The sequence below is a fragment of the Parapedobacter sp. GCM10030251 genome (assembly GCF_042666505.1).
GTDB lineage: Bacteria > Bacteroidota > Bacteroidia > Sphingobacteriales > Sphingobacteriaceae > Parapedobacter.
The window spans coordinates 1-115,343 of record NZ_JBHTDN010000004.1 but is presented as its reverse complement, the minus strand read 5'-3'; the positions used below and the strand labels follow the sequence as shown (position 1 = coordinate 115,343).

Annotated in this window: 97 protein-coding genes and 1 riboswitch (1 of these 98 running past the window's edge); of the genes, 23 read left to right on the top strand and 74 right to left on the bottom strand. The window is 49.6% G+C overall.

Features of this window, described 5'->3' with window-relative positions; translation table 11 throughout:
• The 22 genes from rplB to ACFQRK_RS12570 form a co-directional block, all read right to left on the bottom strand.
• A protein-coding gene (gene rplB / locus ACFQRK_RS12675; protein WP_379007188.1) for a 50S ribosomal protein L2 crosses the window boundary here: on the bottom strand, window positions 1-350 show its 5' end (the start). Its footprint begins 475 nt before the window's first position; the window shows 350 of its 825 coding nt (coding positions 1-350); it begins with the start codon at window positions 348-350; its stop codon lies beyond the left edge, outside the window.
• 6 nt (window positions 351-356) lie between these two features.
• A complete protein-coding gene (rplW, locus tag ACFQRK_RS12670) occupies window positions 357-647 on the bottom strand; it encodes a 50S ribosomal protein L23 (RefSeq protein ID WP_188751150.1) in 291 nt (96 codons plus the stop codon).
• Window position 648: 1 nt separating this feature from the next.
• Window positions 649-1,278, bottom strand: a complete 630-nt coding sequence (rplD, locus tag ACFQRK_RS12665; protein WP_379007186.1) for a 50S ribosomal protein L4 — start codon at window positions 1,276-1,278, stop codon at window positions 649-651.
• A 4-nt stretch (window positions 1,279-1,282) separates the two neighbouring features.
• Window positions 1,283-1,900: a 50S ribosomal protein L3 gene (gene rplC / locus ACFQRK_RS12660; RefSeq protein ID WP_379007184.1), complete on the bottom strand. Its 618-nt coding sequence runs from the start codon at window positions 1,898-1,900 to the stop codon at window positions 1,283-1,285.
• A 383-nt stretch (window positions 1,901-2,283) separates the two neighbouring features.
• Window positions 2,284-3,423, bottom strand: a complete 1,140-nt coding sequence (locus ACFQRK_RS12655) for a glycoside hydrolase family 88 protein (protein ID WP_379007182.1) — start codon at window positions 3,421-3,423, stop codon at window positions 2,284-2,286.
• Between the two features lie 163 nt (window positions 3,424-3,586).
• A complete protein-coding gene (gene iolG, locus ACFQRK_RS12650) occupies window positions 3,587-4,579 on the bottom strand; it encodes an inositol 2-dehydrogenase (protein WP_379007180.1) in 993 nt (330 codons plus the stop codon).
• Window positions 4,580-4,582: 3 nt separating this feature from the next.
• Entirely contained in the window at window positions 4,583-5,488 is a 906-nt protein-coding gene (locus ACFQRK_RS12645) for a TIM barrel protein (RefSeq protein WP_379007178.1), read from the bottom strand.
• A gap of 5 nt (window positions 5,489-5,493) precedes the next feature.
• A complete protein-coding gene (locus ACFQRK_RS12640) occupies window positions 5,494-6,969 on the bottom strand; it encodes a CoA-acylating methylmalonate-semialdehyde dehydrogenase (protein ID WP_379007175.1) in 1,476 nt (491 codons plus the stop codon).
• A gap of 4 nt (window positions 6,970-6,973) precedes the next feature.
• Entirely contained in the window at window positions 6,974-8,560 is a 1,587-nt protein-coding gene (locus ACFQRK_RS12635) for a solute:sodium symporter family transporter (protein WP_379007173.1), read from the bottom strand.
• A 20-nt stretch (window positions 8,561-8,580) separates the two neighbouring features.
• Complete coding sequence (gene iolD / locus ACFQRK_RS12630) at window positions 8,581-10,446, bottom strand: 3D-(3,5/4)-trihydroxycyclohexane-1,2-dione acylhydrolase (decyclizing) (RefSeq protein WP_379007171.1); 1,866 nt, start codon at window positions 10,444-10,446, stop codon at window positions 8,581-8,583.
• A gap of 26 nt (window positions 10,447-10,472) precedes the next feature.
• Entirely contained in the window at window positions 10,473-11,480 is a 1,008-nt protein-coding gene (gene iolC, locus ACFQRK_RS12625) for a 5-dehydro-2-deoxygluconokinase (RefSeq protein WP_379007169.1), read from the bottom strand.
• A gap of 8 nt (window positions 11,481-11,488) precedes the next feature.
• Entirely contained in the window at window positions 11,489-12,370 is an 882-nt protein-coding gene (gene iolB / locus ACFQRK_RS12620) for a 5-deoxy-glucuronate isomerase (RefSeq protein WP_379007166.1), read from the bottom strand.
• Between the two features lie 36 nt (window positions 12,371-12,406).
• Window positions 12,407-13,360, bottom strand: a complete 954-nt coding sequence (locus ACFQRK_RS12615) for a ketose-bisphosphate aldolase (protein ID WP_379007164.1) — start codon at window positions 13,358-13,360, stop codon at window positions 12,407-12,409.
• 109 nt (window positions 13,361-13,469) lie between these two features.
• On the bottom strand, window positions 13,470-15,233 hold the full coding sequence (locus tag ACFQRK_RS12610; RefSeq protein ID WP_379007163.1) for a RagB/SusD family nutrient uptake outer membrane protein: 1,764 nt from the start codon (window positions 15,231-15,233) through the stop codon (window positions 13,470-13,472).
• 11 nt (window positions 15,234-15,244) lie between these two features.
• Entirely contained in the window at window positions 15,245-18,229 is a 2,985-nt protein-coding gene (locus tag ACFQRK_RS12605; protein WP_379007160.1) for a SusC/RagA family TonB-linked outer membrane protein, read from the bottom strand.
• 31 nt (window positions 18,230-18,260) lie between these two features.
• Window positions 18,261-18,686: an endonuclease/exonuclease/phosphatase family protein gene (locus tag ACFQRK_RS12600; protein ID WP_379007158.1), complete on the bottom strand. Its 426-nt coding sequence runs from the start codon at window positions 18,684-18,686 to the stop codon at window positions 18,261-18,263.
• 89 nt (window positions 18,687-18,775) lie between these two features.
• Window positions 18,776-20,068: a C10 family peptidase gene (locus ACFQRK_RS12595; RefSeq protein WP_379007156.1), complete on the bottom strand. Its 1,293-nt coding sequence runs from the start codon at window positions 20,066-20,068 to the stop codon at window positions 18,776-18,778.
• A 30-nt stretch (window positions 20,069-20,098) separates the two neighbouring features.
• Complete coding sequence (locus ACFQRK_RS12590; RefSeq protein WP_379007154.1) at window positions 20,099-20,578, bottom strand: hypothetical protein; 480 nt, start codon at window positions 20,576-20,578, stop codon at window positions 20,099-20,101.
• A complete protein-coding gene (locus ACFQRK_RS12585) occupies window positions 20,526-20,927 on the bottom strand; it encodes a carboxypeptidase regulatory-like domain-containing protein (protein WP_379007151.1) in 402 nt (133 codons plus the stop codon). The genes ACFQRK_RS12590 and ACFQRK_RS12585 overlap by 53 nt, the downstream gene beginning before the upstream one ends.
• A gap of 465 nt (window positions 20,928-21,392) precedes the next feature.
• On the bottom strand, window positions 21,393-22,940 hold the full coding sequence (locus tag ACFQRK_RS12580) for a glycerophosphodiester phosphodiesterase family protein (RefSeq protein ID WP_379007148.1): 1,548 nt from the start codon (window positions 22,938-22,940) through the stop codon (window positions 21,393-21,395).
• Between the two features lie 3 nt (window positions 22,941-22,943).
• Window positions 22,944-24,521 (bottom strand): RagB/SusD family nutrient uptake outer membrane protein, encoded by a 1,578-nt coding sequence (locus ACFQRK_RS12575; protein ID WP_379007147.1) that lies wholly within the window; start codon window positions 24,519-24,521, stop codon window positions 22,944-22,946.
• Window positions 24,522-24,543: 22 nt separating this feature from the next.
• Entirely contained in the window at window positions 24,544-27,645 is a 3,102-nt protein-coding gene (locus tag ACFQRK_RS12570) for a SusC/RagA family TonB-linked outer membrane protein (protein ID WP_379007146.1), read from the bottom strand.
• Window positions 27,646-27,928: 283 nt separating this feature from the next.
• Here ACFQRK_RS12570 and ACFQRK_RS12565 point away from each other — a divergent pair, with 283 nt between their 5' ends.
• Window positions 27,929-28,960 (top strand): LacI family DNA-binding transcriptional regulator, encoded by a 1,032-nt coding sequence (locus ACFQRK_RS12565; RefSeq protein WP_379007144.1) that lies wholly within the window; start codon window positions 27,929-27,931, stop codon window positions 28,958-28,960.
• A gap of 2 nt (window positions 28,961-28,962) precedes the next feature.
• Here ACFQRK_RS12565 and ACFQRK_RS12560 read toward each other — a convergent pair whose 3' ends face one another.
• From ACFQRK_RS12560 to ACFQRK_RS12535, 6 genes are all read right to left on the bottom strand, one after another.
• On the bottom strand, window positions 28,963-30,000 hold the full coding sequence (locus ACFQRK_RS12560) for a LacI family DNA-binding transcriptional regulator (RefSeq protein ID WP_379007142.1): 1,038 nt from the start codon (window positions 29,998-30,000) through the stop codon (window positions 28,963-28,965).
• 58 nt (window positions 30,001-30,058) lie between these two features.
• Entirely contained in the window at window positions 30,059-30,424 is a 366-nt protein-coding gene (locus ACFQRK_RS12555) for a CoA-binding protein (RefSeq protein ID WP_379007140.1), read from the bottom strand.
• A gap of 29 nt (window positions 30,425-30,453) precedes the next feature.
• Window positions 30,454-31,668 (bottom strand): serine hydrolase domain-containing protein, encoded by a 1,215-nt coding sequence (locus tag ACFQRK_RS12550; protein ID WP_379007138.1) that lies wholly within the window; start codon window positions 31,666-31,668, stop codon window positions 30,454-30,456.
• Between the two features lie 91 nt (window positions 31,669-31,759).
• The gene (locus tag ACFQRK_RS12545; protein ID WP_379007136.1) at window positions 31,760-32,341 is read right to left on the bottom strand and encodes a tRNA-(ms[2]io[6]A)-hydroxylase; all 582 of its coding nucleotides are present in this window, start codon (window positions 32,339-32,341) and stop codon (window positions 31,760-31,762) included.
• A 100-nt stretch (window positions 32,342-32,441) separates the two neighbouring features.
• The gene (locus ACFQRK_RS12540; RefSeq protein WP_379007134.1) at window positions 32,442-33,029 is read right to left on the bottom strand and encodes a hypothetical protein; all 588 of its coding nucleotides are present in this window, start codon (window positions 33,027-33,029) and stop codon (window positions 32,442-32,444) included.
• A gap of 175 nt (window positions 33,030-33,204) precedes the next feature.
• The gene (locus tag ACFQRK_RS12535) at window positions 33,205-33,894 is read right to left on the bottom strand and encodes a GNAT family N-acetyltransferase (RefSeq protein WP_379007133.1); all 690 of its coding nucleotides are present in this window, start codon (window positions 33,892-33,894) and stop codon (window positions 33,205-33,207) included.
• A 90-nt stretch (window positions 33,895-33,984) separates the two neighbouring features.
• On the opposite strand from ACFQRK_RS12535, the gene ACFQRK_RS12530 reads away from it, so the two are divergent.
• Window positions 33,985-34,398 (top strand): hypothetical protein, encoded by a 414-nt coding sequence (locus ACFQRK_RS12530; protein WP_379007131.1) that lies wholly within the window; start codon window positions 33,985-33,987, stop codon window positions 34,396-34,398.
• An 8-nt stretch (window positions 34,399-34,406) separates the two neighbouring features.
• Here the strand turns inward: ACFQRK_RS12530 and recG are convergent, their stop codons facing one another.
• From recG to ACFQRK_RS12475, 11 genes are all read right to left on the bottom strand, one after another.
• Complete coding sequence (gene recG / locus ACFQRK_RS12525; RefSeq protein WP_379007130.1) at window positions 34,407-36,554, bottom strand: ATP-dependent DNA helicase RecG; 2,148 nt, start codon at window positions 36,552-36,554, stop codon at window positions 34,407-34,409.
• Complete coding sequence (locus tag ACFQRK_RS12520) at window positions 36,520-36,909, bottom strand: RidA family protein (RefSeq protein ID WP_379007128.1); 390 nt, start codon at window positions 36,907-36,909, stop codon at window positions 36,520-36,522. The genes recG and ACFQRK_RS12520 overlap by 35 nt, the downstream gene beginning before the upstream one ends.
• Window positions 36,910-36,939: 30 nt before the next feature.
• On the bottom strand, window positions 36,940-37,080 hold the full coding sequence (locus ACFQRK_RS12515) for a DUF6728 family protein (protein WP_379007126.1): 141 nt from the start codon (window positions 37,078-37,080) through the stop codon (window positions 36,940-36,942).
• A 73-nt stretch (window positions 37,081-37,153) separates the two neighbouring features.
• The gene (locus ACFQRK_RS12510; RefSeq protein ID WP_379007124.1) at window positions 37,154-38,020 is read right to left on the bottom strand and encodes a cupin-like domain-containing protein; all 867 of its coding nucleotides are present in this window, start codon (window positions 38,018-38,020) and stop codon (window positions 37,154-37,156) included.
• 143 nt (window positions 38,021-38,163) lie between these two features.
• Complete coding sequence (locus tag ACFQRK_RS12505; protein WP_379007122.1) at window positions 38,164-39,132, bottom strand: gliding motility protein GldN; 969 nt, start codon at window positions 39,130-39,132, stop codon at window positions 38,164-38,166.
• An 18-nt stretch (window positions 39,133-39,150) separates the two neighbouring features.
• A complete protein-coding gene (gene gldM / locus ACFQRK_RS12500) occupies window positions 39,151-40,677 on the bottom strand; it encodes a gliding motility protein GldM (RefSeq protein ID WP_379007120.1) in 1,527 nt (508 codons plus the stop codon).
• Between the two features lie 48 nt (window positions 40,678-40,725).
• The gene (gldL, locus tag ACFQRK_RS12495; RefSeq protein ID WP_379007118.1) at window positions 40,726-41,526 is read right to left on the bottom strand and encodes a gliding motility protein GldL; all 801 of its coding nucleotides are present in this window, start codon (window positions 41,524-41,526) and stop codon (window positions 40,726-40,728) included.
• Window positions 41,527-41,565: 39 nt separating this feature from the next.
• Window positions 41,566-42,873, bottom strand: a complete 1,308-nt coding sequence (locus ACFQRK_RS12490) for an SUMF1/EgtB/PvdO family nonheme iron enzyme (RefSeq protein ID WP_379007117.1) — start codon at window positions 42,871-42,873, stop codon at window positions 41,566-41,568.
• A gap of 267 nt (window positions 42,874-43,140) precedes the next feature.
• Complete coding sequence (locus ACFQRK_RS12485) at window positions 43,141-43,914, bottom strand: uroporphyrinogen-III synthase (protein WP_379007116.1); 774 nt, start codon at window positions 43,912-43,914, stop codon at window positions 43,141-43,143.
• Window positions 43,915-43,924: 10 nt separating this feature from the next.
• On the bottom strand, window positions 43,925-44,899 hold the full coding sequence (locus ACFQRK_RS12480; protein WP_379007114.1) for a DUF4271 domain-containing protein: 975 nt from the start codon (window positions 44,897-44,899) through the stop codon (window positions 43,925-43,927).
• A gap of 49 nt (window positions 44,900-44,948) precedes the next feature.
• Window positions 44,949-46,367: a DUF1080 domain-containing protein gene (locus tag ACFQRK_RS12475; RefSeq protein WP_379007112.1), complete on the bottom strand. Its 1,419-nt coding sequence runs from the start codon at window positions 46,365-46,367 to the stop codon at window positions 44,949-44,951.
• Window positions 46,368-46,470: 103 nt separating this feature from the next.
• Here ACFQRK_RS12475 and ACFQRK_RS12470 point away from each other — a divergent pair, with 103 nt between their 5' ends.
• Complete coding sequence (locus tag ACFQRK_RS12470; protein WP_379007109.1) at window positions 46,471-46,842, top strand: MGMT family protein; 372 nt, start codon at window positions 46,471-46,473, stop codon at window positions 46,840-46,842.
• A 6-nt stretch (window positions 46,843-46,848) separates the two neighbouring features.
• Here the strand turns inward: ACFQRK_RS12470 and ACFQRK_RS12465 are convergent, their stop codons facing one another.
• The 3 genes from ACFQRK_RS12465 to ACFQRK_RS12455 form a co-directional block, all read right to left on the bottom strand.
• A complete protein-coding gene (locus tag ACFQRK_RS12465) occupies window positions 46,849-47,238 on the bottom strand; it encodes an HPP family protein (protein WP_379007106.1) in 390 nt (129 codons plus the stop codon).
• A 68-nt stretch (window positions 47,239-47,306) separates the two neighbouring features.
• Complete coding sequence (hpt, locus tag ACFQRK_RS12460) at window positions 47,307-47,864, bottom strand: hypoxanthine phosphoribosyltransferase (RefSeq protein WP_379007105.1); 558 nt, start codon at window positions 47,862-47,864, stop codon at window positions 47,307-47,309.
• Window positions 47,861-49,939 carry a transglycosylase domain-containing protein gene (locus ACFQRK_RS12455; RefSeq protein WP_379007103.1) on the bottom strand — a complete coding sequence of 693 codons (2,079 nt, stop codon included), beginning with the start codon at window positions 49,937-49,939 and terminating at the stop codon, window positions 47,861-47,863. Before ACFQRK_RS12455 ends, hpt begins: the two co-directional genes overlap by 4 nt.
• Window positions 49,940-50,140: 201 nt before the next feature.
• On the opposite strand from ACFQRK_RS12455, the gene ACFQRK_RS12450 reads away from it, so the two are divergent.
• From ACFQRK_RS12450 to ACFQRK_RS12415, 8 genes are all read left to right on the top strand, one after another.
• Window positions 50,141-51,202, top strand: coding sequence for an Mrp/NBP35 family ATP-binding protein (locus ACFQRK_RS12450; RefSeq protein ID WP_379007102.1), 1,062 nt, complete (start codon window positions 50,141-50,143; stop codon window positions 51,200-51,202).
• A gap of 29 nt (window positions 51,203-51,231) precedes the next feature.
• Window positions 51,232-51,336, top strand: a riboswitch (TPP riboswitch).
• 44 nt (window positions 51,337-51,380) lie between these two features.
• Complete coding sequence (thiS, locus tag ACFQRK_RS12445; RefSeq protein ID WP_379007101.1) at window positions 51,381-51,584, top strand: sulfur carrier protein ThiS; 204 nt, start codon at window positions 51,381-51,383, stop codon at window positions 51,582-51,584.
• Window positions 51,585-51,610: 26 nt separating this feature from the next.
• Window positions 51,611-53,479 (top strand): phosphomethylpyrimidine synthase ThiC, encoded by a 1,869-nt coding sequence (gene thiC / locus ACFQRK_RS12440; protein WP_379007099.1) that lies wholly within the window; start codon window positions 51,611-51,613, stop codon window positions 53,477-53,479.
• A 9-nt stretch (window positions 53,480-53,488) separates the two neighbouring features.
• Window positions 53,489-54,097 carry a thiamine phosphate synthase gene (locus ACFQRK_RS12435; RefSeq protein ID WP_379007097.1) on the top strand — a complete coding sequence of 203 codons (609 nt, stop codon included), beginning with the start codon at window positions 53,489-53,491 and terminating at the stop codon, window positions 54,095-54,097.
• Entirely contained in the window at window positions 54,084-54,734 is a 651-nt protein-coding gene (gene thiE / locus ACFQRK_RS12430; RefSeq protein WP_379007094.1) for a thiamine phosphate synthase, read from the top strand. Before ACFQRK_RS12435 ends, thiE begins: the two co-directional genes overlap by 14 nt.
• Window positions 54,735-54,773: 39 nt before the next feature.
• Window positions 54,774-55,553, top strand: a complete 780-nt coding sequence (locus tag ACFQRK_RS12425) for a thiazole synthase (protein ID WP_379007092.1) — start codon at window positions 54,774-54,776, stop codon at window positions 55,551-55,553.
• 13 nt (window positions 55,554-55,566) lie between these two features.
• The gene (gene thiH, locus ACFQRK_RS12420; protein WP_379007091.1) at window positions 55,567-56,676 is read left to right on the top strand and encodes a 2-iminoacetate synthase ThiH; all 1,110 of its coding nucleotides are present in this window, start codon (window positions 55,567-55,569) and stop codon (window positions 56,674-56,676) included.
• 23 nt (window positions 56,677-56,699) lie between these two features.
• Window positions 56,700-57,740: a ThiF family adenylyltransferase gene (locus tag ACFQRK_RS12415; RefSeq protein WP_379007088.1), complete on the top strand. Its 1,041-nt coding sequence runs from the start codon at window positions 56,700-56,702 to the stop codon at window positions 57,738-57,740.
• 5 nt (window positions 57,741-57,745) lie between these two features.
• Here ACFQRK_RS12415 and ACFQRK_RS12410 read toward each other — a convergent pair whose 3' ends face one another.
• From ACFQRK_RS12410 to ACFQRK_RS12400, 3 genes are all read right to left on the bottom strand, one after another.
• Window positions 57,746-60,652: a PD-(D/E)XK nuclease family protein gene (locus ACFQRK_RS12410; RefSeq protein ID WP_379007086.1), complete on the bottom strand. Its 2,907-nt coding sequence runs from the start codon at window positions 60,650-60,652 to the stop codon at window positions 57,746-57,748.
• Between the two features lie 15 nt (window positions 60,653-60,667).
• Window positions 60,668-61,768, bottom strand: coding sequence for a Fic family protein (locus ACFQRK_RS12405; RefSeq protein WP_379007085.1), 1,101 nt, complete (start codon window positions 61,766-61,768; stop codon window positions 60,668-60,670).
• A gap of 326 nt (window positions 61,769-62,094) precedes the next feature.
• Window positions 62,095-62,481: a Fic family protein gene (locus ACFQRK_RS12400; RefSeq protein WP_379007082.1), complete on the bottom strand. Its 387-nt coding sequence runs from the start codon at window positions 62,479-62,481 to the stop codon at window positions 62,095-62,097.
• 819 nt (window positions 62,482-63,300) lie between these two features.
• On the opposite strand from ACFQRK_RS12400, the gene ACFQRK_RS12395 reads away from it, so the two are divergent.
• On the top strand, window positions 63,301-64,170 hold the full coding sequence (locus tag ACFQRK_RS12395) for a hypothetical protein (protein ID WP_379007079.1): 870 nt from the start codon (window positions 63,301-63,303) through the stop codon (window positions 64,168-64,170).
• A 19-nt stretch (window positions 64,171-64,189) separates the two neighbouring features.
• Here ACFQRK_RS12395 and ACFQRK_RS12390 read toward each other — a convergent pair whose 3' ends face one another.
• Window positions 64,190-67,498, bottom strand: coding sequence for a UvrD-helicase domain-containing protein (locus tag ACFQRK_RS12390; RefSeq protein WP_379007077.1), 3,309 nt, complete (start codon window positions 67,496-67,498; stop codon window positions 64,190-64,192).
• A gap of 252 nt (window positions 67,499-67,750) precedes the next feature.
• Complete coding sequence (locus tag ACFQRK_RS12385; protein ID WP_379007075.1) at window positions 67,751-68,236, bottom strand: methylated-DNA--[protein]-cysteine S-methyltransferase; 486 nt, start codon at window positions 68,234-68,236, stop codon at window positions 67,751-67,753.
• Between the two features lie 72 nt (window positions 68,237-68,308).
• Here ACFQRK_RS12385 and ACFQRK_RS12380 point away from each other — a divergent pair, with 72 nt between their 5' ends.
• Window positions 68,309-69,190, top strand: coding sequence for a bestrophin family protein (locus ACFQRK_RS12380; RefSeq protein WP_379007073.1), 882 nt, complete (start codon window positions 68,309-68,311; stop codon window positions 69,188-69,190).
• Window positions 69,191-69,207: 17 nt separating this feature from the next.
• Here the strand turns inward: ACFQRK_RS12380 and lipA are convergent, their stop codons facing one another.
• A complete protein-coding gene (gene lipA, locus ACFQRK_RS12375; RefSeq protein WP_379007070.1) occupies window positions 69,208-70,086 on the bottom strand; it encodes a lipoyl synthase in 879 nt (292 codons plus the stop codon).
• Window positions 70,087-70,477: 391 nt separating this feature from the next.
• On the opposite strand from lipA, the gene hflX reads away from it, so the two are divergent.
• Entirely contained in the window at window positions 70,478-71,686 is a 1,209-nt protein-coding gene (gene hflX, locus ACFQRK_RS12370) for a GTPase HflX (protein ID WP_379007067.1), read from the top strand.
• A gap of 20 nt (window positions 71,687-71,706) precedes the next feature.
• Window positions 71,707-72,405, top strand: a complete 699-nt coding sequence (lipB, locus tag ACFQRK_RS12365) for a lipoyl(octanoyl) transferase LipB (protein ID WP_379007065.1) — start codon at window positions 71,707-71,709, stop codon at window positions 72,403-72,405.
• Here the strand turns inward: lipB and ACFQRK_RS12360 are convergent.
• From ACFQRK_RS12360 to ACFQRK_RS12350, 3 genes are all read right to left on the bottom strand, one after another.
• A complete protein-coding gene (locus tag ACFQRK_RS12360) occupies window positions 72,395-73,876 on the bottom strand; it encodes a S41 family peptidase (protein WP_379007063.1) in 1,482 nt (493 codons plus the stop codon). The genes lipB and ACFQRK_RS12360 overlap by 11 nt on opposite strands.
• Before the next feature lie 87 nt (window positions 73,877-73,963).
• A complete protein-coding gene (locus ACFQRK_RS12355) occupies window positions 73,964-74,785 on the bottom strand; it encodes an MBL fold metallo-hydrolase (RefSeq protein WP_379007060.1) in 822 nt (273 codons plus the stop codon).
• Between the two features lie 20 nt (window positions 74,786-74,805).
• Window positions 74,806-76,230 (bottom strand): L-serine ammonia-lyase, encoded by a 1,425-nt coding sequence (locus ACFQRK_RS12350; RefSeq protein ID WP_379007058.1) that lies wholly within the window; start codon window positions 76,228-76,230, stop codon window positions 74,806-74,808.
• Between the two features lie 156 nt (window positions 76,231-76,386).
• Here ACFQRK_RS12350 and ACFQRK_RS12345 point away from each other — a divergent pair, with 156 nt between their 5' ends.
• The 3 genes from ACFQRK_RS12345 to ACFQRK_RS12335 are packed head-to-tail and all read left to right on the top strand — an operon-like array spanning window position 76,387 to window position 78,860.
• The gene (locus ACFQRK_RS12345; RefSeq protein ID WP_379007056.1) at window positions 76,387-76,884 is read left to right on the top strand and encodes a DUF5684 domain-containing protein; all 498 of its coding nucleotides are present in this window, start codon (window positions 76,387-76,389) and stop codon (window positions 76,882-76,884) included.
• Entirely contained in the window at window positions 76,847-77,227 is a 381-nt protein-coding gene (locus tag ACFQRK_RS12340; RefSeq protein ID WP_379007053.1) for a DUF2752 domain-containing protein, read from the top strand. The genes ACFQRK_RS12345 and ACFQRK_RS12340 overlap by 38 nt, the downstream gene beginning before the upstream one ends.
• A 58-nt stretch (window positions 77,228-77,285) precedes the next feature.
• The gene (locus ACFQRK_RS12335) at window positions 77,286-78,860 is read left to right on the top strand and encodes a glycoside hydrolase family 10 protein (protein WP_379007051.1); all 1,575 of its coding nucleotides are present in this window, start codon (window positions 77,286-77,288) and stop codon (window positions 78,858-78,860) included.
• Window positions 78,861-78,882: 22 nt separating this feature from the next.
• Here the strand turns inward: ACFQRK_RS12335 and ACFQRK_RS12330 are convergent, their stop codons facing one another.
• Together ACFQRK_RS12330 and ACFQRK_RS12325 are read right to left on the bottom strand one after the other, a co-directional pair.
• Window positions 78,883-80,595 carry a glycoside hydrolase family 3 protein gene (locus ACFQRK_RS12330; RefSeq protein ID WP_379007049.1) on the bottom strand — a complete coding sequence of 571 codons (1,713 nt, stop codon included), beginning with the start codon at window positions 80,593-80,595 and terminating at the stop codon, window positions 78,883-78,885.
• A gap of 10 nt (window positions 80,596-80,605) precedes the next feature.
• Window positions 80,606-81,115 (bottom strand): TetR/AcrR family transcriptional regulator, encoded by a 510-nt coding sequence (locus tag ACFQRK_RS12325; protein WP_379007048.1) that lies wholly within the window; start codon window positions 81,113-81,115, stop codon window positions 80,606-80,608.
• A 237-nt stretch (window positions 81,116-81,352) separates the two neighbouring features.
• Between ACFQRK_RS12325 and ACFQRK_RS12320 the strand changes: the two genes are divergently transcribed.
• The gene (locus ACFQRK_RS12320; protein WP_379007046.1) at window positions 81,353-84,175 is read left to right on the top strand and encodes an outer membrane beta-barrel protein; all 2,823 of its coding nucleotides are present in this window, start codon (window positions 81,353-81,355) and stop codon (window positions 84,173-84,175) included.
• On the opposite strand, the gene pncA is transcribed toward ACFQRK_RS12320, so the two are convergent.
• From pncA to ACFQRK_RS12305, 3 genes are all read right to left on the bottom strand, one after another.
• Window positions 84,151-84,741, bottom strand: coding sequence for a bifunctional nicotinamidase/pyrazinamidase (pncA, locus tag ACFQRK_RS12315; protein WP_379007043.1), 591 nt, complete (start codon window positions 84,739-84,741; stop codon window positions 84,151-84,153). The two genes, ACFQRK_RS12320 and pncA, sit on opposite strands and share 25 nt — an antisense overlap.
• Before the next feature lie 47 nt (window positions 84,742-84,788).
• Entirely contained in the window at window positions 84,789-85,796 is a 1,008-nt protein-coding gene (locus ACFQRK_RS12310; protein WP_379007042.1) for a hypothetical protein, read from the bottom strand.
• A 116-nt stretch (window positions 85,797-85,912) separates the two neighbouring features.
• Complete coding sequence (locus ACFQRK_RS12305; RefSeq protein WP_379007039.1) at window positions 85,913-86,902, bottom strand: aspartate-semialdehyde dehydrogenase; 990 nt, start codon at window positions 86,900-86,902, stop codon at window positions 85,913-85,915.
• Between the two features lie 145 nt (window positions 86,903-87,047).
• Between ACFQRK_RS12305 and ACFQRK_RS12300 the strand changes: the two genes are divergently transcribed.
• Genes ACFQRK_RS12300 through ACFQRK_RS12285 form a run of 4 tightly spaced genes read left to right on the top strand, consistent with a single transcriptional unit; the run spans window position 87,048 to window position 90,855 of the window.
• Window positions 87,048-88,037 (top strand): lamin tail domain-containing protein, encoded by a 990-nt coding sequence (locus tag ACFQRK_RS12300; protein WP_379007037.1) that lies wholly within the window; start codon window positions 87,048-87,050, stop codon window positions 88,035-88,037.
• A gap of 32 nt (window positions 88,038-88,069) precedes the next feature.
• Entirely contained in the window at window positions 88,070-89,023 is a 954-nt protein-coding gene (locus ACFQRK_RS12295; RefSeq protein ID WP_379007034.1) for an NAD-dependent epimerase/dehydratase family protein, read from the top strand.
• A gap of 3 nt (window positions 89,024-89,026) precedes the next feature.
• The gene (locus ACFQRK_RS12290) at window positions 89,027-89,752 is read left to right on the top strand and encodes a YebC/PmpR family DNA-binding transcriptional regulator (protein ID WP_379007032.1); all 726 of its coding nucleotides are present in this window, start codon (window positions 89,027-89,029) and stop codon (window positions 89,750-89,752) included.
• A complete protein-coding gene (locus tag ACFQRK_RS12285) occupies window positions 89,752-90,855 on the top strand; it encodes a hypothetical protein (RefSeq protein WP_379007030.1) in 1,104 nt (367 codons plus the stop codon). The genes ACFQRK_RS12290 and ACFQRK_RS12285 overlap by 1 nt, the downstream gene beginning before the upstream one ends.
• Before the next feature lie 2 nt (window positions 90,856-90,857).
• Here ACFQRK_RS12285 and ACFQRK_RS12280 read toward each other — a convergent pair whose 3' ends face one another.
• From ACFQRK_RS12280 to ACFQRK_RS12195, 18 genes are all read right to left on the bottom strand, one after another.
• Window positions 90,858-92,195, bottom strand: a complete 1,338-nt coding sequence (locus ACFQRK_RS12280; RefSeq protein WP_379007028.1) for an ATP-binding protein — start codon at window positions 92,193-92,195, stop codon at window positions 90,858-90,860.
• A gap of 10 nt (window positions 92,196-92,205) precedes the next feature.
• Window positions 92,206-93,321 (bottom strand): hypothetical protein, encoded by a 1,116-nt coding sequence (locus ACFQRK_RS12275; RefSeq protein ID WP_379007025.1) that lies wholly within the window; start codon window positions 93,319-93,321, stop codon window positions 92,206-92,208.
• 11 nt (window positions 93,322-93,332) lie between these two features.
• Complete coding sequence (locus ACFQRK_RS12270) at window positions 93,333-93,515, bottom strand: hypothetical protein (protein ID WP_379007023.1); 183 nt, start codon at window positions 93,513-93,515, stop codon at window positions 93,333-93,335.
• Window positions 93,516-93,673: 158 nt separating this feature from the next.
• On the bottom strand, window positions 93,674-95,449 hold the full coding sequence (locus ACFQRK_RS12265; RefSeq protein WP_379007020.1) for a DUF4157 domain-containing protein: 1,776 nt from the start codon (window positions 95,447-95,449) through the stop codon (window positions 93,674-93,676).
• 29 nt (window positions 95,450-95,478) lie between these two features.
• On the bottom strand, window positions 95,479-97,095 hold the full coding sequence (locus tag ACFQRK_RS12260) for an N-acetylmuramidase domain-containing protein (RefSeq protein ID WP_379007018.1): 1,617 nt from the start codon (window positions 97,093-97,095) through the stop codon (window positions 95,479-95,481).
• A 19-nt stretch (window positions 97,096-97,114) separates the two neighbouring features.
• A complete protein-coding gene (locus tag ACFQRK_RS12255) occupies window positions 97,115-98,593 on the bottom strand; it encodes a contractile injection system tape measure protein (RefSeq protein ID WP_379007015.1) in 1,479 nt (492 codons plus the stop codon).
• 6 nt (window positions 98,594-98,599) lie between these two features.
• Window positions 98,600-102,217 carry a hypothetical protein gene (locus ACFQRK_RS12250; protein WP_379007013.1) on the bottom strand — a complete coding sequence of 1,206 codons (3,618 nt, stop codon included), beginning with the start codon at window positions 102,215-102,217 and terminating at the stop codon, window positions 98,600-98,602.
• Between the two features lie 2 nt (window positions 102,218-102,219).
• Window positions 102,220-105,168, bottom strand: a complete 2,949-nt coding sequence (locus ACFQRK_RS12245; protein ID WP_379007011.1) for a hypothetical protein — start codon at window positions 105,166-105,168, stop codon at window positions 102,220-102,222.
• Complete coding sequence (locus tag ACFQRK_RS12240; RefSeq protein ID WP_379007009.1) at window positions 105,165-108,734, bottom strand: hypothetical protein; 3,570 nt, start codon at window positions 108,732-108,734, stop codon at window positions 105,165-105,167. The genes ACFQRK_RS12245 and ACFQRK_RS12240 overlap by 4 nt, the downstream gene beginning before the upstream one ends.
• Before the next feature lie 3 nt (window positions 108,735-108,737).
• Complete coding sequence (locus ACFQRK_RS12235; protein ID WP_379007008.1) at window positions 108,738-109,157, bottom strand: GPW/gp25 family protein; 420 nt, start codon at window positions 109,155-109,157, stop codon at window positions 108,738-108,740.
• A gap of 3 nt (window positions 109,158-109,160) precedes the next feature.
• Window positions 109,161-109,448: a PAAR domain-containing protein gene (locus ACFQRK_RS12230; protein WP_379007006.1), complete on the bottom strand. Its 288-nt coding sequence runs from the start codon at window positions 109,446-109,448 to the stop codon at window positions 109,161-109,163.
• A 6-nt stretch (window positions 109,449-109,454) separates the two neighbouring features.
• On the bottom strand, window positions 109,455-111,206 hold the full coding sequence (gene vgrG / locus ACFQRK_RS12225) for a type VI secretion system tip protein VgrG (RefSeq protein WP_379007005.1): 1,752 nt from the start codon (window positions 111,204-111,206) through the stop codon (window positions 109,455-109,457).
• Window positions 111,207-111,210: 4 nt separating this feature from the next.
• Complete coding sequence (locus ACFQRK_RS12220) at window positions 111,211-111,930, bottom strand: LysM peptidoglycan-binding domain-containing protein (RefSeq protein ID WP_379007004.1); 720 nt, start codon at window positions 111,928-111,930, stop codon at window positions 111,211-111,213.
• On the bottom strand, window positions 111,930-112,094 hold the full coding sequence (locus ACFQRK_RS12215) for a DUF5908 family protein (protein WP_379007002.1): 165 nt from the start codon (window positions 112,092-112,094) through the stop codon (window positions 111,930-111,932). The genes ACFQRK_RS12220 and ACFQRK_RS12215 overlap by 1 nt, the downstream gene beginning before the upstream one ends.
• Window positions 112,095-112,106: 12 nt before the next feature.
• On the bottom strand, window positions 112,107-112,598 hold the full coding sequence (locus ACFQRK_RS12210) for a phage tail protein (RefSeq protein ID WP_379007001.1): 492 nt from the start codon (window positions 112,596-112,598) through the stop codon (window positions 112,107-112,109).
• Window positions 112,598-113,032, bottom strand: coding sequence for a phage tail protein (locus ACFQRK_RS12205; protein WP_379006999.1), 435 nt, complete (start codon window positions 113,030-113,032; stop codon window positions 112,598-112,600). The genes ACFQRK_RS12210 and ACFQRK_RS12205 overlap by 1 nt, the downstream gene beginning before the upstream one ends.
• Window positions 113,033-113,076: 44 nt before the next feature.
• The gene (locus tag ACFQRK_RS12200; RefSeq protein WP_379006997.1) at window positions 113,077-114,495 is read right to left on the bottom strand and encodes a phage tail sheath family protein; all 1,419 of its coding nucleotides are present in this window, start codon (window positions 114,493-114,495) and stop codon (window positions 113,077-113,079) included.
• 21 nt (window positions 114,496-114,516) lie between these two features.
• Window positions 114,517-115,068 (bottom strand): DUF4255 domain-containing protein, encoded by a 552-nt coding sequence (locus tag ACFQRK_RS12195; protein ID WP_379006995.1) that lies wholly within the window; start codon window positions 115,066-115,068, stop codon window positions 114,517-114,519.
• Between the last annotated feature and the right edge of the window lie 275 nt (window positions 115,069-115,343).

The window sequence follows — 115,343 nt, the reverse complement described above, 5'->3', positions numbered from 1 at the left end:
ACGATGGTTTGTCCTACTTTCAATCCTTCCGGTGCCAGGATGTAGCGTTTTTCGCCGTCTACATAATGCAACAGCGCTATGCGCGCCGTCCGGTTAGGATCGTACTCTATCGTGGCAACTTTTGCGGGGATATCTTTTTTATCGCGTTTAAAATCAATCAATCGGTATGCCTTTTTGTGGCCCCCACCGAGGTAACGCATAGTCATTTTACCGGAGTTATTCCTACCGCCTGACTTCTTGATCTTCACGACCAACGACTTTTCCGGAACGTTGGTGGTGATATCCGAATAGTCACCTCCTACGCGGAAGCGAGTACCAGGGGTAACCGGTTTAAATCTTTTAACTGCCATCTCTTATTATATAGTACTGTAAAAGTCAATCGTTTCGCCGTCCTTAATCGTAATGACAGCTTTCTTGTATTTCGGCGTCCTGCCGGATACAAATCCTGCTTTGGTATAGCGGCTTTTTGCTTTACCGGACACAACCATGGTGTTAACAGCCAGTACGGTCACACCGAACATCTGCTCCACGGCTTGTTTGATCTGTATCTTATTCGCCCTATGGTCAACTTTGAAAGCATAGCGGTTCAGCTTTTCCGTAAGCAACGACGCTTTCTCCGTCAAGACCGGTTTCTTAATAATTTCCATATTATTTGGCAAATGCCTCCTCCAAAGTTTTAACGGAAGCCGTTGTCAACAAAAGCTTGCCTGCGTTCAACACATCGTAGGTATTCAACTCACTGGCAGCGATTACTTTCGCCTTCTTCAGATTCCTGCTTGATAAATAAACGTTGTTATCTTGAGCGGGTAAAACCAATAAGGTTTTTTCATTGGCTATGTTCAGGCTGTTTACCAAATTTATGTAATTCTTGGTTTTGATGGACTCAAAGTTCACCTCGTCCAATACCACGATATTATTTTCTTTGGCTTTATAGCTCAATGCCGATTTGCGGGCCAATGCTTTTAGCTTCTTATTCAATTTAAAGCTGTAGTCACGTGGCTGCGGACCGAAGATACGGCCACCACCGTTGAACAGCGGAGATTTGATGCTGCCTGCACGGGCACCGCCGGTTCCTTTTTGTTTGTGCAGTTTGCGGGTTGATCCTGCAATCTCGTTACGTTGCTTGGATTTGTGCGTTCCTTGACGCTGATTGGCAAGGTATTGCTTCACGTCCAAGTAAATCGCGTGATCGTTGGGCTCCACCCCAAATATCGCTTCAGGAAGTTGCACCTTGGCACCTGTTTCTTTACCTGATATATTTAAAACGTTAACTTCCATCTCCTTATTTATCTACGATTACGTAAGAACCCTTGGCCCCGGGGATGGAACCACTAACCACGAGCAGGTTTTGCTCCTCGTAAACTTTCAGCACCTGCAGGTTTTGAACTTTCACGCGGTCGCCCCCTGTACGGCCAGCCATCCGTGTCCCTTTAAATACACGCGAAGGCCATGATGAAGCTCCCAATGAACCAGGCGCCCGCAGGCGATTGTGCTGACCGTGGGTTGCTCCACCTACACCACCGAAACCGTGACGCTTCATAACACCCTGGAAACCTTTTCCTTTCGAAGTGCCGACGACATCAATATAGTCGCCTTCTTCAAAAATAGAAACCGTTACCACGTCGCCGAGCTGCTTTTCATCGGGGAAGGTTTTAAATTCTACCAATTTACGCTTAGGCGTTGTCTTCGCTTTGGCGAAGTGCCCTTTCAAAGAGGCCGAAGTGTTCTTTTCTCTCGCTTCATCAAAAGCCAGCTGAACAGCGGAATAGCCATCTTTTTCATCCGTGCGTATCTGCGTTACCACGCACGGGCCAGCTTCGATTACCGTACAGGGAATATTTTTCCCTTCGGCATCAAAAATGCTGGTCATTCCTACTTTTTTACCAATAATTCCTGACATGTTTTTATTATTCTATTAACGTCCATCGAAGCAGTAGGGCTTCGCTCAAGACACACCATCCCCTCAAAAGGGACGGCAAAGATAGAAAACTTACTTTAAGTATCAAACACTTAGTGAATTATTTTTTTTATTTTCCGTCCAGACGACTGCTATGCGCTCCCGACTCTTTCGCATTCCTCCGATAGGGTCACATTTTTCCCGATGGTTTCCCGATAGTTTCCCGTTGAATCGCCGCTTTTTGGTGTTTTTGCCGAGACAAGAGGGGATTTCATAGGGATATACCACGGGAAACCCACGGATATGACCTAAGATTGGGTGGAACAAACCAAAGGGTTCGCCTTTGGGTGTAGACCGCATGCCGCAGCGAAACCGGTATGTGGCGACTATCCTTCCAGCAGCTTTTTATACCGCATCAGCGCTTCTATATAATAGTAGTCTGCATAGGTTAGGGGCACGTCAATTTCACCTCCGTGGGGAATGGAGCCTACACTGTGTTTCAGAATGAAGCCCCCATTGGTACCAATGGCAGCCTTATAGGGTTCGGCCGACAGGCTTTTCAGCGTGTGTTCGGCCTTGGACAGGTAGTTGGCACTTTCTTCACCATCCGTGTGGGTACTTAACTCGATCAGGGCCGATGCAAGTATCGAGGCCGTGGAAGCATCGCGGTTCGAGGTATGGTCGGCCGCATACGGGCTGTCTGCCGGTAGATCCGGGGCATTAAAATCCCAGTAAGGAACCCCATCTTCCGGCATATTGGGATGGTTCAGAATAAACGAGGCTATTTTTTTTGCAAAATCAAGATAGGTTTCATCTCCGGTCTCCCGATACATCATTACATACCCATATAGTCCCCAAGCCTGTCCACGCGCCCAGGCTGATTCATCATAAGCCCCTTGAGCGGTTTTTTTCGCCACGATGCTACCATCTTCCGGATTGTAATCAATCACGTGATACGAACTGTAATCGGGACGGTAATGATTTTGAATCGTGGTATTGGCGTGAATAACGGCAATATCCCGGTACTTGGCATCCCCGCTAAGCTTCGACGCCTGCGTGAGAAATTCCAGGTTCATCATGTTGTCGATAATCACCGGGTACGTCCACCCCTCCCACGAACGGATTGCCTTGACTGTGGGGTTATACCGGGTAATGAGTGATTCAGCCCCCGTAAGCAATATTTCCTTATACGCCGCCGTATCGCCCGTAAGCCGCAATGCGTTGCCGAAACTGCAGTAGAGCATAAAGCCGAGGTCATGCGTACCCTTGTTGTGCTTTTCCTTTTCAAGAATGGTTAGTTTGTCTTTAGCCAATCGCAGCAATTCCTCGTCGCCCGAATATTCATAAAGGTATAGCAAAGAGCCGGGATAAAAGCCCGATGTCCACCACTCGGTGTCAGAACTCACACTGGTGTCGCCCTGAAAGGTACGCGGCATTTTGTCGGCAGGAACACGGTCTGCCAGCACCTTGATCTGGGCTACCGCATTGTCTAATTGCGCATTGATAAACTCCTGGCTCAATCGCATCGTATCGTGTTGATTAGCGGATTGATTTTGGCAAGCAGAAATCATCAATAGCATACAACAGCCTGCTAGCTGAAAAAAGTTTGGGAAGTGTTTTATCATAATTCGTTTATAAAAGTTTACCGTCCCAAAATTAGGTTTTTGAAACGATATGTGCAAACGTTTGCTAAACGATTACTTCCCCCAATGTGACCGGCGCTCCCTGCCGGACTGACTGCTGCGCCGCCACCGCAATCCGGGCGGCTTTTAACCCATCTTCGCCGCTCACCGGTAGTTCGTGGCCGCCCTTTACCGCTTTGACAAACGCTTGCATTTCCGTGAGGTAGGATGCCGTATACCGCTCCATGAAAAAATGCAAGGGCAGTGACGACTGTGCGCCATGCTCGTGATAATACACGTGGTTATCCGGCTTGTTGTTGTCAACCAGCGCCATCCCTTTGGAACCAAAGACCTCCAACCGCTGATCATAGCCGTACGCAGCCTGCCGGCTATTATCGATCACAGCCATGGAACCGTCTTCAAAGGTAAGCGTCACCACCGCGGTGTCAATATCGCCGGCCGCTGCCACCACCCCCCCGGTAAGCGTCGCCGCAGCGGCATATACTTGCACCACCTCCTTGTTCATGATATACCGAGCCATATCGAAATCATGGATAGACATATCCATAAACAATCCGCCGGAGTGCTGCAGGTAGGTTAACGAGGGTGGCGCTGGGTCCCGGCTCGTGATCTTCACTATATGAACGTCTCCGATTTTACCTTCGCCAACCAGCGAGCGTAATTTCATAAAATTCGTATCGAAACGCCGATTGAAACCCAACATCAGCTTGATACCCTGTTGCTGTACAACCGCCAGCGTCTGCTGAATGCGCGTAAGTGAAAGGTCGAGCGGCTTTTCACAGAATACATGTTTGCCGGCGCGGGCGCACTGCTCCACGTAATCGGCATGGGTATCGGTAGGCGAGCAGATAACCACTGCCTCGATCTCCGGGTGATTGATGACTTGATCGGCCCGGGCAAACTGAACATGTGCCGGCAGCGCGTCGTTGCGTACATCCGCGACCATTACCACTTCCGCTTCTGTTATTTGCTGAGTAATGTTATTGTAGTGTATTGTGCCTATCCGTCCGAGGCCGATGATACCGATTTTAAGTTGCATATGTTATATTCCCAAATGTTCCAGATAAACTCTGTTGTTGCGTGCACACACCTTGGGTGTACCCATGCCCGGAAGCACGTCTTGCTCCACAACGATCCATCCTTGGTAATCTGTGCTTTTTAGCACTTCCAGCACACCCGCAAAATCAACGCTGCCTTTCCCGAGCTCGCAAAATACGCCCTGGCGGACCGACTCAAAATAATCCCACCCTTTCCTGCGTGACTGTTTTCCCACCTGCGGATCGTAATCTTTGAAATGGACGTGCCAAATCCGATCCCGGTATTTCGCAATCCCAGCCAGCGGATCCCCACCTCCAAATGCGTAATGTCCGGTATCAAAACACAGTCCGAGTAGTTCCGGATCGGTGAGGGAAAGCAGCTTATCCAACTCCTCGGGTGTCTCCACGTAACCTGCGCAGTGATGATGAAACACTGTGCGCATCCCGTGGCGATCGCGGACGGCTTTGGCGATAGCCGTTGCACCACGTGCGAACGTGCTCCAATGTGCTTCGTCGAGGCCCATGTTTGGTGAGATACGCCCGGCATGGATTGTCCGCTCGGCCACTGTACCGTTATCATCTGCCAAAACGATGACTGCTTCGGGGTATCCGGCGTCTTTCAGCAATCCAGCCACGCGCAACGCGCTGGTAATTCCTTCCTCATGTGCCGCTTCATCCGCCAGCGCAACCGGCACGAAAGCGCCGATCAGGTCCAACCCCTGTCCGCCGACAACCGCACGCAATGCTGCAGGTTCAGTAGGCATGAAGCCCCAGTCTCCCAGTTCGGTGCCTACATAACCGGTTTCCCGGATTTCCTGCAAGACCTGAAGGTGATCCGGAGCGGCAGCACCCAGGTCAAATTCCAGTGCTCCCCAAGAGCACGGTGCATTGGCGATCTTTATTGTGTCCATGTTGCTCAGAATTTTCGCGACCACTCTTTGGGCCACCGTTCAATAACCACTTTGGTTTGTGTAAAAAACTCAATCGCATGGCGACCCTGTCCGTGCAGATCCCCAAAGAAACTATCGTTCCAGCCGCTGAAGGGGAACTGCGCCATCGGCGCTGCGACACCGATATTGATGCCGATGTTGCCTGCATTTGCTTCACTGCGGAATTTCCGTGCACTGGCACCACTACCGGTAAACAGGCAGGCCATATTGCCGTAGGCATTTCGGTTGATGAAGGCCACCGCCTCTTCCACCGTTGCCAGGTTAATTAAGCTCATAACCGGACCGAATATTTCGGTCCGGATAAGCTGCCCATCCAGCGGCACGTCGGTGAGGATGGTAGGTCGGATGAAATTACCCTGCTCAAAACCTTCGATGGCAGCCCCTCTCCCGTCCAACAATACCGTCGCACCTTCTTGCGTACCCTGCTCAATCAGGTGCTCAATCCGTGTCTTGCTCTCCTTCGTGATCACTGGCCCCATTTCTACCCCTTCCGTCAGACCGTAGCCGGTTTTCCGGCTTTTTGCTGCTTCATACAGCGCGTCCCTAATCTGTCCCCGTTGGTCGCCTACCAAAACAATATTTGACGCAGCCAAGCAACGCTGCCCCGCACATCCGTATACACTATCGGCGATGATCCGGGAAGTTGTCTCCAAATCCGCATCGGGCAGTACGACGACCGGATTCTTGGCACCGCCCTGTGCCTGCACGCGTTTGCCATGCTGTGCCGCTTTCGCGTAGATATACCGGGCAATTTGCGTAGAGCCAACAAAGCTGATCGCTCTGATCCCCGGATGTTCCAATAGCGCATCGACGGTCTCCTTCCCGCCATGCACAAGACTGACCACGCCGGCAGGCAAACCGATACGGTCAATCAGTCCCATCACCTTCTGCATAGTCAACGGTACTTTTTCCGACGGCTTGATGAGGAAGGTATTGCCGCATGCAATTGCATAAGGTAAAAACCAAAAGGGAATCATCCCCGGAAAGTTAAACGGCGCAATGCATGCGCAGACGCCCACCGGCTGCCGGATGACAAACTCGTCGATGCCCCGTGTGATATTTTCCGAAAATTCGCTTTGCATCAATAAGGGCGCCGCACAGGCGGTCTCCACGTTCTCAATAGCACGTTGCAGCTCGCCGACCGATTCGGCCCTCGTCTTACCGCATTCGTTGGTGATGGTTTCCGCCAGCTCTTCCAAATGTTCTTCCAACAATGCCTTGAGGCGGTATAAGGGCTGCACACGCTGCATCACGGGCACCTCTGCCCATGCCGCGGCCGCTCTCGCTGCCGCTGCGACGGCCACATCGACATCCCGGACCGTACCTCCGCCGTAGGGTACACGTGCCATGCATTGCTGCGTGGCGGGGTTAATTACGTCAATGGCCTGCCGCTCGTTACTGGCACGCCATCCGCCATCGATATAATTCTGTAGTAATTCCATGCATTTAGCTTTTAACATTTCCCAATAAGATATAGATAGCCACCGTAATCAACACCAGTAGGATGGCAAAAGGCCGTGTATAGCGCCACGCCTCCATTGAAACCGTTTCAGCCACCGGATTCTCCGCGGCGACAACGTCTCTCGGATACCACCACGAAACCGCAAACATGACCGCCATATTCAGCAAAAACTCGATTCCCCATACATGCACGAAATGAATATCGATCTCAATGACGAACGTGCAAAGCACATAAAACACCAGTCCGGTGATCAAGGCGACTTTTGCTCCCTGGGCGGAGATGCGCTTAAAGAAAAATCCCCCCAACATGATGGATGCGATGGGAATGAAGAAAATCCCGTTTAACTCCTGCAACAATTGATAGAGCCCATCCGGCGCGTTTGCGACAAAAGGAGCGGCGATGATAGACGTGATGGCCAGTACCGTAGCCACCACCCGGCCCATACGCACCAGCGTACGCTCGCTGGCGTTTGTATTGATCAACCGCTTATACACATCGATGCTGAATATGGTAGATGCACTGTTCAGCACGGCATTAAACGTGCTTAGTACGGCACCGACGATGACCGCCGCAAACAGCCCCAACAGCGGGATAGGCAAAACGCGCTTCACCAATGCCGGATATACCAGATCCTGCTGGTCGTAATAACTATCCTGGAAATAATAGTAGCCGATAACCCCCGGCAATACGATAATAAATGGCACCAGGATTTTCAACAGGCCGGTATAAAGCAATCCTTTCTGCGCTTCTTTAAGATTCTTGGCTCCCAGAACACGCTGGACAATGGTCTGGTTCATGCACCAGAAATACAGTTGGTTGATCACCAAACCGGTAAACAGCGTGCTGAACGGCAATACGGAATCTTCCGTCCCGATGACGTTAAACTTCTCCGGGCTGTTTTCGAACACCGTAGCCAAACCGGCCAAGGGATTGCCATCGCCGATGTAGATAAGTGCCAACACGGGAATGAGCAGTCCCCCGATCAGCAGCCCATACCCATAGATAACGTCCGATATCGCCACTGCTTTCAATCCACCGACAATTGCATACGCAGCACCCAGGCACCCGACCACCACGACGGTGATCCAAAGTCCCTTGTCCGTGCTGACCTCCAGCAGGGTGGAAAGGTTGAAAATGCTTTCAAGGTTGATGGCTCCCGTGTAGAGAACGATGGGCAGCAGGGTCACGGCGAAGGAAACCATCAAAAAAAGCGCGATCAGCGAGCGGGTTCCTTTATCAAACCGCCGCTCTAAGTATTCCGGTATCGTCGTCAAGCCCATCCGTAGGTATTTCGGCACGAAGTAGACGGCGGCGACGATAAGAGCCAAGGCCGACGTCACTTCCCATGCGATGATGATAAACCCGTTTTTATAAGCTGAGCCGTTCATGCCGACCAGGTGTTCGGTCGAAATATTCGTCATGATCAATGAAGCGGCGATGACCGGCCCCGTCAAGCTGCGCCCACCCAGGAAATAGCCGTCCTGGGTATGGAGGTCGGCTTTCCGCATACGCCACCACGCATAGCAACCTACAAAAAGCGTAAAGACAACAAAACTCAGTATGGCCCACATAGGCAAAAGGATTAATTAGATTATAAGTGATGACGTTGCTTGGCTTTTTGTCGCTGGGTTTCCTCGTATGCCTCCCGCACTGCGGGCGTTTCCGATACCGCAGCGATGGGTACCTCCCACCACGCATGCCCGTATCCGGCCATTTTTCGTTCGGGCACCGACTCGACGTAGATGACCGTGGTCTTGCTGCCGGTCTTAGCCCGTTGCAGGGCATCCCTCAACGATGCCACGTTGTGTGCGCGGATGACGTCGGCACCCAGGCTTTCGGCATTCCGTGCGAGGTCCACCGGCAGCACGTCACCGTCGAGCAGCCCCGAACCTTCGTCCCGTGCCCGATACTGTGTACCGAAGCCTTCCGTTCCCAACGATTTGGAAAGCCCGCCGATACTGGCGAAACCATGGTTGTTAATCAGGATGATCGTTAGCTTCACGTCCTCTTGTATGGATGTCACTAGCTCCGACGACATCATCAAATAACTTCCATCGCCGACCATGACATATACTTCCCGCCCCGGGTCGGCCATCTTGACGCCCAGTCCGCCCGCAATTTCATAGCCCATGCACGAGTAGCCGTACTCCAGGTGGAAACCCTTTGGATTGCGCGTACGCCATAGTTTATGCAGGTCGCCAGGCATGCTGCCCGCCGCACAAACCACCACATCCTGCGGTGCGGAAAAGGTGTTGACCATCCCAATAACCTCTGCTTGGGAAAGCCGCCCTTCCTCTTCCGGCGTATAGGCTGCTGTCACCTTGTCGTCCCAGCTGCGGCCGTAAGCCGCTACCCGATCCCGATAGTCCGACCCTACACGGTATCCGGCCAATCGGTCTGCCAAGGCTTCCAACGTAGCCCGGGCGTCTCCGGTGAGCGGCAATGCCGACTGCTTATGGGCATCAAATTCAGCCACATTGATATTGATAAATGCAACATCCGGATGCCGGAACGCCGTCTTCGATGCGGTGGTAAAGTCGCTGTAACGCGTGCCAATTCCGATAATCAGATCGGCCTCTGCACTGATGGCATTGGCTCCTTCGGTGCCGGTGGCGCCCATCGCACCCAAGTGATGCGGATCGTCATAAGCCAGGGATCCTTTTCCGGCAAACGTCTCGGCCACCGGTATGCCCGTTGCATGGACAAAGGCACGCAATGCATCCGACGCCTCGCTATAGATAACACCGCCACCGGCTACGATAAGCGGCCGCTTGGCCGCACGGATCTGTGTTGCCGCCCGGTCCAACAGCGCAGCGTCAGGCAATGCCCTGGGGATGAACCATACCCGCCGATGAAAGAGTTCCTCGGGATAGTCAAACGCCTCGGCTTGTACGTCCTGCGGTAGGCAGAGAGTAACCGCCCCCGTTTCAGCAGGAGACGTCAATACCCGTAGGGCCTGCGGCAGGGAGGCAATCAGCTGTTCCGGTCGGTTGATCCGGTCCCAAAAACGTGAAACCGGACGGAAACAGTCGTTAACGGTTACATCGGGTGCAAGTGGATATTCCAGCTGTTGAAGTACCGGATCGACGTGGCGACTGGAAAAACTGTCACCCGGCAACAACAGTACCGGCACCCGGTTAATCGTGGCAGCAGCCGCGCCGGTGAGCATGTTGGTCGCGCCTGGACCGATCGATGAGGTACAAGCTAATGTGGATAAACGGTTTCTGGCCCGGCTGTAGGCCGCAGCCGTGTGCACCATCGCCTGTTCATTCCGGGATTGATAATAGCGTAAAGCGGGATATTCAAACAATGCTTGACCGATCCCGCCTACATTGCCGTGGCCGAAGATACCGAAGCATCCGGCAATAAATTTATGAGTCACCCCGTCTCGCTCAACGTATTGCCGGTCGAGGAAACGGATGACCGCTTGGGCGGTGGTTAGTCTGGTGGTTTTCATCGTTAGTCAATATGGTTATCAATCGGTCAGAAGCCCCCGTGTTGTTCGATGAATGCCAACGATTCATCCAACGTAGGCATAAAATTGGCACACCCTGGCTGCAACACTACCTGTGCCCCACTGGCATTACCCATGCGGCACGATTTATACAGGTCCCACCCATTGAGGTAACCGTAGATGAATCCCGAGGCAAACGCATCGCCCGCTCCTAGGATATTCAACGGCACCACCGGAAAGCCCGGTACATCTTCGCGTCTGCCGGCGGCATTGTACACGCTTACCCCGTTGGATCCACGCTTGACCACTAACACGTTTACGCCCAGTGCCAGTACCCGCTCGATCGCTTGGTCAATGTCTCCGCGGACGGTCGGTGCCGAAATTTGCTGATGTTCAATGGTTACCTGCGAGGCATCTTCCAACATGGCAGCCAACAATTCTTCTTCGGTTCCGATCGCAATGTCGATACGCGGCAGCAATGCTCGGACCATAATGCCAAACGAACGCACATCCGACCATTGGTCGGCCCGGAAGTCGATGTCCAACAACGTGGTTGTGCCCTGTAGCTTCGCTTGCTCTGCCGCATGGAAGACTGCACTCCGGCTGGGTTCCAGGTTAAGTGCGGTACCCGACAGCTCAAGCAGCCGGATATCGCTCATGTTAATGGCGTTGACATGGTCCACGGTGATCTGCGAATCTGCCGCATTGTTGCGGTAAAACACCAGCGGAAATGTATCCGGTGGCTGGATGCCCAGCAGCACTGCGCTGCTGCGTGCACCGGGGATACGTGGAATAAATGTGGTATCCACCCCTTCCCGCCGCAGAAAATTCAGGATAAAATCGCCAACCTTGTCTTCACCCACACCGGTAAGCAACGCCGCGCGCAGTCCGAGCCGGCTGCATCCCGTTGCAATGTTAAGGGGTGAGCCGCCCACAAATGCGTCAAATCCGGTAATATCGATAAACTCAGCGCCGATATCCTGTGAATACAGATCGATGGACGACCTTCCTACGGTCAATACGTCATATGTTTTCATCGCATTGTTTATTTTCCGTTCATTGCAGCAGTAACCATCGGAATACGCTCGTCCGTGCCTGTCCATGTCCCAAAGATCCAGGCATGGTCGGGATCGGGCGTATTGGCCAGGGATTGATCGGATCCGGCAAGGAAATTCAAGTAATAGACATCATACCCGTGCCCAGCTACCACCGGATGGTAGCCCTGGGGCACCAATACCACATCGTTGTTGCGCGCAATCGCAACCTCATCCAACGAGCCATCGCTGGTATATACGCGTTGCATGGCATAACCCTGCGGTTTGGCAATTTTATAGAAATACGTTTCTTCCAGCCGGGCTTCCAGCAAGGTGCCCGCTGCATCAACCAAACGTTCGTCGTGTTTGTGCGCCGGAAACGAGCTCCAATTGCCCGAAGGCGTATAGACTTCAACAGCGACCAGCCGATGGCAGGGAAAGCCCGGGCCGAGCAGGTCATTGATCTGCCGGGTGGCGTTATCGCCTCCGCGGATTTCGACCTGCACCTCCTCGGGGCGCTTAAACACAGGGTCGAAGTCGCGATCGGTCTCGCACCAGCCGTACGCAATATCCAATACGTCGCTTTCGGCGGTCAACCGGAACGTGGTATGGCGCGGCAGATACAACGTATGCGCCATGCCCGAGAAAACATCCCGGCGTCCATTGCCGGTCTGCCAGCTGCCCCTATCCGTATTTACGTGGTAGTTGCCGCTCAGCAGAACAATCGCATACTCGTGATTGCCCGTATTCCCCACCCAAGTGTTGCCTCGGGGAAGCTGCCGCGCGGCAAAGTTCAGGTATTGCCACCCACCGTCTTCACGCGTAATGTACTGGTAATGTCCAGCCGCTTCGTCAGCCTTAATAAGTAACGGACACTTTTCGTCTCGCTTCATAGTATATGAGTTAGTCTTCTATGAATTAGTCTTCGTTCAGTAAGCGGCCCCCTGCAGGAAAGTTTTTGCCTTCCCGGTGGATCCTAACTTCTCAAACTTATCCATACAAAGTTTTTCCAGCTCGTCGATGTATATCCTGCCCGGCACTAAGGGATCGAATAGTTCCGGCTGCTGGACAAAGAATTCGCGGTGCACGCGAGCCCACAGGACCCGCAGGTCCGTCGCGATGTTGACCTTGCAAACCCCCAACCCGATAGCCCGGGCGATCTCGTCGTCCGACACGCCCCGGGATCCCTGCGCCAGCCGACCACCCGCCCGGTTAATACGCATCAGCTCATCCCGGTCAACCGATGATGCCCCATGCAGTACCAACGGAAATTCCGGCAGGCGCTGCTGGATGGCCGCGAGGATATCAAACCGTATCCCTTGATCACCCGAAAATTTATACGCTCCATGACTGGTGCCAACTGCCACCGCCAAACTGTCACACTGCGTTTGTTTCACGAAATAAGCCGCGTCTTCCGGTCGGGTAAACCGGGCCGATCCTGCGTCGACCGCCAAGTCATCCTCCACGCCGCTCAATACACCCAGCTCCGCTTCAACAAAAATACCAACCCGGTGTGCCGCCGCCACCACGGCACGTGTGCGGTTTATATTTTCCGCCATCGGTTCGTGAGAGGCATCGATCATAACCGATGTATATCCGCCTGCTTGCAGGGCTGCTTCGACATGGGCTTCGTTTCCGTGGTCCAAATGCAACGCATAAACTACGTTCGGATAGGATTTCGCAGCCGCGGCAATCATTCCCAGCAACATTTCGGGGCGGGCATAGTCACGTGCTACCGGTGTCGTCTGGATAATTATGGGTGATGCGCTGCGACTGGCCGCACGGAAAACACCCGACACTTGTTCCAATGTAAACACATTGATCGCTGCAATGGCATACTTACCGTAACAGTCGCTGAACAAGGTGTCGGGTGTTACTTTCATGCGGATTTGTTTTAATCGGTCATGCAATAAAACGATAATTCGCCCAAACATCCAAGCAAAACGCAGGCAATCCGCACGCAAAGGTTTGCATGCTCCAGCTTATTCACCATCAATTATAACCCTCATTTTGAGTGAACGCATCGGAAGCATCCATCGTAGCCTGCGGAATGGGATAAATCCGCCTAAACGGTTCAGACACCGGTTTAGCTGTATAGGCATCCTCGAATTTCCCAAATCGGATCATCTGTTTACGTCGATTCATCTCCCAGTACATTTCGTAGCCGATTTCGTTGTAAAGCGTCTCTTCGTCCAACGCATCGATGGGCTTGCCGGGCGCATTGCCAAAAAGCGCTTCACGCGTCCTGCTGGTCCGTAGCATGTTCACATCAGCCAATGCTTCATCGATCAGTCCTTTCCGGAAATAGGCTTCAGCGCGCATGCAATAGATACCACCCAGACGGTACAGCGGAACATCCACTCCCGTCGTCCCATTTCCATTCTCGGGGTCAAACTCCCACTTGAATACGCGCGCACCGCGATTGATCTGTGCTTGGGTAAACACCGATTGGGCCGGATTGTCAAAATCCAGTTCGGGCGTAAAGTCCATGGCAAGTGTGGTATTCTTTTCGCAATACAGCTTGTTCACCTTAATGCGCCCGTCATTGGTCATCTCAAACACGCCACTGGGAAGCAGCGTTGGGCCATACTGCTGCCCGGCCATGATCCCCCGATTGAAATGGAACCATGGCAGTCCATCGCTATTGGGTACGATACTCGTAGCCGGCACGCTCACATCTGTACCGTCGTTCATAAACCAGGTACCGTCGTCATATTGATAGTGCCGGTGAAACCGCGGGTCGTCAAAGTTACCCTCCCATGAATAGTAAAATTCAGGGGTGATGCAGGAGGCATTCGTTCCCCGGTTAGCGGGCGATGGTTTTTGATTGCGTTCCATGGGCATATACGCAAAATCGTTATCGCTGCCGCGCAATGTATTATTGTCCTGCGATGCCACGAAAATCATTTCGGGACGGCCTGCGTTGTCGATGTCAAAATTCCTGAAATAATTGCTTTCGAGATTAAACTGACCCGATCCGATGAGTGCCGATGTATACTGGATCACCTTGTCCATATCCGTTCCGTTGCCATCTAAAGCCTGCGCATTGAAGTTGAAATCCGTTGCATAACGATCCTTGAATACCGCACGGTTCAGGTACATTTCGGCCAACAGGCCGTATGCCGCCTGCTTGGTAAAGCGCCCACTGTGGGTAGACTGCTCACCCACATTTGCCAAGTCGGGCACGATCGCCTCTACCTGTTGGATCAGCTCATCGATTGCCGTGGCGGCCTGTAATACCTGAAACGGTGCATCCGCTGTTAACGGATCCCGGTAGGGCGCCTGTCCAAAAAGGTCGAGGGTGTGGAATGTATAAAACGCCAACAGCCCCTTAGCTTCTGCCAGAAAAAGTGCTTTTTCTGTAAACTCCTGTCCGTTTATGGTGCCGATGGCAGTAAGTGATTGCGTAATACCGTGGGTTAGGTTATTCCATGTACCGTCAATCACCCCCTCATTGGGGCTCCATGTAAATTCGTGGAAAACGCGCCACCGGCCGCCGTCGCCCCAATCACTTCCGCGGGTCGGCAACAACGCCTCGTCGGTGGAATATTCCTGCAGAGCGAAAACATTACCATGATCGACAAACGTCGCGTTGCTGAGCCGGTTATAGGCAGCCGCTAACGCATTCTCGGGCTTAGCACTTTCCGAACCCAACACCTCGTCGATTACCTTTTCTTCCAGGTTTGTACAACCCGCCACGACGACGGCCAGGAAGGTGCAAACCAACTTTTTCGATTTAACTAATTTCCTTGTCATGTCTCTATGGATTAGAATTTAATCGTTGCGCCCACCATAAACGTCTTTGCCGGGGGATAGGTGGTATAATCCACACCCAACGACTGGTTTCCGCCCACGCTCTTGGCCGTATTCACCATCGGGTCGTATCCGGAGTATCCCGTCAGCGTGAGCAAATTTTGCGCACTGACATAGATATTCACAGACTGCAACCAACCGAAGTTTCTCGGTGCCAGTGTATAGCCCAGACGGACGTTATTGAGCCGTATAAAATCGGATTTCTCCAGATACAGCGAAGACAATTGCACGGCGTTGGTCGTACTGGCTCCTGCATCGTAGTACTTGGCCAACACATTCCGATCGGACGCCAAACTATTGATGTTTAAGTTGATAGCTGTATTGTTCACCAGATATCCGCCGGTCTGTCCGATGATGGAAAACGAAAAATCCAGCTGTTTGTAACGCATCTGGCTGTTTAAGCCGAAGTTGAAATTCGGGATCGCGCCTTCGAAAATCTGCCGGTCGTCTGCATTGATCGCCCCATCACCGCTTATATCCTCAAAGATATCTTTCCCCTCGCTATCATATCCGAGATGTTTCAGCATAAAGAAAGAGCCTGCTTCGTAACCACTTTTATAGATATTCGCGTACACCGAAGACAAACCCGGACCGGAAATACTGCCTGAATAAAGTTCGGAAACCGGTAAGTCTTCGATCGTGTTGGACAATGTCGATCCATTCACGTCGACCGACCAGTTAAACGCCTGCGTGCTGATAAGCTGCGAACCCAGCGTCAATTCTATTCCCTTATTGACCAAGCGGGCATCTACATTTTTCCAAACCGTGGTGGTCGGGCTCAGCGGCTCAGAAGGAATGTTTAATATCGGATCCTTGGTGGTCTTATTATAGTATTCCAACGCGCCATACAGCTTGCTGTTCCAAAAGTCGAAATCTAACCCGATGTTAAATTGCTCTACTACTTCCCATTTGAGTCCCGGGTTGGCCGTCCGGTTCACGTCGGTACCGTTAATCAACGCGAGGTCCCCGTAGAGGTAATAACCCGATGATGGCGAGAGCGAGTAGCTTGCCTGGGTAATCTTATTAGGCACCTCCTGGTTGCCGGTTTGGCCCCAGCTGGCCCGTAACTTCAATTCGCGGATGCCGCTGATTTCCTTTAGGAACCCCTCACGTGAGAGCACCCAACCCACCGCAAAGGAGGGAAAATACCCATACTTATTGTCTTCGCCGAAACGCGTGGAACCATCGGCACGGAGTGATGCTGTCACTAAATACCGGTCATCAAAATTATAGTTCGCACGTCCGAAGAACGACTGCAGTTCATTCTCCTGAGCAAATCCACCGGGATTGGTGGGAATACCCGAATAACCCGGGTTATGCTCGGGAGCTACGCCCTCCCCTTGATTGGCAATGTTCTCCATACCAAACGATGTGCCTGAAAATTTGAACTGCTGATAGGAAAACCCGCCGAGGAGCTCCACTTGATGCTTATCGACGCTTACGTTGTAGGTCAGGTAATGGTCCAGCAAGGTGGTTAATGACGACCGGTTATTCTGCACATAGGCCCCCAACGGTGTGCGGTCGGTAACATTCGGATACATCGTCGAGCTCCGCTCGGAAGTCGATTTGTCGATGCCGTAGTTGAACCGATAATCCAAGCCCGGCAAAATGCGCAACGTAGCTTCCACGTTGCCCAATACACGGAACGTGTTGGTCTTATCGTCAAATACGTGCAAAAGGTAAGCTGGGTTGTAGTGCGCATTCATATTGAAGTTGGTATATTCACCGTTTTCGTCGCGCACACTCCGTGTCGGGTTGGCCATCAGGGCATGGATGATGAGCTGGCCATCTGATCCCGCCGTATTGCCGTTCGGAACGCCTGTTTCGTCGATATCACTGGCCGTTAGGTTCATTTTCACTTTCAGGCGATCGTTATCGAAAAACGATTCTTCGGCATTCAAGCGCGCGGTTGTCCGCCTAAAGTCGCTTGATTGCACGATTCCTTCTTGGTCCATGTACGATACCGAAGCCATGTAGTTGCCCGATTCGGTAGCCTTTGAGAAGGAAACATTGTGATTTTGTGTCAAGGCATTCCGAAGGATTACATCCTGCCAATCTGTATTCCCGCCATGGTCATACGCCGGGTCGGGCAGTGCAGCCCGGTAATCAGCAGCAGATAGCACATCCAGCTTCCGGATTACCGAAGACGATCCGATGTACATGTCGTACGTGAGTGTCGGTTCGCCGCTCCGCCCCCGCTTGGTGGTAATCAAGATCACACCGTTCGATCCGCGTGCGCCGTAAATGGCAGCCGCGGAGGCGTCCTTTAATACGGTTACGGTTTCTATGTCACTTGTATTAAGGAAATTCAACGGGTTTTTCGCTTCCGAACTACCTAGTCCGAAGTTGGCCCCGCCTGCGCTTACGCTCTCATTGCTCAGCGGCACCCCATCCACCACAAAAAGCGGGGTGCTGCCACTGCGGATCGAGCCTACACCCCGGATGAATACATCAATGCCCGCTCCGGGTTCACCGCTCGATTGGGCGATGCGCACTCCCGATACTTTACCCTGGAGCAGATTATCGACCGACACACTCACCCCTTGCTTGAGGGTTTCCCCTTTCAACTGGGTCAATGCGCCCGTCACGTCGGATCTCGCTTGGCTGCCGTAACCGACCACCACAATTTCATCAAGCGAATTGCTGGCTTCGGCCAGCGTGATACGCAAGGACACACCGGATACGGCAACCTCCTGCGTCACGTAGCCTACGTAGGATACCGTTAGCTTTTCGCCTTCGCCGGCATCCAATGTGAATTCACCGCGATCGTTGGTCGTCGTCGCACGATTGGTGGAAAGTGATTTTACGGTAGCCCCCGCTACCGGTGCGCCATCGGCGCTGACCACCACGCCGTTGATGGGTCTTTGCTCGTTGGCCCACAAAAAGCCACCCCACGAAAACCATAGCAGAGCCGCAATTAGGAAGATTTGCTTTTTCATATCAGGTTTATCTTTAAAAGTCGCACGTATACTATTCGACAAAACAGACATCAGCCACTACCGGCAAATGGTCCGAGGGATACCGTTGGCTTTTTGCATCGGTCAACACCGCATATTTTAACACCTCAAACTGCCTACTTACAAACACGTAGTCGATGCGGTTCTTCATCGGGGCGGTAAACCGGAACGCATTGGTGGTACCAACCGGACCGTACGGTGGCTGTTTGGTTATCGAATACGCGTCGTGCAACAGGGCTGACATCCCTTTGATCTGTTCGGTCTCCGGTGTTGAATTAAAATCCCCGGTACAGATCACCGGGGCATCCTTCGCGATTTCCTTGATTTTCGCTACCATCAGTTTTCCCGATTCCTGGCGAGCAACCACCCCTTGGTGATCGAAATGCACGTTGAATACATAAAATTCTTTTTCCGGTATTGTTGTGAAGTGAGACCCCAAAAGTTAGACAAAAACTTTTGGGGTTCACCTCACTATTTGAGATGGCCTGTTTTGTTCAAATCTTAAATAATCTCATACGGAACATTGAACTAAGGTATAATAGATACAATCATCCCGTTTTTATAATTAAAAGTATTTGATCCCGGGTTAAATCCATTTGCGTCGTAATACCCGTCGTAAGTTCCTCCCCATCCCCAATTTATATGCAAACGATTAAAGAAACCGTTTGGGAGCCATTCATATTCAGTTGTATACGGATCTCCATCGTCCTCCCATTTATGACAAATTTCCTGCCCACCACCATTATAACCATCAGCAACCCAAGCGTGCCCATCTGCGTAAACATTGAAAAACCACCATTTATCTTTACGGCCACCGCTTAAAATCACCGGTCTGCCCTCCCTTATATTATTAAAAACAACATGGGGAGTATAAGTACTATTCCACACTGCAGATGTATAGCCGAAGGTGTTTTTTAGAGCTGTCGCCGCTATTGAAGTTTGAGTTCCTGACCCATTACAATCGTAATCCATCGAAACTGCAGTGCCAATATTTGCCATCAAGGTTGCTGTTGTAGAGCTTCCTGTATTATTAGGCATTAATGCCCAGTTATATGAAGTTGGATGTTGATGGTATTTCATCACCTGTGCAACAGCCGTTGCGACGCATCCCGTGGGAGGCCTGCCATTTGAATACGATGAGCATCCCATATTTGTTAATGCATTGTTGTAACCGACGCCTTGCGCCCAAGTAGTAGAAAGAAACGGGCCATGGGATTCAGAAAAATAATGAATTTGACCATCATAAGTACATTCGGGGGGTGGCTGATAAGAATTAGTACCCATAACTATGTCTGAACGAAAATTCATTGCTTCCCATTCGGCTTTTATCTGTTCAGCTTGGCTAAGCTTTTCGTTCCTAACGACCTTCACTATTTCATTTGTAGTTGAGAGCCATCCAATCAATCCAGCTGGATAAGATAAATTAGAATCTATTGGAAATGTTCCTGTATCCGAATAAGCCAAAATAGGAGCCAAGCGGTCATCACCGGAAACAATACTAAAGCCACCTTCCTCAAAGTTGAAAATGTAAAGACTAGGATCTTTCTGTTGAAAATTGACACTGAGGAAACTTTCAATGTTTTTTGAAGATTTGAGAGTACTAGGATCGATATCCATAGAAAGTGTTATTGTGTTCTCTCCAGATTTTAATTTTGGGCGGAACATAGCATCCAAAACTGCAACTTTCTGTGCTTGCTCCAGAGTAACCAAATGGTTATGAATTTCACCAATGTCAACATTTGGTGTTCTAAATTCTGACTTTTCGCATGCACTAAATACATAAGTCGCGAGAAGAACATAAACTGAAATCTTTGCTTTCATAATTTAATTATTTAACAGTTAGCGAATTATTTACAAAGTCTTTGTAATTGAAAAAGTTCTTAATTCTGAAAAATCCTCATTCCCTGATTCCCACTTCAACTGATCATTATACCAGATCTTTATACTAATAACTGATTGTCCATTCCGATGGAACTCGCTTTTAATAGTATCAATATCTGAATCACCGTAATCGATAAACGTAAATGGTGCTTCTAAATCTGAATTCAGGAAAACTCTTAATATTAATTGTTCTTTCTGGTTCTTTAGTATGGCATATCCCTTAGGATAATCTAAGTTTGGCCGATTAAAAAGTTCCTTTTTTCCATTTACTAGATAATAAATTTTAATATTTTCTTCTTTGAAATTGTCCATTTCTAAAATATTGTTCGCCCTTGGGTCGAGAACTAAAATATCTACAGTTGCATCGACTACAATTAACTTGGCATCGTTCTCGCAACTAAAGGCAAGAAAAATAAAACTCATTACGAATAGGTAAGATATTCCTATCATGATATTGGTATTTGATGAACAAATTATTTGCTCCCTCGCGAACGGCTACGGTCTGTTGCTTCGTGCCGTATGAGATGTAAGAAACCTCAACGATGTGCTCGCCCGGCGTCACCGTAAGTGAAAATCGGCCTTCGTCATCCGTGGCCACACTTCGTTGCCCGCCCGCGATACGCACGCTCGCTCCCGAAAGCGGTGCTCCCTGCACATCCGTTACCCGGCCCACGATGCGGCCCCTTTGTTGAAGGGTATTAGGAGTGGCTAACGCGTGCAGCCAAGGTCCATTTATAAAGATGATAAGATAAAGTAAAGCTATTCTTACATACCATTTACCTACTAATAAACGATTCATTATACACGAATTTTTGCCTTCAAAAGAGTCAGATTCATTCTTTTCTTTATCTTTGAAGGCATGGTGATACCTATTGTATTACTCATAGAGGGATTACAGTCTCAGATGTCCAGTCTATCTGCTTTCCCACACCCTGAGCAGGTACGTCACTATGCCGTACCTGTTCGCTTTTTATCAACAGATCACAATCTTTTGCCCTCCTCTTTACTAATGAACTTGAAACTTATTGGCATATACCGTTATCTATCGAAAGAAATGATATGACCTAGATGCATACACAATGATACCGCGTATACAAAAACTGGTGATTAAACCTGAGTTACGTTTAGTTTAACTGACTGAACCGGCCAATATCTTTTTATCATCTATAATTGTACTAACAAAGCTAATTGGTTTGCCCCCAATAAATCAAGCAATTGAGCAGTTATCTCAACGCAAAGGTTTGCGCGATAATTGCTAGCGGTGTTATTTTACTTCATCAGGAAAAAATACATCAAACATGCTATCAATCTGAAAGGTACGAACTCCCGCGTCCGAGAGGTTCTTAATGGATGTCGCGCCTTTACCCAACACATCGCCTTGCTGTGTCCATGCGTTGACCGCACCTACTACCGCAATGCCGTGACGTCCGGCCCACCGGACATCGTCCGCACTGATGTCGTTTGAAAACAAGTAATAATCAGATGCGTTAAAGTCACTCCGTTTCCGATTGGCTTCCAATTGCCGCCGCGTACAGCTCAGCGAAATCTTGCCACGATAGAAGTCAGTCGATTCATCGGTACCTATCATCATGGCATCGGCCAGCAAGCCATACGTAACCAGCATTCGCAGGAGCCTGCCGTGCAAGACGGTGTCATTGCCCGGTATTTTGAGGTCGATCATTACACCTATACGCCCACTGGCTTTCGATAAAATTTCTTCTAAGCGGTGTACCCGATTATCCCGATCACCTTTGAGTCTGCGCATAGCCGGCCATGTCATTTCGGTTACAGGCGTATCGATCCCGTAGTATCGAAGAAAAGTACGATCGTGGTGCGCCACAAAGACGCTGTCCTTACTCATACGCACATCAATTTCTACCCGACAGTATCCACGGCGGATGGCTTTTTCCAAAGCCTGTAAACTGTTTTCAGCTGTGTTCTCGTCCACGACGCCCCCACGGTGGGCAATAAGCCGGAAATCTCCAAAACGTCGATCCGATTGACCATGCGTTTGGCGAATGTCGAAACCTGAAAAAAACTCGGTACAACGTTCGATCTGATCGGTATTGATAATATCAACTCCCATCGTATGCAGTGTACTCCAAGCGGTAGGTCCGTCGGGAGTGCCCCAAAACCGGATTTTCTTACCCAATCCATGGGCTTTCTCGATGGCGTCGGCCACCTGCTTTTTCTCTTTGCCGACCAAGGCCCCTTTTCCGTTCCAGCTAGCATAGCTGGAGAATGGTGCACTGATGAACGCCACCCGCTCCAATTGATGGGAGGTATACCCCGTATTGAGCCGCCCATCAAACTGGATAAAACGGGGGAAATCATCAAACGATGCCGGAGGCGGCATATCACCGGAAATAACGACCGTTACTGCATAGGGATTAACCGTCGCATCGAACACCTCTGGATGCCTGGCAATGAGGTCTACGATAGGACGCAGGGTGCTCGCCGCTGGCGTTTTCAAATCGATGAGCAGCACAAACCGGCTGTCCGAAGCTGTCCAGGCCCGTCCGCCATTGGAAGCAAACACAGCTACAATAGGCTTGATGTATAAGGATTCTAACGTACGGTGAGGTTGCAAATCCTCCAGATCATGCCCTACCAATAAGCGACCATCCGCCGTGGCAAACACATCTGCTTCAATGGTATATGCCTGTTGGTCATAGGCTTGGTAAAACGGCATCGGTTGTTCGTAATCGTTGTGCGCGTGTATCAAGACACGTCCGTGTTGGGCAGCCAGAAGCAGTGGTGCAGAACAAGCGAACAGCAATCCGACGCATCCGAGAAAGCGCATGGTATTCATCGGTTAATACCCTTTATTTTGTTTCAGGTTTTCACTACTGGCAACTTCGCGCACCGGAATGGCAAATACATGGTGTACCGTGGGGTCGAACTGACGTGCAGGCCACACTTCTATTTCTTCCAAGGAGGAGATAGCTCCCCCTGCAAGATTTACCTTAAATCCATGCAGTGGCTGTGCATACGTCGCCTGAGCATCACCCCAGCGAACAAGGTCAAGGTGGCGCCACGTACCCCACTCAAAGGCAAATTCCACACGCCGTTCATTCTTCAGTTGTGCCTTTGTCGCTTGGCTATTGCGTTCCAGTCCGGCCCGCTCCCGGACGTCGTCCATCAGCCCTTTCGCCACGGGATCTCCCTCACCATTTTTCCAGATCAATGCTTCGGCCTTAATGAGTAGGATCTCTGCATACCGCATCAATGAGATGTTGAGGTCCGTGGTCATGTTGTTCCCATCCGGATTCACGGTTTTGCCGATGGCGTCAGCATCCCGGAACGGCGCCAGGTACTTCCGTAAGGTCATTCCGGTCGGGCTCGAAGTGGAGGACGGGTTCACTTGCCAAATAATATCATTGCCAATGAATGAAACATGATCACCGGGTGCCACAATGGTAGCGGCCCGGCGTTCATCCCCTTCCTCAAATGCGTTGTATAATTCCAGTGTTGGCTGAAAATATCCCCATGTGTTGTAGTAGCCAAAACCAGCGTTTTGGAAGGAAATGCCTGGCCATTTCGAACCATCGATCTCATTGCTCGTTACACTGAGTATATACTCAGGACTCCAGTTGTTTTCGATTTCAAACACATCGGCGTACTTGTCCAGCAGCCGGTGTTTCTGCGAATTGATCACCTTGTCGGCATAGGCGATCGCAATATCGTAAAACGACGCATCGTACTGTGCCGCATATAGCGCTGCCCTTGCCGCGAAACCCCATGCCGCAGTTTTGTGAGTCAGTCCCCAGTCGCTTTTGGGAATATCCTCGAAAAAAGGCAGGTATCCCGACGCCTTTTCCAAATCGTCAATAATCATTCGGTAATTCTCGAGTACCGACGCCGGACGCGGCACATCGATTTCCTCCGTCGGCGTACTTTCTGTCACGATGGGTATTCCCCCATTGGGACCGTTGTCGCCGTACCAAGGGGCAAGCCAGAGGTAGGCAAACGCACGCCAGAAGTAAGCATTGCCCAATACGGTATTGCGTACTTCGTCGGAAATAGCGGTTGCCTTCGGAATATCAGCAAGTATCCGGTTGGCGTAATTGATGGTTTGGTACATCTGCGGCCAATTGTCGCGCACATCCCGCGACGTAGACCCGTTATCGATAAAGTTTTTGATGTTGGCCGCCTCTGCCTGCGTGCGGCCCGTTACCATATCATCGCTTGCATTCTCATACCAGAAAAACCCTCTACCCGTGGTTCCTTCTCTGTACTGCCATTCATATAAGGCATACACCGTTTGCATGGCCTGCTCATCGGACATACCACTTAAGTCTGAAGGTTGACCATATGGCTCGAATTCCAGAAATTTGTTACAAGACGTAAACACAACCAGTGTGATCGTCGTTATCATTGAGATCTTCTTCATCTTCAAAACGGCTATTTGCTTCTTAAAACGAAACGTTAATTCCTAAACTGAACATCCGCGATACGGGAAACCGACCGCCATCGATCCCTAAGTTGCCTACTTCGGGGTCAAACGCCGAATAATCGGTGATCGTCAACACGTTTTCGGCATTGGCGTACACCCGTATATCGGTCTTGCCCACTCCACCGATTCGGTCGACTACACTACGGGGTAGCGCGTACGACAGGTTCACATTCTTCAACCGCAGGTAATCTGCTTTTTCTAAGAAATAGGAGGATACTTTTGAATAGTTGCCATTCGGATCATCGATAAAAGACAACCTCGGTACTCCGGAATTAGGATTGTATTCAAATGATTGCAGGATGTCTGTGGTCATATTCCAACCTTTCAATCCGGAGGAAGACATGGCCCGTACACCATTGAATACATTTACGCCGGAAACCCCCTGCCAAAATAGGCTCAGACCGAACCCTTTCCACGTGGCTCCCAGTGTAAACCCATACGAAAAATCAGGATAATCATAGGCGCCCATGTATTGCCGGTCGCCATCGTTGATGATACCATCATTATTGAAATCCACGAAACGGATATCTCCCGGTTTCGCTGCGGGCTGGATTAACGATGTTTCGCCCGTTTCGGTATGGGTATGGGTGTAGTTGTTTATCTCTTCCTGCGTCTTGAAAATTCCATCGGCTTCGATCAGGTAATACGAGTACCAAGGCTGCCCCACGACCGATTGCAAGGGCTGCATCGAGTTTACACCCTCGGAATGCGGCACAATCGTTCGCTTGCCCAAATTAAGCACTTTATTCTTCACAGTTCCCAGATTTCCCCGGAAATCCAGCCCTAGATCACCGAACTGCTGATTGTAGGCCAATGAAAATTCAAATCCCTTATTCTCAACCTGCCCGATATTGATTTCCGGAGGGGAGGCCACACCTGCTACGGATGGTACTGGCAACGGCTCGATCAGGTCGTTGGTCTTCTTATTGAAATAATCAGCGGTCAAATTGAGTTTATCATTGAAAAAACCAATATCGATCCCAAAATTCGCCTGTTCAGCGCGTTCCCATTTCAAGTCCGGATTCGGGATGGTATTTTGATAGAGGCCAAACACTCGTCTATCGGAGTTTTCTCCGAGGAACAAACCATAATCTCCTAGCCGATAAGGCGGTGCATAAATGAACCTACGAACCGATCGGACATTGCCCACTTGCCCCCAGCTAACACGGAGTTTAAGGAAACTCAATGCGTCGCTCTGTGGCATAAAGGGTTCAGAAGTGACCTTCCATGCCAAGGATGCTGCGGGGAATATATCGGAATTATCATCGGGGTTCAGCTTGGAAGAAGCGTCCCGCCTTACACTTCCGGTGATAAAATAACGATCGTCGTATGAATAGGAGAACCGGGCCAAATGCGAGATGATGGATTCCTCCCAGATAGATTCGCCCGGCCTGTCAGAACTCCAGTCAGATGCGTTTTCAAACACCACATAGTGCGGATATTCGAACTGGTAGCCGCGGGTGTATACATTGTGGCTCCGCCCCGTGGAATAATTCATCGTAAAGGCCCCTAAAGCAGACACATAATGCTTTCCATTAAACGTTTTCGAATACGAAAGAATATTTTCCCAGTTCCAGTTCTTGTCCAATGACGAACCGATGTTGTGGTAATTTTCGTCGATGGTCCTTCCCGGGGCAGTGAATCTTCCCGTGAAGGTTTCCCCACGGAAACTAGAAGTGTTGTATGAAAAATCCGACTTAAATTCCAATCCATCTATGGGTTTTATGCTCAATGAGGATAGCGAAAACACCCGGTTAGTGGGATTGTGCTGCCGCGTGTTAAGCAATTGGGTAACCGGGTTCAGCAGATCGGCTTCCACACTGAATCCTTCAGCCAGGGCCCACCGCGGAACCGTCCCACTCGGGAGTCGATTGCCCAAGTCGTCGTATTCATACATTTCATTGAAGCGTGGGTACGCCATGGCGCTGAATACCGCACCGGTATGACCTGATCCGATTTCACTTTGCCCGTTGCTGTATCCGTAAAGTAAACTCTGATTCAAGCTTACCCATTTATTGATTTTGAAACCGAGGTTCAGCCGTGCCGTCAGGTTTTTATTCCACGTGTTTAACAACGTACCTTCTATGTCGTCATAAGCAAGTGATGCCAGGGCATTCAGTGATTCGGTTCCTCCGCTGAGGGTCACGTCATAATGTTGCATGCGGCCCGATCGAAAAATCTCGTCGACCCAATCGGTACGGGTTACATTGCCATAGGAAAATTGCGCGGGGTCATAAACCGGCGGGAGGTTTCTTCCCGCTGCCATCGATGCGTCTTTCCACAATCGGTTGAAATCTTCTGCAGAAAGTACTTCCGGCGTCCGCCAAGCCTGCTGTACACCGTTCCACGCATTGACATCCACGCGCACCTCGCCTGCCCGAGCTTTCTTGGTTGTGATGACAATTACGCCACCCGAACCGGCATAAGCACCGTATATGGCAGAAGAAGCCGCATCTTTCAATACAGTGACCGATTCAATATCGGCCGGATTGTAAGGTGCATTGGGTACGCCATCAACGACATACAATACCCCATCGCCGGAGCGGTTACCCCGCCCACGTATGCTGATATCACCGGTAGAACGCGGGTCGCCGCTTTGTTGTACGCGCACACCGGGCATCTCGCCCTGCAAAATGTTACCCAATGTGGCTGGACGCCCTTTGAACCGTTCGCCAACGTTGATGGACGACACTGCCACAGACAAGTCTTGTTTCCGGTTTACCGCGTATCCAATCGCTACGACTTCATCCAGCACGCTGGCTTCTCCCCCCAACTGCACGTCGACGGTCGCCCGTCCGGCCACATATTCTTCCACGGAGGGAAACCCTACATAAGAAAATATCAGTACGGCGTTTGCCGACACCTGGATGCTGTACGCACCCTGTGCGTCGGTCATGGTCGACCTATTCGATTGCTTTTCAGTCACCGTGGCACCTGCCAACGGCTCGCCCGAGCTTTGGTCCGTAACCCTGCCCGTTACCGTACCTTGTGCATATACGCTGCTGTACAGCGCAGCGAATATCAACAGCACCGATAGCTTTAAAAGATAAACTTTCCTCATATTAACGATTTTAATTAAGCGGACTACTTTCCGCGACAAGTATACATACGGCATTAAAACTTTGGATTAACTCCATGTTACGGTTAGCCCACTACGAAATTGCTATTTCTTTAAACTTATAATTGCATAGCAAACTAATCGCTTTTCATGCAATAAATCAAGGGGTTCTCTCGTCCTACAAACGCAAAGGTTTGCGTAAAGGCATGCCCGCATTTGGTTATACGGTATATCTTGACGAACTTAGGGACATCGTAACGATTCGACGACCAATTAATAACCCCAAATGCAGAAAAACCGCCAGACGACCATCATTGACATCGCGAAACAACTGGGTGTATCCCCCTCTACAGTCTCCCGAGCACTTCACAACCATCCTTCAATCAGTGCGGAGACCAAAAAGAATGTATTGGCACTGGCCGAAAAGTACAGTTATCAACCTAACCTGCTCGCATTAAGCTTGCTTAACAAAAGAACCGGCATTATCGGCATTGTGGTACCGGAGATTACTAGCTACTTCTTTGCTACGGTCATCAGCGGTGTGCAGGATATGGTTTCTTCTGCAGGGTATAAGTTATTGATCTGCCAATCCAACGAGTCGTTTGAAGAGGAAAAAAAATTATTGCAGGATATGGCCCTGCTTCGTGTGGACGGGGTGTTGATTTCTCCGACTTTCCGCACAAAAACATTTGATCATTTTGATCGACTGAAAAGCGCCGGAATTCCGCTCGTCATCTTCGATCGCGATTGCCCGCACTATAAAGCGGATAAGGTACTTGTAGATAGTTATGACGGGGCTTATCAAGCCGTGGAATACCTCATTAAAACCGGCCGGCATAATATTGCTCACATTGCAGGTCCCATTGCCTTCCCGACTTTTAAGCAACGCCTCGATGGCTACCTGAATGCGCATTATGACAACAACATACCGATCCGGTCCGAACTAATCGTTTACAGCGATGGCTTTTCTTCGGATTACGGCGTGGATGCGTTCGTGCAACTTGTCGCGCGCAACAAAAAACTGGATGCCCTCTTTGCCGTTAATGATGCCGTCGCCATCGGTGCCATGCGTGTCATCCGTGAAAACGGATACCGGATACCGGAAGACATTTCCGTAGTAGGCTTTGACGACGAATCCTATGCACAATACTATTTTCCACCGCTCTCTACCGTTTGGCAGCCCGTTTATGAGTTGGGAATGCTTTCTGCTAAAATCCTGCTCGATCACTTTGCCGGTAAGGCGCTGGGGGAGCGCTTCCGGTATGAAATATTGAAGCCTGAATTAGTTATCCGCGAATCATCCTTATCGCTGAGCTGAAGTTAGGTAGTCATGCGTCTCACCAGATCTACCGGGCAAACCACCGGATCGCCGATCGGGGTAATGGGGCCGGAAGCAGGATGCTGCAAAGCACCGATCAACGTTTCAGCGACTTTGTCAGCCATCTCATGTGGATACTGCTCAATGGATGTAATCGACGGCGAGATGATGGATGTTCTCGGGTCGTTGGAATAACCAATGATCCGAAGGTCCTCGGGAATCCGGATAGCACGTTCCCGCGCAAATTCTACGGCCGCAATCGCCGTGGTATCATTTGCCGCGAACAGGCCGTCGGGTACATTTTCGCCGTCAAACAGCTTACGCAAACTGTTCCAGGCATTTTCCATTGTCAGCTCATGGTGATACACCCATTCTTCACGCAGACTGGCTCCGTGTTTAGCCAATGCGTCCATGAAACCACGTGTACGTTCATGATAAATGCTACAGGACAAGGGACCGCTGATGTAGGCGATCCGCTGACAGCCTGCCCCGATTAAGTGATTGCCGGCTAACAGCCCCCCGCGATAGTCATCGCCTTTAATAATGTACGATGGCGTTCCCTCGGATGGGACGCGATCGTAAAACACGAGGGGAATGCCCTGCTTCAGGAACCCTTCGAAATGTGAAATATCTTCGGTATACAGGGTAAGCGACACAACCAATGCGTCCACACGCGCGGAATACAGGGAATTTGCCAGTTCTCTTTCCAATTTTACCGAATCATTGGACTGACAGATCATCAGGTTGTACCCGGCGGCCTGCAATTGCCGCTGCAACGAGGTGATAAAAAACGCGTGGAAGTACATCGAAATTCGGGGGACGATCAACCCGATTGTATTCGAGCGCCGATTGCGGAGCGAGGAAGCCATGCTGTTATGCCGATAGCCCATTTCCATGGCTTTCTCCTTTACGCGCTTGCGTGTGGCCTCACTGATACGCAAATTATTATTCAGTGCACGCGAGACGGTTGCCGGCGATATGCCCAGTGCCTTGGCGATATCAACTATGCTGTTTTCAGACTTCGGTTTTCTTGGTGTCATGACGTAAAAGCCGTAAGTCCAAAACAACAGTATTTTTCCCGAAAATGCAAACAGCTAACTAATATTGTCCCGTACTCAATAAGACCAACGTACAGGCTTCCAACGCTTCAATGCCTTGCTGTTCGACCAACGCCTTCAATTCCGGATTTTCAGTCCCTGGATTGAAAATTACACGCTGGGGCTTCGCATGAAGGATATAGTCATAATATTGAGGTTGCCGCTGGGGGCCGATATAGAGTGTGACCGTATGGATATCAGTGGGTATATCGCTTGCAGGCCGAATAGGGACACCCGCTACTTCTCCCTTTTTTATACCAATATTTACGATTTCGTGTCCGGCCGCCACCAAACGATTCGCCGCCAGATAGGCGTAACGGCCCGGATTGTCCGTTGCACCCAGAACCAGTGTTTTTTTCCGTTCCATTTATAACAAAGGTACGAAATATTGCCTTATCAATTCGCCATGAACTCGCCTTCCGCGGAATAGGCAGCCTGGCGGATAACCGGCATGCCGAGGATTTGATACAGTTCATCGAGATGAAGCAAACTACCATTGGCAAGATTCGTCAGTAACACAATGGTAATATCTTCCTTCAGGTCGCGGATATACAGATTGCGGAAGCCATGCCACCATCCCGTGTGGTATACGACTTTATGGTTTCCCGGATCGAACGTACGCCATCCGTAGCCGTAGTTAAACAACTCCTTCTTCGGCGTACTGTATCCGGCATAGGCAGAATCGAGTGTTTCCGGTTTCAGCAGCCGCCCATCCCGAAGGGCGCGATCGAACAAAAACAGATCCTGCACCGTACTGTAAATCCCTTTGTCGCCCACCGGACCATCCTGAAAATTCTGCACCACTGAACGCCGCCATACCTTGTCATGCCCTACGGCTACCCCCGGTGGAATTTTTTCATAAACCGCAGTCGAATAAACCGCTGTGTTTTTCATACCTGCCGGAGCAAATACTTCCTCCTGCATGTATACCGCAAAATCCTGGCCGGTTACTTTTTCTATGATCGCGGCGAGGACCATATAATTGGTATTGTTGTAAAAAAAACGTACATCCGGGTTGGCATACTTATCCGGTTTATGCGTAGCTAACAAATTCATCACCTCTTTATTGGACATGCCCTTCCGTCTATCTGGCCATATCTCTTTTTTATCCGTGAAATATAGGTAATTCATCAACCCCGAGCGGTGGGTAAGCAACAACTTAATGGTAACGCCGGGATACGGGAAATCTGGAAAGAACTCATCGACCGTTTGGTCGAGCCTGATTTTGCCTTCTTCCCAAAGTTTAAGTATGCCCGTGGCGGTAAGTGGTTTGGAAACCGAGGCCAGTTCAAACTGCGAGGTGATTTTGAGGCTATCCTTCCTTAGGTAATTAGCCCAACCAAAGGTGTTTTGATAGAGGATTTTGCCTTTTTTGGCAATGAGCACGTTACCGTTGAAGCCCGAGCGACTATGCAATCGCTGCATAAATGCATCCAAACGCTGATCCGCTTCGGCAGCGTCATACGCCAGCATCAAGCTGTCTTTTTCCTGTTGCTTGCGTTCGGCTTTGGCTCGCTTCTTTTCCGAGGATGTGCATGAAGCGCCCATCAGGGCGGCGAGTAGAGCAATAAAAATAAAGTTCTTGAACAACGGCTTCGCAATAATCGTCATAGCGCGCTAAAGTATTGCAATTGACTTGCAACCGCAAACTTTTTGTTTAATTAACGTTACTCCAACGTAAATATTACCGCTCACCCCGGGTCTATCCATGTATATGCTCAGTCGTGCCATATGACTTGATAAGCTCACCTTCAAAGGCCAGCCATTCCTTCCAACGCGTTTCCACGTCGACATCAACCGTATATCGCCGGGCAAAATTCAAGAATGTTGTATAGTGGTTCGCTTCCGATACCATGAGATCGTAGTAAAACTTGGCTAACTCTTGGTCTTTGATATGCTGAGACAACACACGGAAACGCTCGCAGCTGCGCGCTTCTATCATGGCAGCGAAAAGCAGCCGATCGATGAAAGCTGTGTTTCGGCTTCCATCTTTTTTCATAAACTTCATCAGCTGGTTTACGTAATCATCCTTACGCTCACGTCCCAGTGTGTATCCACGTTGCTTGATGATATCGATCACCTGTTGGAAGTGCTGCATCTCCTCCAGGGCAATCGCTGTCAGTTCGTGCACCAGATCCTGATGCTCCGGGTTTTGGGTAATCAGTGATATGGCATTGCTGGCTGCTTTTTGCTCACACCAGGCATGGTCCGTCAAGATTTCTTCCAAGTTGGATTCCGCTATATTGGCCCAACGTGGATCAGTCAGCAATTTTAATCCAAGCATTCGCAAATCGTTTTGGGCAAACTTACCGATAATTTTTAAAAAAGGCAGCCACCCGAAGAAAGCAGCTGCCAAACTATATGTAGATCCCCGGGGGGCTTGATTACCTCGAAGCGATGGTGGTGTCCTTCGTCGAAAACCGGTTCACCCGGTCAATCGCGGATGCAAGGTGCTGCTCCGCTTTCTGTAAAAGCGGCAGTGTTTCCTCATTCACGAGGCTGGCGTATTTTCGTTTCGACTTTTGCAGGTCTTTCTGCTCTTTTAAAAGTTCTCTTTTCAGCTGGGATTGCAACCGGGCAAGTTGTTCCTTCTCATAGAGGTCACGCTGAGCATGCTTTTTTGCGTAGGTGGCTTCGATTTGGGCAATGACCCTTTTGCTTTCCTCGACCCGGATCCCGTTCTCAATGTCCCGCTGATAGACTCCTATAAAAAATACGCGATCACGTTCCAGCTCTGCGTGGTTGCCGTGAGTCGCTCGGATTCGGGTTTCCGCTAATTCGTATTGCTTCCACAACGCATCTACATTTTGTTGATGAAAAGCGATTACCTGCCTAAATGTTTCAATACGTTGGTCACTAGCCATTTCGTGACTGGTTCCTTTTTCAACAACATCCAAAGCGGGACGTGTTGTGGCGATGCTGTTACCTACTGCTGCCGCGCAGATTATGGCACTTAATACGAGTGATTTCATGACGGTTGTCTTTGTTTCTCCTGTTTTTCTGTTATTTGCATTTATCGATAAGACGACCATGCTCAGAAAACGTTGCATGCGGCTCGGGCGGTAATAGACAAACACCCGCCAGTAATCGACCAAACAAAGGCGAATTAGACGAATCCCGTATTTTTCTAGACGAATCCGTTGGAGGTTAGGCAGTGTTGTCCTTTTTGACAAAGTAGATGAGGATTTCCTTTCGCGTTTCGAAACCCAATCCGGCATATACCTGTATAGCTCTTTCGTTATCAGCCCTTACGTGCAAAAAGGGGATTTCGCCTGCTGCCTGAATCCGCTGGATTTGCCGCCACATGAGCAACGTGGCCAACCCACGGCCCAAAAATTCCGGATGCGTACACACGGCACTGATCTCGGCGTACGGTTTCGGATTCATGCGTTGCCCGGCCATGGCAATTAGCCGGTTCCCGTCATAAACACCCTCATAATGGCCAAATTGAATCGTGTTTTGTTCAAAAGGTCCGGGTTTTGTCAATTTGTTTAACGCCAGCATCTGCGGGATATCAGGCAACCCCAACGGCACTACCGTTGCCTCCTTCCTGACGGCTTTCGTCGCGCGCAGACATACCATCTGCGAAACCGTTACCGTCTCGATAACGGTCCATTGCCGGGGCCACGAGATTTCGGTGGGCGATACAATGGCCACCGGACTGTCAAACGGGATTTCTTCGTGTAAGGTTATGAGCTGATCGGCCGAATTTGTACGTAATCCCACAAATGGAGAAACATCGTTCCAAAAATACCTAACGGGCCCGCTGCCGTGCGCGAGCGATTGGTTTCCCGACGTTAACGCATGCCACGCGGGGTTATCTAAAATAGAATGCATCTCAAAAGACAAACTAAGATAAAATTGTCTTATTTTTCAAATGTTTATTGCCAGTTGCTTATCTTCGTCATTCTAACGACTCGCTGACAAATGAAGAGATTGACATTTTCTGCTGTTTTTTTTGTCGTCTTGGTTGTCGCCATGGCTTGTGAAAAACAATCCATGATCGGTAGTCCGGAAGCTGAAAGCCTGTTGTTGGAACGGCTGCATCATGAAATTGATTCGCTGGCCTCTTCTTACCCCTGCGACGATGCTGCCGAATGGCGCTTTACCGCCGTCGGCGAAAAGCCTTGTGGAGGCCCCGCGGGTTACGTCGCCTATTCAACCGGGATGGACACAGCGGTGTTCCTCCATAAAGTCGAAATCTACACGCAACGGCAACGCTCTTATAATGCAAAATGGAACGTCGTATCAGACTGCTTATTTTTGACTCCACCGAGTCGTGTGGTTTGTCAAGACCGTAAAGCGAAATTAGTCTGGGATGCCGAAGCGGCTTCCCAATAACCTAACCATCAGGATATTTTCTCCCATCCGATGCCTGGTTCCTTGCGCGAAAGGTATTCTCGTAGTCGCGTATTTTCGGGGTTAACCAATTGGGGATCGTCTTTAAAAATTTGGATGACGCGGTTGCGTACTTCGGTTAACAAGGCTTGGTCTGTGGTGAGATCGGCCAGTTTGAGGTTAAGTACGCCGCTTTGCTGAGTGCCCGCAAGATCCCCCGGACCGCGCAATTGCAGATCCACTTCGGCAATCTCGAACCCATCATTGGTCCGTACCATCGTCTCAAGTCGCAATTTGCTTTCCCTGCTAAGTTTGCTTCCGGAAATCAAGATACAATAGGATTGTTCAGCTCCGCGGCCAACCCGGCCGCGCAACTGATGCAATTGGGACAGCCCGAAGCGTTCCGCATTCTCGATGACCATCACCGATGCATTCGGCACGTCCACACCTACCTCAATGACGGTTGTTGCCACCATGATTTGCGTTTCGCCCTTGACAAAACGCTGCATCTCAAATTCCTTGTCTTTAACCGGCATTTTCCCATGCACGATACTGATGCGGAACGCCGGCAACGGAAATTCCTTCATTAACGTTTCCAAACCCGCTTCCAAGTGCAGCAGGTCCATCTTCTCGCTTTCCTTAATAAGCGGATACACGATATACACCTGCCTTCCCTTGGCCATCTCTTCCTTCATGAAACCAAACATACGTAGGCGGCTGCTTTCATAAAGATGCAGGGTCTTGATCGGCTTCCTGCCCGCAGGTAGCTCGTCGATAACCGAAATATCAAGATCGCCATACAATGTCATGGCCAACGTACGGGGTATCGGTGTAGCGGTCATCACCAACATGTGCGGAGGGATCCGATTTTTGCGCCACAGTTTCGCCCGTTGCTCCACCCCGAACCGGTGCTGTTCGTCGATTACCACGAAACCCAGGTTCTTGAAACGTACCGCGTCTTCAATCAACGCGTGTGTCCCTACAAGGATGTCCAGCGAACCTTCCTCCAATTGGGCGTGTATGAGTTTGCGATCTTTCTTTGGCGTAGAACCGGTAAGCAACTGCACCGACGCAAGTTGCTCGCCCAACAGCTTTTTTATGCTATGGTAATGTTGCTGAGCCAGTATCTCGGTTGGTGCCATCAGGCAAGCCTGAAAGCCATTATCCACAGCCAATAGCATAGTCATCAGCGCCACAACCGTTTTCCCGCTTCCCACATCCCCCTGCACAAGGCGGTTAAGCTGTGCACCCGATGCCGTGTCTTTTCGTATTTCTTTGATCACACGCTTCTGCGCATTGGTTAACGAAAAAGGCAGATGACTATGATAGAACGTGTTAAACCGCTCGCCCACCACATCAAACCGATGGCCCTGGAATTTCTGCGTATTCAGCAATTTGTTTTTCAACAGTTTCAACTGAATAAAAAACAGCTCGTCAAACTTCAGCCTGCGGATGGCTTGGGCGAGCTCCTGCTGGCTTCGGGGGAAATGAATCGCAATCAACGCCCTGGGCAACGGTATAAGCCGGTGCATTTCGATTATATAATCCGGCAGTTCTTCTTCCAATTGCGAGGAGATGCTTTCCAACAGAGCCACCTGGAGCCGTTGGATACCCCGGCTGTCCAATGCAAATTTTTTGAGCTTCTCCGTAGAGCTGTATACCGGCTGCAGGTGCATATTGCCCATCTCCTTCGCCCCCCGCTGGTATAATTCCATCTCGGGATGCGTCATCGAAAGTTCCTGATTAAAGACGTTGGGTTTACCGTAAATCACGTATGCTGCCCCTATCTTCAGGGATTTTCGCAGCCAGCCGATGCTTTGGAACCACACCAGTTCCATGGTCCCCGTATCATCTTTGAAGATCCCCACCAACCGCTTCGCTTTCCGGTCTCCCCGCTCTTCCAGATGCACCAGCCGTCCGACCACCTGAGCCGCAGGCATATCGGGATGCAGCTGCCGTACTTTATGAAATTGTGTCCGATCGATGTACCGGAAAGGGTAATGTTTCAATAAGTCACCAAAGGTATGGATACCCAGCTCGCTCTTGAGCACTTCGGCACGGGCGGGCCCCACTCCCTTGAGATATTCAATGGGTGTTATGATGCGATGTTGTTCCACCCCGGATTTACGCTCTCCAGGCAATGACGGAGATCTCGACATTGACATTTTTTGGCAGCCCCGCCACCGCCACCGTCTCCCTTGCCGGGGCTTGTTCGGTAAAATACTCCGCATACACCGCGTTGACCGCTCCAAAGTCGCCCATATCCCGGAGGAAGATGGTGGTTTTCACTACATCGGCGAAGGAATACGCTGCCGCCGCCAATACCGCTTCAAGGTTTTTAAGTACCTGACGGGTCTCTTCCTCGACCGTTCCCTGAACCAAAGCGCCGGTTTCAGGCGACAGCGCTATTTGACCCGATACATACAACGTATTTCCGGCCTTGATAGCCTGATTGTACGGTCCGATTGGTGCGGGCGCACCCGTTGTGTTGATAATTTCCTTTCGTGTAGACATAATTGTATCCTATGAATCAATAGCGTATTTCTATTTTAAAAAAAGGTATTCGACAATTTTGTAGAGGATAGCCAGTAAAAACAGAATGATGGCGGTTGCATTAATAACATGCATTACCCGGAGATTAAAACTATCGGGCCGGTTTGGATCTTTTTTTCTAAAAAAGTACATGAGGCTAAGTTAAAAAAAAGCCGCCCCGAAAGCAACACTTCGGGGCGGCAGCATATCGTATAAAGGAAAAAAGTTATCTTACCCGTTTCAATGCTCTTTCTGCTCGCTTGTTTGCCGCATTTATTTTATAGTTGAACCAACGATCTTTAAAAATTTTCCGCATCGTGTTGTCAAAATTACGGGTAATGACCAGGTTTCTAAAACCCCGCCATTTATCATAAACTTTTGATGGTAATGCCCGTACGCTGATCGAATATCCTTCGGTTACATACTGAATGTAATGCCACCATCCGGACGGCATAAACAGCGTCTCACCCGGGTGGATTTCCGCTTCATATCCATTCAGGTATTTCAGCGCCGGAAATTTCTCATAGTCGGGGTTTTTGATATTGGCAATGCTGTGAAAATTATAAGGTAATTTGTACATCAAATCGGATTGTTCCAGCGGGAATAGCCATATTTTCTTGACGCCCTTATACTGAGTGATGAACACATGCGACATATCAATGTCGAAATGATTACGAGTACTCGATCCCTCGCCTCCGAAAAAGAGATAGGGCAGCCACTGCAGTACCTTTCCGCCGGTTACATCGTTATAAATCAAATCATGATTTAGTTCCGGCTTTAATTTCATGAGATTAAACAGGAAAATCCGCAGGTCAGTAGGCTCACGTTCAATCAAGTCTAAATACTCACTGAATTTCATTTTGGCAACAGGGGCACTTGCAGCCCGATCATTTGACGCGTCTTCGCGTCCATGCAGTGAAATTACGGTATCTCCGGCTATTTCCTTGAAATAGTCATAGCTCCATTTTTGCCATGCAGGGCTGTCCTTGCTTACGAAGTCATCCATAACAACAGGAACGCCCTTGTTCAGGTAATCTTTAATGAAGTCAGCCGAGCTGATCCCGGAGATTTTTTCTACTTTTTTGAGTTGCACGACTTAATATCCGTTTGAAAACTAATGTTAACGCACAAGATGCAAACTTAGGAAAACTTCATATGTCCCAATACGCCGTATCCCAATTTTACATTTGCATTATAATAGGGACATAACTATTTACGTGCCAAAAAATAAAAAGCTTAATAAGACCATAGATCCTGCTCAAAATCCACAAGGCTTTTCTTGATGCGCGCCGCTTCATTGAGCCTTTCTACGCCGTTGTCGATATAATCTCTTATCCGTAAATCCTCGGGATTGGATTGCTTCACAATGTAGCTCGCAAATAAACGCTTGATAAATACATCGTCGTAACTTAACCCCGTCGCATCGTTATGTCTTGAAGTAACCTCTTTGTTCACGAAGATATGCCTGGCCTCGGGAAAATAAATCCAAAAAGCCGGGTACGCATCTGCGGATATCGAGCCGGCATCCGAGCCGGTATCCAGCCCCGGAATCTCGGTCAACGCCTGATCACTCGCTAAATCGCCCGTTACCATCGTCTCACCGCCGGTAATTTCATCCACCTTCGGGGTCACCAACGGTGCGATACCAATGATACGGGGTTCGAATACCGATCGTTGTTTATCAAATATCCAATCTTCCTTGATCCGAAAGCGCACGACATCGTCGGGATTAAATGCCGAAGCTTCGAAATGAGAAGCAATCACATTCCCGTCTTCATCATATTCTTCGACAAGGGTACTATCCGCACCGAACCGGCCAAGCACCTGATCCGGTGACAGGCGCGTTTTGAAACTATCGCCTGTGGGGTCATCTTCCGTGGGGGTGGGATCGTACGCCGTTAACTCACCTGCCAGTACCGCTTCCATGATGACATCGATCAACCGCGATTTAGGGGACGCATACAGTGTATTCATTTTCTCCCGGAGATCAAACTCCCGCCATATCCGTTTCACGTAAGCTACATCCGTAGGACGGATCACAGAATAAGGTACCACTTCGCGGTCAAGGATGTCCGATTTGACATAATAACCGTCTACGGGAGGTTCTTCGGCCGCAATCGGCGTGGTACTGTTTGACAGGTTGCCTTGCTGCGCATATGCGGTAAGCCCAACGAACATCAAAACGACGGAAACAGGCACTTTCATGGTAACCTCCTTTATAATTTAATTAACCCTAAACGAAATCGGATCCAGCTCCTGCTGTACGCCATCTGGACCGACCGCAATGATATTGTAAAAAAACACAAAAGATCCCGGAGCAACCGAACTCAATGCATTCTGCATCGGTCCCGAAAAGGTTCCGTTCGTTCCCTGGTAGGGTCCCATCGGATCTACCCGGGGTTTCTGTATCAACATCGAAAACCGGGAAATGTTGAATTTTGCGTCGAATTCAAAATCTTCCAATGCCGCGAAAATCCGGTTCTGGCCCTTTATTTGCGCCGCGGCAACCGCTCCGCCCGACCGTCCTGCGACGCGTGCTTGCGGTTTCGGGATCCGCTTCACACGGAAATTGGTGGAGCCAAGAGACTGTGTTTTTTCTCCCATGCGCGCGGAAACCTGAATACTGGCCGTGCCGGGCTGTGTAACCCGGGCAACGTATTTGCCTCCTGAACCGGAAACGGTGACACCCTGACCGCTAACGGCTAAGCTTTCCTTGGGTATTCCCGGAGCCGACACGGATATTGGGTTGTCTACACCGATATACAGTACGTTCATCGCGTCCGGTGACACCACTGCCGAAGGCCGGGCGACCTGGTAGGTTTGGGGCTCTGTCACATATTCCTTGACCGTTCCGTCTGTTTGCTTTACGCGGATGGTACCGGTCCAATTAAACACACCTTCACTAGCCGTATTTACCGAATACGTGGCCTGTCCCTCGGTAACCGGTAGCGTGTTACCCCCTACCGTTATTTCAGGATTCGATTTGGAATCGTAGGCCGTGAGGAATATCTTGGCGGTATAGGGCTGTCCCTGTATCACATAAGAAGACGGAGCCACTGCCACCGCCGCAAAGCGGTCGAGATTGACAACGGCCATGTCCATTTCACCGAAAATATGTTTTACCACAGCGGCCTCCGCATTTTTGACATCGGCTTTTATTTTCTCCAGCGCGGTAATAGCCGCTGTCAGCGGAATCCCATCACCGAAATTGGCCTGCTCCCAGGATTTCTTGATTCCCCCGCGTGCCGGTGGTTCCTGCGCGTTCAATGAAAACGATACTTCGTTATTGGACAGTTCAAGCAATTGCTGACGCGTTTCGTTAATTAGATTCCGCAGTTTTTCTGCTCGCTTTTCCTTTTGCTTGATCATGATGCGGGGGCTGATGCTCAGATTATCACGCTTCCTTACATCGCCGGTTGATTCATTTTGTCCTCCCCCCTCCTGTTCGAGCAATGTCTTTAGCGAGTCTATATAACCGGAAAGATTATTCGCCAATTGACTGGCCTGCTCGGCTCGGCTCAATATAGGTTGGGCCCGTTCGGGCTCGTCCTTCAACTTAGTGGCCCGAAAGGCATTGAACATGTTGTCAATCCCTTCTTGTGTATTTTGTGTGGAGGTACCTAAGCTCGTTGCAAGGTTTTTGAAGGCATCGAGGACCGAATCACTCACATTCAATGCCACCAATCCCAACAATACGAGGTATAAGATACCCATCATTCGTTGCCGTGGAGTCTGTTTTCCTGCTGCCATTTGTAATTTACTTTTTAAAGGTCAAAGGGTTTGATTCTCTAGCGTAAATTACACCCGCGGCTGGTTCATTGCGGCCAACATGTTTCCATAAATAGCATTCAGCGAAGCCAAGTTTTTGTTAAGGTGGCTTACCTGTTCTTTTAGCTGCTGGGTATCCGAGGCAGACTCGTTGAAGTTCCGCAGTGTTTGAGCAATACTATCGTAATGCTGGGTGATACTTTTCAACTTTTCTCCCGATTCCTTAAGCTCAAGTTCGTACACGGCATTGAGTTGCTGTAGGTTGTTAGCCAGTTTGCCCACCTGCTCTTGGTAAGTCTTGGCATCCGTACTTGCTCCGCCAATGTTCGCCAGATCACTGGAAGCTCGCTCAAAAGCAATATTCAGCTTGTCGAAGCTGTCTGTTGCGCCTTTTATTTTTTCGGTAAACTGGCCCGTAGCCAGTGACACGTCAGATACATTGGATATGGCGGCTACCTTATCGCTGAACGTACGCAACCCGTCGCCAAGGTTACCGATCAATTCTGGGCTGATGCGGGCGTCCTGCAACATTTTATCAAGCGCGGCGGTATTGCCCACAGCCGCCGCAACAGGCCGTGCAGATGTTTTCGGCAACTCACCTTGATAATCTTCCGCCAATTCGGGATACACCCTGGTCCAGTCCACATCTTTCTCCTCGTTCTGGAAACCCAGTAAAAAAAACAATATGGCTTCGGTTCCGAGCCCTGCTATAATCAACCAATCGCCTGCAGGCCAATGTTGTAATTTGGCCATAAGTCCGATGATAACAACGGTTGCTCCCCATGAAACGATGTTATTGATACCTACCTTAAATTTGCTTTTTCCTGCCATAATTATGAGTATGATTAATGCTTTTGTGTTGATATTCGGTTAGTTATTCATTGGATCTACGCCGGGAAAACCGGATACACTTCTAAAGCCGAGATAGGACTTAGCGGTATCCTGGTATTCATACGCACGGGCAGAGTTTTGCAGAAAATAGCCGATGTCTTTCCAGGAGCCGCCCCGGATGACTTTGCGTTGCAAAGACTGCGGATCTCCCGGCTTCGTATCGTAACGGTAGGTTGGGTTCATGTCATGGACGAAGGACGAGGCAGACTCATTGAACGTTGACGACGTCCATTCCGCTACGTTTCCCGCCATATTGTACAGACCAAAATCATTGGGAAAATATGAATAAACCGGAGCAGTATAGGCCGCCCCGTCATCAATATAATTCCCTCGTCCCGGTTTAAAGTTAGCCATTAAACAGCCTTTCGCATTACGTGCCGACGGGCCGCCCCACGGATACTGTGTACCAACCCGTCCTCCACGGGCGGCATATTCCCATTCCGCTTCCGACGGCAGCATATAGGGTTGGCGGATCTCGCGGCTTCCTGTCTTTCGGCTACGCTGAAAATTATCAAAAAGCCGGGTGCGCCACGTGTTGAATGCTTGTGCCTGACGCCAGGTAACACCCACCACCGGATACTCGTCAAAGGAAGGATGTGAAAAATAGCCTTCTACCATGGGTTCATTTTGCGCATAGCTAAAATCATTGAGCCACACGGTCGTATCGGGATATACCAGGATGGTATCTCGCCTGATAAAATCGGACCGGGTCTTTGTGGGGTCATTTTTAGCCGCTGTTGCCGCCCGCAGGTCGTACCACTCGTAATGGTACCGCAATAACCGGACATCCAGCTCGTCTTTACCGAAGATGCGATCTTCTCCCTGATAAAACATTTGGCGTGTGCGTTCCCGAACTTCCTGATCCCGCGAACTCCAGAGCGATCGTTTGCCACCATTTACTTTAGACCAGTCGATATATCGTTCGCCCGACCCTTCGGTTTCCAGAAAATAGCTGTCGTCCTGTAGGTAATTATAGACCAATATTGAGTCGCGAACCCAGTTGACAAACTGCCGATATTCGCTGTTGGATATCTCCGTTTCATCCATATAAAAGGACGAAATAGTCACCTGCCGGTTTTGAGCAACCTGCGCAAAGGTGATATCCTGATCAGACTGCCCCATGATGAAGGTACCTCCCGGAACTAACACCATACCATGCGGAACACGATTTGTTTTGAGGCTCTGTCGTTTTACCCCAACAAGTTCGCCACCTCCTGACTTGCTACAGGAACTTGCGTATACTGCGGATATAATAATATATAGTATAGGTAAATATCTTCTCTTCATTTAGACATCCATATGGTTGGAAAACATGCGCTACGGTATATTCATAAAAGACGTGATCAACAACCCGTTACGAAAGCAAAATTCAGACCAAACCGCACACACAGTTCCTGTTTCGCCAAATAGTACAAAATTAACCTCTTCTCCACGTGTTCAAAATCGTGTTTCTCAAATAGGTAAGTGCATTCCATCTCCTCAGGAATAGCGGCGATAAATTTATTAAAAGAAATGGTATTTCTTTAGCAAAAGGGTAAGATATTTAAAAATATTCTATTTGTTAACCATCTTGATGTACTGCTCCACAGCCATGGTCATACTCGGCGCTTCGGGAGTAGGCGCCGCAATATCCAAAATCAGCCCTCGGTCCTGAATCGCTTGATGCGTGCTGGATCCGAATGCCGCCAGCCTCGTATTATTCTGTTTGAAATCCGGGAAATTTTCGAACAGCGACTGAACGCTAGACGGGCTAAAAAATACGATTACGTCGTAAAAAACATCTTTGAGGTCGGAAAGATCGCTTACCACGGTCCGGAAAAGCACTGCAGGAGTGACGTTGTACCCGTTGTCTTGAAGCCAATTATAGGTTTCTTCGTTGGCAACATCCGAACAAGGATATAAAAATCGCTCTTTCGCGTGTTTCTTTAGTACATCCGCCAAATCTTTAGCCGTTTGTTTACCAAAGAATATTTTCCGCTTACGATATTGGATATATTTTTGCAGGTAAAGCGCAATGGTTTCTGAAAGACAAAAATATTTCATATCAGCAGGCACCTCATAGCGCATTTCTTCGCAAATCCGGAAAAAATGATCTGCCGCATTCCGGCTGGTAAAAATGACCGCCGTGAAATCAGCAAGGTTGATGCGCTGCTCTTTCCGTACTTCGCGCGCGGGCACCCCTTCCACATGGATAAACGCTCTAAAATCAAGCTTCAGGTTGTATTTTTGTGCCAAAGCGAAGTAGGGTGATTTTTCATTTTCTGGCTTAGGCAACGTCACTAAAATGCTTTTTACTTTCTTTGCTCTTTCTGCTTCTGACACTTGCATGTTTTTTACGTTAATTACCCAATACTTTTACCAAAATCAGTACCGGCGCGATTTCGAGGCAGCAAAGATACATAAATAAATAAAACTTTGAAAATCGATGGTTCGTAAGCACGTTGCTAGCCGTTTTAACAAAGCGAAAAATGAACAGTCCCAACACCACAACCAACGCAGCGGGAACGATCCAAACCATCTGAGTTTGCGGAACTAAACTCAAGACCAGCACTACGGGCAAAAACACCAAAGCCGCATTAAAATAACTTAAATATAATATGGACACGTATTCACGCACGATTCGCTGCACATCAAAAACAACCCCCAAAAACCGCGTGACGATAATTTTGAGGATAAACAACAGCATGACAAAAATCGATATGCCCAAAAATGTGTCCATCCCATCCTGAGAGCTTCCTTCTAAATAATAAAGATTGCAAACATAAATAAACAGCCCCACGGCAAAACCAAATAAAACATACAGGAAAACGAATGGCCAGGAGCTGTACAAGGTGTCCTCTTTATTGATTTGCAATAACATCCGATCATTATAAAAGGCTTGGATAATGGAGAGCACCTCGTTGGGGAAAGAAGCCCTTACCACACCCAGCAGGAGCAGCAGCAATCCTATGACTGCAATAACCCACTGCTCACGGCCATTTCTCTCGTCGTCCTTTTCGATCTGCTGTTCCAGTGACTTTGCAAACTGCAGCCACCTAAGAAAATCTCCCTTCTGTACAACAACCAGCTTTCGCAGGCTATCGGCAAGTTGATTGGGCCGATCGGGATCCGGTAGACCGATGAACTGCATGACCAGGGAGTCCTGCACGCGCTTCACTGAATCGGCTAGTCGCCTTTTCTCCATGATCTGCGCCTGCCGTATTGAGTCGCGAACAGATACATTCCGCGGCTGTTGCAATGAAATACCAGCAATCGCATCCTTTGATGGAATAAGCCAACACACAGCTACGATCGCCACTAAAAAATACCTCATTGCCAAATGGATTGAAAATGGCAGTAAAGTTAGGCAAAAATCGAAGTTCTTACAGCCGCTTAATTTTTATATTTCTGAAACTGACCCGGTCGCCATGATCTTGCAACAGGATATGTCCGGTTTCGGCGAGTCCGAAGTCGTTCCATTTTTTGTACTTACTTTCGCTTACCAGCTTTTTGTACGCATCGGAGCCCCGTTTATATTGCAATACCTTTTCGCCGTTAAGATAGTGAGTCACGGTATTATCCGGCTGAACGACGACACGTCCCTTGTTCCATTCACCTATTTTACGGCGCGTACGGGAGGTTTTTTGCGCGGTAATCAAATCGTACAGCGAAGCGAGCGTACGATTGCCATCTCTTCCCATTTTGGCATCAGGATGCTGTTCATCATCCAATATTTGATATTCAAGTCCGATGGCAGACCCCGTATTGTTCTCGCTTAACGTTACAAAGTATTTTACGCCACTATTTCCTCCTTCGGTAAGCTTGAATTCAAAGGAGAGATCGAAAGCACCGTATTGATCAATCGTCACAATATCTCCTCCATTGGTGGACTCCCCTCCGTCCGACGGAAGCACGGTAATCGTTCCGTCCTTGATTTCCCATCCCTTCTCTGGGAAAGCGTCCTTATAAGCCCCTACCCATCCCTCCGGGGTATTTCCATTAAACAACAAGGTATATTCGTTCTGCTTTTCGTATGCAGACAGCGCATTAGGGACGAGGTTTACCGTATAGATACCCAGCGGAAAATCCCGTGGCTTCAGGTTGTCCGTTTGAATCCGAACGTTTTTGAAGTACACTTTTTTGCCCGCGAGTTTTTCGTCGTTGATACCATGAACCTGCAATCCAATAAAACCGGTCGCGTCTATCGTATCTATTACATACGCTACGGGAATGTCATTTACCCATGTTTTCGTTTCGTTACCAATGGCTTCAATACGAATATGGTTGAACTCACCCTTTTTGTAGGCACGCTTCGCCCCTTCGTTTAAATCAAGTGGGTACAACCATCCCCGACGTGCTTCGTCATAAATACCTCCTGTCCATGACCGTTCGGTCGGATCTATTTCCACCTGCCTGCCATAGACCCTACCTTGTCCGTTGTTTGCTTCTTTATCGAGGTGACTGCGGGTCTGTATGCCCGAGTTGGTCGTTTCTCCTTCTAATTTCACGTCCAACTCCAAAATAAAATCACCATATTCTTGCTCGGTAATCAAGAACGAATTAGGTGTTCCTGCCGTCATCGTTCCAACAATTGCACCATCCTCTACCGTGTAAGGAGCCTTCCCGCCCACGGACTTCCACCCGTTGAGTGTCTTCCCGTCGAATAGCGGTTTCCATCCGTCGTGAGAAGCTGCGGTACATGAAGCTGTGGCACATGATGTGAACACCATGGCCGTGATCAAATAAGTCAGCGCAGTCCGGCGCCCTGGCCTATTGTTTTTCGGTATGTTTATCGATTTCATAAAGCGCCCAAGTAATCTGGAATAAATAATTAGCTTTGTTAATGCTTACTAATTGATTTTGCACTCAATAATAGGCATTTTTAGAGGTAATTCCATTTTTCGAATGGGATTTTTACGAAAACGATATCGTAATATCCGGATGGAAACAGGTAATTTTTTTGAACAAGTATATCAAATTGTCAGGCAAATTCCCGAGGGTCGGGTAACGTCTTATGGAGCAATTGCCCGTGCCCTTGGCGCAGCAGGTTCTTCGCGTATGGTTGGGTGGGCAATGCGGGCCGCTCACACGGCTCATCCGCCGATACCGGCTCACCGTGTAGTCAACCGCATCGGGGTATTAAGCGGCAAAATGGCCTTCGGCAGCCCGACGCTCATGCAAAAATTACTGGAAAACGAGGGGCTAACGATCATTGATGACCAAGTGGCAGATTTTGCCGATGTCTTTTGGGAACCTGCATCGGGCGCAGGCGGGTGATTCCCGCTATTTGAGCAGGAAAAGTATAATATCGTTTAGGTCGACCGTACCGATCAGGCTTCTATTGGCGTCCACAACGGGTAGGGCGAGCATTCTTTCCGTCGCTAATAATTCGCCAACTTCGGCTACGGTTAAGTCGGAAGAAACCAATGCCGGATTTCGGACCATCACCTGATCGGCCTGTAACATGTCAAACATCCCTAACTCGACGTCGGCATGCCCGTCGTACTCATAACCAAAACCCAGATGCAGGATGTCTCTTCGGCTGATGATGCCGACGATCTTGCCTGCATCAAGCACCGGAATATGATTTAACTGACGCCGTTTCATCAGCCGATAGACCGAACTTATTCGATCCTGCGGATTTACAGTGACCTTACTTTTTGATACGATCACTGTGATTGGAACAGTTTTTTCCACTCAAACAAACATTCCTTGGTGGAACACAATATTTGTTCCAACTTTTAAAGGGAAGGATCGGATAAAGAGGGAATTTCTCGGTAAATATCCGGAAGGGTCCGCCCTAGGCCCTGATAATCCAACCCATATCCGACGACAAAATCATTGGGAATTTCGAATCCCACATACGCGATATTGCCAAAGGAATGCTGCACGGCTGCGGGTTTAAGAAGCAATGTACAAACGGCCACCGAAGCCGGCTTCTGTGCGTTGACTAGATCCATCGTATGCTTTAACGAATTACCGGTATCTACGATGTCTTCAACAATGATGACTTCGCGATTTCTTAGATCGACATCAAGACCGATCAACTCGTCCACCTGCTCCCGTCGATCTACGCCATCGTACGAGGCTAACTTTACAAAAGATATTTCACTGGCAATATGGATTTGCTTCATCAGATCTGCCATAAACATAAAACAGCCATTGAGTACCCCGATAAAAACCGGGTGCTGACTCTCGTAAGCGACGTTGAGTTGAATCCCAATCAACCGGATCCGCTTCTTGATCTGATTATAGTCGATGAATCGCTCGAATGTCCGCTGGTTAATCGTGATTTTCATGGCGTTTCTTTCTCTTCCGGATCGTTCCGAAATATGCGATCCAATAAGCTTCTGACTTCCTCCAACTCGGCTTCAAAATCCGTGGGGGGTGCTTCCAATTGAAGCGTATCCACAACGGCCGGTTTATCTGGCCGAAGCGCTTCCCGCAGGCTGACTGCATAAAAACCATAGCTGCCCGTGGAGTCGGGCGGGGCCAAGCCCCTCCTGGCCATAATATTGCCTATATAGTTAAAATACCGCCCTATATAGGGCTTAAGCCTGCCCTCATAGTTAAAAGCGTACAACCCCGTCTTAGGTCGCGGGACGATACTGGCTAAGTAGATACTTTCTCCCAAGGTAAGTTGTGAAGGATGCTTACCAAAATAATAGCGTGCCGCCTCGGTAATACCGTAAACATTACGGCCCCACTCAATGATATTGAGATACACTTCATACATTCGCTCCTTGCTCACCGTTCGCGTACTCTCCATCAGCCACACAATCAGGATTTCTTCCAATTTTCGGACCAGTGTTTTGTTTCGGCTGAGGAACACATTTTTCACCAACTGCATGGAAATAGTGCTGCCGCCCCGCTTAAATGCTTTTTCTTTATAATTAGTCGCAATGGATGTTCGGATCGCCTCTTCTACAAATCCATTGTGGCTGAAAAACGAGGGATCCTCTGTGGTGAGAATGGCGTTCCGCAAATAAGGAGATATTTCGTTGAGCGAAATAAAATTGGGATTTTCAGGGCCTACGACAATGTCACGCACGGGCTTTTCATCTTCATAGGGGGTATATACAAACGCGCCGTTGAGTTTCGGGACATTCGCGTGCCCCCAAGCATTGACCTTAAATCCGCTTTGTTGCATATCGGAGTTGAATTGAACGCTGTCGGGATTACTGGTATCCAAAAATGCCTCCAATTTATATTGGATATTACCCGCAACGCGTATTCCTTTCAGCGATTCAAATAATCCGTTGGGAAAGGCGTCAAACAAGTCCTGCGCTTTCATCTCAGGGGTTTCCAGCGCAAATGCGTAGGTTTTTTCGGGTGCGATCGTGTAGCGAATAAACGGATGTACTTCCAGTTTTTTCACGGTGATGGTCGATTCTTTCGAAAGTTCCACATGATTGTTTCCCACCACCACTTCCGCATCGATATGCGCATCCGGTATGACCACATCTTCTTGAGCGATGCGACGATGATTGATTTGCAGATTTTTGACGGCCCACTCGCCTTTAATGTGTAAAAACTCGTTGTTTGTCCAATAGACTTCACGAAGTCGGGTTTCGACCGTATCAAAGCTAAGCCTTAGTCCGAACTTCCGTTCCAGCAAAGGCAACGCAATTTTCTGCCCATTCGCGTGTACTTTTATGTACAGCTGGCGGTTACCCGGATTTAATCGGCCAGACACCTGCCAAGCCGCCTTGTTATCGTTGAGGTATACGGCCGAAGTCAGGGCTCCATCGTCGATATCTGCCTTAGGCACACTGATGCGTTGCTGTATGCTGTCATCGCGATACGTCAACAAAAATTCGCGCAGCTCCATGTTTTTTGGAATTTTGTAGAGTACGCTGTTGAGCATCCGGTTTGCTGCTTGGGCTAAATTGATTGTTGTGGCTTCCGCTTGCTCGGCTGGCTGATTCCGCAGCAACGTATCGCGATCCCTGAATAAGAAATCGTAATTGCTGACGCTGTCTTTCTTTATGAGCTGTATACGCGCATTATGTGCACGCAGACGTCCAAATTTTACATCTCCGGTAATCAGGGGAAGGAGTCGCACGCTTACCGAAACATCGGCTACACCGGCTAATTGTTCCCGATCATGCGGAGTGACGGAAACCTGTTCGAGTGTGACCGTCGTTAATCCGGAAAAATAAGCTTTCCCGATGGCCAGGTCGATTTGATAGCCCTCCGCAAGTTGGGTTTTCATCTTAGCGATCGTAGCCGCTAACAACGCTTCCCGCTTGTGAAAGGCGACGGCAAAAGCGACCACCCCTACTACGAGCAATACCCCTACTACGATGCTGGCAATGATGAATTGCTTTCTTGTGACCTTATCAAAAAACTTCCTAACGATGCGATGTACCATAAAACCGGTCTAATCGGTGTCTAAATACGGGATAATTCTCATTAAAAACAAAGATATGGCAAGTTTGTGTTCGTGTTCCCCTAGGTTTCGACCATGGTCAATTTTTGCCATAGGCAGGCGACAGCTCGCAAAAAATGACATCTCTATTAATATTTAATGGCTATTTTTGTTCGGTTTGTATCCGTAAATGAAAGAAGCGTAATGATTACGAAAGAACAGGTGTTGCATGCATTGAGCCACGTGGATGATCCCGATCTTAAGAAAGACTTGGTTACTTTGAATATGATTAAGAATGTGGAAATCACACCGTCGAAAATCCGTTTTGACGTGGTGCTTACCACACCTGCGTGTCCATTGAAGGGACACATCGAACATGCCTGCCGTAATGCGATTTCGCTATTCGTAGATAAAAACATTGCGGTTGACATTAACATGACCTCCCGGGTTGTTGGCTCCAAAAGCAGCCAATTATCGCAAATAAAGAATATTATCCTCGTAGCCTCCGGCAAGGGAGGCGTCGGCAAATCTACCGTCGCAGCCAATCTGGCATTAGCCTTGCACGCCGAGGGTGCAAAAACCGGTTTGCTTGACGCGGATATTTATGGCCCTTCACTGCCTATTATGTTCGGACTGGAAGGTGCCCGTCCCAAAGCTTCCAAAACCGCGGACGGCAAGACAAAAATCGAGCCGATCGAAAAATTCGGCTTGAAATTGTTGTCTCTTGGCTTTTTTACGGACCCCAATCAGCCCGTTCCGTGGCGAGGCCCGATGGTAAGTACGGCTGTCAAACAACTGTTTAATGACGCCGATTGGGGAGAACTGGATTATTTAATAGTAGATTTACCGCCGGGAACGGGCGACGTGCATATTACCGTGGCTCAAGGTTTTCCTGTTTCGGGAGCCCTTATAGTCACTACTCCTCAAAATGTAGCCTTGGCCGATGCGGTACGGGGTATCGGTATGTTCCTGATGGATTCCATAAACATTCCGTTACTGGGCATCGTAGAAAATATGGCTTACTTCACACCAGCGGAATTGCCGGATCACAAGTACTATATTTTTGGCAAAGACGGCGGTAAGCGTCTGGCTGAACGGTTCAACGCCCCGTTCCTGGGTGAAATCCCCCTGGTCAAAAGCATCAGTGATTCGGGTGATAATGGGCTACCTGTTATGCTGGACGAGGATAGTCCCGCACGCCCGGCGTTCTTGGAAATCGCCGGTAAAGTAGCCCAACAAATAGCGATTACGCAAGCCGTTATTTGATAATATCACCGAAAACCCTATCTTTGACTCCCATGCTTTAGGGGTGCTTTCCCGTTTGTAAAACGGGAGGCTGAGAATAACCCTCAAAACCTGCTCAGGATAATGCCTGCGAAGGGAAAAGTAACGGAACCTCACACCTATCGGTGGCTTCCTAAGGCATAAGTGAATATATGCCGTTATGGAAATCATTATCAATCAACAAAAAGTTCAAGTTCATCCGGGAATCACGCTCGCAAACGTGTTGCGAGATTACGGTGCCCAGCAACCTAAAGGCACGGCCGTGGCCGTTAATGAAACCGTCATTCCCCGAAAACAGTGGGATATCACCGTACTCCAGCCCAACGATCGGATTATCGTCGTCAAAGCGGCCCAAGGGGGATAAGGCAATATCGTCAAACAACAACCGCTATGAAAACTGAAAAACTTCCCAACGAAACGACCATTACCCGGACACCGTTTCCCGGTTCGAAGAAAATCTATGTAAATGGAAGCACACCCGACATCCGTGTGCCCATGCGCGAGATTTCACTTTCCAAAACCACCGACCGCTTCCGGAACGACGTAGAGGACAACCCGCCCGTGACCGTGTATGACACCAGTGGACCCTATACGGATCCATCCATTGACATTGATGTGCGGAAGGGCATTCCCCGAATCCGCGAACATTGGATTGCCGACCGCCAAGACACCGAATTGCTGCAAGGTGTCAGCTCGCGTTACGGCCAATCGCGGCTTTCTGACCCTACATTAGACCACCTACGGTTTGAACACCCTGCAAAGCCCCGTGCGGCTAAAGTGGGGAAGAATGTATCGCAGATGCACTATGCACGCCGGGGCACTATCACCCCTGAGATGGAGTTTGTGGCCATCCGGGAGAACCAGCGGTTGGAAGCATGCTATCGTAACGATAACGCTGCGTGGAAGCAACACAAAGGACATAATTTCGGGGCATACGTGCATAATGGATTCATTACACCGGAATTTGTACGGCAGGAAATCGCCCTGGGAAGGGCGGTATTGCCGGCCAACATCAACCATCCCGAAACGGAACCCATGATCATTGGCCGCAATTTTCTGGTGAAAATCAATGCAAACATCGGTAATTCGGCAGTGACATCGAGCATCGAAGAGGAAGTGGAGAAGATGGTGTGGGCAACCCGTTGGGGCGCCGATACCGTGATGGATCTCTCCACGGGCAAGAACATCCATGAGACCCGCGAGTGGATTATCCGCAACTCGCCGGTGCCGATCGGTACCGTACCGATTTACCAGGCGCTGGAAAAGGTCAACGGGAAGGCTGAGGAACTCACCTGGGACATCTTCAGGGATACGCTCATTGAGCAGGCCGAACAGGGGGTAGACTATTTCACCATCCATGCAGGGGTACGGCTACCCTTTGTGCCGCTGACGGCCAAGCGGGTCACGGGCATTGTATCGCGTGGCGGCTCCATCCTGGCGAAGTGGTGCCTGGCCCATCACCAAGAGAACTTCCTATATACCCATTTCGAAGAAATCTGCGAAATCATGAAACGGTACGATGTCGCCTTTTCACTGGGCGACGGGCTGCGCCCCGGATCCCTTGCGGACGCCAATGATGAGGCGCAGTTTGCCGAGCTGGAAACACTGGGCGAGCTCACCGATATCGCCTGGCGCCACGATGTACAGGTGATGATCGAAGGGCCCGGTCATGTGCCCATGCACCTGATTAAAGCCAACATGGACAAACAACTGGCGGCATGCAAGGAGGCACCGTTTTACACCCTCGGCCCGTTGACCACGGACATTGCCCCGGGATATGACCATATCACGTCGGCCATCGGCGCGGCAATGATCGGCTGGTTCGGCACTGCCATGCTCTGTTACGTGACACCCAAAGAACACCTCGGCCTGCCCAACAAAAAAGACGTCAAAGACGGCGTGATTACCTACAAGATCGCTGCACACGCGGCGGATCTGGCCAAAGGGCACCCAGGTGCGCAGCATCGCGATAACGCGATGAGCAAGGCTCGGTTTGAATTCCGCTGGGAAGACCAGTTCAATCTGGCGCTTGACCCGGATACCGCCCGTGAATACCACGACGAGACACTGCCCGCCGAAGGAGCGAAGACCGCCCACTTTTGCAGCATGTGCGGCCCGCATTTCTGCAGCATGAAAATCACGCAGGACGTGCGGAAATATGCCGAGGAAAACCGTATAGAAGATGCCGAAGCCGTGAAAAAAGGGATGGACGAAAAAGCGCGGGAATTCCGCGCGAACAATTTCGAACTTTACTCATAACGGCGAGGTATGCAACTGCTGGTAATCACCCGGGAAGATTTTTTCAGCGAGGAGGCAGCCGTGCTCAACGACCTGTTTGAGACAGGCTTAACCGGGCTCCACCTGCGCAAACCCGGTGCAACCGACCATGAGGTACGGGCGCTGCTGCGAGCGATCCGTACGGATTTTCATTCACGTATCCTGGTACATAACCACCAGGCATTATCCGGGGAATTTGACATATTGGGGGTACATCTGCCCCTGAACACATTGCTTCAAGCCGATAAGATACGGGATAAAGGACAGATTTCCTGTTCGGCGCATAGTCCAGCCGAAATCCAAGCCGCAGCCACCGTGGCCGACCGTGCGTTCATCAGTCCGTTATTTAATAGCCTATCCAAAAAAGACTACAGAGGCAATGCCTCGCTGTGTACGGTTCCGAAGCCCAAGGGAAATACGCTATGGGTGGCACTTGGTGGGATTACGCCCAACCGGCTTGCTGCCGTGCACCGATATGGCTTCGAAGCGGCCGCCGTTATGGGGTACATCTGGCAGTGCGGGCGGCCGCTGCAACAGTTAGCCAAATGCCAGGCAGCAGCGGCTGGCTTAACAAAGGAGACAAACCATGAAACACATTGATACCCTGCACTACATTACACATCCGCTGACCGATTACCCGATTGCCCGGCAGGTAGAAGACGTTTGTCGCGGCGGCTGTACGTGGATACAATTGCGCATGAAGCACGCCGATACGGAAGAACGATTGGCAACCGCACGGGCAATCTATCCACTGCTGGAGCGCTACAGCGCCAAGTTGATCATCAACGACGACGTTTACGTAGCCAAGGCCGTGAACGCCCACGGGGTACACATCGGTGCCGAAGATATGCCCCCTTCGGATGCGCGGCATCTCCTCAGTCCCGACAAAATCATCGGATGCACGGCCAACACCCTGGATGATGTGCTCCGGCTGAGCAAATATGACATTGACTATATCGGCTTGGGGCCTTTCCGGTTCACTCCAACCAAAGAAAGGCTAAGTCCCGTATTGGGCCAGCAAGGTATTCACCGGATCATTGCTGCCGCAAGGATTCACGGTATCCGTATCCCCATCGTCGCCATCGGCGGAATTGCCATTGGCGACATCGGCAGGTTAATGGGTACCGGAATCCACGGGGTAGCCGTTTCCAACGCCATACATGGAACGACAGATAAGGTGGCTGCATGCCAAGCCATTGCGGCTCAGCTGACCGCCCATAACCGTTTCCAACCATAAATTACGAATTATCGATCACGAATTATCGTTCAACAAAAGATGGAAGACACCTTAAAAATAGCCGATAAGATCTTTTCATCCCGCCTGTTTGCAGGTACGGGAAAATTCGGCGATCACCGAATGATGGAAAAGGCCCTGTTGGCTTCGGAAACGGAGTTGGTAACGGTCGCATTGAAACGCGTGGAACATAGCCAGCCGGAAGAGGACGCGCTATTGGCGCATCTTGCACCCGGCCGCATCCACCTGTTGCCCAACACATCGGGAGTCCGCAATGCCCGAGAAGCGGTCTTTGCTGCACAGCTGGCCCGGGAAGCGCTGCATACCAACTGGCTGAAGCTGGAAATCCACCCCGATCCGAAATACCTCATGCCCGACCCCATCGAGACGCTGGCCGCTGCGGAACAGCTGGTCAAACTGGGTTTTGTGGTACTGCCGTATTGCCATGCCGATCCGGTGCTATGCAAGCGGCTAGAAGACGCCGGCGTAGCGGCCGTGATGCCCCTGGGTGCTCCCATCGGCAGCAATAAGGGATTAGTCATGGAGGAAATGTTGCGGATTATCATCGACCAGTCCGCCATTCCGGTCGTGATCGACGCGGGCATCGGCGCGCCCAGCCACGCCGCACGGGCGATGGAACTGGGTGCAGATGCCGTACTGGTCAATACTGCAATGGCCACGGCAGGCAATCCGGTGGCAATTGCCGAAGCCTTCAACTGGGCAGTGAAAGCCGGGCGACAGGCCTTTGTAGCCGGCCTTCCCGATCAGCAAGCCGCTGCTGCACCAACAAGCCCGTTGACGGAATTTTTGGAGGATAACTGACAGCCCACAAAACATGTTTACAACGCTATTTAATCAATGCGACTGGAATAAGGAGTTGCAATCCATTTACCGTACGACGGCCGAGGATGTACGCCGTGCTTTGGCACGCACGCAACGGACGTTGGCCGATTTCAAGGCACTGATCGCCCCGGCGGCGGCACCCTTTTTGGAACAAATGGCATGGCTAAGCCAGCAAGCTACGCAAAAACGCTTTGGGAAGACGATCCAATTGTTTGCGCCCCTATACCTTTCGAACGAGTGCCAGAACATCTGTACCTATTGCGGGTTCAGCCTGGATAACCAAATCCCACGCAAGACCCTAACTGCCATGGAACTGATCCAGGAACTGATTGCCGTGAAAGCTATGGGTTACCAGCATGTGCTGCTGGTGACCGGTGAAGCGCAGCAACGGGTCGGAATGCCCTATTTCCGTCAAATGCTGCCCCTGGTCAGGCAACATTTTCAGCACATCGCCCTCGAAGTACAGCCCCTTGACGAAGCGGATTATGCCGAACTTCGAGCGCTGGGCGTAAATACGGTCTTGGTCTACCAAGAAACCTACCATCGGGAAGACTACCGAAAACACCATCCCAAAGGCAAAAAGGCCAACTTCGACTACCGCTTGACGTGTCCCGACCGCATCGGCAGGGCGGGGATGCACAAGATCGGCATCGGTGCGCTACTGGGATTGGATGACTGGCGGGCGGATAGTTTTTTTACGGCTATGCACTTACAATACCTTGAAAAAACGTATTGGCAAAGTAAGTTTTCCGTATCCTTCCCCCGTCTGCGTCCCCATGCCGGTGGCCTGCAGCCCAAGTCGGTGATTGCGGACCGGGAATTGGTGCAGCTCATCTGCGCGTGGCGGCTCTTCAACAACGAGGTAGAGCTGTCCATATCCACCCGCGAAAGTCCACGCTTCCGCGACAATATTATCAAGCTAGGTATTACGTCCATCAGTGCCGGCTCAAAGACCAATCCCGGCGGCTACGCGGTTGCGCCCCAGAGCCTCGAACAGTTTGAGATCGACGATGCACGTGACCCGGCAACCATCGCGCAGGTTATCAGGGATGCTGGGTATGAACCCATTTGGAAAGACTGGGACCATGCTCTTCAGCTATAGCCAATTTTTATGCATACAAACTGATGGAACAACCACTCACCCAAAGGGAAACCCGTTATTTTGACCGCCACCTGAAACTACACGGCTTCGGGCGGAACGCCCAGCAGCGGCTCAAAAACGCCCGTGTATTGGTGGTAGGTGCCGGAGGCTTAGGTTGCCCGGTGCTTCAATACCTGGCAACAGCCGGCGTGGGGCATATCGGTATCATCGACTTCGACACGGTAGATTTCCACAACCTGCACCGGCAGGTGTTGTTTTCGCCCGATGATGTCGGAAAAAACAAGGCAGAAACGGCGGTGCGGAGGTTATCCATCCAACAGCCTTTCTCACGGTTCACCGCCTATCCCGAAGCGCTGTCGACCACAAATGCGCTGACGCTCGTTCGTGCGCATGACCTTGTGATCGATGGCACGGACAATTTCGCAACCCGCTATCTCGTCAACGATGCGTGTGTCATCACGGGCGTACCGTTCGTATCCGGTGCAATTGACGGGTATACGGGCCAGGTATCGGTTTTTAATTACCAGGGTGGCCCCACCTACCGTTGCCTGTATCCCGAGCCTCCTGAAGCATGCGGCTCCTGCGCCATCGATGGGGTGCTCAATGTCCTGCCCGGCATTGTCGGCACGCTCATGGCCAATGAGGCGCTCAAGGTACTCAGCGGCTATGGCGAGATCCTGACAGGCAAACTGCTCCTGATCGATATCGGTGGCAATGGGTACCAACTGTTCAGCTTTTCGGCCATTGAAGAAAATAAGCAAATTCAAGCCTTGCAACCCCAGTACGTAAATGTACCGGCGGAGAGCGGCGAGGCGCCCCCTGTGCCGGTCGTGCAGCCTAGGGATGCCTTGTTGGTGGATGTACGTGAGCCGTGGGAGTACGAAGAATGCCATGACGGCACCCATGTTAACATCCCGCTATACGAGTTGCCAGACCGCGTTGACGAATGGGTTGTCCCCGGGCGGCCTGTTGTATTTTTCTGCCCCTCCGGCAAGCGGAGCCGGATAGCCGTGGAGCTGGCCAAACAACAGGGTGTGACGGCTTATGCCGAGCAATTGCCGTAGTTCCATCAGAGGTCCTCTTCCGGTGCGAGCGGCTGTCCGATAAACTCCCGGTACGGATCGTTTGGATACCATATCGCATCCGGATTGTGCTGGAAGGGTATATCCGGGTTAAACAGTTCTTCAAGCGTATGCCTTAAGAACTCCACAAACTGCGTTTTGATACGTTCGAGTTCCTCGCCTTCCGCCACATATTTGCCGCGCCCACTCATGTAAAATAACGGTCCCTCCTTACGGAGACGGCGGGCGATATAGAGGTTGGGTTCTACGCCCCGTTTGCCTGTTACCTGTTCGTATACATACGTATAAAATAACGTCTGGATCATCGCTTTGTTGCTTTTGGCCGACGCAGGAGCAAACAGGGTATCCAGCCCGTTGTATTTCACCTCATCGCGCCCGGTCTTGTAGTCCACGATACGGGTCTTGCCGTTTACCTCATCCACCCGGTCGATGATGCCGTAGAGTTTAACCGTTCGAACTTCTCCCTGTACGGTTATCGGGAATTCAATGGAGTAATCCCGTTCGTTTTCCAGCTCCACGATATGCAGGGGGGCCACATGCGTGGCATCATACTGCAAAAACACCCGCGCATACTCCTCGGCCACCTTAAGCAGAATGCGTTGCATACTGTTGGGCGTCCGGATTCTCCCGGTCTCGCGGTAGAGCTCTTTGGACAGTGCCTCCAAGCAAATCTGCGGAAGCATTTTTATCTTCGCTTGAATGCGGTGGGCTGTAATGGCATCGTTTTCTGCTTTTAATTGTTCATAGGTATCCTGCATCGCCTGATGCACAACCCGACCCAATCGATTCATTTCAAACTCTTCCGTGATCTTGGGCGGCTCCTTGATGCCGGCAACGTATTTGAGAAAAAATAGAAGCGGTGATTGCAGGTACGTTGTCAGCGCAGAGGCCGACAGTTTCAGGCGGTCGGGATCGGCATCGTCCAAATAGCGGCTCAGTTTGTCCCATACCGCTCCGGTTTTGGGCAAGCTGAGCGAAGGCGGTGGAGAAATGGTCTTGACGGGTTGCTGCTGGATGCGGCGCTGGAACTTGAACCGGCTCTCGAATGCCAATTGGCGAATAAAGCGGCTTACCTCCCCGCTGTTTCGGTCGTCAACTACTGAATTATACACCACGGTAATACGCTTAGGGTGGTGCAGCAGTCGGTAAAACAGATAGGCCGATAAGGCATCCTGGTTCTCCAAAACGGGTAGGCCATGGGCGCGCCGGATGGAATCGGGGATGAAGGTCGGAGCCACGGTAATATTTGGAAGCTTGCCCTCATTGGCGCCAATGATGTAAACCTCGTCAAAGTCGAGGCAGCGGCTTTCCAGCAGCCCCATAATCTGCACACCTTTCAGCGGCTCCCCCTCGATGGGCGCCGATATACTTTGGAGTGCCTTACGGATCAGCGCACACAGGAAAGACATCGAGAGTTCGGGGTAATGGACCAGCCCTTCCTGCAACAGGTTTAGGGCTTTCTTGACGGCCAGGATGAGTACCGCCTCGATATGCCGAAGGCTACGGGCACCTTTGCGGTGTGCAAGCACCCCATCGAGCAGGGCATGTAATGCGTCCAGTACAGCCTTATTGCCGCTGCGGGGCATGAAAAACGCCGGGTAGCTGCCCGACTTCAGCGACAATTCAGCAATAGGTACCTCCAGCCATTCGTTGGCCGTGATGTTGCCCTGCAGCGCATCCCGTTCTTCCGCCGATATGCCACTGAGTGGGTGGGTGAGGATCGTTTCAACGTCGAGGTGATGAACGAATTGGCCACGGTTGACGGCCAATTGCTGCTGAATACCCAGCCATCCATCCAGGTATCCGAAGAGCGTAGATTGTGACAATGGATAACCCATTGTTACGTTAAAATCAATACCATCGGGTAAGCTTTGCAATACCGGCACCAGTAGGCTTTCGTCAGCCAGAATAATCGCGGTACGGGTTGGCGTGTCCCGGTCGGCAGGTCGATCGGCGAGCAGGGTCGACAACCATTTAGCCTGGGCTATGTTGCCGGAAGCGGCAATCAGCTCGATGTCATCGGCTCTTGAACTCAACGTTGCCGGAAATCCGCCCAACGCATTGTGCAGTCCGTACTGGATCACATTTTTCCGGAGAAAAAGTCCCGCTTCCTGCAGGTTGTCGTCCAGGTAATAACTGTCTGCATCGAAGTAAAAGAGCGCTTTCCTTTCTTCTTGCCATTGCGTGAAGAGGTTGATTTCACATCGGTTAAGCGCATTGAATCCCACGAACGCAACTTGCTTATATATCGATATAAAGTTAGGATTGTCTGCATAGTTCTCTGCAAGCGCACGGTAAATGTCCGCCGTGGTAGTCAATTTCTGTTGGACCAACTCTTCTTTGAACCGTTGGTAAAGCTTGGGTAAGCGCCCCCACAGCTGTAAAAACTTCTGTTGGATAGCGGTTTGTTTGCCTACCGAAAAGGACTCCCAGAACTGCCGCATAAAGCGCTGCTGATCGGCAGAGAGGTGCGGGAACCGCTGTTGGAGCAGGGCAATGTCGCGCAGCTCGGCATAGACCGCCTGTGGCTCTACCAGGTCATAATCCAGTTGTGCAAAATCACTGAGGATGGTTTCGGCCAGCGGGTAAAACTCATCGGGCGTTTCCTCGGGCCGTCCTTCCTCGCGCAGCAACGCATTGTGCAACCGATGCAGGATAAAGAACTGCGTAAGTGAACTTGCTTCCGGTAGGGTAGCCGATTGGCGGATAAATTCCTGTATCGTAAAAAATGAGGGGCTCCATATCGGTTTGCCTGATAGGTCGGCTAGGTGTTTCCGTAGAAAGACAATGGGCCGCTTGTTGGTGAACACCACGGCTACGTCTTTCAGATCATCGGCAAACCTGGCTAATAAGTCTGCGGCAACTTGTCGGAGAAATGGGGGCGTGGTGGTCATATCTTGCTTGTTTTTTTATACCGTAAGCAAATAATTGGTACTTCTTCCTCCTGCTTCGTCCTTGACCAATATCCCCTTTACGACCAAGTCCTGTATATCACGTGTAGCGGTATCTTGTGAACACTTGGCAATCTTTGCCCATTTGGAAGATGTTAGCTTACCCTCGAAGCCATCCAATAATTTATTCAACATCAATCGCTGGCGATCATTGAACGTTTGTGCTACCGGCATCATCCAAAGTTTAGCTTTGCGCATCACCGATGCCAGCACCACATCCGAAGCATCGATTGCACGTCCAAGGCATTCCAAAAACCATTTTAACCATTCCGTAATATCCAAATCACCCGATTGTGTTTTCTCCAGTACCGAATAATAGTGCTTCCGCTCCTGCCTGATTTGAGCCGACGTGCTATAAAAACGTTGGGGACTACCGTCTGCCCTTGCCAATTGCATGTCTGCTATCGCTCTTGATATCCGCCCGTTGCCGTCCTCGAAAGGATGTACGGTCACAAACCAGAGATGTGCCACCGCGGCCTTTAACATCGGATCGATAGGAGTATCGCTATTGAACCACGCTAAAAACCGCTCCATCTCTACCGGCAATCTCTCACTATCGGGTGCCTGAAAATGCACTTTCTCCCTACCCACCGCCCCTGACACCACCTGCATGGGATCGTCCTTGGTGTTCTTGCGCCAATCGCCTACCACAATACGATACATACTGCTGCGACCGGTGGGAAACAATGCAGCATGCCAGCCAAACAATCGTTCTTCATCTAATGGCTGATCATAGCGCTGCGTGGCATCGAGCATCATCTCCACCACACCGTCGACATGCCGATCCGAAGGTACCAAGCCAACAATATCGAGCCCGAGGCGACGGGCAATGGAAGACCTTACCTGGTCAATGTCCAGCATCTCCCCTTCGATTTCGCTGGACTTAACCACATCTTGGGTCAGGGTCTGCAATACCGCTTCCGCTTTTAAGTCGAACCCCAAGTGTTCCATATACCCCAAAAGTTTTCCCTGTTTAAAACGTACCGCTGCCAAGAGCGGGGCTATTTCATCCGCATTCCATGTAAAATCAGGCCAATGATGCAATAGATGAATATACATTCTCCGCAAATTATACGGCAAATATAGACAATAATCTCCGCATCCAACAGCTATACTCCGCAATATATGCGGATATAAATACACTTATTCTCCGCATCGAATTGTGAATGCAGTGCGTTCGCAATTGGGAGCAGCTTCCCAAACTGAAGCGTTGCAGCTCTCCATTACCGATTACCCAAAAAAAACAGCCGTATGCGTCATTTTTAATTTCAGTCAACAATTTAATTGCTTACGGATTTCTTCGTCTGATGGCCGTAAGGTTTCAACAAAGTTCTTAATTGAACTTCGATCATTGAAATAAGTGGTTTCTCTATGCTCATGCCATTTTAATTCTTATCAATCTTTTCTGCCATCCGCATCCCCAACGCAGTCAATACATAACGTTGCTTGCTGCTTGTCGGATTATTAGGGTCGACCAATTCTACAAGCCCCGCTTGAATGGCCGGATTCAAATAATTCTCCCGGAAATTCTTCCTATCTGATAACCCAAGAAAGTCCTGCAATTCCTGCCTGTTGTGCTCTCCCGTAAATACACCCAACAACCGTTCGACTTGGGGGGAGGTGACTTGGGGGGTAACCGACTCCGACGCCGGAAACGTCATGCGGATAAAGTTACCCATAAACCGGAAGCATTCCCTGCCGTAACTTTCCAGAATCCGTGGCACGCCTGAACCAAGCTGCGCCACCAATTCCAAATCCCGATACACCCGCATCAATTCCCGATTCCTGGAATGGAAACCCCATCTAGGAAATCTTCTTCGCTCAGCCCTTCCGGCAATGTACCTGCTGATGTATTTTCTATCCGGTCGGTTTCGGGCATTTTGCAATCATTTTTTAACCAAGAAATAATGTCATTGATTTAATTCTATCGACATTAGCTCCGCTTGATTTCAAAAGTCTTTCAATAAAAGATTCGCTCCATAACGGACGAGCATCAATGTCCGGCGAACATCTGAATTCAAAATAGAAAACCCCATTATCGAAATTGCTTCACAAAATACGTAAAAATCCGATTATCATCTCATTTTTTGACGTGCGTTTTATTCCATAAACCCATTAATTGCGCCGTATTTGTAATTTTCCCGGACCCAAAGAAATAAGTAAAAATTAAATCATTGAACGGATGGTCTAAAAATCCTATCGATAGCAGTTGTTACCCGATTCTTTTCGAATTAAATTAGGATAATCACCAGCATTTGTTTACTTTTGGGTAAGCATCCGACGACGCTCCTGAACACGCCAATGATTATAAGCTACAACGAATACACCAGCTAGGGGATTTTTCAGGGACTTCTTCGGGATGAGTCCATAATGAGTCCATAAATAGTCCATAATGACCCCATTAATTTAGCAGTTTTCATGGAGTCATTATAGCATGTTTAAAGACACTAAATTGAGACATGGCGAATACATAGCGAGTTGGATACCTAGCGGGCCCGAACACGGCAGGAAACAAAAGTAAGAAAAGGGACAAGCGGTAGGTAGACAGACCAAAGATAGCAATTAGTTAAACCATTTCAAAATCATTTACCATGGCTTCACGGGATAAAAACGGGAAAATCCGGGGCAAAATTGACAACATCGTTTACAGGGGCTACAAAGACAAGCAGATTATGCAGATTGCGCCCAAACGGGTAAAGCAGACGCTTTCCTCAAAGCTGAGCGCGCTCGAATTCGGGCTGGCCGCCAGGCAGGCTAAATTCATACGAAGCGTCTTTCACAACGTATATGAAGAATGCGATGGCAATATGGTGCGACGGCTTACGGCAACGGTTGCTGCCTGTATCCGTACTGCTGAAACGGAAATAGGTGAACGCGATCTCCACGACGCTGACCTCAGCCAATTAAAAGGATTTTCATTCAATGAGGACGCCCCGTTTGAGAAACTTGTGGCGGTGTCGCCTAGGCTTGATGTGGCGGGCAACGGCGCTATCCGGTTTCAACTGGGGCCTTTCGTCCCCGATGATGACATCGTTTATCCTCCGAACTTCTACCGGCCGAACGGCACTTTCGGCATTTTTGTCGTCGCCTTCAACTTCCGGGAAGGAAACGTGCAAATCGTTGATTATGCAGGATTCGATGTTGGAGAATCAGACCATAGCCCTACGGAAATCGATTGGCAGTGCAACAAACTGTTGCTCGAAGGAGATATTGTACTCGTGGTGCTATGCCTGCGCTATTTTTCATCGAACTGGCTGGGGCAGCGTACCCAAACCACCAACAAAGACTTCTACCCCTCTATCATCCTCGACGCCTTTCATGTAAGCCCTGAAATGGCTGCGTTGGGAGCAGCCGACCTTCTACAACCACCGCCAGAAGACGATTTTTCGTCTTATGGTGATACCAGGGGACGAATCCAGCAAAAGATCGCACGGCTAACGACGAAACCAACCAAAAAATAATCCTACCTCAAAGCTCAAATTATACTTTTACCAATTTTTCCATAGAGCCATAATACACATATCCGCTTACGTTCGGCATGCCCATTTCACGGAGAAGCAGCTGATAGTCGACCACCTGCTTGAGGTGTGCCTCCTCCTCATGCTGGGTGAATTTGAAGTCCAATACAACGGTTTCACCCGGGCGTACCAATACCTTATCCGGGCGGAGCGTCCGTCCGTTGGGTAAAATGATACTCCGTTCGTTCCAGTGTTCATAATCACCATTGAACCACTGCGCCAATTGCGGATGATTCCATGTATTCAGGGCGAGCGTCAATACATCTGCACGTTCTTCCTCGCGTAGGAGTCCCTGCGCCTGCAAGGCATCCAAGCGAGCGTCCAGATCGGCCCTCGAAGCGGTCTCAGCCATCAGCTCATGCAGCAATTGCCCACGCCGCTTTGCAGCGTCCAGTCGCACAATGTCCAGTTCTGCCTCTATTTCCGGGCGGACCAACTCCTCCTTCATCCGGAGTGAAGCGGGATAATAGCTGAACGACAGGCCGGCCGAAGCCGGTTTATTCTGCCAAATGATATCGTCGTTGTCGATTTCACCTAACTGCATCCCACCATGAAAGACCACATCCAGCTCCTCAGCAATTTCCGGCAACGTCTCCAGGAGCAGGTCGCCGGCAAGCAAGGAACTGATTTCGCCATCGCCCTTTTTGCCAGGTGCGGTGATGTATAAATGTCTGCGGGTCCGGGTAGTTGCCACATAAAGCGTATTGAGGGCGTCCATATAGTTAAAGAGCATCTCTTCGAAATACGCTTGGTAAAGGCGCGACTTGCCGAGGTCGCTTTTATATTTCACCGGCGTTTTACGCAGAAGGGCATAAGGGGTGTCTTCGGTACTCACCCAAAAATTGCCGTTGGTACGCCCATCGATGGGCCAGCTGCAAAACGGGATCATTACTACATCAAATGCCAGTCCCTTGGACTTATGGATGGTCAACACCTCGATCGCTTCTGCGTCACCTGCAGCAGGTAATGCCCGGTCGATTCCTTCTTCCTCCCAATACGTCAGGAATGCGGGTATTCCTCGTTCGCCATTGGCGGTGAAAGCGGCAACAAGGTCGCGGAAAGCAAGCAGATACGGAAGGCTCTCCTCATTCGTCTGGAGTCCATAGGCGACAATAAGCGATTCGATCAGCTCGGCCAGCGGCAGTTGGGACCAGGTTTCCCAATTGCTGCAAAGCGGTTCGGGCAACAATCCGGTCAGCCTGGTGGGTTTGCATGTACTGATCCGTACCCAGTCATCAGGTAAGACGCTTTGCCCCCTGCCACGCAATTGGCTATACAGGTGGATGCAGTTGGCCATATACAATGCCGTATCAGGAAACTTGCCCATCAGGGCGCGCAACGTATCCACCAGCAGCCGGATCGCCGGATGGCTGGCCAATGCCAGTGCATCGCCGGATATAACGTCAAATGCAACACCGGATTCCCGCTGCCGATCGAGCAGGTGCTGGATGACTTCACGGGCTTCGTTGTTGGTGCGGACAAGGATACCAATCTGGCCAGGGCGGTAGGTATCTGAAGACAACCATTCGATGACCGTATCGGCCAAGCGGCCGAGTGCTTCTTCCTTCACGGCACTGGCGCGGTGATTGTTGCTGCCCACATCGATGAAATCCACCTGTACTTTACCGCCTTTTTTTTGCACAGAAGAAGGCAATTGCTGTCGACTGTCGCTGTACGCGCGGATGATGGTATCGTGGTTGCCGGTAGGTTTCCACCAGCGTTCATATTCTTCATCACCCAGCTCGGTCCGAATGCGTTCGTTCAGGCGGTGCTGCAACCATTGCGGGGCATACTCAAAAACCAGGTTATTGAACGTCACAATGTTCTCGTGGCTACGGTAGTTGGTTTCCAGTGTTTCGTTCTGGACGAGCGACGACGTGTCGATTGTATTAAACGCTGTACCGATCTGCTGCTCTGCCCGGTCCAACAGGATACGCCAGTCGCCGTTCCGCCATCGATAGATACTCTGTTTGACGTCGCCCACGATGAGGTGTTCACTCCGTTTACCGCTAGCGTTTCCCATCGCATTGATGAGCAAGGGGCGCAGGTTATTCCATTGTTTCCGCGAAGTATCCTGAAACTCGTCAAAGAGGAAATGCCGGAAGCGATTACCCGTTTTCTCCCAAATGAACGTAGGATCGCCCGATTCGTTAGTCCCGATGTTGTTGAGCAGGATTTGTGCATCACTTATAAGCTGTGCTCCATTGTCCCTACGCCATTCGGCCAGTAATGTGCTCATTTCTTTGAGCAGACGCAGGTAGTAAAGGTTCTCGTCGATCGCCTTGGCCAGGTAATAATCGGGACTTTGCTTAGTATACAATTCATACAGGCGTTCTAACAAGGGGTTTAAATCGCGATATAACACAGCTACCTCGCCCACCGGACCGCCTTTCTGCCATTCATCGGGTGTATGGATATATTTTTCCAGCTTTTTAACCACGTCGTGAGGGTTTTGGGCAGACAGGCTACCCAGCTTGCCCAAGTGGTTGCGTGACTTCCCCGCCAGATCCATCATATCCACTCCGGAAGCGACAAACAGCTCTGCAGCTGTTTTGAGCAACTGCTCAAATGCACCTTCAAACTGTTTGATGGTTTCTTTGCAGTAGCTGTCAAGACTGGCAAACAGTTCCTGTTCGGGAATATCGGACACGGCCTTGTCGAAATCCTGAAAATCCTCTTTAAAAATTTCCGAAGCAAGGTCACTGAGTGCCCATCGGTAGTTCCAGTTTTCATCCCGGTCGATCTGTACCTGTGCATAGTCCATGATCCATTGCAATAGGTCCGGTCGTTCATCCAGCAAGCGATTGAGACGCAGCACCAAATCCGTCTTCACTTTCCGTATGTTCATCTCTAGTTTATATCCGGCTTCGATGCCCAGTTCAAATGTGAAACCACGGATTACTTTCTGTGTGAAGCCATCGATGGTGCTCACCGCAAAGCGGCTATAATCATGCAGGATTTTGCGGTACACTTCGGCCGAGCGTTGTTGCAGCATGACGGCATCCCACTGGGGATAGGCTTCTAACAGGATTTCGCGATAACCGGCTGCATCATCTTTCTCGGAACCGCCGCCGGTGGCCAAGGCTTCCAATACTTTTAGAATACGACCTTTCATCTCTGCTGTCGCCTTGTTCGTAAAAGTAATGGCGAGAATCTCGCGGTACTTGGTCTCACCCGAGAATAAGAGCGTTAGGTAATGCGCTGTGAGACTGAAGGTCTTACCCGACCCGGCAGACGCTTTGAGTATTTTGAGGGGTGGTACAATAGGCATCGTTCGTGTTTTCAATGATGAAGATAAGAAAATATTGGCAAATTCAACTTTTGTAGTCACCTTCTTTACAGTGCGTCCAGGGTGAGTCCACCTAAGGTTGCGGTGAGTCCGGGCTTTCACCTGAAAAATGCAGATTCACCGCGGATTCACTTTGGATGAAATAAAGGATCATAGTGAAGAAGGCACCGGGAATGTGTTAACCAGTAGGCTTATTGTGTCTAATTTACGTAGCGTTGGGAGTCCTTTAAAAAATCAAGCGAATAGCGACTGCTGCTTGTAGGGGCTTTCGTGTTCCAGCAACCACTTCTTGCGCCAAAGACCTCCGGCATATCCCGTGAGCGATCCATCGCTACCGATGACCCGGTGACACGGCACCACAATCCAAAAAGGATTTTGTCCATTAGCCGCCGCCACCGCCCGGATGGCTTTCACATCGCCAAGTCTCCGGGAAAGTTCCAAATAGGAAATAGTTTTCCCATAAGGGATGGAGAGCAATTCCTGCCAAACGCTTTTCTGGAAATCCGTGCCTTGGTGATTCAACTTTAGCTGGAACGCTTTGCGTGTGCCCGAAAAATATTCATGCAATTGCTCTACCGCGGGCTTTAATCCGTCCGGAATAGCCGATGACGGCGTAACCATATCCGCATCGATAACGGAAATTGATGTTAAACCTGCTTCGTTTCCCTTGATGACGGTTAATCCAAGTGGCGTTTGGATAACTACTTCTCCTATTTTCATCGCGCATTTCCCTTGATCAAAGTTACCAAAAATCCAGATTGGGTTCAAACGGTTATTTTTTATGTTTGCATTATGATTGTTTACAACCCCAAGGATTGGTTTCACGCCACTTTCACACTTCATAGATCGGACACCATACGCAAATTGTTTCCGCTATTACTGGTCATGGCCTTGTACTCCTGGGGCATCGCCTATTGGGAGCTGGAATACCTTAAACTTTCCGAACGAAGCTGGGTAAAGAACATTACCATACTGCATAACCTGCTGGGATTTGTGATGTCGATACTATTGGTTTTCCGTACAAACACCGCTTATGACCGATGGTGGGAAGCCCGGAGGCAGTGGGGAGCACTCACAAATTGCAGCCGCAATCTAGCCATCAAGCTTAATGGTTTTCTGGCACCACAAGATCAGGCTAACCGGGATTTTTACGAAAAGACGATTCCGATGTATGCGCACACGCTTTTTGAGCACCTACGCTCCAATGAAACCCGCTTCATGCTCGACGAAAAAGCACACCCTGAGTTTGACCAGTTGGATAAACAGAGGCATGGCCCCAACCAACTCGCTGCGTTGATGTACAACCGCACGAACCGCCTCTACAAAGAGGGAATACTTACGGGTGATCAATTGATTGTCGTCAACAACGAATTATCGGCACTAACCGATATTTGCGGTGCGTGCGAGCGGATCAAAAACACGCCCATACCGTGGTCATACAGCTCCTTCATTAAGAAATTCATCATCACTTATGTCCTTACTTTGCCGTTGGGCTATGTATTTTCCATGGGGTATTTTGTGATTGCCGCAGTGCCCTTCGTTTTTTACGTAATGGCTTCGTTGGAAATCATTGCAGAATCGATCGAAGATCCGTTTGGCGAAGATCCGGATGATTTACCCATCGATAAAATTGCAGAGAACATACGAAAACACGTGCAAGAGATTATCCGTTGACTAGCGCACGTATGCGATTACATGTCAAACAAATGCTTTTCCGCGTGGTAGGACGAGCGCACCAACGGACCGCTTTCTACGTATTTAAAGCCCATCCGCAACCCGATTTCTTTGTAGTATGTAAATTGGTCGGGCGTAATCCATTCGACAACTGGATGGTGCGCTTTCGTAGGCTGAAGATACTGTCCCAGCGTGAGAATATGCACGCCGGCTTCATATAAATCGGTCATTGCTTCAATAACGTCAGCTTCTGTTTCGCCGAACCCGAGCATGATTCCCGATTTGGTTCGCAACCCAGCGGCCGATATCCGACGCAGGCATTCAAGGCTGCGGTCGTATTTTGCCTGTATGCGCACCTCCCGTGTAAGACGGCGTACGGTTTCAAGATTATGCGATACCACTTCGGGACGTACGGCGAGGACACGCTCGAGATTATCCCATTGCCCTTTGAAGTCGGGGATCAGCGTTTCCAGCGTCGTACCTGGACTTTCACGGCGGATTGCGTTTACCGTTTCTGCCCACATTGTCGATCCACCGTCTTTCAGGTCATCGCGGTCCACCGAGGTAATCACACAATGTTTTACCTGCATGAGTTTGACGGACTGGGCAACCCGATTAGGTTCGTCCAAGTCGACTGCCAACGGACGCCCTGTGGCTACCGCGCAGAACGAACAGGAACGTGTGCAGATATTTCCCAATATCATGAACGTCGCCGTACCCGCCCCCCAACACTCTCCCATGTTCGGACAGTTTCCGCTCTCACAGATGGTGTGCAGCTTATGCTCGTCCACCAATCCACGGACGTGCCGGTATTCTTTTCCCACAGGAAGTTTTACACGAAGCCAATCGGGCTTGCGCTGTAATTGATTGGCCGGAATGACAGGAAGTTCGATCATAGCCACAAAGTTAGCGATTAATATTGAGATTACTCAAACGCTGACTCCGGGGGCCAGGGATAATCTGACATTCCGCAAACAGAGCGTTCACTTTTCGGCTACGGATAGGCACCGGCTATAGGTACTGTCGGATCGCAGGCAATGCGCGCACATCGCTTGTGCAGGGGGTGGGTATTTTTGGCACGGTTATTGATCACATACTTGTATAAAATTGTCTTTTCATAATTTAGGTTTATAATTGGTTAGTTTAAAAGCCCTGATTCTCCCCGTTTCAGGGCTTTTTTGTTTTCAGGGGAAACCTTTATCTTTGCATCTTGTTAGTTACCAAAAAGCCATGTAATACCCACGCATTCGGACTTTTACGTATATTTTTACACTTAATTTTGACTACATGGCAAAACAAAAGATTTTTGATACTGCTATACAACCCGAAACCGCTGTACTGGTAGGCATTATCCTTCCGGATTCAAGCGAAGAAAAAGAACGGGAATACTTGGAAGAACTTGCGTTTCTGGTGGACACAGCCGGAGGGATTGTAAAAGAGGTCTTTACGCAAAAGCTTAACCATCCCGATCGGTCAACCTTTGTGGGTTCGGGGAAATTGGATGAAATAAAGGCATATGTAAAAGCTGAAGAAATCGACATCGTCGTATTTGATGACGAATTGTCACCATCCCAGCTACGAAACATTGAAAAGGAATTGAACGTAAAGATCCTGGACCGCAGCAATCTTATTTTAGATATATTTGCTCGACGGGCCAAATCGGCGCAGGCCAAGACCCAGGTGGAATTGGCGCAACTGCAGTACCTGCTGCCGCGTCTTACACGTATGTGGACTCACCTTGAACGTCAACGCGGCGGTATCGGTATGCGTGGTCCGGGTGAAAGCCAAATTGAAAGCGATCGCCGGATGATTCTGAATAAGATTGCTTTGCTGAAAGACCGGCTGAAATCCATCGATCGTCAAGCCGAAACGCAGCGAAAAAACCGCGGCCAGCTAATCCGGGTGGCATTGGTGGGCTATACGAACGTGGGAAAATCCACCATTATGAATCTGATTTCCAAATCAGATGTCTTTGCCGAAAACAAGCTGTTCGCCACACTGGACACCACGGTACGCAAAGTTGTCATCAACAACCTGCCATTTTTGCTGTCGGACACGGTTGGCTTTATCAGGAAACTGCCCCACCATTTGGTTGAGTGTTTCAAGTCTACGTTAGACGAAGTCCGCGAAGCGGACGTGCTGCTACACGTGGTGGATATTTCCCATCCGAGTTTTGAAGATCACATCCGGGCGGTAAATGAAACCCTCAAGGATTTATCTGCACTGGACAAGCCCACGATTACCGTATTTAATAAAATTGATGCGTACAGGCACGATGCTGCCTCGAGCGAGGGCGACGATAGCAACGAGCCGGAGGAGACTGCTCCCGTTTCATTAGAAGCGTTTAAAAGCAGCTGGATGGCGAGACATAACAGTCCGGCCGTGTTCATTTCGGCAACCGACAAAGTCAACGTTGATGGATTCAGGAAGTTACTTTACGAAACCGTTGTGAATATGCACACGGAAAGATATCCGTATGACAATCTGTTATATTAGAGCTGAAAAACCAATCCAGCATGAATAAAAACGTAGTTTTCGAAGATTGGGGGCTGATGGATTACCGGGAAGCCTGGGATAGACAGGAAGTCCTGTTTTCCGAAGTGGTGGCGCAGAAGTCAGCAAACCGTGTGAACCGTACGGCATCTCCCACCGCCAATTACCTGATTTTTACGGAACATCCACACGTATATACGCTCGGTAAAAGTGGCAAACCGGAAAATCTACTGTTGGATGAAAAAGGTTTGGCCGAAAAACATGCCGCCTTTTATAAAATTAACCGCGGCGGCGACATCACTTACCACGGCCCTGGGCAGATTGTAGGATATCCGATTCTGGATCTCGACAACTTCTTTACGGACATTCATCTCTATCTCCGCACCTTGGAGGAGGCTGTTATACGCACATTGGCAGACTACGGCATCGCAGCGGGTCGTTACCCGGGATACACGGGGGTGTGGCTCGATGCGGATAACGGCCGGGCCCGCAAAATATGCGCCTTGGGCGTCCGGGCGAGCCGGTGGATAACCATGCACGGCTTTGCATTCAACATCAATACCGATCTAGCATACTTTGGCAACATCGTTCCATGCGGCATCGATGACAAGGATGTCACGTCTATGCAGCGGGAACTGGGGAAGCCGCAGGATATCGATGCCGTGAAAAGCCGGCTTAAGGACCATATCGCGGCGTTGTTCGGTATGCACCTTATCGAATAAATCGCTTTTTCGGACGACCGATATCAACCGGTACGGGACGATTCAGCTCGTCTTCGAAGCCCGGAACCTTCACGGCGTGAAGTGCACGTGCGGTCTGCGCCCTCGTTCCCATGCTTTTTGCAGCGAGCGGCTGCATGCTCGGATCGATAAGACCAAGTGCTTTCGCCAACAGCGGATCATCCAACGACCCGATGGGAGACCACGGCAGGTAATCCCATTCATCCACGATATACTGCGGCTGCAGACCGTTCGGATAGTCCCCATATCCATTTTTATCTGCGAGTTTTACAATGATCGGTTGAATTCCCCATTCGATCTCCGGGGGCTTTCGTTCGTCAACGATGGTAATGGACCCCTCATTTTTTCCCACCGTTGTTTCGCCGATGTGCACAACGTTCGCATCGGATAAGAAGGGACGGAGGTTATTGATAACCAATTCGCTTGCGGATGCTGACGAGTTGGTTGCCAGGATGTATACCCGGGGCAAATTCAAGTTTAACTCCTTGATAACATTCACCAATTCATTTGCCGACTCAACCTCCTCTTCCTTTTCCGAATCCCCGCCAAACAACTGGTAGTAGGTCAGCGTTTCGCTTCCATAGTTGCTATTGTATTTGTATTGGATGAACGGGTCAGCCTCCCGGAAATTAGCTTGAATAAGTCCCGACATCATGGCCGCAATCCATATACCGCCCCCACCATTATACCGCAGATCCAATACCAGATCGCTTACACCCGCCGATTTAAATTTGTCGAAAGCTTCCAGCAATTCGTTCGGCTGCTCATTAAGAAATCGATTGTAAAACAGGTAGCCCACTTTTTTACCCCCTGATGTGGTGATAACCGTATCCATATGAATCGCTTGCTCCTGAAACCGCTCGACCGGTGTAAGATCGATCTCTTGGTCAAGCACGATCTGATCATTTTCGTTAATATGCGCCAATTGAACACGAAACGTCGACGAACCGTAATAAGGCTCCAGCACTTCCTGGTAATTTTCGATTGTCAACGCACGGCCGTTGATTTCCGTGATAATATCCCCGCGCTCAATCCCGGCTTCGTCTGCCGGGGAGTCTTCCAGCGCATACCGAACGGAGATAATTACTTCGCCGGCTTGATTAATCTGAAGCAAGCCGATTCCCAATCCCACTGTTGTGGAAACACCAGACAGATTGTCCTCCAAATCTTTCGCCAACTGAATCCATGAAAACCGATCGTCCGGATGCAAAATGCTCTCAAAAAAATCTTCGGGATCGGAACGGAAATTTAGATTGCGGTCTTGGGGTATGGACGTGTTCCAATAGTAAACGTCCCGCATGTTTTCGATCACCCACTGATTGGTTTTTTCATTGCTGGAAGGAGACTCGTTTCCACCGTTTTCTTTTTTACAGGCTGCAGCCAGCAAAAGAACAGAAGCCAATAGGGGTGCGGCATTGCCCACCTTTAATCGGCTGAAAAGCATTGTATACATGGTGAAGAATTAAAGATCAATCAAACTTTGCTAAATCCTGATATAAACAGGCCAACGAGCTCTTTGTTTCACTTTTTATATTGAAACCTATCCATAGGTCACATTCATATGGACATCCAGCTCACTGGGTGCTAAAAGGGGGTTGCTTCCCAGACAGTACACCGCCGTTTCGGCATAACGACCTGCTACAATGATTTCTGTGCCCTCCCGGTGTTCACTAAACAAATTGTATACCAGCTCCGGATCGTTATTGTCCCGTGATAAGTGCGAAAGAAATAAGTGGCTCAATTTCGGCGATCGGTATTGCCTAAATAACTCCAGCGCTTCCCGGTTCGACAGGTGCCCGTAGCCTCCCCGGATACGGTTTTTGAGAAAAAAGGGATAACGTCCTCCCATGAGCATATGTTCATCATAGTTGGTCTCCAGGAAGGCAGCGTCACACTGACGAAAATAATCCATTACCCGCTCGCAGACACGGCCGATGTCTGTAAAAACTCCCACGGTATGTTCGCCGCTATTTATCAGGAAGCTGTGGGGATCAGCCGCATCGTGGTATTTCCGAAAAGACGTAATTGTTAGCGCTCCCACCGTTACCGTTTGCAGATCGGCCAACGGATGCAGCAAACGATCCGGTATTGCCAGCCGGCAGCCGGCGCGCGTACCATCGGACAAAAATACCGGCAGTTGGTATTTGTTGGCCAACACACTTAATCCCTTTATGTGATCCGTATGTTCGTGTGAAATGAAGATGGCCTTCACCCGTTGCATGGATAATCCCTGCCGCGCCAAGCGTTTCTCCGTTTCACGGCAGGAAATGCCTGCATCCACCAGAATCGCTTCGCTGTCATTGCCGACATAATAGCAATTGCCATTGCTACCTGAAGCGACCGAACTGACGAAAAGAGGCATAGCACAAAGTAATGAAAAAATTAACACTCCGGCAAGCTAAGCGGAATATTCACCGCCAAACCGCCGTCGGCGGTTTCCTTATACTTCACGTTCATATCCTGGGCCGTTTCCCACATGGTTTTGACGACCGCATCCAGGCTGACCTTGGCCTTATCGGGATTGGATTGCAGGGCTAGTTGCGCTGCCGTGATCGCCTTGATTGCGCCCATGGTATTGCGCTCGATACAGGGAATTTGTACCAATCCGCCGATGGGGTCACAGGTAAGACCTAAATGGTGTTCCATCGCGATTTCAGCGGCCATCAGCACCTGTCGCTGCGAGCCGCCCAGACGCTCGGTAAGTGCCCCTGCCGCCATCGCGGATGAAACCCCGATCTCTGCCTGGCACCCTCCCATCGCAGCCGAGATGGTCGCCCCTTTTTTGAAGATACTGCCGATTTCCGAAGCCGTAGCGATAAATCGGACAAGTTGATCCTCCTGCAAACCGTCGTGAAAAGTAATGAAATATTGCAACACCGCAGGGATAACGCCCGCTGCACCGTTGGTGGGTGCAGTAACCACCCGGCCGAAAGACGCGTTTTCTTCATTGACCGCTAGCGCGAAACAACTTACCCAGTCTAGGGTATACTGAAAACTATTGCCTCCAGCGCGTATCGCCGCTATCCAGCTTTCATAATCACTGTAGGGTCTGCCGGAAATCAGCCGCTTATTAAGTTTATGGGCGCGTCGTTCCACTTGTAACCCGCCAGGCAACGAACCCGTCGTGTGGCATCCCCGGTAAATGCAATCCCGGATGGTTTCAAATAAGCGGATTATACCTTTTCTGGTCTCTTCCTCTGATCGCCAAGCTTGTTCGTTTTCCAGCACCAATTCAGAGATTTTGAGACCCGTGCGCATGCACCAGGTCAATAAATCGTGTGCGTTTTGCACGGAAAAAGGCAGATCGACTTCTTGCTTGTCTTCATCGCTGTCGTCCTCTTGGACCACGAAGCCACCACCGATGGAGTAATACGTTTCGCTGACGGCCGTTCCGTCGACCAACAACGCCTGAAAGGTTACGGCATTTGGGTGAAAAGGAAGGCTGTCTCCATACAAAAATAGCAGGTCGTTGGTATATTGAAAGGATATTTCGTGTGTCCCCGCCAACATCAGCCGATGCTGCTGTCGGATTCGCTCAACTTTGGAAACTACCTCCTCCACCGCAAAAGTAACCGGATCGTCTCCGCTTAGTCCCAGCAATACCGCGACATCTGTCCCGTGCCCGATGCCCGTCTTGGCCAACGAACCATAAAGCAGGATTTTGACAGCTTCCGTCTGTTCGAGCACACCTTTTTGCGACAAGCGCCGTAAAAACAACTGCGCTGCACGCCAAGGTCCCAGCGTATGTGAGCTTGACGGCCCAATGCCAATTTTAAACATGTCGAAAACAGAAATCTGCTCTTTCATCCGCGTCCTGTCAGAAGGGTACGCTTGCAAAGATATTGCTTTTATTTCATGTAAAGAGCATATTGCATTTTTCGAATTTACTCTTATATTTGAATTGAATTACAGACAATTACTAATCAATTTCAATTAATTCACCTCATCATCAAAACTAAAATCATGGATAACTACGGAAACTACGACGGGGTAAGCGGTGGCTTATTTACCGGTATTGGTATTGTTGGGATGATTTTTTATTTGTCAGTGCTTGTACTTTACATCGCTGGCCTCTGGAAAATGTTTGAAAAAGCCGGGAAACCGGGTTGGGCTGCGATCATTCCCATTTACAACATGATCGTCATTGCCGAGATTGTGGGCAAACCCATATGGTGGGGTGTAGTTGCGGCCTTGGTACCGTGCGTAAACATCATTTTCTCTATCTGGCTGCTTAACTTGTTGATGAAAAGCTTTGGAAAAGAAGTACCTCTTTGGACCATACTGGCCGTCCTTTTTGGAATCGTGGTATTTCCCATCCTTGGTTTTGGCGATGCCCGATACATCGGACCCACCGCAGCCGAGGCTACGGGCGGCAACTCGTTTAACAATTTGAAGAACGACTTTGACAACATAAAAGATTCATTTGACGATCGGGACAATCCACAAAATCCAACGGTATAACATTCCGAAAACGCATTTTTTCGCGTGGGCCATTTGCAGCCTGGAGGGTTTTTCGTGGCTGCAACGGTTGTTGCTGCCCTGTCCTTTTAAAACTCTTACGGGAATCGATTGCCCGGGCTGCGGATTCCAACGTTCGCTTTTAGCCCTGTTTAACGGAAACTGGGCCGAAAGCTATCACCTCTATCCACCTACGATACCGTTATTGATCGTGCTGGTGTACGCCATCGTCAAAGGCGCGGCCGGTTTCGACAAACGGGATGTCGTATTGAAAATACTGGCCGTGGCCTGTGGCTGGTTTGTCATGGGTGCGTACATCCTAAAGTTATGGAATGGGCACGGGTGACGTAGATTTTAGATTTACGATTTTAAATTTACGATTTTACGCGTTAGATTTGTGGTGGATGATGACATTGGAGATAAGTACTGTTCGTGTTTGCCGGGATTTTCTTTTTATTGCTTTGCTATCGCTTTTTTCGTTTGCGGGTTATGGTAATTCCCACCCGCCGATGGATGTGTTACCGAAACGCGAACTACGGGGGGTTTGGATCGCGACCGTAGTCAACATTGATTGGCCGTCGGCAAATAACCTCACCACCGCCCAGCAGAAAGCGGAGTTGATTCAACAATTGGACAATCACCAACGGGCAGGCATCAATGCGATCCTCCTGCAAATACGGCCATCGGCCGACGCATTATATGCTAAAAGCAAGGAACCGTGGAGCCGATTCCTTACCGGGAAGCCGGGGCAGGAACCCACTCCCTTTTATGACCCGCTTGAATTTGCGATCGAGGAAGCGCATAAACGCGGCATGGAACTGCACGCATGGATCAACCCCTATCGGGCTACGTTTGATTTGGTATCGGCCCACACGACCCCCGATCACATTACCCGTCAGAAACCTCATTGGTTTTTCATTTACGGCGGAAAGAAACTCTTCAACCCCGGCCTGCCCGAGGTCAGGGAGTACATCACCGGGGTTGTCATGGACATCGTTCGAAACTATGATATAGACGGCATCCACTTCGATGATTATTTTTATCCTTACCCGGACAGTGGCAAGCCGATTCCTGATTCAGAGACGTTCAGAAAATACCCAAATGGTTTCCGCGATGTAGGTGATTGGCGCAGAAACAATGTTAATCTATTGATTAAAATGGTTTCAGACAGCGTGCACAGCGCGAAAAAGTACATCAAATTTGGGGTAAGCCCGTTTGGCATCTGGGACAACAAAAGAGACCATCCGCGCGGCTCAGCATCCTCAGGCTTAAGCGGTTACCGGACACTCTACGCAGATGCGCTAAAATGGCTGGAGGAAGGATGGGTGGATTACATCAATCCACAAATTTACTTTCCTTTTGGCAATCCCGCGGCTCCGTACGAAGTATTGGCCGATTGGTGGGCCCAGCACACCAACGGCAGGCATTTCTATATCGGTCATGCGGCATACCGGGTAAACGAGAACCGGGAAGGTTGGCGGGATCGCAATCAGATACCCAATCAAGTGCGGTATGCCCGGGCGCATGCACATGCACAGGGAAGCATCTACTATAGTTCCAAGCACATCAGCAATAATGCTGCCGGCCTTAGGGATTCGCTGCAATACAACCTATACCGTTATAAGTCGCTCCCACCCACCATGCCGTGGCTGGACAGCGTTCCACCGGAACCCCCTTTCGGTTTGTTGGCTACCGTAGCCGAAAATCGCACTTCGGTAATTTTGCATTGGCTGCCAGCTGCTGCTGCGGCAGATGGCGACGAAGCCTATGGCTACGTCGTATACCGATTCAACGAAGGTGAAGACCTAAACTTAAATAACCCGCAAAACATACTATACATTACCTATGACAGCCACCAGTTGACGTATACCGACAACATGACCCGGAAAAACGGTTACTACCGGTATGTGGTGACGGCCATCGACCGTATAAAAAATGAAAGCGTGCCTTCAAATGTACGCGAAGTGTATATTGAATGATCGTCCCGCCTTGTGATTGCGGTTATTTCCCATCGCCATAACGGAAAAACGAGTTAATGGTAACCGGTAGTCTTCCGGAAGGAGTTAGTCTCCGAAGAAGAACTTTTGCTGCGGCGCGCTGCATAATGAGATCATTCTGATAACATACGAGGATGGATTTCGCCTGTTCAATTCCCGGCAATCCGGCCAGGGCATACGGATTGGCGAACACACAGAAAACGCTGTTCATCGCGGCAAGCTCATTTAGGAAAAAACGTACCGTTCCGTTATATGGCAAGGTGCTCCTTGGTCGGGCGCGATTATCATGAATTGCGACAATTATCTGGCTGTATCGACCCAGTTCGCTTGCCACGGCAGCCACGTCATCCGCCGTCGCATCCGGAGATAGCACATAATTCATGTGGTTATCAAACCGCCATCCCAGCATGTTCTGAAATTCCGAAATCTGTGCAACGCCTACACTGATAATCGCCGTCCGCTTGGTATAATTGATGGCGTTGATCAAACTATCGCTGTTAAGAAGGGTCACTGAAGCGTCCGCCAGCCGTTGATTCAGTAATTCGGTCTGCCGCCTATTGACGTCTTGATAAAGATGGGCAAGGTTTACCGGCTGCTGCTTATCCAATCCTAACCAATATTTTGCCGCTAATATCTTCTTGACGCGGCTGTCGATATCCGCTTGTGTCAACCTCCCCCGTTTGATCGCCTGCAACACCATCTCAATTGCGCGAGCGCTATTCTGTGAAAGCTCCAGAAGGTCATTCCCTGCGATGATTGCCCGGACGTCCGCTTCGCCATTCGGGAAGTGTTTGACGACGCCATTCATATCCATCGCATCCGTGAACGTAAGGCCCTGAAAGCCGAGCCGCTTTTTGAGCACATTGGTAACAATATGCTCGGATAACGACGAAGGCAGATTAGGCGTCTTGTCCAAGCTCGGGATGTTCATGTGCGCCACCATAACGCCCGAGGCACCGGCTTTGATCAATTCACGGAATGGATACATTTCAAGGGAGTCCAATCGCCCAGCAGTGAATTTAAGTTGGGGTAGGTCGTGATGCGAATCCACATCGGTATCACCATGACCGGGAAAGTGCTTTAGAGACGTAATTATTCCCCCGTCCATCATTCCGCGCATATAAGCCAGTCCTTTACGGGCGACATTTCGTTTGTTCTCACCAAATGAACGGAAATTGATAACCGGGTTGCGGGGATTGTTGTTGATGTCTACCACCGGGGCGAAGTTCACATTCAACCCGAGCCGTTTGAAGTCTCTCGCTATTTCCAGGCCCATCTGGTAAATCAACGCTTCGTTTTGCACCGCGCCCAATGCCATTTGATATGGAAAAGAGATGGTAGAATCTGCCATCCGCATACCCAGCCCCCATTCGCCATCAAAGGCAACCAACAGCGGCACCTTCGACAAACGCTGATACCGATTGATCAACTGTGCATGGCGCACCGGCCCACCTTGAAATAATACGATTCCACCCAATTGTTCCCGTTGCACGACATCAGCGACCGAATCGATATACCGCTGCCCCAGATTGGTGTGGGCGCGGACCATAAAAAGCTGAGCTACTTTATCCCGTTGGCTGAGTGTATTGAATACCGAATCGACCCACGCATGTTGTGTATTGATAAAAGGGATGAATGCGTCACGCTGTTGGCCAGCTGCTGAGAAACATACCAACAGCGAGGCAAAGACAGAGATAACGGCAGCTTTTCTGAGCATTTTTTCGTTTTTAGGTAGCAAGACCGTATTTGGCTTCGAGCAGTTTCGCCACTTCAGCAGAGTGACTCAGCTCACCATTTGCTTCTTTTTTCCAAAGCGTTTCGATAATCATTAAGAGCAATTGAGTTTCCAGTTCCGGATTTTCGTATCCCAATTCGCTAAAAGCACGCTTGATAGCCGGATAAACCGGCTTCATGAAAAGTTCGTGTTGTTGACGGGAAAACTCGTGGTGCGACAACCGCTCCTGTAATTTCCAGAAGACCGGTTCTTCGTTAACCAGCTCTTTCGGCAAATTAATCATACTCTTCAGGAAACTTTTGGCATCCCGGTAGATCATCATCCCCCGATGATGCTGTAAGACCCTTCGGTACCCCGATTTGATCAAATGGAACAACAGGCGATCTTTATTTCCGAAATGTTTGAAAATAAGTGCTTCGGAAACTTCCGCCCGTTGGGCAATGATTTTGGTAGAGGTGTCCATGTAGCCTTTTTCAGCAAACAACAAAAGTGCCTCCCTCATTATTTTATCCTTTCTACTTTCTGCTTTTTGCTTCGTCATCACGCCGTACCAAATAAACTGCAAATATATTACTCAAAAAACGGTTGCAATAGTCAAATCGAGAAAAAGAAGAAAAGTTCACAGAAAATCCATCCATATTCATAAAAAAATCGCTGTAACAAAGCAATTACGATTAAACGTTAACCTGCCAATTGCGTCTTAAACTACGAAATTGTTCACACAGATACTAAATTAACCATGAACAACCAGTCTAAACGCTATTATTTAGCGTTATCTTTGCTTTTTTGCTCGCTTGTTACCTTTTCACAACAAACCCTACGGGGCAAAGTACTTGATAGCGCTGACCATACGGCCTTAGGGGGTGCCAGTCTCCGATTACTCACAAACCGTGATTCGCTATTGGAACAGGCGGCTTCCGCTATCGACGGGAATTTCCAGTTCAAACAAGTGCCTGCCGGTAGATACCGCCTTCAAGTAAATTTCCTGGGATACCGGCCAGCCTATGTAGACATCCGCATACCCGCTCAAGGCACCTCGCAGCCAATGACCATTCGCTTAATTCCCGAGTACCGTGCACTGGAGGAGGTAGCCGTCATCGCCGCCCCACCGGTTGCCGTCCTCAAGGGAGACACCACCGAGTTTGATGCGTCGGCCTTCAGCACCGAACCGTATGCCGATGCGGATGCGCTGGTCATGCAAATTCCCGGGGTGGAGATTGACGAGGAAGGACAGATAAAAGCGCAGGGTGAAGATGTACAGCGTATTATCGTGGATGGCAAGGAATTTTTTAGCACCGATCCGCGGATTGCCTTGAAAACCTTACCCGCAGATGTCATTTCGAAAATTCAGATCATCGACGAAAAAAGCGAGCAGGCACAGTTCACCGGATTTGACGATGGGCAACGCCGGAAAGTAATCAATATCGTTACCCGTCCGGATCGTCGGCACGGCTACTTTGGACGAGCCGCGGCTGGCTATGGCGCAAGCGAACGATACAATACCGGCGGTTACCTGAATCTATTTAATGGCGACAGGCGCTTCACGATCTTTGCGGTATCAAACAACGTCAACCAATCGGATTTTTCCATGGCAAGCATCGCCGGAGGGGAGCCCACCGGACGCAACAACCGCGGCGAAAGAAACCGTAGCAACCCAGCGGGCGAAGGCAACGGTAGAGGCATTAATCAAACGAACAGCGTTTCGGCCAACTTCAACAACGAATGGTTGGATGAACGTTTGGATGTCAACGCAAACTACGCTTTCAATTCCACGAGCAACGCCACAAATAGTCTGACGAACCGGGAATACCTGATTGGCAGAAATGCCAACCAATTCAACACGCAAATCCAGGAATCGAACAGTATCAATTACAGCCACAGGGCCAATGTCCGCGCTCGCTTCGATATCGACTCCAACCAGCGCATCGACTTTCGCCCCAGTTTATCCCTGCAACAAAATAATCGTACGTTATTTTCCAACGGTCGTATGGTATCGGCCACCGATGACCCGATCAATGCATCCGAGCGTACCAATGATCATGACAACTTCAATGTCAATTTCAGTGGCAGTCTGGATTACCGCCTGCGTCTAAGCAAAGCCGGAAGGACCGTTTCACTGAGCGCAAACGGGTCGGCCAATTCCAACAAAGGCTTAGCACATACCTATTCTCTCAACGAGTTTTTCGAGTCGCAGACCGTCGGCCGCACCGATACCGTAAGCAATCAGAACAACACAAACGGATATGGCAATGGTATTACCGGTAGAGTGGCCTACACAGAACCTCTGGGTCAACACAGCCGTGTCCAAGCCAACTACAGCTTACGCAACACGGCCAACTATTCCAACCGGGAAACGTTTGAATTCCTGATTGAGACCGGCCAACTTGGGGAGTTCAACAAACAGCTGTCTAACGAATTCAGGAATGACTATACCTATCAAAGCGGCGGCGTCTCTTATCAAATTGCCAAACGGGATTCCTTCAGCTTCGAGGTGGGCATTGATTTTCAAGATGCCAAAATCAACAATCACCGCACCTTTCCGGATGCTCGCATTACGGGAAGCCACTTTAGCAGTTACCTGCCCAACGCCAGTTTTTCTTATCACTTTTCCCGCGACAAGGAAGCACAGATCAGCTATAATTCGGCCACCAATGCTCCTTCTATCGGCGAGCTGCAGGACGTGATTAATAACCAAAACCCGCTGAATATACGCACCGGCAACGCCGACCTGAAACAGGAATATGGCCACCGGCTCAGTCTTCGGTTCAACAGTGTAAAACGCGAAACCGGAAGTAATTTTTCGGCTAATATGAATGCTGAGTTCTCAAACAACAAAATCGTAACTTCCTCCTACATCGCTAGCAAGGATACGTTAATTGCCCCCGATGTACTGTTGGGTGCCGGCGGCCAGTTCACACGGCCGGAAAATATCGACGGATACTACCGCGTACGGGTTCATACCACCTATGGCACACCCATCAAACCGTGGAAAATCAACCTCAACCTCAGCACCAATGCCTACCAAAACCATGATGTCGGACTGATCAACGGTACAGAAACGTATTCCGACGCCTACGGCGTTAGTCAGCGCATCGGGGCGAACAGCCGTTTCGGACCGCATTTGGTTATCGGGCTGAGCTACCTGGGGAGTTACAGTATCGTACGGAACAATTCCAATTCAGATCTAAGCTATAACTATTACAATCAGATTATCCGCAACGACTTTGCCTACACGTTCTGGAAAGGTATACGCGTGGCCTCTTCCTTATATTACACGTATAACCAAGGGCTCGCCGAAGGTTACGATCAACAGTTTATTCTGTGGAATGCCTCTGTTGGTAAAAAGCTATTTAAACGGCAGGAAGCTGAGATCACCTTGTCGGCATACGACCTGCTGAACCGCAATACAAACATCAGTCGTAGCATCAGCGAACGATATATTCAAGATACCCAGAACAATGCGCTTCAACAGTATTTTCTCTTAAGCTTCACCTACCACGTCAGGCATTTTGGGGGAAGAAGCGGAATCCCGGGTCATCAACGCAACTTTCCGCCCCGTTGAAGGAAGGTTGTCCGCTTATCCCGATAAGCGGAAGCGTCAATCGGTCGCACGGCTTCTTCAGCGATATAGGTATCAAAGCCTTGAGCCAACGCATCCAGGGCGGTAAAATACACACAATAATCCGCGGCCAGGCCACAAACCGACACCGCGGTTATGTCTCGATCGCGTAGATACCCCGCCAAGCCCGTATTTTTACGCTTGCCATTGTCAAAAAAACCGCTGTAACTGTCGATGTGGGGATCGGTACCCTTCCGGAAAATCGCTTCAATACGGCGCGTATCCAAAAGATCGGTTAACTCTGCGCCCCTATTCCCCTGCACGCAGTGGTCAGGCCATAGCACCTGTTCGAGTCCATCCAGATCCACGATTTCAAATGGTTGGTGGCCCGGATGGGCCGATGCAAAACTTTTATGGCCCGCAGGATGCCAATCCTGCGTAGCCACTACCAAATCATAGTCGTTTTGTATCCGGTTTACTTTCTCGATAATTTCATCACCAAACGGGACCGCCAGGGCTCCGTTTGGTAGAAAGTCGTATTGGAGATCAACGATGATCAAGGCATGCATATCCGAAAAATCCAGTTGTTACCTGACAAATTTACGGAATTCTGAAATTAAAGTGCGAATTGCAAGCCGGCTATCCCGCCCAGATAAAATCCGTTGAACACATCATCACCGTGCCACCTCCATACGTACCGATCATTCCGGACGTCAGGTTGGTCGGTATCAAACATCAAGTGGTTGAACGTGGGGCCGGCAAATAATTCCAGACGCGGCGTAATCCGATAACCTGCAAGTAAGCGAAGGCTCTGCCTACCGTATGCGCCTTCTTCGAAGTTGGTCATCGCGGCGCTTGCCAGTTCGGCGTTGAGCCGGAAGGCCTTGGCGGTGACCAGGTGTGCCCCTATCCCTGCTTCGAGCACATAACGCGTTTCTTCGTATCCGAAATGATAGCCCAGACCCAGCAGGCCATACAACACCTTTCCTCCCGAGCGTAGGCTTACCATCGCATTTCCTTTCTCATCCGTGGTTAGCCCTACCAACATTTCGCCTTCTTTAATCACATTAAGAATGCCTATCGGATAGTTACTTTCTTCCGCGATATTGATCAGTCCGGCTATCTGGACGCCTTTCACTTTCTTTGCCACATTGATCAACCCCGCTACTTGTGTATTTGTGTTTCCCGCTTTATTCATTAACCCGGCGATTTGTAAGCCTTCCGCATCGCCCGTGGCATTGATCAAACCAGCTATCTGAACTCCTTTCGCCTGTTGTCTGATCTGATTCAAGATCCCTGCTATTTGCACGCCATTTGCCTCTTTACCGACATGGTTAGCTATTCCGGACACCAACGTTCCATACGCGTCGCCTTTGACGATGCCCGAAACCCCTGCGATCAGAAAGGCATTTTCTTGTTGTGAAATTCCCGCAATCAAATGCAGCGAAAACTGGTTGGTATCCAAGTAAGCTGTTTTCCCGTTGGTGCTAAGCGGGTAAATGATACCGACGTGTGCCTGGTTTGTCTTGCCTTGTTGTGCGATTACGTACCCGGACAGGGCCAGCGTTAGTAGCGTGCTTGCAAGTAGTCGGACTGAGAAAAGGGTAATCTTATTTTTTTCCATCTTGTTGTTTTCAGCTTAAGACAACGACCACATGGATTACCCTTATCGATGTTTGGAAATAAAAAAAGCATCCGCTGATTGGCGGATGCTTTTTACCATGCTCACGCGTGAGTCGGCTATAATAGTCCTTTCTCGATCAATTTTTCAGCAATTTGAACCGCATTGGTAGCTGCACCTTTACGCAAATTATCCGCAACCACCCAGAGATTCAGCGTGTTGGGCTGACTTTCGTCCCGACGAATACGTCCCACAAAAACCTCGTCCTTGCCATGTGCATCTTTGGGCATGGGATATTCCAGATTGGCCGGATTATCTACCACCACCACTCCTGGCTGTTTGGCCAATAAAGCGCGTACCTCATTCAGGTCAAAATCGCTGTCAAACTCGATATTGACCGATTCGGAATGCCCCCCGATAACGGGGATACGCACAGTGGTAGCTGTCACGCGGATGCTGTCATCACCCATGATCTTGTTCGTCTCCTTGATCATTTTCATCTCCTCCTTCGTATAGCCGTTATCCTGGAATACGTCAATCTGTGGGATCACGTTCAAGTCAATGGGATAGGGGTAGGCTTTTTCACCTTCTATACCTGCTCGTTCATCCTGCAGCTGCTTTACTGCTTTTACGCCGGTGCCCGTTACGGATTGATAGGTAGATACCACGACCCGCTTGATGGTGTATTGCTCATGCAGGGGTTTCAACACTACCACCATTTGTATGGTAGAGCAATTCGGATTAGCAATGATTTTGTCTTCTGCAGACAGCACATCCCCGTTTACTTCAGGCACTACCAGTTTTTTCGCCGGATCCATCCGCCAAGCCGATGAGTTGTCAATCACCGTTATACCGGCTTCCGCAAATTTGGGCGCATACTCCAATGAAGTACCTCCACCGGCAGAGAATAATGCGACATCCGGTTTTAGTGCAATGGCTTCGTCGGGTGTCACCACCTTGTATTGCTTTCCCTTGAATTCGACTTCCTTGCCCTTGCTCCGCTCGGAAGCTACCGGAATCAATTCTGTTACGGGAAAATTACGCGCTGCTAACACGGTTAGCATCTCCGAACCCACAAGTCCGGTCGCGCCGACTACTGCCACTTTCATTTTTTTTGTGTTGTTTTTTGTGAACTAAATTATTAATGTTAACTTTAATTTAAAGTTGCCAAACATACAAAATTTGACGCAACAATAGACTAAGGAATCTCAAAAACCTTGAACCTGAAATGCTTTGTTTATCCGTCTTAAACCTATGAAAAGCAATGTACTCTGCTCAGTTGGCCTACTGGCTATCCTTCCGGCCATCCAGCCGCTCGTCAATTCCCTGCTTATTGAACTAATCGTGCCTCCGTTGCCAGGGCCGGCAAAGCCTGGACCTACATCGGGCATACACGCTTCCATTCAACCCGGTGACATTCTCATCAATGAAATTCTCTCCAATCCAAAATCAGACGGGGTCGATTTTGTGGAGCTTTATAACTACTCGGACAAAACCATTGACCTGCAGCAATTGTATGTAGCCAGCGTTAATTCGGTCGGTACGGTGGGCAGCCAGCGAAAAGTGAGTGACCGACCGATTTACCTATATCCCAACCAATATAAAGTACTAACTACCCGCCCGGCCCTCGTTCAGCGACATTATCCGAACAGTGATCCGTCTGCTTTTGTAGAAATGCCTTTGCTGCCTAATTTCAACAACGAAACCGGCGGCGTCGTTCTTTACAGTAACCAGCGAACCATTGACAGCCTGTTTTATATGCCGCAAATGCAAAATCCGTTTTTGGCCAATCCAAAGGGTATCTCGCTGGAGCGACAATATTTCTCACAGCCTACGAATCTGCCGGGGAACTTCCGCTCAGCTGCCACCTCGGTTGGCGGTGCAACACCGGGATACGCAAATTCCCAATCGCCGATCGAAGCAGTAAAACATGGCTTCTTTCTCGAGTCTCAAACCTTTTCGCCAGATAACGATGGATTCGAGGACGAAATGGGAATCGCTTACCTACTTCCAGAAAGCGGCTTTATGGCTAACGTTGATATCTACAATTCCAGTGGACAGTTGGTCAAAAAACTGTACCGCAACCAAAGCCTCGCCACGAACGGCCGAATGGTGTGGGATGGAATGTCGGATGCGGGGCAACGACTTCCCCTGGGAATCTACGTAGCCGTGATCGAAATCTACCATGCTAGGGGGGCCACAAAAATGTATCGCATGAGCTTCGTATTAGCTGCGGCACTGTGACGAAGATGGAAATTTTACTAAGTTTGCAACCGATGAATGAACGGATCATTATCATTGGATCGAACGGCCAGATCGGAACCGAACTGGCGATTGCCTTACGGGCAAAGTTTGGCCCCCAACATGTAGTTACATCAGATATACGGGAACCGCAACTACCCGATGCTGAAGGCCCGTTTGAAATCATCGACGTGTTGGATCGTAAATCCCTGCATACACTTTTTACGAAATATCATCCGACACAGGTTTATCTGCTAGCGGCTATGCTTTCGGCCACCGGTGAGAAATATCCTCGTCAGGCTTGGGACCTGAATATCAATGGGTTGTTGAACGTACTGGATTTATCTCTCGAATACCATGTCAAACGGGTGTTCTGGCCCAGTTCGATTGCCGTGTTTGGGCCCCATTCTCCAAAAGCAAATACGCCTCAGTATTCCGTTATGGATCCTAACACGGTTTACGGCATCAGCAAACTCGCCGGCGAGCGGATCTGCGAATACTACCATACCCGTTATGGATTGGATGTTCGGAGCATCCGGTATCCCGGAATCATCAGTTGGAAAGCGGCACCTGGGGGCGGCACCACTGACTATGCAGTGCATATTTTTCATGAGGCCTTGAAAAATAATCGCTACGCGTGTTTCCTGTCACCGCATACGGCTCTACCGATGCTTTATATGGATGATGCGATCCGCGGCACACTGGCTCTGATGGATGCACCGACGGAAGCGCTCAGCATCCGATCAAGCTATAACCTAACTGGGGTTAGCTTTACTCCCGCCATGTTAGCCGATGAAATCCGCAAACACCTATCGGAGTTTACCATCACCTATGAAGAAAACGACCCGCGCCAAGCCATCGCCGATACATGGCCTAATAGTATCGATGATACCGTGGCGCAACGGGAATGGGGATGGAAACCCCGGTTCAATCTTAGCCAGATCACCGAAGACATGCTAAAAAACCTTAAAGGAAAAAATACGATATAAAAGATGGGAAGAGCATTTGAATTTAGGAAAGAGCGCAAATTCAAGCGTTGGGCCAAAATGGCTGTACAATTCACGCGCTTGGGCAAGGAAATTGCCATATCAGTCAAAGAAGGAGGTCCCAATCCAGAAGGCAACTCACGTCTACGTACGGCTATCCAGAATGCAAAGGCCGTAAATATGCCAAAAGACCGCATCGAAGCTGCGATCAAAAGGGCTTCGGATAAGGATGCAAAGGGTTACGAAGAACATGTATACGAAGGATATGGCCCACATGGCGTACCCGTTCTCATCGAGACCGCGACAGATAATACCAATCGCACGGTTGCCAACATCCGCAGTTACTTTAGCAAAGCGGGCGGCACATTGGGTAAAACCGGCTCATTGGATTTCATTTTTCAACGAAAATCGATTTTTCGGTTTACTGTAGGGGAAGACGTGGATTTAGAAGAATTGGAGCTGGAGCTAATTGACGGAGGATTGGAAGAGCTTTATGTGGAAGCGGATGAAGAAGGGAATGACGTGGTGGTAGCGCAAACCTCGTTTGAGGATTTTGGCAATATGCAGCGTTTGCTCGAAGAAAAAGGTATTGAAATTAAAAGTGCAAAACTGGAACGGATTGCGTTATCAAATACAGAAGTCTCTGAAGAAGACGCAGCTGAAGTGCTCAAATTGATCGATAAAATCGAGGAAGATGATGATGTACAAGCTGTATATCACAACATGGTCTGATGACTTTCGAAGAATTTTTCATTAAGAAGAAAATCGATCTGGCACAACTGCAACGTGCCAAGCCGGCTTTATATGAGGAATTCCGCAGTCACTATGAACAAATGGGCGAAAAAAGTTTCGACCATACCAAGAAATATTGGTTCAATCGGCTCCGCAAAGATTACCGGTTGACGGAATCAGCGCCAGTAGGAACCAAAGCTGATACTCCCGCTTCGACTCAACCCCTCGCATCCGGCGCGCTTTCGGGTACGGCCGCGCCTTCAACCGGATTATCATCGGTGAGTCCTTCGGGCTTCAAACCCCGGTTTAAGCCGGGCACGACGAAATCTGCTCCATCGGCAGAATCAACCGAAAATAAGCCTGCGGAAAGTAAACCGCCCGTAGACGAAGTGCCTCAGAAAGCCAATGCTCCTTCGGGGTTCAAACCACGGTTTAAACCTGGCGCGGCAAAACCTGCTCCGTCGGCAGAATCAACCGAAAATAAGCCTGCAGAAAGCAAATCGTCCGTAGACGAAGCGTCTCCCAAAACTGCCGATCCGGCCGCGGAAACAGCTGTCCAAAGAGACGCCCCCGAGCAAGCTTCCCAAATAACGAGCCCTACCGGGTTCAAACCCCGGTTTAAGGCCGGCGTAACCAAACCGGCCATACCCCAGGAGCCAGCGGAAGATCCAGAATCACAGACGCCAGATCAACCGGAGCCATCCGACCCGGCAGCTGCGCCACAAGAAATCCCCGAGCAGACGCCTGCAAAGCCTATTGGGTTCAAGCCCCGTTTTAAGCCGGGCATAACGAAACCTGCTGCACCGACAGAACCAACCGAAAACAAGCTTGCGGAAAGCAAACCGCCCATAGAGGAAGTGCCTCAGAAAGCCAACGCTCCTACCGGATTTAAACCCCGATTTAAGGCCGGCGTAACCAAACCAGCCACACCCCAAGGGCCAGTGGAAGGTCCAGAATCCGAGAAGCCAGATCAACCGGAGTCATCCGACCCGGCAGCTGCACCAAAAGAAGCCGCCGATCAGACGCCTGCAAAGCCGCTGGGGTTCAAGCCCCGTTTTAAGCCGGGAATCACCAACCAAAAAAATGAGGATAACGAATCATAACGTTACTTAAATACCCGGTCTTCTTTCTCAAATTCACGGCGTATACCCGCAAGCAAATCATCCTTCTCTATAAAATGGGCGGCCTTTGAAAAGGCTTGCAACGCCGCGTAGTGTACGGCCTGCACGATTGCCGAGCCACTGAGTTCATACTTTTCGGCAACTTCTTTGAGCGGCATGTTGTCCGGAAGCATGCCTTTGGCCGGAATAATGGTTTGCCAAAGCTTGAACCGTTCCGCGACACCGGGCATGGGAAAATGAACCACGGCATTAAAGCGTCTCATAAATGCTTTATCGATGTTATTTTTAAAATTGGAAGCCAAAATAACCAGCCCCGGAAAATCTTCGACCCGTTGCAATAAGTAGGCTACTTCTTGATTGGCATACCGGTCGTGGGAACTCTGCACATTGGATCGCTTGCCAAATAGCGCGTCTGCTTCGTCGAAAAACAGTATCCAATCCTGATTTTCCGCACGCTGAAAGATTTTTTCCAGGTTCTTCTCGGTTTCGCCAATGTACTTGGATACCACCTGGGAGAGATCGATCCGAAAGACCTCCCGGTTGAATTCTTTACCCAATAACGTCGCCGTAAGTGTCTTGCCTGTACCGGACGGCCCGTAAAAAAGCACCCGGTAGCCGGGTTTGATTACCCGCTGCATTTCCCATTGGTCAACCAGCGCCGCATTATGGCGAAGCCATGTCCGGATATCCGCTAACTGCTGGCGTGTTTTATCGGCGATCACCAAATCCGGCCACTCCAGCAACGTACTGATCGGCTTAGCTGGGAAATCCGGGCCAAACACGGGCCGTAGCTTTTTGCCGAGTAATAATTTCGATAGCCATTCCGGCGTTATGATCAGCCTCCCACTCATCGGGGGTTCACTTTCCTTTACTGCCTCCAGGTAAATCACACCTTGTTTTATTAACTGGCTTTCTCCCATGAGTTGCCGCTGAACATTTATGCGCTTTTCGAAATCATCCCCGGCGATAATAAACAAAACGGTTTCGCCCGTGGGTAGAAATCCACGGTGGTTGCCCACATTCTTTACACCTCCCATTTCGATAATGTCGCCGCCATTGGGTAAAAAATCCTGGATGATGCGGTCGTAAAAAGCAGGACGGACATGGGGAGCCAAGGATAACATAAGCATCGTTTTTTCAATATCCGTTGACTGCATTAAGCACATCGAACCGTAAGACCCATCATCTTTCACCGTCCAATGCCACGGTTCGTCGGCGTAGTCCTGATCTGGCGCGAAGTACGCGCGAAGCCTGCGCGTAACAAGCTGTTCGGTTTGCCCAAGCAGATCGGTCAATGTAGGTATCAACATCTGTCCGTTCATATTTTCAGTGTTAAGCCATATGGCGGAATTCTTCAATCAGCGGAAAATCCCCACGCATTACGGGTGGTGGCAGCGCTTGCATTTGTGCCCTCCATAGATCGATATGATCTCTGATGAATCGATACCGTGCCGGTGAACGTTGTTGCAGTACCGAATTAGCGTAGACGAACGCTGCGATGGTTTCCGCAAAATCCTCTCCGGGACCTCCCGCCACGGCATAGCGGGACATCGGTTGTTCGTTCCACCGCGGACTGTTCCAATCGTGGTCCTGAATGTGATATTGGGCAGGCGGCGGTATACCCTGATCTATCGCATCGGCTACTGCCTGCTGGCCGATATCAAATAACCGGCCGCCAACCCAGCCGGTTGCACGATTGAACTCGGTAAATACATTGGGATCGGCACGGTGCGCATCTTCAGCCATCGCGTGTCCCAACTCGTGCACGATGTTTTCCCGCAGGCTGTGTACACGCGATTGATAAGGCAGGGGCGCTCCGGGCGTTTCTCCGGCTGCAGGAGCAAGAACCACCCCCGCAGAAGGATGGGAACCGCTGGCATTGCTCCTAGCATTCGGAAACGCACGACTACGCGAAAATGCTTCAAAAATCGTCAACTTTCCCCCTCCGAATGAGGCCCCGACGTCGGGTCTCGCAATACCGACACTGGCGGCGTTCGGCTCATAATCCATCTTAAAAAACACCACCGTACGGATGGTCGGGATGGCACCGAAGGTTGCTGCAACATCTTCAATTGCTTGGATGATATGGGCGTAGTCAGCCGAAGAGGTCCCGGGGTCCCAGGATTCCCAGTTGGGAATGGAAGGTGCCGGGCGCCCGTGTCTGGTCAAAGACACTTCTTGTTCGGTCTGAGTGCCTGTATGGATATCCTGTACACCAAAATAATCCCTCAGGTATTGATCAAATTCCGCACGGCTGATCTCTCCCTGGGGGACAGACCTGAATAAAGGATCGGGCTGTCGTTGCGGGCTGCGCTGGCCGACCTGATTGCGTAACGGACTGAGTGCAGGCTGGAAAAAAGGCATGGCACCCGAACCGGTGTGACTGCCGGGGAACGTGACTACCGGCATTGACAAGGATGAAATCCGCGGTTTATGATCGTACGCCATAAGGTTTGTCGTTAAGTTATGTGAGAAGCCCTGCCCGGCATTGGATAGTCACCGATCGGGTATACCGGCGTATGGGATGGGCAGGTACCGGTCTGTGGATCACACTCGATATGCGGTACACCCAACATATGCCCGAACGCATGCTCCGATGCCCGTTGCTGAAAATCCTGTCCAAGCCTATTACGCGTCATCATATCGTTGTCAAGCGGTATCATAAAGAAAAACATATCATACCCTTAAAATGAGCAAAACCAAAAAAAGCAAACTTCCAATATGAAGAGCAGCACTTCATGCATGTGCAATCTATCTGTTAGTCGTTCCCAGAAATTCATGATGTTACCAAATCGGTCAGTTAAAGTGAAAACTGCACGCGAGCGGCTGTTTCGACTGCTTGCGGACAGCCCACCCTGCGATAACCTGCCGGTTCTTCCAGCGTTATTTGTTCGTCTCGCATGCCGCTTTTTTCCAACGTGATGGTTGCCCGGCGCAACAGCGGATATACCGTATCGCGTTGCTGCTCTGGACTCATCGTTTCCATTTGTTCCAGCAGTTCTTCCGTGCGATGAGCCGATTCATCCGCTGAGGTTTTGAATTGATCGACAGCATGCTGTGCCAGTTGCCTACCCTCTATTTCGCGGCCCCTATCGTCTGAAAGCGTATACAACTCGCCTAGTCCGATGGGTTGTACATCGCGTACAGCATCTGCCGTACACCGTCTGGGATCCCGCATGCGTAATTGCTGCGCTGCGCAGATGGATTCAATTTCAGCGAGTGCAGCGGTTGCTCTGCTTTGTCCCAATTGATCATTACCCTCAAATCGCCTTCCCCGTTGCATCGGTCCTTCCGGAGACGTATGCCCTGTGATACGCGTTACCCGATACCCTTCTTGCAGCAGCGTTGTAATCTCGGTGAGCATCCGGGCGCTCCGGGTCCGATCGATGGTTGCAGCTGCATAGTCGAAGTATATAAAACGGCTTTGGGTGTCCCGGTAGGGAACCGGAACCGTAATGTTATACGGCGATGCCTCATGCCACTTCTCGCAGACCAGCTTGACCGAAAGCGGTACCGAAGTACATTCAAATGTTTCATCGGTACGGCCCGGGGTAACCGTAATGTTGCCGCCGAGCGTCCATCCCTCATCGTCTCCCTGTCCCCGGATTCCGATGTCGAGGGGCCCTATCCGAATACCCAAGGAGCCTGCACCTCCGGTAACGCCTTCCAGTCCAACGGTAACTTCGCCCCGCGCCGTGATGCTGAACTGACCGGATCGGGCAATCAAGACTTCGATAAAAGGCGTTACATCGACTCCTTCAAGCACACTTTCTATGTCGCCGATGGCTCCGCGGGTGACGGCATCCAAAATTCTCCGGGCGACTCCGATAGCGCTTTCCGGAATGTTTGCACCCAGTTCGACCGTGCCCCGCGTGGTATCGCGACAGACCCTAATCGTGATCGTGATGTTGGTCCGGTCAATGTCGGCATCTATCGAGCCGGAAGATCCGCTGCCCCTCCGTCTGCTCTCCAACACCCGGGTTACCCGGTAGCGTTCTCCTTCATGTTCCACTTCCACCACATTGGGCGTCACGCGACGTGCCGTTTGCCGTTGTATGGCTCCGTTGCCTCCTCCTTGCTGCACCACGTGGGTCAACTCGTGCGCCAAGAGCCGCTTTCCGTTTTCAGATCCGGGTTGATACTGACCGGCATTAAATACGATGTTATTCCCTGAAGTATAGGCCAATGCATTGATCCGGTCTGCCGACTGCGCCGCCTCACCTCCGGTGTGGATACGCACGGTGGAGAAATCATAGCCGAAACGGGGTTCAAAAAAATCCCGCTCGGACTGGGGCAGTACGGTACCGCGCCCATGCAGTGAAGATACATAGGTTTCGAATTCTTCATCCACCGGTGGGGCAACCAAGTCGGTTTCTTTTCGATGGATCCGCTTTTCTTCTTCCTCGCAATGCTTGCACTTGCGCTGTACGGTCATCCGCATAACTTGATCGGCCATTGCATCCGCTTCCTGTTCGTACTTGTCGCCCGGTTGGTTTATCCTCAATTTGGGTTGGAAAAAAACGCCCGGGATGGTTCTTTTAACCTCGGTATCTGACGTGACTTTTGGTGACTGCATCACAGTAGCATTTTAGTAACGATCATGTATCAATAAACCCTGGCAAACCCGAGCAATTTTTCCATGCGCGTCTTTACGTAGGAAAATCCGGCGACATTGGCTGCTTTGTTGCCTTCAATGGTATATAGGAAGCCATCTTTGCAGTGGTGAACAAAGCCGATATGCCCATTTCCGGACGCCAACGAAGTACGCCACCAGCAAACGACATCCCCCGGCTTCGGTTGCTTCTCGGACTCTCCCGAAAAACTCCAGCCTTTATTTTTCAATTGGTTGAATACATCGCGTGCGCCGGCTGAATACTTGAATGGCATGTCTTTACGATTCCCGCCCACGGCCTGCAGAAAGCACCAGCTTACGAAAGCCGCACACCAAGGATATCCCTCGGGTAATCCGGCGGGCTCCATATATTTCCGCACCCAGGGGCCTTTGTTATTTCCGCCTACCTCACCTGCGCCGGCTTTCAACTCATTGATGGCTATGCGCAGCGCCGCTCTTCCCAACGGGCTTTCTCCATATTCTGAGGGAGGTAATTTATGGTATTCGATGACACCGGACACCACGCGGGGGCGCGGATTTTCAAGCGCCCACCAGGTCAGCGCACCGACAACGCCATCGACGGTCAGTGGCTGTTGGTGCTTATCCAAATGCGAACTTTGGAAATCTTTTACGGCCTGCTCCGTTTGGATGTCAAAAACCCCATTTACCGGCACGGCATAATCCAGCTCGTTCAGTATGGATTGCAGCTCTTTTACCAACGCTCCGGTGCTTCCCTTTTTTATCGCCTCACGAGCCGTTTTCGGCGCGCCGGCATCCGCCGATATGGATGCGTATTTGTGATAAGCTTCCTTTAATTTGATATCGTATTGATTAGCTGCATAATCGGGACCGTTATAACGCTTAGCGAACTCCGCCCATTGCCGATTCCGGAGGTACGTTAGCAGGTTATTGGCTTGCAGGAATTTGCCAAATGCTTCCAGTTGCTGCCGTTCACCCAATTGCATATCGCCGACGAATCCCGTTACTGAACTATATCCCAACGTTTCGTAATGAAAGCCCATAATCTGAAATAATCCCCATGAGGCAGAAGCATAAGCGGCGTCGGCGACTTTGCTGTTATTGGGAATTACGTTGATGGCCTTGTTTAGCCGCTCATACTCCGCAATGCCGCCTTTGTAGTAAGCTTTCGTCCATTTTTTGTATAACACATCTTCGTTGCCTGAAACGTGGGCTGCCGGATCGATCCCGCGCCTTTCCAACTCCTTCCAGAATACATGCCCTTCGAACAGTATTTTCGGGTTGCCGTCGGCGTTGAATCCACGGCCTCTGCTCTCTACCTCATTCACCGCCTTCATAATAGCAACGTCCACGGATAGGGCTTCCGCAACCCGGTTAAGGTCTGCTTCTTTCAGGTATTTGTCTTCCATCTTACTCAAATCTATCGGTGTCCCGTTGATGAGCTTCGTCCATGTTTTGGTATAGACAATCCCGTCAGCCACTAGATCATGATCGTTTTGGAAGGACCGGACAGCCTGCTCGGTTGCCTCGTCAAATATTCCGTTGACGACCAATTCATGGCCATATTCATTGAGTAATTCCTGTAGCAACTCTACGGCGTCTCCACGGCTGTTGATTTTGAGTAGTTCCATAACTGTAGGTTTTAATTGTTCATATCCACTCGACATATAACATGCACTCCATCCAGGGCAATTTGATTATACCAATTGACCATGGCAAACTTGCCATCAGCACATCCACACCCCGCGAATCGACCTGCAACAGCCAGTTGTTGGCCCGTCGAGTCAGCTTGCCCTCACGTTGCAAGAAGGTTTCCCGCAGCCCTTCGGCACTGGTATTTCGGAGCACATGCCAATGTGTGACGATGGAATGAAGCACATCCTCACATTCTTGCTTAACCGCGGGCGTGCATTCAAATACATCAAGATTAACAAAAGATTCCGGTCTCAACCCGCAAAGTACTTTGTTTAAAGCCAGTGCACTTTCGTCAAATGCAGGCGACGCGTATACCAAACAGTGAAGCAAGAGCGCGGCTTGCGCCCTGTTTTCTACCGAAAAGGGAATATCTTCACCGATAAGTCCCACGTGTTGCATCAAGGGTTCGATAAAGGGATAGGCCAGTACCAGCCCTGCATTGCCGAGGTAAAACGGTTCCTCATGAGTTGCCTTGTCCGGCAGTCTTACGTCTTCGCTGCCGTTGCTAACCGTGTTTTCTACGCTTCGCCGAATAGCTTGCCCGGTGGGCCCTTTAGATTGGAAAGCTCGTGTCGAAGCAGGGAACTCGTCCTGGGCCAATGACCGTAACGAGGCGATAAACGACGGGGTGGCAAAGGAGAATTTACCGTCCGTTTGTTTATTTTTGAGAAACCGGTGGACGCCTTGCACCATATTAGTTTTATGAGTGACGTCCAGGGCTGGCCAAACAATGGACAGCAGAACGATGGAAAAGCGCACAGGTTTTGTGGCCTGTTTATCACGTATGGCACCATAAGCGCTAATAACTGACCTGGATAGGGTTTCGGGATTCACACCCACTTGCCTCAGAAATGCTACGTACGCGGCATCGTCCGACGAAAGGCGGGCAACAAATGCATCGCACAACCGACGAATAAAATGGCTAGAAAAATGGTGAAAGAGGCGGTTCATAGCATCGGTAGACACATGCAGTACGCAAGCGAGATCATCCAAAAAAGCAGGTTCGGGTTTAAACCGCTTTTCAAAATCAGAGATCGCTTCTTTCCGGCTTTCCCATTGAAATTTCCCCCGTTTTACGAAATGGATAAAATCTTCGACCCATTGTGAATCCGCCCCATCCCGATTGTCCTGATTTCCTTCTTTAAGCGCCGAACCGCGATAGGACTGAAGTTCATTCGTGAGTGAACTGACTACACGTTCGGTCAGCCTTTCCTCCCAATCCGCTTCGGAGATTTCTCCGCAATCAATCGACAACACCGGAATCCTCAGTGCCTCGGGTCCATAACCAATCCCGTCAAACAAGTTGGCTAGTTGGGGCAATATCCGCTGGTAATAAACCGCGGCCACGCGATCTTGCATTCCTTTGTCCTGCCCGGGGCGACGAAAGTCAACTTCCAGCGATTGTCTATGGATGATATGTGGGCTGCGATCCATGGCTTTCTATTCCACCACGATTTTTCCCTTGTTGGCTACCAACTGTCTGCGAAGCACGGCGATGGATTGCGTATATGTTTTTTCGGCTCCGCAGGGGCCGTCACCAAAATCAATCCGATGCGTAATTGTTAATTCTTTAAGCTTTTCGAACTCTGCGAGCGGAATGCTGACTGTTTCCTTGGTTTTCTTTCCGTTGACGGTCCATGTTGATGTTCCTCCGGTCGACAACGCTTTTAATGCAATGTTCACGGTATTTTTAATTTCTCTCCGGATCACCACCACATCGCTTTGCGGTAATCCGATGGTTGCTTCAAAAGATGCGGTGCCTAGCGTGATTGTCAAAACCGCCAATACGTGGGTATCCCCATTCGCATAGTGGTATGCAATTACACCCTGTTTCAGTCCGTTCTTTGCCATCTGCTCCGGTGAAATAACCAGATCCGTACCTTTGGTGGTTACACCCTTCGGTGCCGCTACAACAACGACCGTCCCCGAGGTTTTTACGGGGATTGTCAAGGTTGCGGCGTCCGAACAAACGGTTTTTGCCTGTTCATCGCGGACGAACGCACGGACCTTTTCTCCGGTACCGCAGGTGCTTTCGGTAACCGAATAGGCAATCGTAGTACGCGGGTTATTGACGGTAAGTAGCTGGCTGATTTCGGACTGGTTTTCCGCAACAGGTTTACCATCCAGCAGCCACTGCGATTTGAGTGGGGCACCGCTAGACACAGCAGACTTCAGGATCAATTTCCAATTTCCATCTTTTTCCGAATAATCAGCCCCTGCAACTTCGAAATCCGGTTCGGCGGCTTCCTCCACCATAAATTGTGTACTTGCTTTAGCTCCAGATGCCAATGTGTATACCACCTCAAATGTGCCTTTTCCCAAACGTGCGGGAACTATCTTCGCTTCACTCGCTTTTCCATTAAGAGTCAATTTTCCCCCTTCTGGGCTGACCTTTATCGAATATTCCTGCGTATCGTTGGTACAAAACGTGGTAGGTTCTATGACGACAGAAGGCTGACCTTCCTCCGGTTCTTCCGGTTGCGAGGGCCCATCGCCTGTGTCCTTTTGAAAGACATATGCGATCGGCTGACAATTGCTTTTAACCAGATAGGGTATGTAGAAATCGGCAATGACCACACCGCCCGGCAACCGACTCACCAACTTCTCAGCCTCTTCTCTCTTCTTCAATGCATCCAACACTTTGGTCGCATCGACCCCAAGGCCTAATTTTTCGATGAGGCTTACGGTGTCTGCGTACTTATACCCCACTTCTTTCTTAATCGTCGTTTCAGCTGGTTCCTCTATACCAAGATCGGCCAACCGATCCATCAAGCGTATTTCCTTCTCCGGTATGGTGGCGGTATAACGCGGTGCGGACGGTTGGTACACCAGCACAAAAGTTCCTCCTTTAGGTACTCCGGCTTTATGTTCCAGTCCCTTGTGCCGTTCAAAATAACGGGCAAAGGTGGTGGCCTCCTGATACCGTTTGAGCCGTTCGTTGTATTCCTCCTTAATGGCATACAATTCTTCGTTCGCACAATTAAACAACACGTTGTTGTTTTTGGGAGCGAAATACGCTTTCAATTCCTCGTTCTGTGAATTTGCAGACTCTTTGATGATGCTGTTTACCGTCGACTCGTACTCCGCCCATAGCTTGTTATAGGCATCTACATCAAACTCACGAAGATCATTTTCAAAAAGATAACCAAATATGGCATTGAGCCGCTGAAGAAACACCAGCAACAAATCTGGTTTCGGCAATACATACTCAAATAATTTCCGGTCGGTAACCAGAAATGAATTGATATCCTTCGCTACGAAATCCATCAGTTTCACTTCTTGATCATCCTTGCCTAAATCGACGATCTTTTCAATGTAGTTTACCTTCCTAACTACGGGCTGCGTGGTCACTTTCTTTTGCAGGTCCACTTCTTTCCGGATTTCGGTTACCTTTTTTGAAAACGTGGGTAGCGATAATGTATCGCTAACCTTAACGGTATCGATCAGTCGTATGTCACCGATGTCGGTATCTTTCTTCGGTCGTAGACCGCCTACATAAGTCAGCAACTGTTCTACACGGCACAGCAATCCGGCTATCATTACGTTGTAATTGGATTCCAGGTCTTGTACCTGGCACGACACGTCGTTTCCATAGGCTATCCGTTCCAGATCAACCGCGCTGAGTGCCACCACGTCAAAAGGCAGGTTGTATTTATCCCGCTCAGCAATAATCTCCGATAGTGCGGTGGCGTAGGGCTTGCCGACATGTCCTTCTATCCGAAAGGCATTAAAACGCTCGGTGTCATAAAGCAACACGTTCTTGACAGCCTCCGGTGCATCGATGGCTGTACGCAGATGATACCCGCGATTCATGTGGGGGACACCGATCCGGCTAAGCCGATAGTTCCACCATTTATATAAGTCGTTCAATCGATAGTAAAAGGGAATGCTCCGGTCGGAGAGTAGATTCGCCCCGATCTGACTTGGGGTAATCCGGGGAACCTGGTTTTTAGACGGCAATGTACCATCAAAATCGGCTATCATATACCGTATACGTTGCAACAGCAGAGCAATTTCTTCTTTGAAGTGTTGCTGGCCGTGGAGGTGATGCACCGGAACGAAGTATTGGCGATACCGGTCGCAAGTACCAAACCGGGTGCTTTCCGACGCCAATCCGAGGGTCAGATGCAATGGGAAATGTGTTTCATTTGCATGTAGCCTGCCCCAAAAGTCCTGTACTTTCTCATGGAATTCCCTGACAGCCTTGATCAGATCGTCTATAAAGTCGTAGAAATACTGGATGTAGTGGAAATTTCCCTTCTGATAGCTGAATTTATCCCGCAATGCTTTCAGATCAAGCTTTTCGAACGGATTGGATTCGGGAAATCCTAATATGGCAGCATAGCGGTCCCAGCACATTTTCAGGTTCTGTTCCAGCTTCGTCAGCGTATCGTCGTCGACCAGCTCGTAAAATCCATTGAGTATGGATTCGCCGCTCTCCAGGCGGCTATTTGCCGGCACACCGTATCGCTTTAAAAGCAGGGAATCAACAGAGGATTCGTCGCCTCCTTGTAAAAGTGTGATGTGTACCAATAAGGGTTTCACTGTAAAATCCAACCGACTGCCCTTGTCATTGCAGTCGTTGGTGTCGCAGTTTTTCAGCTTGACCTGTTTTGCCTCCAATAGAAGTACCACCACGTACTCGCCTTTTTTCAACAAAGAGACGGCCTTCTTGCCTTCGGCCGGTGATGCTGCGGGCACGAGTTCTAAAATTCCTTCCATCCCATAATATGGCCACCCGGGAGCTTCGTCTTCACCACATCCCACGATAAAGTCCATTCCCGTGGGAATATCCGGGGAAACAAAGTCGATGTAATGGGTATATTCCTGCTGACAATGCTGGATAAGATATCCTTGTGAGGTGATGCCGTAGCCGTCGCCTATTACAATGCTCTCATCAGATGTTGTGATTTCCAATCCACCTACAATCCCGCTCCCGATAAGTCGGATCCGGGACAGGCGCTCTTGCCGCTCCAAATAGCTGACGGTGTCGTTCAGGTGATTATTGGTCAGTACCTGATCCGCCTCAAAAAGGGGATATGACTCCATATTGTTCATGGTCATTGATTTAAATAAGTCCCTAAAATTGTTTTGCCCAACATGACCGGATTAGTTTCTATGCTGCTCTCCGAGCAGTTGTGAAGTGTCGCCTGCGGATGGATATTCTTCAGTTGTGGCAATAATTCCAACAACTCATCGCTGGTTTCCTGCAGACGGGAAAGGTCTCGCCTATCTTCCTGGAAATAGTTTGCCAGTGCTTCTATCCAGGCTTTGTACCGAATCTCAAACAGACGCATCTGTTCATTGCTGATCCAACAGACCTTCAGTTGGACGTGTGCCGGTGCTTCCTCCTGCAGCCGGTCTTCCACATAATTACGGAAAGAAGGGTGGTCGAAATGGTCCGGCCAATAGGGCAATACCACCGACGCCCTGAACGAATACGTATCCAGCTCACAGGGACAATCCCCTTCCATTCCGCACAGGTCCATCAGCTTAAACGCATCGCTTCTTGGCCGGAGCAACACATGCTCGATCAGGTGCATTCCCTCCGGATCCCCGCATTCACCGCCGAATTCGGCAACCAGTTTTTCGATGGCTTCATTGGCTTCAGCCGCCGTTTCAAACGTATTGACCGTCTCCAGCAGTTTATCTTCATCGATCGACAGGACGAGCTTATTTCCTTCAACCCCGAAATTTTGGGGAAGGAGAACCGTATCAAAGATTTTCTTCAAGACGGTTTCGGCTTGCGCTTTCTCGGCGAATTTTTCGGAAGCCAATACGATCCCTTCGCGGGAGGTAAGCTCAAAACGATGTAGACAACGGAGTTCTCCATCCACCCACTCTTCTTCGCAACGCACTTCGGCATTCCGAATACAGTATAAAAACCTACGTGACACATCGCGGACGCCGATCAACGTTCCCACCCGTTTTTCCAGGCCGGAAATATTCTCCGTATCCCAAAGCATCGTTTCCGCTAATCCGTACTCGTCCGTTTGCGGGAAATAGTTAAATGCCTGGGACCGGTTTGCACTGATCTCCGGATATCTTTTCAATGCCTGGATTTTGGCGGCAATGAGCTCTTCACTGTCGATCCGTTCGGCTGTCTGCTCTTCTAAATTGATTCGGTACTGCAACAACGCAAAGTCGTTGAAAGACTCCGCGAAGCGGGCAAGCAAATGGTCTAACAAGCGATTGCGGCGCGCCAGGAATTGGCTTTTATTCTCGTAAAGGTCTCTCCAACCTTGCACATCCGGAGCGCCCGTAATCGCATTCTCGAATGCTTCCGACAACAAACCTTCGCTGTCTTTAATATCGCCGAGATACTGCGCAAAATACGTTTGCTTGATATCTCCGACGGAAAACAACGTGTGGGCATGTGTCAATTGGGCGAGGAAATCTGCCAGAAGTTGTTCAAAAAATAGCAAGTATCCCTTCAATTGCCGCTGCTGCGCTTTACGTAGCACATCGGCATGCGGGGGAAGGCCAGCTTCACCCACGCCGTATGCCATTGGCAGGTCGTACTGAACCGGGCGGTAACTGAGCGTATCGCGTGACCGCCCCTTCTCCGGCGTGAGTTCCACGTCATACCCCTTGCGCTTTCCGAAGGTCCGCTGGGCTTTCAGGACCATCAGGGTATCCTTTACTTCGTCCGCATTGGCATGGAAAGGAAAACCGTCTTTATAAAATAGTATTTTCGACCGGGAAGTGCTCAAAATTGGCTTATGCTGCCCAGTAATCTGCAGGCACCACTCCACGCCAACGGCGCCGTCCACGGGCTGGCCGTCTGTATCGTACTTGGTCATCAACAGGTTCCTGACAGACAAGACTCCCTCAATATCCATCAGCAAGCTAATGATATCCGAAGCGTAGACATGGGTACGTAACTGGGCTTCGTCCAGCTCCTTCGGATCGATGAATCCATTCGTAAGCGCCACGCCGTCGTAGATATCGGGGACGTCCCAGCCCTTATCGAGCAATTCCTTCAATGAATAAAAATTGACCGAAGGATTCAGGTAATTTTCAATGGCAAAAAGCAAAGCGGCCTGTACATACTCGATGTCGGCCTCCGGCGAAATATCCACATCCATGCATAAAGCGACTTCTTCATAAGGCACCTGTCTGATGGACACAAAATCTTCGCAGAGGTTTCGATGAGATTGTAACCGACGGATCACACGCTTGAATACATCGTCAATCGTTTTCAATTTTTGAATATAAGCGTCCGCCAGTTGGCTCGCAATTCCTTCTGCTTGCAATAGGTCCCAAATTTGAGCGGCCGTTATTTTTCCAGTAGACGGATGTTTGGCAACGGTAACCGCAAAAGGAAATTTGAACGTAGCGTCTCCTGCCGCATTCAAGATCAATTCATATGGGTATTTTCCGGTCACATTGACAACGGTTGCGGAAATGATATTGGTCTTCAAAACGGTCCGATCGATGTTTCCATAACTTGGAAATTCAACGTTTAGCGCGGATTCGCCATCGGGACTTATCCATTCGATATCTCCCGAGTTTAGATCGCCATACGGCTCTTCGTTGTCCAAATCAAGCACCACCTCATACAGACCGTTAATGTGAATCGGTGTATCTGTAGCCGTCAGCTGTAACGTCTTATTCGAACGGTTGTAGAAGATGGGCGTCTCTTGGCTGTTAGCCGGATAAAGCCAAGCGTTATTTACCCCTTCGATATCGATCAGCAATTTCCGGTAATCGGCAATGGTAAAGGGATGGTTCGTCAAAATTTCGCGGGCGTTGTACAATACCTGGCCGGATGCGCCGTGTAGCAGATCTTTCGTATCAAAATCACTCCGATAGCTCAGTTCAGTAATGGCGTAACAAAGCGCTTCCAACAGGGTAATTCCCGGATCATGGGCATTGTAATCGGTCCATAAATCACTAGCTAGTTGCTCAATGTGCTTCAACCCCTCTCCGCGAAGCCATTCATAGTCCATCGCCGGAGTTAGCTGTCGCTTTGCAGCTATTGTGTAGCTTTTCATAACAGGTTTCATGCGCATTCGCAGTTTTGTAATACCCGGATTTGGTGTCTGGCCGTTCCATTGGCATACGAAACCAGTATGGAACGGGAAGAAGACGCCACGATTTCTTCTACGTTGTAGTGTGCTGTCTGGACAGCGTCGTTCTCATCGCGGATGATGTGATGCATTTTAAATCCGCTCACCGCATAAACATAAGGCCGTCCGTCTATGAAATCGATGAGCGAACTTTTCTGTATTTTACCGCCAAAGGAAACTTGCTTTGCCGTGTCGAATGCCCATGGACAGAGAAAACGCTCAATATCGTCGTTCAGTTGATTTAGGTAAAAAGCCGCATCCCTGTTAGGGCGAAGCACCACGTCAAACGCTAGTTGTATCTCTTCGAATTGCGGGTTACGGACATGCAACGCAACAAATGGATTACTGATTTTCCGCAGGTAATTGGTGATATCAACCAACGTCCCGATTGGCGTATACGGGCGCAGAGGATTTGCATAGGTTGATTTACTTAAATCGGGGATAGTCACAAGGGTAACATGGCCGGGAAAGTTTTCGCAGAACTCGGTTACGCCGTTGTGATCGACAAATCCCGCTCTATTGATGCATTTCGCTTTATAGATCGAAGGAAACTGTTCCAGCACCAGGTGCTCGTAGTCCCATAGGGTTATAGCGCGTTGTTTATGACGCAGTCGCTCGCTCACACGGCTATAGAATGCTGCCCCGGATTCCGCTAGCCTTCCTCCGAAAGAATCCGCAGGCTGGTTTATACCTTTAATTGCTGCATCGTTCACCACCAATTTAGCAATACTTCCCTTTGGACGTATTTCCGTAAAATAAACGTTATTGATTTCATCCTGTACCAGCTCGACCTGACCGGCTTGTGCGGTAATCGCTCTCAGCTTACAGACCGCATCAATCTGCCCTTGCACGGCCACTTTCAACCATAACATTCCCGCTGGCATCACGGTACCCGTATGCACGGCATCGGAAGGAAATGAGATGGTGACAATACCCGTCCGCGTCAGATTCAACGTTCCGTCGATCAGCGTTGCTTTTTCAAAAGCCTCCCAGTTATTTTCCTGATTGAGGTAATACCACGAAACACTTTCACTGGGTTTTAAGGGGTTGGCACTGCCTTCCACTACTTCGAAAAGCACGGATACCGTTTTCGGCGACGTAACCTGAGTCAAGCCGATGAATAATTCCCCTGGATTTGAAAAGCCAGGCAATAGCCCCAGCAATTTTTTGCTCGTTATCTGCTTATACCCAAATGGATAGAGATGAAAAAAAGCATTCTTCTGCGACTGCGGCGAAAATGCTAGGGTGTCTACAGCCGTATAACTGGCTTCAAAATCCGCTACGATCAACTCCTTGGGTGTAGGAGTCGAATTGCGGACCATCCGGAATCCTTCAAATTGGGTAGCCAAGGTTATTTTCTTCAGTATTTCTTGCTGGGCAATGCCCAATGACACCCCTGACGCGGTCTTGTCCACATTTATTTCTTTCGCAGCCGTCAATCCCTTGGCCTGTGCCTTTGTTTCCGCCTGTTCAGCAAACACCCTGTCTATGGCCCCCGATGTCTCCATGGGTACTATTTTCATCATCCGGGTGTCATTGAAGCTTTGCGTCAGGCTATCCATAAAAGACGACAACGAATATTGATCGCTGTCCAGCGACAACCGGATGTAGCCATCCCGTTCCCCGCTGCCGTAAGAACGCCTTGATTGCACGGTTGGAATCGTTGCTTGAATTGGTTGCCCCGGTAACTTTAACGTATGTTCTTCCCCCACCGTTGTCACTACCACTTGATTCCAGGTTCCGCGTTGGAGGTAACTAGCGGAAAATGCCGCAGGCATGTCCATGGTTAACGTTAAAGCGGTAAGCGGCTTTTGAAACAGTTCGTCACTTCCGATGTAAAACCCTGCATTCCTGCGGGGCAGATCGCCAAACGGCTTAAAAGGTTTGCTTCCGTCCAGCAACCCGATATCGTTGCTGAGCACAAAATCTTTATAGCCCCGCACTGCTACGGTGATCTGAATCGTATCGACGAGCTGTTCGGCCAGCGTATCGTAAGCGAATCCGGACGCCACCTGGTCAAAATAAACCAACAACACAGGTAAAGAGACCTGCATATTCCGTTGATGTATTTTTTCCTCATAGCCCCGGATAGCTTCTTTTCCACCATCGACTGTAATGGAAAATGTCAATTCGCCCCGCTGTGGTTGATAATTTGCGGTGACCCGATCCTCCAACCAGCCTTTTTCGCCCGTCAATAACGTGCGGAATACCAGGTTATCTATCGAATGCGCTTTACGGATTCCCGCCAACGATTTAAACCGGATAGACAGGGTGATTGTCCGTTCACCTCCTTTTAAGAAAAGCAGATTGGAAGCGACTGCAAATCCGGTTGACGCAAGTGGAGCTCCGGCTTCGCCAAATAAAAATGGCTGTGCTTCGTTGCTATGCGCTGTTGCATACAGTGCCCCGTTAGCCTTTTTCAATGAATAGACCAACCCCACCTTCGCTTGGTTAAGTACCGTGTCCTGTGACAGCTGATATACCAGCGAGTTTCCGCTTTGATCCTGCCCTCCCTTGAACAAAGTGCCCGCTTTTAGTAAGTGATTTGCCGTACGGGTGTGCAGGTCGAAGATCAGATGAGCGTGATCCGGCTCCGCTTTTCTTGATTTCAACTGCAAAACATCCCGGTAATAGTATTCCAGATGTTTCCGTCCGTATTCATTCAGCTGGGTTTGTGCATGACGGAACAGCTGCAAAAAGGTCAGCAGCAACGCCATGTGGGGTTTATGGTTGCGATAGTTTCCCACTGATTTGTCAAACAAAGTTTCCGCTTTTACGGTGGCCGACGCAATTCCAGCAAAGATCGCTTTCACCTGCTGCTGGAATAGGTTGTGGTGGATAATAAAATGAATCTTTGAGCCGTCGTCCGTATCCGGTATCGTGAGGTTCAGGGTTTCGGTTGCATCGGTATCGATGTAATGAAACGTATAAACCGTCACAGCGGAATTCAGCACAACGAAGGGAGCCAAGGGATCCGTTACATTTGATGCAGCCAGTAATGCCGCATGCGCATTTTTGAATGTAAACAAACGTAGGAAAGCCCGGCTGATTTTTGCGGTAATGATGTCTTGGATGCTTCGTTGGTAATCCAATTCTTCCGACAACCGCATACACTGGTCGTCAACCGTCTTAACCAGCGTATACACCAAATCGAATAGATACTTAAAGCACTGTTTGGCCTGTTCAACTTCTTCCGCTCTTACGGCCAATCGAATGCGTTTCACGAGTGATTTGTAATAGTCGGTAAACGAAATCGGATCAACCGCCGCCAACGTCGCGAGCGCTACACTCAGATCAGGTTGGATGAAGGGTTCCCAATTGCCTTTGGCGTTATTTTCGTTATCAAAATAAGTAACGTGGGCCGCATAACGCTGTGCAAACAATAACAGATCCCGTAATTCCCGTTCGTCTACCTTAGCAAAATCAGGCGACAGTGCCGCCAACGATCGGTTATATCGCCCGGTTCCCTCACGGATCAAGCCATTTTTATCTGAGCATGCCATGGTCTATCGTTTTACTTCGGTTCCTTCCTGGATATAAAAAGGAAAAACATAATTAAATCGTGAATTGGTCGAGCGTATCGTATACGCGATGTTTATGAGAATACGTCCTTCCATTTCGCCGGTATCTACCAGTTCGATTTTATCGACCACAATACGCGGCTCGTGATATAATATGGCTGTCTGTATCAGGTCCTTCATGTAAGTTTTCATGGTTGTCGTCAATGGCTCAAACAGCAATTCATCCAGGTTGCAGCCATAACTGGGAAACATTACCCGTTCACCGGGCCGGGTTGACAGCAGGATTTCGAGACTACTCCGGATATCTTCCCCATCACTCAGCATCTCAACGCTTCCACCTTCGTTATCAAACTGTGGCGGGAAGCTCCATCCGGTACCTAAAAAGGATTTATGCAACTTATCCATCGGTTATCCTCCTATTAATACGGTGCCGCAGCCACTTGTAATCACGCCTCCGTGAGCCGTCGGGTCGCCCATCCGTGCGGCGGGAAGTCCGCCGATAAGCACAGTCGCCGATCCCTTCACGATTGCATTCGGTGGGCCGGGGCAAGCACAAAGATCGCCAATCCTTGCGGCGGGTAACCCACCGATCAGTACAGTTGGGCAACCCGCCGGCAGCACCACTCCGCCCACATGCGGATTCGGACTGCTCATCGGGCAGGTATGCATATCAGTGACTCTCGCAGCTAAACTCATGATCGACTAATTTATTTTCACCATAGATCCTTTTATTTCAGTGATGCCTGAGCTTCTCACGCTTAGCGATCCGTTTGCGGATAGCTCGGCGGTAGCATCCGCTTCGATCATCAATTGCGGGGCCGATATCGATAGCGAAGACATAGCTTCCAATGTCAAATTTTTGGCCGAAGACAGGGTTATCCCGCTGTCATCCAATACTAGCTTATTGCCGGCCGCATCTTCCAGGCTGCACAATCCGTTGGTATCATCCAACGTCAGTTTCCGTCCTCCCGGCGTTTCGATAGAAACGCGTTTGTCCCCATCGTGGAAAAGCACTTTTATTTCTGAACGGGACACATAGCCCTTTTCGTTATTTTCATCGGTTGGCGCGATGGGCGGTGGGTTCGCTCCGCTATGCAGCATTCCCAACACCACAGGGTAGTTGGGATCGTCACCCAAAAAACCTACAATCACTTCATCATTTATTTCCGGCAAGAAGAAGGTTCCCCGGTTATTGCCCGCATCCAGGGTTGCCAAACGCGCATAAATTCCATCTTCCGCCATACCGACGATCGGCAAACGCACGCGGATCCGGCCTCTCCCTGCTGGATCAACAATATCCGTCACCACGCCGACATGCAATCCCTGGGTGGCCACATATTGCCCGGAGGAAGAAACCGGGTGTTCCGGAAAGATTTTTTCGGAAAAGAAGGCCTCTTCCCAGCCCAGCGTCGCTTCGGTCATCCAGTTACCCTCGCCGATTTCATGCTGCACACCGGAAACAAATACTTTCCCATTGAATTGATCTCCCAGTCCGGATAAAGTGATATAGACCCCTGGAACTACGGCTGAAACTCCCGAAAACTTAACTTTACCCTTAATCTTGGCAAGCAATTGCCGAATTTTCTTCGCGTTTGCCAATTTCTGAAGTTCTTGAACTGACATCCCGCCGGATAGGCGCATCTCAAACGCCTTACCCATCACTTCAGCCAGCTCATCTGCGGATCGATCTCCGGCATAGGCAGACAGACTCACTTCACCCTCAGATTCTTCGATGTCCTGCACTGACTGATCCCACGCATAACTAAGCACAGAGGTAGATTGCGTACGTGCGTCAATAGATGCCTCAAGCGATACGATATTGCTTCCGAATGTGAGGGCCAGCACCGAATCTCCGTCGGTGCCCGCTTTCCCGATCACAATTTTCCCTTGGTTTACCGAATAATACAATCCGTTCACATCCAATCGTGTCATCATGAAATCCCAATCGCTGACCTGGTTCTGGAGCAATTGTTCGTGCACAACATCGGTTGTGATTATCTTATAATCACTGATGCCGCTTTCCGCAAGCAATTGCTCGGCCACGTCGCTATCCATCACGTCTGTATAGTAACGGCTTTTTTTACCCAGTGTCATCCGTACCGTCTCATGCTTACAGGTAACTACCAACAGTGACCCGGAATCCTGTATCTGATGGCTATTTGCAACAACAATTCCTTTGAATACCGTCGTATTATCTCCGTCGTATCCTGCTTTGATCTCGATAAATTTTCCGGGTGTCAGCCATCGGCTTCGGCTCACCTCAAAATCCTGATCAGCCACACTACCATCCGCTACCGTCAAGGTTGCCGTCGGAATTTTATTAAGTGCGCTGTCAATATGGATCTCGATAACAGGTACCACCCCGGGTAGTTCATCGGCCGCTGTGAGCGGGGCGCTACTGCCAGAAAGAATCGTATAGGTAACCAAATCCCGGTTGTTGGAGGCTGTCGGCATAACTTTATTGTTTTTCTAAGGGTGGAAAATACAGTTTGCTGCCCGGTTTGATGTTTCGAAAGCCATCCAGTTCATTAAAGAAGGCCACATCGATGTAAAATTCATTCCGTGCATAAATCTGCTCCGCCATCCGGTCGATGCGATCGGTTTCTACAAAAATTCGCTCGTGGGTAATATCCGAGCTCTGCTTGTTTTCGATCGCTTCACGGAGTTCGTCTTCAATACTTTCCGTAAAAGCGCATTTGGCTACCGCGCGTATCGGTGTTCCATCAGAAGTAAATACTTTATACTCGATATCAATTTGGTTCAGTACTCCCTTGAACAGCAGTGTACCCCAGTGTATTTTCAAGTAATATGGACGATGGGTGTCGCCCTTGAATTCAATGATCTTTTTCTTGAAGTCTTCCAATTGTTCGGCCACGGAGGCTGGCTTTGCAAATGGATTGGCCACGGAAACATTCAATACCGCTGCATTCTTCACCACTCCGGTGCTGTCAAACAGAAAATCAAACGTGAACTTCTGCGGCTTGATCTTATTGAATTTCATCTTCACGGACGAGCGCCCCCCAGCCTGCGTGTCATCATACTCAAACTCATATTTACAGGTGTAGGAAGCGGGATTAATCAAGGCACTGAATTTTTCGCCCGGCGCTTTTCGGGTGAAAGCCGCATCAAGGTACGCTTCCACATAAAGTTTCTCGGCGGATGTAAGATCTCCAAACATTATCGTTCATTTTTTTGTCCCAATTTTTGCATAAGTTTCCTAAGTACTTCCTCGGAAATTTCCCGCTTTAATTTTGCGAGGTTAATCGATTCGCGCGACATAAGCGACTGCTGGTCAGCTACAACTACAGCCTTAATATGCAGTTCCTTAATTTCAATGGGCATAGCGTTTCTTCATTAAATACTGATGGATCCGCTGAGGCTTCCTGAGGCAGATAAAAGCGAGTCCACACTGATGATATTGAAATACTGGTAACTCAATGTGATACTCTCTACCACCACACTGCTTTTCGTTGCATCAAAAGCAGATACCGTCCATTTTTTTGGAATTGCATTGACCACATACCACGCCTGAATAGGCACGTGTTGGTCGTTCAACAGCGCAATCAGAATGTTCACAGGTTCAAAAACAAAGTTCTCAAACGCATTTTTGCACCACATAAGAATCCCCGAACCGATGAACATTCCCCGTTTAAGTACCAGGTCACTATATTGAGCTTTTACAGGCAGCTCCCAAGTGAAACGGTTCTGCCCGCCTTCGGCGAAAGGTTCCATTTCCATAGTCATTTCCAGACCCGTCACCTCCTGGAAACGGAAATCATTGGGCGTCTGCGGAAACAGCTCGAACGTCACCAAAAAGTGAAAGCCGACGGGAGGATATGCAAACATTACCCTTCATTTTGAATAGTCAAACCTTCATGTGCAATCTCGATGGTCTCGATGGCCACATCATTTCCCGTGGAACTGAGGTCGGTCGACTGAACTTTAAGGGGCCAGGCATTTTTTATTTTCCAGACCACCACGGGCGCGTGTGCTTCATCCAGTAACGAAATGATTAGATCCCGGCGTTCAATAGTGTTCAGGGCCACTGTATTCCACCAATTGTAAAAATCATTGTCGCCCTTAAAAATACCCCGTTTCATCGTGATATTTGAAAAACTCTGGAGGCCCGGCATTTTAATTTTATGGTATTCCGGACTTGCGCCATCGCGGTATTCAATCGCTTCGACCGATACGTCCAAGCCCGATACTTCGCTGAAACCGATCTTTGCTCCACCCCATTCTACTTGGAAATGAAACTTTGGAAGAGGATAATTTGCCATTTTATTATGATTTATGAATTCAACATTATGACACGGCTGCGCAGCTAAGACTCTTGCATTTTATGCGAGAACCGGAGGATAATAAATTCCGCAGGACGTACCGCAGCCATACCGATTTCCACAATCAATTTACCGTCGAGAATGTCTTGGGCAGTCATAGTCTGATTTAACCCGCATCGCACATAAAACGCATGCTCCGGCTTACTACCAGCCAAAGCTCCTTGCCGCCATAGAAGGGTCAGGTAATTTTCGAGCATGGCACGTACTTTCACCCAGGTATTCGCATCGTTGGGTTCGAAAACAAACTGGAGGGTTGCCTTCTTCGCCGATTCTTCGACGGTGATAAAAAGCCTCCTTACGTTCACGTAACGCCATTCGTTATCGTTCCCTGCCAGAGTACGAGCGCCCCATACCAGAAATCCTTTGCCCTGAAACGAACGTATCGCGTTCACCGATTTTCCCGTCGTGGCGTCCATATTCATTGCCCCTTGTTCGGCATCGGAAATATTTGCACTTAGTCCGTATACAGAATTGACCGATACGTTGGCCGGGGCCTTCCAGACTCCTCTTGAACCATCTACACGCGCATAAATACCGGCCATGGCCGCGGATGGAGGCAATGTCGGGCTTAATTTTGTATTGATAGTTTCCACGCACAGGTTATAGATTGCCGTTTGCGTAGTTTTCAATGTATTCAGCTTTACAGCTGCTGCTGCAGTTCCGTTGGTTACTACCACAATGTTGACTGCTGTATCGGCATATGCATATTCAAAAGTTGTTTTAAGGTACGGATAGTAGACCGCCCCATAATTCAGGTTGTCATTTTTCGTAAATTCCGCACGGAAGGCGTTAATGGTGCTGGTTACATTGGTTCCTTCCGAATGCACGTCCAACAACGTGAACCGATCCTGCAATAGGACACATTGGTCAATCGCTTTACCCATTAACTCGTAATACTTGTCTTTGGCAAGCGACAAACCGTCGGGAATGACAATAAGAGTCGGTTCATCACTTGTTGCCAATGCATTTAATCCACCTTCCAAGGTCGCAGGCGTAATGTTCGCCGAGGTCGCGGCTGCTGATACAATATAGCAGGGACCGCCTCCATTAGCAAAATAGAGCCGCAGGCTGTAGTACATCTTATATTTTGATACTTTGTCAGCAGGTAACTCAGCTACTGCCGAAAGTGCTGACACTGTCGAGCCCTCGGTCGTTTGCTGAACAGTTACCTTAATATCGGTCTGATTCTCAGGCCCGCCGAAATATTGTTCGTACTCCTTAAGTGAATAAATCTTGGTAGGCTTATTGATCAACGATTCACCCAATTCATTCTCGGCTTTTTGTGTGTGGCCGATAAAAGCTGGAATTGCAGTTTCCACCTGAGCAATTGAGGGCGGAAACAAAGGTATTTCATTCACATATACCCCCGGAGTTTTGATCGCAGTTTCATTAATTTGTGCCATTGCTATAAAATTTAAGTTCTATTAATTTCTTCTTTTCAAGATCGTTTCAACTTCCCTGATGGCGATAACCGGTTGTTCCTCCCTGCTATCGATGGTCAACATACGCATTTTGTAAAGGACGGAAGGCTGATATTTCCCGCCTAACATGGACCATAGCTGTTGCAGTTGTTCGAACGAGAGTGTCACCAACTCCAAGGTCAGCCGTTCGATCCCATCATTGGCAAGCTCTGTGATATCGATAGCGCGAAAAACAGGCTGCTTTTGGAAAAAAGCTATCACGTCCTGTAGATTCCGTATGTTATTCTCATAGCCAGCGCCATAAGCAGTGAACAATAGGGAGAGATCTAAGTGTACCGCGGGATTTTTAGGATAAAGTTCGTCTTCGATCTTGACGACATAGCGTGGCTCCCTAGCCAACCGAACTTCTTCAATATTAACAAGCGAAATAAGGATATCCGCATCGTGTTGCTCCTCGCCTCCGCTGGTATATTCAGCTATATTGGCGATGGCCACTGTAGGACCGATACCGTTATTTAGGAGATGCTGAATATTCTCGATTGCGGGATAAAGCATTTTGGTAGTTTGCTATCGCCCGGCAACATGCCGAACAACACAAATATCAAAAGCGCTGGAAACGTGGGCAATACCTATTTTGGTGTAATTTTACTTTCGGTTTAATTGGTACGCGTCTAGGAAAAGGAGTATTAAATACCTATCTCAAAAAAAGAAAGCCCCGCTGCATTCTGCAACGGGGCTTCTTATAAAATCCGGCACCGACCTACTCTCACGCCTGTTACGGCAATACCATCGGCTCTGGCGGGCTTAACTGCTCTGTTCGGGATGGGAAG

What these genes read in the sequence shown, in the direction of transcription:
- rplW (WP_188751150.1), bottom strand. Translation starts at nt 647, where the DNA reads ATGGAAATTATTAAGAAACCGGTCTTGACGGAGAAAGCGTCGTTGCTT.
- rplD (WP_379007186.1), bottom strand. Translation starts at nt 1,278, where the DNA reads ATGGAAGTTAACGTTTTAAATATATCAGGTAAAGAAACAGGTGCCAAG.
- rplC (WP_379007184.1), bottom strand. Translation starts at nt 1,900, where the DNA reads ATGTCAGGAATTATTGGTAAAAAAGTAGGAATGACCAGCATTTTTGAT.
- ACFQRK_RS12655 (WP_379007182.1), bottom strand. Translation starts at nt 3,423, where the DNA reads ATGCGATTGAGCCAGGAGTTTATCAATGCGCAATTAGACAATGCGGTA.
- iolG (WP_379007180.1), bottom strand. Translation starts at nt 4,579, where the DNA reads ATGCAACTTAAAATCGGTATCATCGGCCTCGGACGGATAGGCACAATA.
- ACFQRK_RS12645 (WP_379007178.1), bottom strand. Translation starts at nt 5,488, where the DNA reads ATGGACACAATAAAGATCGCCAATGCACCGTGCTCTTGGGGAGCACTG.
- ACFQRK_RS12640 (WP_379007175.1), bottom strand. Translation starts at nt 6,969, where the DNA reads ATGGAATTACTACAGAATTATATCGATGGCGGATGGCGTGCCAGTAAC.
- ACFQRK_RS12635 (WP_379007173.1), bottom strand. Translation starts at nt 8,560, where the DNA reads ATGTGGGCCATACTGAGTTTTGTTGTCTTTACGCTTTTTGTAGGTTGC.
- iolD (WP_379007171.1), bottom strand. Translation starts at nt 10,446, where the DNA reads ATGAAAACCACCAGACTAACCACCGCCCAAGCGGTCATCCGTTTCCTC.
- iolC (WP_379007169.1), bottom strand. Translation starts at nt 11,480, where the DNA reads ATGAAAACATATGACGTATTGACCGTAGGAAGGTCGTCCATCGATCTG.
- iolB (WP_379007166.1), bottom strand. Translation starts at nt 12,370, where the DNA reads ATGAAGCGAGACGAAAAGTGTCCGTTACTTATTAAGGCTGACGAAGCG.
- ACFQRK_RS12615 (WP_379007164.1), bottom strand. Translation starts at nt 13,360, where the DNA reads ATGAAAGTAACACCCGACACCTTGTTCAGCGACTGTTACGGTAAGTAT.
- ACFQRK_RS12610 (WP_379007163.1), bottom strand. Translation starts at nt 15,233, where the DNA reads ATGACAAGGAAATTAGTTAAATCGAAAAAGTTGGTTTGCACCTTCCTG.
- ACFQRK_RS12605 (WP_379007160.1), bottom strand. Translation starts at nt 18,229, where the DNA reads ATGAAAAAGCAAATCTTCCTAATTGCGGCTCTGCTATGGTTTTCGTGG.
- ACFQRK_RS12595 (WP_379007156.1), bottom strand. Translation starts at nt 20,068, where the DNA reads ATGAAAGCAAAGATTTCAGTTTATGTTCTTCTCGCGACTTATGTATTT.
- ACFQRK_RS12590 (WP_379007154.1), bottom strand. Translation starts at nt 20,578, where the DNA reads ATGATAGGAATATCTTACCTATTCGTAATGAGTTTTATTTTTCTTGCC.
- ACFQRK_RS12585 (WP_379007151.1), bottom strand. Translation starts at nt 20,927, where the DNA reads ATGAATCGTTTATTAGTAGGTAAATGGTATGTAAGAATAGCTTTACTT.
- ACFQRK_RS12580 (WP_379007148.1), bottom strand. Translation starts at nt 22,940, where the DNA reads ATGAATACCATGCGCTTTCTCGGATGCGTCGGATTGCTGTTCGCTTGT.
- ACFQRK_RS12575 (WP_379007147.1), bottom strand. Translation starts at nt 24,521, where the DNA reads ATGAAGAAGATCTCAATGATAACGACGATCACACTGGTTGTGTTTACG.
- ACFQRK_RS12570 (WP_379007146.1), bottom strand. Translation starts at nt 27,645, where the DNA reads ATGAGGAAAGTTTATCTTTTAAAGCTATCGGTGCTGTTGATATTCGCT.
- ACFQRK_RS12565 (WP_379007144.1), top strand. Translation starts at nt 27,929, where the DNA reads ATGCAGAAAAACCGCCAGACGACCATCATTGACATCGCGAAACAACTG.
- ACFQRK_RS12560 (WP_379007142.1), bottom strand. Translation starts at nt 30,000, where the DNA reads ATGACACCAAGAAAACCGAAGTCTGAAAACAGCATAGTTGATATCGCC.
- ACFQRK_RS12555 (WP_379007140.1), bottom strand. Translation starts at nt 30,424, where the DNA reads ATGGAACGGAAAAAAACACTGGTTCTGGGTGCAACGGACAATCCGGGC.
- ACFQRK_RS12550 (WP_379007138.1), bottom strand. Translation starts at nt 31,668, where the DNA reads ATGACGATTATTGCGAAGCCGTTGTTCAAGAACTTTATTTTTATTGCT.
- ACFQRK_RS12545 (WP_379007136.1), bottom strand. Translation starts at nt 32,341, where the DNA reads ATGCTTGGATTAAAATTGCTGACTGATCCACGTTGGGCCAATATAGCG.
- ACFQRK_RS12540 (WP_379007134.1), bottom strand. Translation starts at nt 33,029, where the DNA reads ATGAAATCACTCGTATTAAGTGCCATAATCTGCGCGGCAGCAGTAGGT.
- ACFQRK_RS12535 (WP_379007133.1), bottom strand. Translation starts at nt 33,894, where the DNA reads ATGCATTCTATTTTAGATAACCCCGCGTGGCATGCGTTAACGTCGGGA.
- ACFQRK_RS12530 (WP_379007131.1), top strand. Translation starts at nt 33,985, where the DNA reads ATGAAGAGATTGACATTTTCTGCTGTTTTTTTTGTCGTCTTGGTTGTC.
- recG (WP_379007130.1), bottom strand. Translation starts at nt 36,554, where the DNA reads ATGTCGAGATCTCCGTCATTGCCTGGAGAGCGTAAATCCGGGGTGGAA.
- ACFQRK_RS12520 (WP_379007128.1), bottom strand. Translation starts at nt 36,909, where the DNA reads ATGTCTACACGAAAGGAAATTATCAACACAACGGGTGCGCCCGCACCA.
- ACFQRK_RS12515 (WP_379007126.1), bottom strand. Translation starts at nt 37,080, where the DNA reads ATGTACTTTTTTAGAAAAAAAGATCCAAACCGGCCCGATAGTTTTAAT.
- ACFQRK_RS12505 (WP_379007122.1), bottom strand. Translation starts at nt 39,132, where the DNA reads ATGAAAGTGCCTGTTTCCGTCGTTTTGATGTTCGTTGGGCTTACCGCA.
- gldM (WP_379007120.1), bottom strand. Translation starts at nt 40,677, where the DNA reads ATGGCAGCAGGAAAACAGACTCCACGGCAACGAATGATGGGTATCTTA.
- gldL (WP_379007118.1), bottom strand. Translation starts at nt 41,526, where the DNA reads ATGGCAGGAAAAAGCAAATTTAAGGTAGGTATCAATAACATCGTTTCA.
- ACFQRK_RS12490 (WP_379007117.1), bottom strand. Translation starts at nt 42,873, where the DNA reads ATGAAGAGAAGATATTTACCTATACTATATATTATTATATCCGCAGTA.
- ACFQRK_RS12485 (WP_379007116.1), bottom strand. Translation starts at nt 43,914, where the DNA reads ATGCAAGTGTCAGAAGCAGAAAGAGCAAAGAAAGTAAAAAGCATTTTA.
- ACFQRK_RS12480 (WP_379007114.1), bottom strand. Translation starts at nt 44,899, where the DNA reads ATGAGGTATTTTTTAGTGGCGATCGTAGCTGTGTGTTGGCTTATTCCA.
- ACFQRK_RS12475 (WP_379007112.1), bottom strand. Translation starts at nt 46,367, where the DNA reads ATGAAATCGATAAACATACCGAAAAACAATAGGCCAGGGCGCCGGACT.
- ACFQRK_RS12470 (WP_379007109.1), top strand. Translation starts at nt 46,471, where the DNA reads ATGGGATTTTTACGAAAACGATATCGTAATATCCGGATGGAAACAGGT.
- hpt (WP_379007105.1), bottom strand. Translation starts at nt 47,864, where the DNA reads ATGAAAATCACGATTAACCAGCGGACATTCGAGCGATTCATCGACTAT.
- ACFQRK_RS12455 (WP_379007103.1), bottom strand. Translation starts at nt 49,939, where the DNA reads ATGGTACATCGCATCGTTAGGAAGTTTTTTGATAAGGTCACAAGAAAG.
- ACFQRK_RS12450 (WP_379007102.1), top strand. Translation starts at nt 50,141, where the DNA reads ATGATTACGAAAGAACAGGTGTTGCATGCATTGAGCCACGTGGATGAT.
- thiS (WP_379007101.1), top strand. Translation starts at nt 51,381, where the DNA reads ATGGAAATCATTATCAATCAACAAAAAGTTCAAGTTCATCCGGGAATC.
- thiC (WP_379007099.1), top strand. Translation starts at nt 51,611, where the DNA reads ATGAAAACTGAAAAACTTCCCAACGAAACGACCATTACCCGGACACCG.
- ACFQRK_RS12435 (WP_379007097.1), top strand. Translation starts at nt 53,489, where the DNA reads ATGCAACTGCTGGTAATCACCCGGGAAGATTTTTTCAGCGAGGAGGCA.
- thiE (WP_379007094.1), top strand. Translation starts at nt 54,084, where the DNA reads ATGAAACACATTGATACCCTGCACTACATTACACATCCGCTGACCGAT.
- ACFQRK_RS12425 (WP_379007092.1), top strand. Translation starts at nt 54,774, where the DNA reads ATGGAAGACACCTTAAAAATAGCCGATAAGATCTTTTCATCCCGCCTG.
- thiH (WP_379007091.1), top strand. Translation starts at nt 55,567, where the DNA reads ATGTTTACAACGCTATTTAATCAATGCGACTGGAATAAGGAGTTGCAA.
- ACFQRK_RS12415 (WP_379007088.1), top strand. Translation starts at nt 56,700, where the DNA reads ATGGAACAACCACTCACCCAAAGGGAAACCCGTTATTTTGACCGCCAC.
- ACFQRK_RS12410 (WP_379007086.1), bottom strand. Translation starts at nt 60,652, where the DNA reads ATGACCACCACGCCCCCATTTCTCCGACAAGTTGCCGCAGACTTATTA.
- ACFQRK_RS12405 (WP_379007085.1), bottom strand. Translation starts at nt 61,768, where the DNA reads ATGTATATTCATCTATTGCATCATTGGCCTGATTTTACATGGAATGCG.
- ACFQRK_RS12400 (WP_379007082.1), bottom strand. Translation starts at nt 62,481, where the DNA reads ATGCGGGTGTATCGGGATTTGGAATTGGTGGCGCAGCTTGGTTCAGGC.
- ACFQRK_RS12395 (WP_379007079.1), top strand. Translation starts at nt 63,301, where the DNA reads ATGGCTTCACGGGATAAAAACGGGAAAATCCGGGGCAAAATTGACAAC.
- ACFQRK_RS12390 (WP_379007077.1), bottom strand. Translation starts at nt 67,498, where the DNA reads ATGCCTATTGTACCACCCCTCAAAATACTCAAAGCGTCTGCCGGGTCG.
- ACFQRK_RS12385 (WP_379007075.1), bottom strand. Translation starts at nt 68,236, where the DNA reads ATGAAAATAGGAGAAGTAGTTATCCAAACGCCACTTGGATTAACCGTC.
- ACFQRK_RS12380 (WP_379007073.1), top strand. Translation starts at nt 68,309, where the DNA reads ATGATTGTTTACAACCCCAAGGATTGGTTTCACGCCACTTTCACACTT.
- lipA (WP_379007070.1), bottom strand. Translation starts at nt 70,086, where the DNA reads ATGATCGAACTTCCTGTCATTCCGGCCAATCAATTACAGCGCAAGCCC.
- hflX (WP_379007067.1), top strand. Translation starts at nt 70,478, where the DNA reads ATGGCAAAACAAAAGATTTTTGATACTGCTATACAACCCGAAACCGCT.
- lipB (WP_379007065.1), top strand. Translation starts at nt 71,707, where the DNA reads ATGAATAAAAACGTAGTTTTCGAAGATTGGGGGCTGATGGATTACCGG.
- ACFQRK_RS12360 (WP_379007063.1), bottom strand. Translation starts at nt 73,876, where the DNA reads ATGTATACAATGCTTTTCAGCCGATTAAAGGTGGGCAATGCCGCACCC.
- ACFQRK_RS12355 (WP_379007060.1), bottom strand. Translation starts at nt 74,785, where the DNA reads ATGCCTCTTTTCGTCAGTTCGGTCGCTTCAGGTAGCAATGGCAATTGC.
- ACFQRK_RS12350 (WP_379007058.1), bottom strand. Translation starts at nt 76,230, where the DNA reads ATGAAAGAGCAGATTTCTGTTTTCGACATGTTTAAAATTGGCATTGGG.
- ACFQRK_RS12345 (WP_379007056.1), top strand. Translation starts at nt 76,387, where the DNA reads ATGGATAACTACGGAAACTACGACGGGGTAAGCGGTGGCTTATTTACC.
- ACFQRK_RS12335 (WP_379007051.1), top strand. Translation starts at nt 77,286, where the DNA reads ATGATGACATTGGAGATAAGTACTGTTCGTGTTTGCCGGGATTTTCTT.
- ACFQRK_RS12330 (WP_379007049.1), bottom strand. Translation starts at nt 80,595, where the DNA reads ATGCTCAGAAAAGCTGCCGTTATCTCTGTCTTTGCCTCGCTGTTGGTA.
- ACFQRK_RS12325 (WP_379007048.1), bottom strand. Translation starts at nt 81,115, where the DNA reads ATGAGGGAGGCACTTTTGTTGTTTGCTGAAAAAGGCTACATGGACACC.
- ACFQRK_RS12320 (WP_379007046.1), top strand. Translation starts at nt 81,353, where the DNA reads ATGAACAACCAGTCTAAACGCTATTATTTAGCGTTATCTTTGCTTTTT.
- pncA (WP_379007043.1), bottom strand. Translation starts at nt 84,741, where the DNA reads ATGCATGCCTTGATCATCGTTGATCTCCAATACGACTTTCTACCAAAC.
- ACFQRK_RS12310 (WP_379007042.1), bottom strand. Translation starts at nt 85,796, where the DNA reads ATGGAAAAAAATAAGATTACCCTTTTCTCAGTCCGACTACTTGCAAGC.
- ACFQRK_RS12305 (WP_379007039.1), bottom strand. Translation starts at nt 86,902, where the DNA reads ATGAAAGTGGCAGTAGTCGGCGCGACCGGACTTGTGGGTTCGGAGATG.
- ACFQRK_RS12300 (WP_379007037.1), top strand. Translation starts at nt 87,048, where the DNA reads ATGAAAAGCAATGTACTCTGCTCAGTTGGCCTACTGGCTATCCTTCCG.
- ACFQRK_RS12295 (WP_379007034.1), top strand. Translation starts at nt 88,070, where the DNA reads ATGAATGAACGGATCATTATCATTGGATCGAACGGCCAGATCGGAACC.
- ACFQRK_RS12290 (WP_379007032.1), top strand. Translation starts at nt 89,027, where the DNA reads ATGGGAAGAGCATTTGAATTTAGGAAAGAGCGCAAATTCAAGCGTTGG.
- ACFQRK_RS12285 (WP_379007030.1), top strand. Translation starts at nt 89,752, where the DNA reads ATGACTTTCGAAGAATTTTTCATTAAGAAGAAAATCGATCTGGCACAA.
- ACFQRK_RS12280 (WP_379007028.1), bottom strand. Translation starts at nt 92,195, where the DNA reads ATGAACGGACAGATGTTGATACCTACATTGACCGATCTGCTTGGGCAA.
- ACFQRK_RS12275 (WP_379007025.1), bottom strand. Translation starts at nt 93,321, where the DNA reads ATGGCGTACGATCATAAACCGCGGATTTCATCCTTGTCAATGCCGGTA.
- ACFQRK_RS12270 (WP_379007023.1), bottom strand. Translation starts at nt 93,515, where the DNA reads ATGATGACGCGTAATAGGCTTGGACAGGATTTTCAGCAACGGGCATCG.
- ACFQRK_RS12265 (WP_379007020.1), bottom strand. Translation starts at nt 95,449, where the DNA reads ATGCAGTCACCAAAAGTCACGTCAGATACCGAGGTTAAAAGAACCATC.
- ACFQRK_RS12260 (WP_379007018.1), bottom strand. Translation starts at nt 97,095, where the DNA reads ATGGAACTACTCAAAATCAACAGCCGTGGAGACGCCGTAGAGTTGCTA.
- ACFQRK_RS12255 (WP_379007015.1), bottom strand. Translation starts at nt 98,593, where the DNA reads ATGGATCGCAGCCCACATATCATCCATAGACAATCGCTGGAAGTTGAC.
- ACFQRK_RS12250 (WP_379007013.1), bottom strand. Translation starts at nt 102,217, where the DNA reads ATGAACAATATGGAGTCATATCCCCTTTTTGAGGCGGATCAGGTACTG.
- ACFQRK_RS12245 (WP_379007011.1), bottom strand. Translation starts at nt 105,168, where the DNA reads ATGAAACCTGTTATGAAAAGCTACACAATAGCTGCAAAGCGACAGCTA.
- ACFQRK_RS12240 (WP_379007009.1), bottom strand. Translation starts at nt 108,734, where the DNA reads ATGGCATGCTCAGATAAAAATGGCTTGATCCGTGAGGGAACCGGGCGA.
- ACFQRK_RS12235 (WP_379007008.1), bottom strand. Translation starts at nt 109,157, where the DNA reads ATGGATAAGTTGCATAAATCCTTTTTAGGTACCGGATGGAGCTTCCCG.
- ACFQRK_RS12230 (WP_379007006.1), bottom strand. Translation starts at nt 109,448, where the DNA reads ATGAGTTTAGCTGCGAGAGTCACTGATATGCATACCTGCCCGATGAGC.
- vgrG (WP_379007005.1), bottom strand. Translation starts at nt 111,206, where the DNA reads ATGCCGACAGCCTCCAACAACCGGGATTTGGTTACCTATACGATTCTT.
- ACFQRK_RS12220 (WP_379007004.1), bottom strand. Translation starts at nt 111,930, where the DNA reads ATGTTTGGAGATCTTACATCCGCCGAGAAACTTTATGTGGAAGCGTAC.
- ACFQRK_RS12215 (WP_379007002.1), bottom strand. Translation starts at nt 112,094, where the DNA reads ATGCCCATTGAAATTAAGGAACTGCATATTAAGGCTGTAGTTGTAGCT.
- ACFQRK_RS12210 (WP_379007001.1), bottom strand. Translation starts at nt 112,598, where the DNA reads ATGTTTGCATATCCTCCCGTCGGCTTTCACTTTTTGGTGACGTTCGAG.
- ACFQRK_RS12205 (WP_379006999.1), bottom strand. Translation starts at nt 113,032, where the DNA reads ATGGCAAATTATCCTCTTCCAAAGTTTCATTTCCAAGTAGAATGGGGT.
- ACFQRK_RS12200 (WP_379006997.1), bottom strand. Translation starts at nt 114,495, where the DNA reads ATGGCACAAATTAATGAAACTGCGATCAAAACTCCGGGGGTATATGTG.
- ACFQRK_RS12195 (WP_379006995.1), bottom strand. Translation starts at nt 115,068, where the DNA reads ATGCTTTATCCCGCAATCGAGAATATTCAGCATCTCCTAAATAACGGT.